Here is a 115343-nt window from a genome sequence, read left to right on the forward strand (position 1 = left end):
TTTCGCTCTCGTCATCGCGGGATACGCGGCCCCGGCCCCCCCCCCCCCCCCCTCCTCCCCCCCCCCCCCCCCCCCTTCCCCCCCCCCCCCCCCCCCCTCCCCCCCCCCCCCCCCCCCGCCGCGGGTCGCGCCGGGGCTACGGGCGCGGGGCGCGGGCCAGCTGGCGGGACTGGGCCACCAGGCGGTCGGCGGAGTCCCAGACCTCGGCGTCCTCCTCCAGGAAGCCGCCGGCCAGGTTGCGGGTGACGATGCCCACCCGCAGCGGACCGGGGGCCGGGCGGCAGCGGATGTGGGTGGTCAGCTCGACGGTCGGGGCCCAGCCCAGCAGGCCGAGGTCGAAGGCGGTCGGCGGGAGCGCGTCCACCGCGAGCAGCAGCGACAGCGGGTCGGCGTCGCGGCCGTCGGCCAGCTCGAACCAGGCCCGCATCTCGCCCTTCCCGGACGGTGCGCCGACCGCCCAGCCGGCGGTCGCCGGGTCCAGGCGCAGCCGGAGCCGGTCCACGATGGCGGAGCTGCCGGGGATCGGCGCCGGGCCCGCCTCGGCGCCGAGGCAGTCCTCGTAGGGCGGGATGACGGGCGGCCGCGCCACCGTGTGCACGGCGTCGGGGAGGGCGTCGAGGTCACCGTAGGAGGCGAGCACGCGGATGCGCTCGACCTCGGCGCCGTTCTCGTCGAACTGGAAGAGGGAGGCCTGGCCCGTGGAGAGGTTCCGGCCGGCCCGGACGACCTGGGTGCGGATCACGGCGGGGCCGGGCACCGAGGAGGTCAGGTAGTGGGCCGAGACGGTGAAGGGGTCCGGGTGCGGCAGCGCCGCGGACAGGGCCCGGCCCACCAGGGCCAGCAGGTAGCCGCCGTTGACGGCGGTGATGATCGTCCAACCGGCGGAGAGTTCCGCGTCGTACACCCCGGGCTCGCCCGCGCGCGGGGCGATGGTGGTGTCGCGGTCGAACTCGCTGTCGCCGATGGTGGCCTGGGCGGCTGTGTGTGACATGGCTCGAAGGTACACCTGCAAGCTACTAAGCGGTAGCTTTCTTTGTCGGGTGGGACCTAGGGCTCTTCGGCCACACCGGAGCGGCGGTTCCACGCCAGCGGGGCCCGCCAGTGGTAGCGCATCGCGAGCAGCCGCAGGACGAAGGTGGTGATGATGGCGACGCCGGTCGTCAGGGCGTTGAGCACCTCCAGACCGATGAAGACGGCCACCATCGAGGCCCCGACCATGGCCGGAACGGCGTACATCTCGCGGTCGCGCAGCAGCGAGGGCACCTCGTTGACGAGGACGTCGCGCAGCACGCCGCCGCCGACGGCCGTGGCCAGGCCGAGCGCGGCGGACGCGGTCAGGCCCAGGCCGTACTCGTAGGCCTTGGTCGTGCCGGTGACGCAGAAGAGGGCGAGGCCGGCGGCGTCGCAGACGTTGATGGCCCGGTTGATCCGCTGCACCTCGGGGTGCAGGAAGAAGACGATCGCGGAGGCGATCAGGGGCGTGACGAAGAAGCTGAGCTCGCCGAAGGCGGCGGGCGGCACGGCGCCGATGACGAGGTCGCGGAAGAGGCCTCCGCCGAGGGCGGTGACGAGGGCGAGGACGGCGATGCCGAAAACGTCGAAGTTCTTGCGGACGGCGAGCAGGGCGCCCGCCAGGGCGAAGACGAAGATGCCCGCGAGGTCCAGGGCGTGCTGGACGTCGGGCGGGAAGAGATCGTGGAGCACCCCGCCATTGTCGCCCGCCGCGAGCGGTGGCTCCGCCGGTCGGCACGGGCGGCTCCGCCGGTCGGCACGGGCGGGCCGCGGGGGGGTCCCTCCCCCCACATGCCCCCGGCTGGCCGGGCCGGGTGCGCGCGGGCGGCTCCGCCGGTCGCACGGTGCGGCGGGGACGGTGGCGCGGGCCGTGGGGATGCGTCCGTGCGGGCCGGTGCGCCCGGGGCTCCGGCCCCGGAACGCCGGTGGGGCCGGTTTCCGCCGGGTGCCCACCGGAAGGGATCGGCGGGGCCCCGGGTGTGACCCGGGGTCCCGCCCGGGGGTGGTGGGTCCGTCCGCTACTCCGGACCCGCCGCCCCCACGACCGTCCTGCCCGGGTCACCGCCCGGCCAGGGCAGGGGCTACTCGGAGGCCGCCGCCACCGCCTCGGTCGCGCCCGGCAGGGCCGGGTCGCCCGGCGCCTGGTCGGGGGCGTTCTCCGGGTGGTGGCACGCCACCTGGTGCCCGGTCTTCAGGGCGACCAGCGGCGGGTCCACCTTGGTGCACATCTCCGTCGCCTTCCAGCACCGCGTGTGGAAGCGGCAGCCGGCCGGCGGGGAGATCGGCGAGGGCACGTCGCCCTTGAGCAGGATGCGCCCGCTCTTCGCCCCGCGCCGCCGCGGGTCCGGAACCGGCACCGCGGACATCAGCGCCGTCGTGTACGGGTGCATCGGGGCCTCGTACAGCGACTTCCGGTCGGCCAGCTCCACGATCTTGCCGAGGTACATCACCGCGATGCGGTCCGAGACGTGCCGGATGACCGACAGGTCGTGCGCGATGATCACGTAGGTCAGGCCGAGCTCCTCCTGGAGGTCGTCCAGCAGGTTCACCACCTGGGCCTGGATCGACACGTCCAGCGCGGAGACCGGCTCGTCCGCGACGACGAGCTTCGGCTTGAGGGCCAGGGCGCGGGCGATGCCGATCCGCTGGCGCTGGCCGCCCGAGAACTCGTGCGGGTAGCGGTTGAAGTGCTCGGGGTTCAGGCCGACCAGCGACAGCAGCCGCTGGACCTCCGCCTTCAGGCCGCCCTCGGGGGTGACCTTCTGGAGCCGGAAGGGAGCGCTGACGATCGTGCCGACCGTGTGCCGCGGGTTCAGCGAGCCGTACGGGTCCTGAAAGATCATCTGCACGTCGCGGCGCAGCGGGCGCATGCCCGCCACGCCCAGGTGCGTGATGTCCTTGCCCTCGAACTCGATCCGGCCGTCGGTCGGTTCGAGCAGCCGGGTGATCAGACGCCCCATGGTGGACTTGCCGCAGCCGGACTCGCCGACGATGCCGAGGGTCTCACCCCGCCGGACCTCGAAGTCGATGCCGTCCACGGCCTTGACGGCCCCGGCCTGCCGGCGCAGCAGCCCCTTGTTGATGGGGAAGTGCTTGACCAGCCCGGTCACCTTCAGGAGCGCGTCCGCGGTGTTCGTTTCGGGCGCCTCGGGCGCCTCGGGGCTTTCAGGCTTCTCGGTCACAGCTTCGGCGCAATCTCTTCGGTCCAGATCCGGGTCCGCTCCTCCTGCGACATGTGGCAGGCGGACCAGTGCCGGCTGTCGTCCTCGGTCAGCTCGGGGCGCTGGGTACGGGTGATGCCGCCCTTGGGCACGTCGGCGTAGGGGCACCGGGGGTTGAAGGCGCAGCCGCTCGGGATGTTGATGAGGCTGGGCGGCGAGCCCTTGACCGGGATCAGGCGCTCGGTCTGGTCGCGGTCGATGCGCGGCATGGAGCCGAGCAGGCCCCAGGTGTAGGGGTGCCGGGGGCCGTAGAAGACCTTCTCGGCGGTGCCGCGCTCGACGCACCGGCCGCCGTACATCACGAGGATCTCGTCGGCCATCTCGGCGACCACGCCGAGATCGTGCGTGATCATGATGACCGCGGAGCCGAACTCCTTCTGGAGGTCGCGGATCAGGTCGAGGATCTGCGCCTGGACGGTGACGTCCAGGGCGGTGGTCGGCTCGTCCGCGATGAGCAGCTCGGGGTTGTTGACCAGCGCCATCGCGATCATCGCGCGCTGGCGCATACCGCCGGAGAACTCGTGCGGGTACGCGTCCACGCGCCGGTGGGGCTCCGGGATGCCGACGCGGTCGAGCATCTCGACGGCGCGGGTGCGGGCCTTCTTCTTGTCGACGTCGTGGTGGGTCCGGTAGGCCTCGACGATCTGCTTGCCGACCGTGTAGTACGGGTGCATCGCGGACAGCGGGTCCTGGAAGACCATCGCCATCTTGCGGCCGCGCAGGCGGCGCACCCGGTCGGCGTCGGCGGCGACCAGGTCCTCGCCGTCGAGCACGACCTCGCCCGAGATGTGGGGGCGGCTGCGGGCGTTGCCGGTGCGGTGCAGGCCCATGATGGCCAGCGAGGTCACCGACTTCCCGGAGCCGGACTCGCCCACGATGCCGAGGGTCTTGCCGCGCTCCAGGTCGAAGGAGAGTCCGTCGACGGACTTCACCAGGCCGTCGTCGGTCGGGAAGTGCACGCGCAGGTCGCGTACGGAGAGGAAGGGGGCCGCGTCGCGCGGTCCGCCCTGCTCCGGGACGAAGGCGGGCTCGTCGGAAACGGTCTTGGTCACGTCAGCCTCACGCGCGGGTCGATGACGGCGTACAGCAGGTCCACGATCAGGTTGGCCATCACCACGAACAACGCGGCGAGCAGGGTGACTCCCATGATCACGGGGAGGTCGCCCTGGCCGATGGCGGCGACGGCCGCCGTCCCCAGACCCTGGAAGTTGAAGGTCGTCTCGGTGAGCACCGCGCCGCCGAGGAGTCCGCCGAGGTCGAGGCCGAACATCGTGACGATCGGGGTGAGGGTGGAGCGCAGGGCGTGCTTGCGGATGACCACGCCCTCCTTGAGTCCCTTGGCGCGCGCCGTGCGGATGTAGTCCTCGCCGAGGACTTCCAGCATCGTCGCCCGGGTGATGCGGGCGTAGGTGGCGGCGAAGAGGAAGGCCAGGGTGACCCAGGGCAGGATCATGCTGTTGAGCCAGGCCAGCGGATCCTCGGTCAGGGGTTTGTAGTTGGAGACGTCGAGCCAGCCGAGGCTGTAGACGAAGACCGCCGGGGCCACCATGCCGGTGAAGAAGATCGGCAGGGAGACGCCGGCGAGGGCGCCGACCATGACGGTGCGGTCGATGGCGGTCCGGCGTTTGAGCGCCGAGACCACTCCGGTCGCCACACCGGCCAGCACCCAGATGACCGCCGCGCCGAGGGCGAGCGAGAGGGTGACCGGCATGCGGTCGAGCATGGTCTGCCAGACGGGGGCCTCGCTCTTGAAGGAGTAGCCGAAGCACGGCGCGGCGCAGTGCGTGACCTCGGTCCCCGCGTCGTAGTCGCGGCCGACGAAGATCCCCTTGAGGAACACCCAGTACTGCTCGGAGATCGGCTTGTCGAAGCCCATCTTGACCCGGATGCCCTGCAGGGCGGTCTCGCTGGTCTCGCGGCCGGCGTACATGAGCGCGGGGTCGCTGCCGGTCAGCTTGGGGACCGCGAAGAAGATGCCGAAGGTGACCGCGGAGACCACCAGCAGCGTGGCGGCGACGTTGAAAAGCCGCCGTATGAGGTAGACGAGCACTGCAGTCGGCCGCCCGGGGCGGGCGGCCGCCGTCCCTCGTGGGGACGGCAGCCGCCGCCTGCGGCCTTCACCTGCCCTTCGGACTAGCGCACGTGCGGTGAAGGCACTTACTTGCGTACTTGCGTAGTTGCTGCTGTCTTACGGGCCCTCGCGGGCCGGTACTGCTTGCCGGACTGCCCGTCCGACTACTTGCCGACGCCCAGGACCGCGAGGTCGATGCGGCCCATCGAGTCGTTGAAGTAGACGTTGGTCAGACGCGGGTTGTGGTAGATCAGCGCCTTGTCGAAGTTGATCGGCAGGTAGAGCGCCTTCTCCATGACCTTCTGGTTGATCTGGCCGTAGAACGGGGCGGCGGCCTCGGGGGTGGCGGCGGCAGCGGCGGTCTTGAACAGGCCGTTGATCTCCGGGTCGTTGACCTCGGTGTAGTTGTTGTTGCCGTTCGGCAGGATGAACGATCCGTCGACCAGCGGCTGCAGGAAGCCCGAGCCGGAGTTGTAGTCGGCGCCCCAGCCCATGACGATGATGCCGTAGTTCTTCTTCTTCACGTTCTCGGGCGAACCGATCGTGGAGGAGGAGAGCTTGCCGTCGTACTGGTCGATCGTCGCCTTGACGCCGATCTTGGCGAGCGCGGCCTGGAGGGACTCGGCGCTCTTGACCTCGGGGGCGCGGTTGTTGCGGACCGCGATGGTGGTCTCGAAGCCGTCGGGCTTGCCACAGGCCTTGAGCGCGGCCTTGGCCTTGTCCGTCTGCGGCTTGCCGCCCGTCAGGTTGAACGGGTCGTACTTCTTGTCCGAGCCGGGGATGCCGGGCGGCAGCATGTTCGCGCCGAGGTCACCGCTGGTCGGGCCACCGCGGGCGTTCTGCAGCGACTTCGGGTCGGCCGCGTAGATGACGGCCTTGCGGCACTCGATGTTGTCGAACGGCGCGACCGTCTGCGGGAAGGCGAAGTAACGGATGTAGCCCGTGTAGGGGTTGTCCGCGTTCTTCTTGAGGTTCGAGTCCTTGAGGATCTTGTTCTTCGCGGCCTGCTGGACACCGGTGCCGTCGACGGCGAGGTCGATGTCGCCGGAGAGCAGGCGCTGGTCCATGTCGTCCGGGTTGGTGGTGACCGTGAAGGTGACCTTGTCCGGCAGACCCTTGCGGATCGTGTCGGTGGCCGGGTCCCAGTTCTCGTTGCGGACGAAGGTCGCGCCCTTGCCGGAGGCGAAGGACTCCACCTTGTAAGGACCGGTGGAGACCGGCTTGTTGGTGTAAGAGGCGCCCTCGTCCTTGCCCGCCGGGACCGGCGAGGAGGACGGCATGGCCAGCAGGTACTTGAAGTCGGAGTTGGCGCTCGCCAGGTTGAAGACGATCGTGTGGTCGTCCGGCGTCTCGACGGACTTCAGGCCCATCTTGTTCGGGTCGGTGTCCTTGTAGGGACCCGGGTACTTCTGGCCCTGGTCGAGCAGGTCGATCAGGTACGTCGGACCGCCGGACAGCACGTCCTGCGCGAAGACGCGCTCGATGCCGTACTTGAAGTCCTTCGCGGTGATCGGGGAACCGTCGTCGAACTTCACGCCGTCCTTGATCTTGACGGTGTACGTCTTGCCGTCGTTGCTCAGGACGGGCTCGCCCGCGGCGAGGTCCGGGACCAGCTTGGTGCCGGCCGCGCCGGGCTTGCTGTCGTACGCGTACAGCTGGCGGATGTAGAGGCGCTGCAGGTTCCACACGAAGCCGTAGTAGGCGCGCGCCGGGTCGAGGAAGTCGACGTCCTGCGGGGACCAGAGCTTCAGCTCGCCGCCCTTGGCGTCGGAGGCGTTGACCACGGCGGCGGTGGCACCGCTGTAGCCCTTGTCGCCCTTGTCATCGCTGTCGGCCTTCTTGTCGTTGCCACCGCACGCGGCGGTCAGCGACAGGGCGGCGATCACGGCGGTGATCGCGAGTGCCTGCTTTCTGCGGATCACGGTTGTCCAACCTCCATAGGTGGGTGAATCGAAGAAGCGGTTCAGCTGCCCTTGGGGTCGAGTGCGTCACGCAGCCCGTCCCCGAAGAGGTTGAACGCCAGGACGGTGATGAAGATCGTGATACCCGGGACCACCATGTACATGGGGTCGTCCTGGTAGATGGGGACGGCGTCGGAGAGCATCTTTCCCCACGAGGCCGTGGGCGGCTTGACGCCGGCGCCCAGGAAGCTGAGTGCCGCTTCCGTCAGGATGTTGGTCGGAATGATCAGCGTCGAGTAGACGAGGATCGGCGCGATCAGGTTGGGCAGCAGCTCCTTGATCAGGATGTAGCCGCGGCCCGCGCCGAGGCTGCGTGCGGCCTCGACGTACTCGCGTTCACGCAGGGAGATCGTCTGGCCCCGGACGATGCGGCCGATGTACGGCCAGCCGAAGAAGCCGATGACGACGATCAGCACGCCCATCCGGACGCCCGAACCCTCGAACCCCCAGAGGGAGTTGGGGACCACGGAGACCAGGGCGATGGTGAACAGCAGCTGCGGGAAGGCCAGCAGCAGGTCCATCACGCGGCTGATGACGGCGTCGACCCAGCCGCCCAGGAAGCCGGCCAGGGCACCGAGCAGGCTGCCCAGGACGACCGAGACGAAGGCCGCCAGGAAGGCGACGACCAGGGAGATGCGGGCGCCGTAGACGATCCGGCTGAACACGTCGCGACCGTTGGTCGGTTCGACGCCCAGCAGGAAGTCGGAGCTGATGCCGCCGAAGGAGCCGAGCGGCGTGCCCAGGTCCGGGTCGATCATGTCCTCGTGGAACTCGTTGGGATCGTGGCCCAGCAGGCCCACGATCAGCGGCGCGAAGACCGCCACCAGGATCAGGAGGATCACGACCACGCCGCCGGTCAGCGCGACCTTGTCGCGCTTGAGCCGCATCCAGGCGATGCGGCCGGGCGAGCGGCCTTCGATGGCCTTGGCAGGGACGTCGGCTACGGACACGGGTGCGGGCGTTTCCGCGCTCGTGTCGTGCAGTGGTGCCGTCATCGTGGTGGGGACCCCTCTCGGCCGACGGGTGGCCGGCCCATGCCCGCCGCTGTGGCGGCGTTGGTGCGGAGTGGCGCTCGGAGTGCTCGGGACACGTGGAACGCGTGCGAAGTGCGGTGGGAGGTGCGAACTGCGGACTGCGGACTGCGGGTGATGTGAACTGCTGTGCGAATTGCTGTGCGGAGCGAGGTGCGGTGCAGCCGAGGTGCGAGAAGTGCGGGAGGTGCGGGAAGTGCCGTGTGAAACAACAAGCCGAGTCCACGTGCCGAGCCGCGCCCTGGAGGACTGACCGGCTCTTGGGTGGGGAGTCTTCATCGGGCGCTCGACCAGCCGCCAGACCCGCAGATGAATGGATGCGCAACCGTGATCTGACGCCCCGGTTCCCGTTATCCGGACTCCGCTCACGGCTCAGCGGAGCAAGACCGTCCGTTCGGTACGCAAACGGACATCACGCCCAACACGCAGGAGGAGTGCGCCAATTGGGCGCCCAACAGGGGTGATATCCGGACAAGGAAAAAGCCGCCGGGAACCGTGGTTCCCGGCGGCCGAAGGTCCGTCGAAGGTGCCCGTCTCAGGGCCCGGGCACACCCGCGCGACTCCCTGTAGACGGGTCGGCACGGGGCCCCGATCCGGGTCGGGGGACCCGGTCAAGTGGTTTTCCGCGTGGCTCAGTACGCCGCGGCCTGGCCCTCGCGGTCGTAGAACGGCCTGGTCTGCGCCCGCAGCCACATCGCCACCGGGTCGTGCTCGTCCGCCAGCGCGACCGTGCACACCGGCACGCCCTCGGGGACCGCCCCGACCGACTGGCGCATCATCTCGCGCACGGACTCCAGCGCGGGCGCGGAGGCGTCGTACAGGTCGAGCCCCACCGCGAGGTAGGCCGTCCCGAGCGCGGGCTGGACCCACGCGCGGCGCAGCGACCTGACGGCCGGCGTGCGGTGCGCGTGCTGGGTCAGCAGCCCGTAGAACTGCGGGAGCTCCAGGGCGGGCTCGGAGAGCCGCAGCGGGCCCGCGGGCATGCGGTCCAGGCCGGTGGCGACGCGGCGCAGGTCGGCCCACGGCACGCCGAGGCCGCCGCCCGGGGCGTGCGGGTTGACCCACAGCCCCCAGCGGTCGGGGTAGAGGGCGCGGGCGATGTCCCGGCCGGTGACGACCTCGTAGCCGCGGTTCCAGCCGCTGGCGGCCAGTTCCTGCGGCGAGGTCACGCAGGGCGCGTACCCGAGGCCCTCGACCTCCATTCCGCCGTACTGGGCGTCCGGTGAGCCCGGTTGCCCCTGCCACAGCAGCATCCACAGCCTGCCCTCGGCGAGGGCGTGCAGGAATGACTCATAACTCTCATAGCGCCCGGGAGTCACCTGGCGCAGCATGTGCTCGACCTGCCCGGCCGCGGCCGTGCCTGACGCACTCACCCGGTACCCCTCTTCGTCCGCCCGTCGTCCACCCGTACCAACCAGCTTAAGCGGCGCTAGGGAAGGTAGAAGGGGCGTACGCGCTCACGAATCCAGTCCGTGACCGGGTCCTCGGCCGCCTCCAGGAGGATCAACTGCACGGGCCAGGGCGCGGGTACGCGGGCCAGGGCGCGGCCGAGGGCCTCCAGCGGGGCGTTCCGCGTCCCGGGATCCCATCCCACCAGCTGGACGCCGATGTAGAGCTGCGGGGGGCCGGCCTCGACGCTGGCGAGGCAGCGGTGCGCGGCGGTGACCACGCCCGTGGCGCGGAACTCCTCGGCCGCGGCGGCCAGGAAGTCGACGGGGTCCTCCTGCCAGTCGGGCTCGAAGAGCCGGACGCGGCCGCCGGTGGCGGGTCCGTCGAGCGGGGTCCGGCCGGCGCGGCACAGCTGGGCGACGGCGGCGGGGGGCAGCGGCACCCCGACGGCGCCCTCGGGGTTCACGGCGATGCCGAGCTGCGGGGGCAGGCCGCGGGCGAACTCGACGGCGGGGGCGATCGCGAAGTCCATGGCGGGGCCGGCGCCGTGACGGAACTGGGCCTCCGAGCTGTAGACGGGGACGTACGCCTCCCCGCCGATCAGCATCGTCGGGAGGTCGAGGGCTGCGTGGTCGGGACTGCCGCCGTGGGGCAGGGGCACCCAGAGCCGGCTGCGGCCGAGGGCATCCAGGATCTGCGGTCCGGCGTCCGGCCGGCCGAGCGCCGCCCCGAGGACCTGTTCCAACTCGTTCGCCGGCCAGCCGCTGCCCTGCATGTACCCCTGCCTCCGTACGGTTCCGCCCCGATGTCGCCCCGAGGCTACCGCCCCACCCCGACCGCCCTTCGCGCGTCCCCACCCCCCGCTCACCGCCCTCAGAAGAACGAGATCCGCGTCACCGCCGCCGCCGCGCGGCGGTCCAGGATGACCGCGGAGTCGCATCCCGCCGGCAGGCGCCCGGCCTCGGCGTCCCGCAGCAGCCGCCCCACCGCACCCCGGTGCCGCGCGAAGGCGTACGCCGAGACCCGGCGCCCCCGCGCCGCCTGCCCGGAGCGGGCCTCCTCGGCCGTGGTGTCCAGCAGGAGCAGGTGCAGCGCCCGGCCCCGCCGCCGGGCGGCGGCGGCGAGCATCCCCCGTACCCACATCTGGGTGCCGCAGTCGTGGACCACGACGGAGTCCCCAGTGCGCAGCCGCCGCCACAGCCCCCAGTAGTGCGCGGCCCGTACCAGCGGCCGGTACGCGGCGTACGGCAGCGCCCCCGGCATCCGGCGCTCCCAGCGTTCGCGGACGTCCTGGGAGTCGATGCCGCCGTCCTCGGCGGCCCGCTTGATCAGGGTGCTCTTGCCGCCGCCGGGCAGGCCGGACACCACCACGATGTCCCCGGCGGGGAATCCGAGCCGCCGCGGCCCGGCCACCACCGCGCCGCGCAGGTCGCGGACCCGGCCGGCCGGCCGCGGCCGGGTACTGCGCCGGGCCGGGACCCCGTCCACCGCTCCCGTCGCCGCCAGCACTCCGAATCTCCGCACAGTGATCGTCTCCCCCCGAATCGGGTCGCCTGGACCCCGTGCCCACTGAGTGTAAAGAGACGGTAATCCGGTGGCCTCGGTTCCGGTCCGTCCCTTCTTCCAGGGCCCCACTGCCCGCTCCCGAGCGTCCCGTGCAATGATGTGCGCCATCTGGACACCAACTGCATACCGGCCGCTTGAATCCGCGCGGGAGAGTCCCGGCACGCCGTGAGGCCGTGCCCGGGCGCCGAAGGAGCAAGTACCTCCCTTGAATCTCTCAGGCCCCGTACCGCGTGGATGAGGCAGATCTGAAAAGCGAGCGACGACGTGTCCGTCCCCCGACGGCCGCCGCGCGCTCCACCCAAGGTGCAAGCCAGGGCGTCCCGCCGTGTCGCGGGAACTCTCGGCGAACCTCTCAGGTTCCGATGACAGATGGGGAGGATCGTCCTCGTCATGTCATGCCCTGGGACCCGGGAGCCACACCCATGAGCACTGCCCCCCGCCTGACCGCGCTCGACGCGCTGCACCGCTCGCTCGGTGCGACCATGACCGACTTCGCGGGCTGGGACATGCCGCTGCGCTACGCGAGTGAGCGCGACGAGCACAACGCCGTGCGCACCAAGGCCGGCCTGTTCGACCTGTCCCACATGGGCGAGATCACGCTGACCGGCCCCGAGGCCGTCAAGGTCCTGGACTACGCGCTGGTGGGCAACATCTCCACCGTCGGCGTCGGCCGCGCCCGCTACACGCACATCTGCCAGGAGGACGGCGGCATCCTGGACGACCTGATCGTCTACCGCCTGGGCGAGACCGAGTTCATGGTCGTCGCCAACGCCTCCAACGCCCAGGTCGTCCTGGACGCCCTCACCGAGCGCGCCGCCGGCTTCGACGCCGAGGTCCGCGACGACCGCGACGCCTACGCGCTGATCGCCGTCCAGGGTCCGGAGTCCCCCGGCATCCTCAAGTCGCTGACCGACGCCGACCTGGACGGCCTGAAGTACTACGCGGGCCTGCCGGGCACCGTCGCGGGCGTGCCCGCGCTGATCGCGCGTACGGGCTACACGGGCGAGGACGGCTTCGAGCTGTTCGTCTCCCCGGAGCACGCCGTGGAGCTGTGGCAGGCGCTGACCGAGGCGGGCGAGGGCGTCGGCCTGGTGCCGGCCGGGCTGTCCTGCCGCGACACGCTGCGCCTGGAGGCGGGCATGCCGCTGTACGGGCACGAGCTGACCACCTCCCTCACCCCCTTCGACGCGGGGCTGGGCCGGGTCGTGAAGTTCGAGAAGGAGGGTGACTTCGTCGGCCGCGCCGCGCTGGAGGCCGCCGCCGAGCGCGCCGCCACCAACCCGCCGCGCAAGCTGGTCGGCCTGATCGCCGAGGGCCGCCGCGTCCCGCGCGCCGGATTCCCGGTCGTCGCCGACGGACAGGTCGTCGGCGAGGTCACCTCCGGCGCCCCGTCCCCGACGCTGGGCAAGCCGATCGCGATGGCCTACGTCGACGCGGCGCACGCCGCGCCCGGCACCTCCGGCGTAGGCGTGGACATTCGCGGTACGCATGAGGCGTACGAGGTCGTGGCTCTGCCGTTCTACAAGCGGCAGAAGTAGTCAGCACCGCCGTACGGCCGGCCGTACGGCGGTGTTCCGGCGCCCCGGCGCCCGTCTCGGTCCGCGAGACCACTGTTCACATCCACTCCCCCGCATCCAGGAGAATCAGGTCATGAGCAACCCCCAGCAGCTGCGTTACACCAAGGAGCACGAGTGGCTGTCGGACGCCGTGGACGGCGTCGCGACGGTCGGCATCACGGAGTTCGCGGCCAACGCGCTCGGTGACGTCGTCTACGCCCAGCTCCCCGCGGTCGGCGACACCGTGACCGAGGGCGAGACCTGTGGCGAGCTGGAGTCGACCAAGTCGGTCAGCGACCTGTACTCCCCCGTCTCCGGTGAGATCGTCGAGTTCAACCAGGACGTCGTGGACGACCCGGCCCTGGTGAACACCGCTCCGTTCGAGGGTGGCTGGCTGTTCAAGGTGCGCCTCTCGGAGGAGCCGAAGGACGTGCTCTCCGCCGACGAGTACGCCGCGCTCACCCACTCCGACAACTGACACCCCAGGGGATCCTGATGTCCGTTCTGAACACCCCTCTCCACGAGCTCGACCCGGACGTCGCCGCCGCCGTCGACGCGGAGCTCGTGCGCCAGCAGTCGACCCTGGAAATGATCGCGTCGGAGAACTTCGCTCCGGTCGCCGTCATGGAGGCGCAGGGCTCGGTCCTGACCAACAAGTACGCCGAGGGCTACCCCGGCCGCCGCTACTACGGCGGCTGCGAGCACGTCGACGTGGTCGAGCAGATCGCGATCGACCGCATCAAGGCGCTGTTCGGCGCCGAGGCCGCGAACGTCCAGCCGCACTCCGGTGCGCAGGCCAACGCCGCCGCGATGTTCGCGCTGCTGAAGCCGGGCGACACGATCATGGGCCTGAACCTGGCCCACGGCGGTCACCTGACCCACGGCATGAAGATCAACTTCTCCGGCAAGCTCTACAACGTGGTCCCGTACCACGTCGACGAGACCGGCCAGGTCGACATGGCCGAGGTCGAGCGCCTCGCCAAGGAGTCCAAGCCGCAGCTGATCGTCGCCGGCTGGTCCGCGTACCCGCGCCAGCTGGACTTCGCCGCCTTCCGCCGCATCGCGGACGAGGTCGGCGCGTACCTGATGGTCGACATGGCGCACTTCGCCGGCCTGGTCGCCGCGGGTCTGCACCCGAACCCGGTGCCGCACGCCCACGTCGTCACCACCACCACGCACAAGACCCTCGGCGGTCCGCGCGGCGGTGTCATCCTGTCGACGCAGGAGCTGGCCAAGAAGATCAACTCCGCGGTCTTCCCGGGCCAGCAGGGCGGCCCGCTGGAGCACGTGATCGCGGCCAAGGCGGTCTCCTTCAAGGTCGCGGCCTCGCCCGAGTTCAAGGAGCGCCAGGAGCGCACCCTGGAGGGCGCGAAGATCCTCGCCGCCCGCCTGGTCCAGGACGACGTCAAGGCCGTGGGCGTGGACGTCCTCACCGGCGGCACCGACGTGCACCTGGTCCTGGTCGACCTGCGCAACTCCGAGCTGGACGGACAGCAGGCCGAGGACCGCCTCCACGAGGTCGGCATCACGGTCAACCGGAACGCGATCCCGAACGACCCGCGGCCCCCGATGGTCACCTCGGGTCTGCGGATCGGCACGCCGGCGCTGGCCACCCGCGGTTTCGACGCCGAGGCCTTCACCGAGGTCGCCGAGATCATCGCGCAGGCGCTGAAGCCCTCATACGACGCCGAGGACCTCAAGGCGCGCGTCTCCGCGCTCGCCGCGAAGTTCCCGCTGTACCCGTCGCTCTAACCAGCCGCGGTGGGGCCCGGCCGCGTTTCCACGGGGTCGGGCCCCTTTCGTGACCTAAGTCCCTGGTGGATGCCACCTATCGGCTCTGAAACATTCAAAAATCGGCAAATAGGGTCGCAATAAAGGCATCTCCCTCAGGACGGACACCCTCCATGGACATGAGCGCGGCGAACCGGAAGGGGCTCAGCCTCTTCGCGCTGATCATGATCGGCGTCGGCTCGATCTTCGGCTCCGGCTGGCTCTTCGGCGCCGGCACGGCCGCCCAGGTCGCGGGCCCGGCGGCACTCGTCGCCTGGGTCATCGGCGCGGTCTTCATCGGCATGATCGCCATGACCTACGCCGAGGTGGGCGCGGCCTACCCGATCCCGGGCGGCATGGCCCGCTACGGCGCCCTGTCGCACGGCCCGGTGCTCGGCTTCATCACGGGCTGGGCGGTGTGGATCGCGGTCGCCTCGCTGATCCCCATCGAGTCGATCGCCGCGACGCAGTACATGTCCTCGTGGAGCTTCGGCTGGGCCGGGGACCTGGTGGACGCCGGGTCCCACGAGCTGACCGCCTTCGGCATGGCGGTGGCGCTCGCGCTGACCGTGCTGCTGTGGCTGTCCTGCTACTGGTCGGTCCAGCTCCTCGCGAAGATCAACTCCGGGCTGACCCTGGTCAAGTTCGCCATCCCGGTCCTCGCCGTGATCGCCCTGGTCGCCTCGGGCTTCCACACCGAGAACTTCAGCGCCCACGGCGGCTTCGCCCCGAACGGCTGGACGGCCGTCCTGACCGCCGTCACCACCTCGGGCGTCGTCTTCGCCTTCAACGGCTTCCAGGCCGTGGTCAACCTCGGCGGGGCCGCCCGGAACCCCGGGCGGGCCATCCCGATCGCCCTGGTCGGAGCGCTCTCCCTGGGCCTGGTGATCTACCTCGCGCTGCAGACGGCCTTCCTGGGATCCGTACCGCCGGAGCACCTGGCACAGGCCGGCGGCTGGTCGGGCGTGAACTTCAACAGCCCCTTCGCCGAGCTCGCCAAGCTGCTGATGATCCACTGGGTGGTGGTGATGCTCCAGTTCGGCGCCTTCATCTCCCCCGCCGGCTCCAACATCGCCAACGTGGCCTCCGCCGCGTACATGGTGCAGAACCTCTCCGAGACGGGCTTCTTCCCCAAGCGGCTCAAGGAGACCCACCCGGTCTACGGCACCGCCCGCCCGGCGATGTGGACGAACCTGGGCTTCTCCGTCCTCCTGCTGGTGACCGTCGGCCACAGCTGGAAGACCCTGGCCCCGGTCATCTCGGCCGCGATGGTGATCTCGTACCTGATCGGGCCGGTGGCGGTCGGCGTCCTGCGCCGCACCCGGCCCGGCCTGCCCCGCCCCTTCCGGCTCCCCGCCGCGAAGGTCCTGTGCCCGCTGACCTTCGTCTTCGCCGCCTGCGCCCTCTACTGGTCGCAGTGGCCCAACACCGGCATCGTCACCGCCCTGACCCTGCTGGCCGCCCCGATCGCCGCCCTGGTCCTGTACCGCAAGGGCGAACGGGACCTCCTGCGCCAGTTCGCCCCGGCCTGGTGGATCGTCTTCTTCCTGGGCGCACTGTCCCTCCTGTCCCACCTCGGCTCCACCGACTTCGGCGGCCGCGGCGTCCTGCGCGGCGGCGTCGACGTCGCCCTGGTGGCCGCCATGGCGCTCGTCACGTACTTCTGGGCGGTCCGGGCGGGTGTCCGGGCCCACCAGGCGGGCCTGATCGGCCCGGACCCGCTGCCGGACCGCACCGGAGGCCCCGCCGGGGGCTCCACGACACCGGAGCGCGAGCTGTCTCACGTCTGACGGACCCGTCCGGGAGCCGAACCGTTCATCTCCACGCGATACGCTCGACTGCCGGACAAAATCCGCGGATCCACCCCTCTGATCCACCCCCCAGATCCACCTCTCCTGCCCCCCTCCCCACCCACGAGCAGACAAGGGAGTCCGCCAGTGGCCATCTCCGTCTTCGACCTCTTCTCCATCGGTATCGGCCCGTCCTCCTCCCACACGGTCGGCCCGATGCGCGCGGCGCGCATGTTCGCGACGCGGCTGAAGAAGGACGGCGTCCTCGCCCAGACCGCGTCCGTGCGCGCGGAGCTCTTCGGCTCCCTCGGCGCGACCGGCCACGGCCACGGCACCCCCAAGGCGGTCCTGCTCGGCCTGGAAGGGCACTCCCCCCGCACCGTGGACGTCGAGAGCGCCGACGCCGAGGTGGAGCGCATCCGCCAGAGCGGCCGGCTGCGGCTGCTGGGCGCCGAGATAGGCGACGGGCACGAGATCGCCTTCGACGAGCCGAACCAGCTGATCCTGCACCGCCGCCGCTCGCTGCCGTACCACGCGAACGGCATGACCCTCTTCGCCTACGACGAGTCCGGCGCGCCCCTGCTGGAGAAGACGTACTACTCGGTCGGCGGCGGCTTCGTCGTGGACGAGGACGCGGTCGGCGAGGACCGGATCAAGCTCGACGACACAGTGCTGAAGTACCCCTTCCGCTCGGGTGACGAGATGCTGCGGCTCGCCAACGAGACGGGCCTGTCGATCTCCTCCCTGATGCTGGAGAACGAGAAGGCCTGGCGCACCGAGGAGGAGATCCGCGAGGGGCTCCTGGAGATCTGGCGCGTCATGCAGGCCTGCGTCTCGCGCGGCATGTCCCGCGAGGGCATCCTGCCCGGCGGACTGCGCGTCAAGCGCCGCGCCGCCTCCACGGCGCGCCAGCTGCGCACCGAGGGCGACCCGATGATGCACCGCAGCGAGTGGACGACGATCTACGCGATGGCGGTCAACGAGGAGAACGCGGCGGGCGGCCGGGTCGTCACCGCGCCCACGAACGGCGCCGCGGGCGTCCTGCCGGCGGTCCTGCACTACTACATGAACTTCGTGCCCGGCGCCGACGAGGACGGCGTGGTCCGCTTCCTCCTCGCCGCGGGCGCGATCGGCATGCTCTTCAAGGAGAACGCCTCCATCTCCGGCGCCGAGGTCGGCTGCCAGGGCGAGGTCGGCTCGGCCTGCTCGATGGCGGCCGGCGCCCTCGCCGAGGTCCTGGGCGGCACCCCGGAGCAGGTCGAGAACGCGGCCGAGATCGGCATGGAGCACAACCTGGGCCTGACCTGCGACCCGGTCGGCGGCCTCGTCCAGATCCCCTGCATCGAGCGCAACGGCATGGCCGCGGTGAAGGCCGTCACCGCCGCCAAGATGGCGATGCGCGGCGACGGCAGCCACAAGGTCTCCCTCGACAAGGTCATCAAGACCATGAAGGAGACCGGCGCCGACATGAAGGTCAAGTACAAGGAGACCGCGCGCGGCGGCCTCGCGGTCAACGTCATCGAGTGCTGACCGGAGCGGCTTCCTGAACCCGTCGAGCCCGCCCTCCCCCGGAGGGCGGGCTCGTGCGCGTCCCGCTACGATCGGCCCCACCGGCGAGGAGGTAGTCATGAACACGGCAGGAATGGCGTCAACCGCACTGGGTTCAGGGGCCTTTGAGCGGTGCGACCCCTTCGCTCCGGCCTCGGCGGCGGCCCCGGGGGGTCCCGGAATCAGGCCCTGCGGCCCGTCCGGCTCGGGACCTTCGGCCCCGGGGAGCACCGCCGGCGTCGACTAGCGTTCCCGGAGGGGGTCCGTGAACGGAACGCCACCCGCGCGAAGAGAGGCAGAGCCAGCATGGCCACCACCGAACACCGCGTCCTGCCGCTCCGGCTGGAAGCCGCGCCGCTGTCCGTCCCCCTGGTCGGCGCCTTCGTCTACCGCACGGACCGGCCGTACGAGCTGGCCGTCGACTTCCGCGGCGCCGGGACCCACCTCGCCCGCTGGGTGTTCTCGCGCGAGCTGCTGCTCGACGGGCAGACCTGCGCCACCGGCGAGGGCGACATACAGGTGTGGCCGATGCGGCGGGGCACCGAGCCGCGCGTGTTCCTCGCCTTCAGCAACGGCGCGCAGAGCTGTGTGGTCTCCGCCCGCGCCAAGGACGTGCGCGAGCTGTGCCGACGGCTCACCGAGCTGGTCCCGCGGGGGGAGGAACGGCGCCACTACGACCTGGACGCGGAGCTGAGCGCCCTCCTCGCGTACTGAGGGAACCGCGGGCACCGCACGGGTGTCTTACCCGGTGACAGCCAGTCCCCGTCTCACGAGAATCGGGGGGACGTCATGCGTCACCTGAACCGCCCGCGCCGCCGCCGGGCCGTGGCCCTGGCCACGGGTGCCCTGCTCACCGCCGGGCTCGCGCTCGCCGCACCGGCCTCGGCCGCCGCGTCCGCCGCTCCGTCCGTACGCACCCCGACCCCGCTCGTCGTCAACGCCCGCTGGGGCGGTCACTGCACGTACGACCGGATCGTCATCGACCTCCAGGGCTCCGTGCCCCCGGTCACCGTCACGCCCGTCTCCCAGCTGGTCTACGACGGGTCCGGCAAGCCCGTCCCGCTGGCCGGGAAGTACTTCCTGGAGATCCGCCTGCACCCCGCCGCCGGTCACGACGACGCGGGGCAGAACGTCTACCAGGGGCCCAAGCTCCAGAAGATCTACCTCAGCAAGCTCAAGGGCCTCGCCCTGACCGGCGACTACGAGGGGTACGTGACCTTCGGCGCCGCCTTCGACACCAAGCCCGCCTTCACCACCACGGTCCTCCACTCGCCCGAGCGGTACGTGGTGGACGTCGCGCACCCGAACACCTGCTGAAACCGGCGGCCCGGCCCGGGACGCCGCACCGCTAGCGGTGTTCCGGGTTCGGGAAGTCGAAGCGGCAGCCCGCGTCCCACAGGGAGCGCTGGTTGCCGTGCGCGGGGATGCCGCCCGCGCGCTTGAGGAGGGCCGCCAGGTGCATGAGGTTCCAGGACATGAAGGCCGTGTTGCGGTTGGTGAAGTCGTTGTCGGGTCCGCCGGATCCGGGGTCCAGGTAGGAGGGTCCGGGGCCGGCCTCGCCGATCCAGCCGGCGTCGGCCTGGGGCGGGATGGCGTAGCCCAGGTGCTGGAGGCTGTAGAGGATGTTCATGGCGCAGTGTTTGACCCCGTCCTCGTTGCCGGTGATCAGCGCTCCGCCGACCCGCCCGTAGTAGGCGTACTGGCCGCGGTCGTTGAGCAGGGAGGAGCAGGCGTAGAGCCGCTCGATGACCTGCTTCATGACGGAGCTGTTGTCGCCGAGCCAGATCGGGCCGCAGAGCACGAGGATGTCGGCGTCCATGACCTGGCTGTAGAGGACCGGCCACTGGTCGCTCTCCCAGCCGTGTTCGGTCATGTCGGGCCAGACCCCGGTCGCGATGTCGTGGTCGACGGCCCGCACCAGTGAGGTCCGTGCGCCGGCCGCCTCCATGACGGCACGGCTCTTCGCGATCAGCCCCTCGGTGTTGCTGGTCTCGGGCGAGCGCTTGAGGGTGCAGTTGACGAAGACGGCGGAGAGGTCCGAGTAGTCGAAGCCCTGGGTGTCGGAAGCCATGCGCCCCACCCTTCCCCGGGTCGGCGGGGGCCGCCAGCGGACCGCGTCCGTCCGGGCCGCGTCGCGCCGGGTGGCGCTCACGCCGGATCCGGCCACCCGAACGGCCGAATTGGGGCGGGTTGTTACCGGTCCGTCCTGGCGACTAGGGTCAGCTGGCCTTGGTGTTCGGGAAACCGGTGGAAAACCGGTGCGGCCCTCGCCACTGTGATCGGGAAGTCCGGCTCTACTCCTGCGGGAAGCCACTGGGCCCGCGCGGGAGACCGCACGGCCCCGGGAAGGCGGAGTCAGGGCATCAGTACCCGTGAGCCAGGAGACCGGCCGGGGCGCGTCGTCCATCCACGAGGTGCTGGAGAGGTCTCTCTACTCATGCATATAGCCGAGGGGTTCCTGCCCCCCTTGCACGCGGTCGCCTGGGGCGCCGCGTCCGCCCCGTTCGTCGTCCACGGAGTCCGCGCCCTCACCCGCGAGGTGAAGGCCCATCCGGAGAGCACCCTGCTGCTCGGGGCCTCGGGGGCGTTCACCTTCGTCCTGTCCGCGCTCAAGATCCCCTCGGTGACGGGCAGCTGCTCCCACCCGACCGGTACCGGGCTCGGCGCCATCCTCTTCCGGCCGCCCGTCATGGCGGTGCTCGGTACGATCACCCTGCTGTTCCAGGCCCTGCTGCTGGCGCACGGCGGGCTCACCACCCTCGGCGCCAACGTCTTCTCGATGGCCATCGCCGGGCCCTGGGCCGGCTACGCCGTCTACCGGCTGCTGCGGAAGTCCGGTGCGCCGCTGATGGTGACCGTCTTCCTGGGCGCCTTCTTCGCCGACCTCGTCACCTACTGCGTGACCTCCGTCCAGCTGGCGCTGGCCTTCCCGGACCCGGGCAGCGGCTTCTGGGGCGCGCTGGAGAAGTTCGCGGGGATCTTCGCCCTGACGCAGATCCCGCTCGCGGTGAGCGAGGGGCTGCTGACGGTGCTCGTGATGCGCCTGCTGATGCAGTCCAGCAAGTCGGACCTGGTCCGGCTCGGGGTCGCGAAGCTGACCGGCGCGGCCGGCGCGGCCGGCGCGCAGAAGGAGGCGACGGTCCGATGACCCGCAACGCGAAGATCAACACCCTGCTGCTGCTCCTGGTGGCCGCGCTGGCCGTGCTCCCGCTCGCACTGGGGCTCGGCGACGGCGAGGAGGAGCCGTTCACGGGCGCCGACGCACAGGCGGAGTCGGCCATCACCGAGCTGAAGCCCGACTACCAACCCTGGTTCTCGCCGCTGTACGAACCCCCGTCCGGGGAGATCGAGTCGGCGCTGTTCGCCCTCCAGGCGGCGCTCGGCGCGGGCGTGCTGGCGTACTACTTCGGCGTGCGCAAGGGTCGCCGGCAGGGCCTCGCCCAGGCGGCCGCGGCCTCCGCGGACCCGGCCGGGTCCGCCGCCGGGTCCGCCGCCGGGCCCGGCGCCACGACCGTCGCGGAGTCGTAGGCGGTGCTGCCGATCGACGTGGCGGCGCACTCCAGCCGCTGGCGCCGCCGCCACCCCCTGGAGAAGGCCCTGCTGGGACTCGGCCTGACCGTCACCGCCGTGTCCCTGCCGCCCTGGCCCGGCGGGCCGCTGGTCGCCGCGGCGACCCTGGCCGTGCTGCTCGGCCCGGCGGGGGTGGCGGGGCGGCAGCTGTGGCGGGCCTTCCGGGTGCCGCTCGGCTTCTGCGTGACCGGGGCGCTGCCGCTGCTGGTGTCGCTGGGCGGACCCGCCGGTTTCGTCTCCCTGGCGCCGGACGGGCCCCGGCACGCCGGGGAGCTGCTGCTGCGCACCTCGGCGGCCTCGCTCGGCGTGCTCCTGTTCGCCTTCACCACCCCGGTCTCGGACGTGCTGCCGCGCCTGGTGCGGGCGGGGGTGCCCGCACCGGTGGTGGACGTGGCCCTCGTGATGTACCGGATCGGCTTCCTGCTGCTGGATTCGATGGCCCAGGTCCGCCGGGCGCAGGCGGCCCGGCTCGGACAGACGGGCCGGGCCGCGGTGTGGCGTTCCCTGGCCGGGCTCGCGGCGACCTCCTTCGTCCGGGCCTTCGACCGCGCGGGCCGGCTCCAGGAGGGGCTGGCCGGGCGCGGCTACGACGGCGCGCTGCGGGTGCTCGTCCCGCGGGCGGCACTGTCCTGGCGGTTCCTCGCGGCCACCGCCGCCCTGCTGACCGGCCTGGTCGCGGGGACCCTCGTACTGAAGGAGTTCCTGTGACCGTGGTGGTGGAGCTGGCCGGGGCGGGCCATGCGTACGAGGACGGCCCGGCCGTGCTGTCCGGCGTGGACTTCGGGATCGAGCAGGGCCGCGCGCTGGTCCTGCTCGGCCGCAACGGCAGCGGGAAGACCACGCTGATGCGGCTGCTGAGCGGGGGCCTGCGGCCCGGTACCGGCGAGCTGCGCCTGGACGGCGCGCGGGTGGCGTACGACCGGGCGGGGCTGACCCGCCTGCGGACCTCGGTGCAGCTGGTGGTCCAGGACCCGGACGACCAGCTGTTCGCGGCCTCCGTGGAACAGGACGTGTCCTTCGGCCCGATGAACCTGGGGCTGGCGGAGCCGGAGGTCCGCGCGCGGGTCGACGCCGCCCTGGCCGCCCTGGACATCACCGCGCTGCGGGACCGCCCCACCCACCTGCTCTCGTACGGGCAGCGCAAGCGCGCGGCGATCGCGGGGGCGGTGGCCATGGCGCCGCGGGTGCTGATCCTGGACGAGCCGACGGCCGGGCTGGACCCGGACGGTCAGGAGCGGCTCCTGGACGTGCTGGCGGGGCTGCGGTCGGACGGCACCACGGTGGTCATGGCCACGCACGACGTGGACCTGGCGGTCCGCTGGGCGGACGACGCGGCGGTGCTGACCCCGTCGGGCATCCGGACCGGACCGGCTCCCGAGCTGCTGTCGGATCCGGGGCTGCTGGCCTCGGCGGGACTGCGCCAGGCCTGGTCCCCCGCGGTGACGGCCTTCCTGCGCGCCCGGGGCCTCCTGTCCGGGGACGCTCCGGGCCCCCGCACCCCGGAGGCGCTGACCGGCTTCCGGCCCTGACGGGCGCGCCCCCGACCGTAAACTCCCCCCATGTCGCTGCCGCACGCCATCCTCACCGCCCTGCTGGAGAAGCCCTCGTCGGGGCTGGAGCTGACCCGGCGGTTCGACAAGTCGATCGGGTACTTCTGGTCGGCGACCCACCAGCAGATCTACCGGGAGCTCGGGCGGCTGGAGGAGGCCGGCCTGATCCGGGAGCTGCCCAGCGAGGTCCCGGTGCGGGGGCAGAAGAAGGAGTACGAGGTGCTGCCCGACGGCAGCGCGGAGCTGGCCCGCTGGGTGGACGAGAGCCAGGACCCCAAGCCGATGCGTGACGCACTGCTGTTGCGGCTGCGCGCGGCGGGGGTGGTGGGGCTGCAGGGGCTCGGTCCGGAGCTGCGGCGCCATCTGGAGCTGCACCGGGAGCAGCTGGCCAAGTACGAGGCGATCGAGGCCAAGGACTTCCCGCCGGACCGGGACGCCGTGGAGGACCGCCTGCGCCGGCTCGTGCTGCACGGCGGCATCGCCCTGGAGGAGTTCTGGCTGAGCTGGCTGCGGGAGGCCCTCGCGGAGGTCGAGGCCGTCGAGGGCGCGTCCGGGGCCTGACGGGCGCGGACGGCGCGGGGCCGGACCGCGCCCCCGCCCCGGCAGGGGGACGGGGGCGGCGCGGGGGCCTACTTGTTCAGGGCGGCCCAGAACTCGTCGAAGCTCATCAGGCCGTCGCCGTTGGTGTCCTTGGAGGCGACCACGGCGTCCGCGACCGAGGCGGTGACGAACGCGTCGCCCATCGCCTTCATGGCCGCGCTGTACTCGTCGGCCGTGACGAAGCCGTCACCGTTCACGTCGAACTTGTTGAACGTCGCCCGTGCGCTCTCGATGTCCGCCACTGGGTCCACCCCTTCTTGGTGCTTGTTGACCGGCTCAGGGTAGCGGCACCCGGGACGGAGCGCCGCCGCGGGTCCCGTTCAACCGGCAGAAAGAAATTCAATTACTCTTCCGTAACGCGGAAGCGATAATTCCAGCCAACAATTCCGCCGCGCACTTGTCACGCTCCGGGATCACGGCATAACGTACCGGCATTGCCGCCACACCAGGAGCGCAGGGCTCCCAGGGACAAGTGGCAACAAGGGCGACCACACAGGTGACGATCACAGTTGACGCATCATTCGAAGTTCTGCCCTTCACCCGCACCTGCCGCCACATCTGGGAAGACGGCGACCATGTGCTGATCGGAGTGAGTCCCGGCAACAGCTACTTCAGCTCCGAACGCATATCGAGCCTCGCCAGGTGGGCCACGACCCGCTTCGCGCAGGTCGACTTCGTCTACGCAGACCTCCACGTAGACCGGATGTTCGCCGCTTTCGGCTACACCCGCGAGCATGCGGAGAAGCGTTCGGCGAAGGAGATCAAGGCGGTCCGGAGAAGGATTCTCAAAGGCGTCGAGGAATCAGTACCCCAGCATGCCGAGATCCGGGTGAGGGCACTTTCGGAGTTCCAGTCGAACCCCGTTTACCAACTACTGCACCGACGCGTTCTGCATTTCTTGGAGACCGACGACGTATTCCGCAAGGGCTGCGAGGAGATGGCCCTTCACTTTGTCGGATCGAAGTTGCCGGAAGGTGAATCCATCACCGACGCGCAGTTGCAGGTCTGTTTCGATTACATGGCAGCGGAGCTGCCCTTCTTCGTGGACACCCCGAGCATTCTCGACGTGCCGTCCTCGGTGGCGGCCTACCACGTCAAGATGCCGATGACCGACGTCCTCTTCGCGCGGGGCGGGGGCCTGCGCGCGACGCGCAACCAGGCGTACGCCGTCGTGCGCCCCGAGGCCGCCGGGACCACGCCCCCCGTACCGCCCCACGACACCACCGCGCGGGACACCCCCGCGCACAGCACCGCACCGACCGAGAGGACCGTCGATGAGCGTCGAGCAGCTTGAGGGCACGGAGGAGCGGGAGCCCCTCCTGGACTTCCCCCTCTCCCGGCGCGGTGACGTGCTCCCCGAGGAGTGCTCCTGGCTGCGCGAGAAGGCCCCGGTCGCCCGGGTCCGGACCCTCACCGGGGACCCGGCCTGGCTCGTGAGCAGCTACGCGCTGGCCAAGCAGGTGCTGGAGGACGAGCGCTTCAGCCTCAAGGACACCGCCAACGCCGGGGCGCCCCGCCAGTACGCGCTGACGATCCCGCCCGAGGTCGTCAACAACATGGGCAACATCAACAGCGCCGGGCTGCGCAACGCGGTCATGAAGGCGCTCAACCCGCGACAGAAGGGCCTCCAGGACTTCCTGCGCGCCACGGCCGGGGAGCTGATCGACGCCCTGGTCTCCGAGGGCGGGCCGGCCGACCTCCGGGCGGGGTTCGCCGACCCCTTCTCGGCGGCCCTGCACTGCCGGGTGCTGGGTGTGCCCTTCGAGGACCGGCGGCGGCTGATGTCGGGGCTGGACGTCGCGTTCATGACCGCCCGCGAGCCCTTCGCCGATTCCGCGCTCAACTGGTACAAGGACGTCGGCTACTTCGCCGACGCGTTCAAGACGCAGCTGGCGCGGCCCGCCGAGGAGCGTACGGGGCTCCTCGGAAGGTTCGCCGGACTGCGGGAGGCCGACCCGGAGTCGGCCCATCTGACGGACGAGATGTTCGCGACCGTCGCCGTCTCGCTCTTCGGCGCGGGCGCGGTCTCCACGTCCGCGTTCCTGGTCCTGGCGGTCCTCGCCCTGCTCCAGCGGCCGGAGCTGATCGGGTACCTGCGCGAGCACCCGGAGCGCATGGGCGGGGCGGTGGACGAACTGCTGCGCTGGAACCTGTCCGTGGGCGACGGCCTGCCGCGCCTCGCGATGGCGGACGTCCAGGTCGGGGACGTGCTGGTGAAGGAGGGCGAGCTGGTGCTCGTCCTGCTGGAGGGGGCCAACTTCGACCCGGAGGCCTTCGAGCGCCCGGACGAGCTGGACCTGGAGCGGGAGGGCGCCAACGCCCACCTCGCCTTCGGCGCCGGCCGGCACTTCTGCCCGGCGTCCGCGCTGGGCCGGGCGCACGCGGAGATCGCCCTGGAGGTGCTGGTCGAGCGGCTGCCCGAACTGCGCCTGGCCGTACCCGCGGAGAACCTCGTCTGGCGGACCGGGTTCATCAAGCGGCTGCCCGAGCGGCTGCCCGTCGCCTGGCAGTAACCTCATGGAGCCGGTGTCCCGGGAGCTGTGCGAGCTCCCGGGACACCTCCGTGCGTACGGGTCTAGCGGAAGATGCCGGTGTGGCCGAGGGAGTAGCGGCCGGGCTGCGGGTAGACGGCGAGGCCGTGCGGGCCGCCGCCGACCGGGATCCTGGCCAGCTCCTTGCCGGTGACGGTGTCGATCGCGTAGACCTCGGAGTTGTAGCGGCCCGACAGCCAGAGCACCTTGCCGTCCGCGGAGACCCCGCCCATGTCGGGGCTGCCGCCGTCGGGCAGCTCCCACTTCTTGGTGAGCTTGTTCTGCTTGAAGTCGAAGACGGAGATGGAGCCCTCGCCCCGGTTGGAGACGTACATCTCCTTGGAGTCGCGGCTGACGTACAGCCCGTGGCAGCCCTTGCCGGTGGGCAGCAGCTTGGGCACGTCGAACTTGTCGCCGCTGAGCACCCACATGCCGTGCGCCATCATGTCCGCGACGTAGAAGGTCTTTCCGTCCGGGGAGATCTTCACGTCCTGCGGCATCGCTCCCTCGAAGGGGAGTTTCTGCTGGCCGACGACCTCCATCTTCTCGGTGTCGACCTTGAGGAGTTCTCCGGAGAACTCGCAGCTCACGATGAAGTAGCGGCCGTCCGAGGAGAAGTCGGCGTGATTGACGCCGTAACAGGTCACCGGGACGGTTTTCACGCGGTTCATGGTGTGCGGATCGCGGAAGACCAGTTCGCGGTCCATGGACGCCATCACGACGGCGTACTTCCCGTTCGGGGTGAAGTACAGGTTGTACGGGTCGTGCACCTCCACGGGTTCGCCGGCCTCGCCGGTGGCCGGGTTGATCGGGGTGAGCGTGTGGCCTCGGTTGTTGTTGACCCACAGGGTCTTCATGTCCCAGGACGGCACCACGTGCTGCGGCTGGACGCCGACCGGGATGGTGTCGATGACCTTGTAGGTGGCCGGGTCGATGACGGACACCGTGTTGGAGTTGGTGTTGGGGACGTAGACGCGGGACGGGAAGTCCTTGACCACCGGGGACAGCTGGTTCGGCCGGTCCGCCGCGTACACGTCGTTGGGGTCGAGCACCGGAGGCATCCCGGGCAGTCCGGGCGGGGCGGCCGGGACGGCCTTGACCGGTCGGGCCGGCCCCTTGGAACCGAGCGCCTCGGGCTCGCCCTTTCCGCCGGATCCGCAGCCCGCCAGGGCGGCGAGGACCAGTCCGGCGAGGAGCGCGGTGGCCTTCCGTGGAAGGCGGTTCGTCGTCATGAGGTCAGCAGCTCCGTGGTGGTCACCGCGCGCAGCTTGCGGCGCGCGAGTTCTTCGAGGAGGGGCGGCATCGCGTCGACCGTGTCCGCGTAGCCGAAGTGCAGGCTCACCACCGATCCGCCGTGGATCGTCCCGGTGACGTTGCGGATGACGGCCGCGGCGCCGGGTGAGGTGAAGTCGAGTGAGTCCACGTCGTACGAGAGGACGTGCGGGTACCCCGCCCGCTGGGCCAGCTTCTGGACGAGCGGGGAGGCGTACTGGGTCTGGGAGGGGCGGAACCAGGTGCCGATCGAACCGGTGAGCCGCTTGAGGCGCTCGGCGCAGCCGGTGATCTCGGCGTAGGCCTCCGCCTCGGGCAGGTCGTTGACGGCGAGGTGGCGCTGGGTGTGATTGCCCAGTTCGTGGCCGCCGTCCAGGACGCGGCGGGCCATCTCGGGGTGGGCGTCGAGCCAGGTGCCGATGGCCAGGACGGTGACCCGCGCGCCGCCCTTCTCCGCCTCGGCGAGGACGGCGCGGGCGATGGCGGGGTCCCCGTTGCCGTGGAAGGTCAGGGCGACCGCCGGACGGTCGCGCGGGCCGTGCCCGATCTCCACGGGCTGGCCGGCGAAGCGGCGGGGCGCGGGGGCGGGGCCGGCCGGGGCGGGCTTGGCCCGGACCGGGCCGGCGGATGGGGCGGGACCCGTGGCTGGCCGGTCCGCGGCACAGCCGGCGGTGAGGCCGGCCAGGACGGCGGTGCCCGCGCGCAGGGCCGCGCGGCGGCCTGGAGGTGAGAACACCTGCCCATTTAAGAGGTGAATGGGCGAGAAGATAACGATTGACCCAATTCGGGACCCAAACGGCCCGCGTGTCGAGGGTGCGACCGTCCGCTACGTGATCAACGATTTACACAGAGCAGTCGATAGTTATTCATCGAATGAGAGGTGAGTGGTCCACCTCACCTAGGATTTAGATGGAAACTCTTAGGATATGCACACTTATGTCCGAGTAGGGACTTTTGGCGTTCGGGCCCTCGTCTGCCATAGTCGGAACCACGACTTCCCTTTGACCCGAGCGAAGTCTTCCGCCGAGGATCACACACCCCACCGATCCTCGGCGCACCCATGGAACCCCCGCAGCGCCCCATCACGGCGACAGGGGGTTTCTGGCGTTCCGGGGGTCCCTAGCGGTCGGCGACGCGCATCTCGAACCAGGTGATCTTGCCCCGCGGCAGCAGGTCGGCGCCCCAGCGGTCGGACAGCTTGTCGACGAGGAAGAGCCCGCGGCCCGTCACGTCCAGCTCGTGGACCGGCATCAGGCAGGGCAGCCCGCGCGAGGGGTCGCGCACCTCCACGCGGATCCAGCCGCGCCGGCGCAGCATCCGTAAGCCGAAGGTGCGCGCCCCCGTGTGGCGCACGGCGTTGCCGACGAGCTCCGAGACCAGCAGGACGGTGTGCTCGGCGATCTGCGGCGAGAGGCCCCAGAAGCGGATCACCACGCTCTGCGTGAGCCGGCGGGCCGTGCTCGCCGACTCCGGCATGGACGGCAGCGTCACCTCGCCCTCGGCCGGATTCCCGTACCGGTCCAGCGCTTTGAGGCCCAGTTCCTCCTCGACCGCCGCCGTGAGCCGCACGGCCGACGCGCCGACGCGCTGCCGCGGTTGTTCCACACCCTCCAGGCCCGCCATGCACCCATCATGGACGGCCGGCGCGCCCTCCCGGGCCGTTCCACGGGAAAACACCCCCCGGGACCAACGCTCCCGGAGGGTCGCCACGGCATATGCACCGGGCAATCGGAGGCCCGCGGGGGCGACTTGACCTGCGATGACGGAGCGCTGCACTGCGATCACCGTCGGTGGATCACATGCTCTGCTTAAGGCTGCCTTAAGGCCTGGCTAATCCACCCGCAGGGGTTCTCCCCCACCGCGCCCCGAGGCGCCCTCTAGACGAACTTGGCCTTGCCCGGGCCCTCTTCGACGAAGCTGCGCATGCCGCGCTCACGGTCCTCGGTGGCGAACAGGCCCGCGAACCAGTTGCGTTCGATGGTCAGACCGGTGTCGATGTCGGCCTCCAGGCCCGCGTCCACGCACTCCTTCGCTGCGCGCAGGGCGATCGCCGGGCCCTGGGCGAGCTTCGCGGCCCACGCCTGCGCCTGCTCGTACACCTCGGCGGCGGGCACGATCCGGTCCACCAGACCGAGCGCGAGGGCCTCGTCGGCCTTGACCATGCGGCCGGTGAAGATGAGGTCCTTGGCCTTGGACGGGCCGACCAGCCGGGACAGCCGCTGGGTACCGCCCGCGCCCGGGATCAGGCCCAGCAGGATCTCGGGCTGGCCGAGCTTGGCGTTGTCGGCGGCGATCCGGTAGTCGGCGCAGAGCGCGAGCTCGCAGCCGCCGCCCAGCGCGTAGCCGGTGATCGCGGCGACGACGGGCTTGGGGATCCGGGCGACGGCCGTGAAGGCGTCCTGGAGGGCGCGGGACCGGGCGACCATCGCCGCGTGGTCCATCGTCTGCATCTCCTTGATGTCCGCGCCGGCCGCGAACACCTTCTCGCCGCCGTAGAGGATCACCACGCGCACGTCGGCGCGGTCGGTGGCCTCCACCGCGAGCTCGCGCAGCCGGTCCTGGGTGGCGATGTCCAGGGCGTTCATGGGCGGGCGGTCCAGCAGGATGGTGCCGACGCCTTCGGAGACTTCGAGAGAGATGGTCATACGGGGAAGGTTAGCGCCGGTTAACGGCAGGTGGCCCGATGCTGTGGGTCACAGCACCGGGCCACCTCGACTACCGGGGGAGGGGGACTACTTGATCCACTCCGCCCAGTCCATGTTCCAGCCGTTGAGGCCGTTGTCCGGGGCGATCTGCTTGTCCTTGGAGTTCTTCACGACGACCACGTCGCCGATCAGGGACTCGTTGTAGAACCAGGCCGCGGGCGTGCTGTCGTCGCCGGCTCCGCGCTCGTCCTCCAGGCCGACGCAGCCGTGGCTGACGTTCTCCGAGCCGAAGGTGCTGGAGGGGGCCCAGTAGTTGCCGTGGACGAAGGTGCCGGAGTTCGACAGCCGCATCGCGTGCGGGACGTCGGAGATGTCGTACTCGCCGCCGAAGCCGACGGTGGCGCCGTTCATCCGGGTCACCTTGTACTTCTCGCTGATGACCATCTGCCCGTTGTAGGTGGTCGTCGCCGGGGCGCCCGCGGTGATCGGGATGTCCTTGAGGACCTGGCCGTCACGGACGACCTGCATCGTGTGCGCGCTCGCGTCGACGGTGGTGACCTGCGAGCGGCCGACGGTGAAGGTGACCGTACGGGTCTGCTTGCCGTAGACCCCGGGGCGGCCCTCGACGCCGTCGAGGGCGAGCTTCACGGTGACCTTGGTGCCCGCGGCCCAGTACTTCTCGGGACGGAAGTCGAGCCGGTCGTTGCCGAACCAGTGGCCCTCGACCTTCACGGACGGCTCCGCCGTCACGGTGATGGCCTTCTCGACGGCCTCCGTGTTGGTGATGCCGCGCGTGAAGTTGATGGAGACCGGCATGCCCACGCCGACGGTCGTACCGTCCTCCGGCGTGTAGTGGCCGACGAAGGTGTTCTGCGGAGTGAGGGTGGTGAAGGTGGTGTCCTTGGCGGACTCCCGGCCGGACTCGTCCTTCGCGACCGCGTGCACCTTGTACTCGGTGGCGGCGGCCAGGTTGCGGGCGGGCTCCCAGCTCGCGCCGTCACCGGCCAGCTTGCCCTCCACCGCGTTGCCCTTGGTGTCGGCGACCGTCACCGTGGTCAGCTTGCCGCCGGTGCTGGAGATCTTCAGGATGCCGCTCGTCGCGACCTCCTTGGCCCCGTCGTCCGGCTTGACGCTCACCACGGCCTTGGACGCCTCGGTGCCGGTCTTGGCACCGGCGGCCGTCCCCTTGGCGTCGCTCCCGCCGCTGCCCCCGCTGTTGCTTCCTCCGCCGCCGCTGCAGGCGCTGGTGAGCAGCAGGGCCGCTCCCAGCAGAAGGGCCGGCAGGCCGGTGCGGGCGCGGCCGCGTATCGGCTGCAGGTTCACTCGTGTTCTCCCCATGTCCCCCGCGCGCGGGCAGTCGCGCGCATGTCGACAGGAAATCACACGGGTGGACCACGAAAAGGCACGGTCGTGTCACCGTTCCGTCCCAAGTGGGACGTACGGCGGCGTGTCAGCCTTCGGTCCCGGGCTTGGTACCCCAGACGTAGACCACGTCCCCTTCCGTCAGCAGGTTCCACAGACGTTCGGCGTTGGCCACCGAGAGGTTGACGCAGCCGGCCGATCCGCCGTGCGCGTACAGGTCGCCGCCGCGCCCGTGCAGGGCCTGGCCCCCGTCGAAGAACTGGGCGTACGGCATCGGGGAGTCGGGGTAGAGCGTGGAGACGTGGTCCTTGTGCCGCCAGTAGATCTCGTGGCGGCCGGGACGGGTCTCCTGGTCGTCGCGGCCGGTGCGGACGGGCACCGGCGCGAAGACCACGCGGCGGCCCTCCTGGACCCACAGGAGCTGGCGGTCCAGGTCCACGCACGTCACGCGGTCCTCGTCGGCGGGGCAGCGGCCCGCGGCGTTGGGGTTCGCGCGGGCGGCGACGGCCGTCATCGTGCGGAACGTGGCGAGGCCGGCGTAGCCGTCGGCGGGGGTGAGGCGGTTCGCGCGCTGGAAGGCTCGGACGGCGGTGCAGTCGCCCGGTGACTGCACCCCGTCGGCCTTCCGGTGCAGGTGGGCCTCCAGCTCCCGCTGGTAGGGGCCGGTCCCGGCGGTGCAGGCCGTCTCGGGGTCGGGATCGAGGGCGGCCGCGAGCGCCGGGCCCGGCAGGACGAGGACGGCGAGGAAGGCGGCCAGGACGGCCGTGGGTCCCATCGCCTGACGTACGGTCATCGGTCCTCCTCCGGTCCGCCCGCCGGACCCCGCGACCCAGCCAACCCGCGCGGGCGGGGGAGCGCCCGCGCGGGTGCGCCGGTGGAGTGAGGGGTCCACTCCACCGGCGCAGCGGAAGGCCGGACGGCCGTGCGCGGAGCGCTCAGGCGTCGGGACGCTTGTCGTGCTGCTTGCCGTGCTGCTTGCCGTCGTGCTTCGCGGGGTCCTTGCCGTGTTCCTTGCCCGGGTCCTTGCCGTACTCGTCCCGCTTGTTCTGGAGCGTGACCACGACGTGGCTGCCGGGGGCCGCCGCCGTGACGCGCACCGGGCCGGTCACCCGGTCTCGCGGCAGCACGTAACCCTCGGGGACGTCCGTCTCGACCAGGTAGTACAGGCCTTCGGAGAGCCCGTCGAAGTCGCAGACGCCGTTGCGGTCGGTCGCGCAGCCGTCCTTGACCTTCTGGTCGGCGTTGACGCCGCGGGTCTGGAGGCCGCCGGTGCGGTTGGTCTCCTTCCAGAGCTCGAACACCGCGCCGCGCAGCGGCCGCTTCGTCTTGGCGTCCTTCTTCACGAGGTGCAGGGAGCCGGGGTGCTCCGCGTTCTCCTTGCGGTTCGCGACGGTGACGACGATGCCCTGGACGAGGTCGCCCCGCGTCAGGTCGAACGGGGTGACGGGGTCGGCGGGCCTCTCGTAACCGGCCGGGAAGCCGGTCTCCCGCCAGTAGTACGTCTCGTCGACCGGCAGCTCGACCGTGCAGGTGCCCTGGGCGTCGGTCACGCAGACCCCTTCCAGCCGCTCGTCGGCATCGTCGCCGGTGGTCTGGAGGCCGGTCCGGTCGTTGGTCTCGCGCCACAGCTCGAAGCGGGCGCCGGGCAGTCCGGCCCCGGTGTCCCGGTCGGTCTTGCGCAGCACGACCCTGGCGCCCGGCGTCTCGGTGCGGGTGTTCACGGCCCGCGCCAGGGCCCCGGCCGCGGCGTTCTCGCGGGTCAGCGTCAGCTCGAAGACCGGGTTCGCGGGCAGGTCGTGGCCCGCCGGCGGCACGGTCTCGCGCCAGTGGTACGTACCGGGCGCGGCGCCGGTGTGCGCGCAGCGGCCGGTGGCCGGGGTGGTGCAGTCGGCCACCTTCGTGTCGGGGGACGCGGTGTCCGTCTGGAGGCCCGGCACCCCGTTCGTCTCGTGCCACAGCTCGAAGCGGGCGCCGCCCAGGGGACGGCCCTCACCGTCCACCTTGGCCACGGCCACCGTGCCGGTCGGGGCGGGGGTGGGACCGCAGTCGGGGAGGTCGCCGGTGAAGGGGTAGGCGTGGAACTCCTGGCCGCCGCCCCCGATGGTCGCGCTGCCGTGGGTGACGGAGCCCGTGGTGAAGAAGCGGCCGTTGATCCCGGGCAGGGTGACCAGGGTCTCGGAGGCCCGGTTGCCGATCAGGAAGCTGCCCTGGAACTGGCCGCTGCCGGTCAGGTTGACCGCCGAGGCGTCCGGGAAGTTCCACAGCAGCCGCTCGCGGTACGCGTTGAGCGGGTCGCCGCCCCGGTCGGCGAGCGTGCCGCTGTAGGTGTTGAGGGTGCGGGTGCCGGTGCCCAGGACGTTGACGAGGATGGTCGCCGTGGGCGGGATCTGTGTGAAGCGGATGCCCTGTGCGCCGCCGCCGGCGGGGTTGACCAGGTCCGCGTCCACGTTGAAGACCTGGAGCGGGTCGCGGTTGTTGCCGGTGAAGACGGTCTCGAAGCCGCTGTTGACGACGGTGCCGGTCGGCGGGCGCGGGCTGCCGTCGACCTTGGCGTAGCACTGGCTGGCGGCGCCGAGCCGGCCGCGCAGGCCGGCGTACGGGGCGACGGCGTTCGGGTCGGGGGTGCGGGTGCCGGTCACGGTGCCGCTGAGCGCGCCCCCGTAGCGGACCACACCCCGGTCGGCGATCAGGGTCTCGCCGGTGGCGACGGTGACGTCGGCGCCGGTGGTGAGGAAGTCCGCGCCGTCGGGGGGCCGGACCAGCGAGCCGGCGCCGACGATGCCGACGTTGTAGCGGGAGTCCCCGCCGGCCGCCTTGTCCTGGTCGAAGCTGCCGAGGACGACCAGCCGGCCCTCGGCCTCGGAGGCACGCCCCCGGACCCGGAACCGACCGCCGGCGAAGATGTTGACGGCGTTGTCGCGCCCCTTGACGCTGCCGTCGCTGCCGATCGGCGGGAAGGGACGGGGGCAGTCGCCCGGGACGCAGGGGCCGAGTCCGCCGGGCAGCGGTGCCCGCAGGGCGCGGGCGGGCGGGGGGCCGGGGGCGGGAGCCGCCGCCAGGGCCGTGGGGGACCCGGCGGCCAGTACGGCCCCGATCGCGAGTCCCAGGGTCCAGTTCCTTGCCGACATGACGCTCCGTCCGTATCCGCGCTGATCGCCCTGCCAGGCTCTGGGCCGCCCCGGTGCGGGGCGCCCCCAGTTCTAGGGCAGAGCGTCGGCGCGGCGGACGGAGGACACTCTCGCGCCACGGCATTGCGGTCCGACAATCACTCGATTGCGGGGTCAGCTGACGGCGGATCCGGCGACCCAGTCGGCCCAGGACATGTTCCAGCCGCCCAGTCCGTTGTTGGGGGCCACGACGCGGTCCTGCGAGTTCACGACCTCCACCACGTCCCCGACCAGCGTCCGGTCGAAGAACCAGCCCGCCGGGGTGTCCGAGCCGCCGCCCTTGTCGTCGCGCAGGCCCACGCAGCCGTGGCTGGTGTTGCTGGAGCCGAAGGTGTCCGGGCTGGCCCAGTAGTTGCCGTGCAGGAAGGTCCCGGAGTTGGTGAGCCGCATGGCGTGGGGCACGTCGGGGATGTCGTACTCGCCGCCGAAGCCGACGGTCTGGCCGTTCATCCGGGTGACGTCGAACATCTCCATCACCACCATCTTCCCGTTGTAGGTGGTGTTCTTGGGCGCCCCGGCGCTGATCGGGATCGTCGACAGCAGCTGCCCGTCCCGGCGGACCTCCATGGTGTGCGCGGCGGCGTCGACGAGGGAGACCTGGGAGCGGCCGACGGTGAAGCGGACGGTCTTGTCCTGGATCCCGTACGAACCGGACGCGCCCTCGACGTCGCGCAGGGCCATCTTGACGGTGACCTGGGTACCGGGCTTCCAGTACTCCTTGGGCCGGAAGTCGAGGCGCTCGTCGCCGAACCAGTGGCCGACGACCGGCACGGCCGGGTCCGAGGTGACGGTGATGGCCCGTTCCACCTCGGCCCGCTGCTTGATGGCGCGGCTGAACTTGAAGGAGACGATCATGCCGGTGCCGACGGTGGAGCGGTTCTCGGGCTTGAAGTAGCCGATGAACCTCTCCTCGGGGACGTAGGTGGTGAAGGTGGTGTGCCGGGCCTGACGGCGGTCGTGCCCGTCGCGGGCGACGGCGTCGACGGTGTACTTGGCGGCGAGCGAGAGCCGCCCGGCCGACGGTGCCGGGCTCCAGCTGAGCCCGTCGGGGGCGATGGACCCGGGGACCTGCTCCTCCTGGGCGTCCTCCACCTTGGTGACGACGACCCGTTCCAGCCGGCCCTCGGGCACGTTCACCCGCAGCGGCCCCTCGGCGGGGACCCCTTTGGCGTTGTCCGCGGGGGTGATCCGGATGGCCTCGTCGGGCAGGCGGGGTTTGCCGGGCAGGGCGATCTCCACCGGGGATCCGCCGTCCTTGGTGCAGCCGGTGAGCCCGCCCAGCAGGCCCGCCCATGCCGCCACGGCGGCCAAGCCCGCCCCTGCCCGCCTCGTCAGAAGAGTCACGCACCGTCCAACGACCGGCCCCCTCCGGGGGAAACGTGAGGGCCGGGCACGTTCCGGGCAGAACTGTTCGGGCAGAACAGTGGGAAGGACCAAACGGGGACGGGCCTGGCCGGGACGCCGGGCCGCACTCCCCCGCCGGTACCAGGAGCCGTGGAGGCGGGCAGTGTCGAGCGCAGCCGAGCAAGAGGCGGTGGATGCCGCCACCAGCAGTGCCGTGGGCGGCCCCGCGGCAAGGGACGCCATGGACTCCGTGCGCGAGCGGGTCCAGGCACAGGTGTTACGGGCCGCCGCGCATCCGGCGCCACCCGTGTGGCCCGGGTCCGCGCATCCGCTGGGGGCCCGCTTCCACCCGGGCCCCGGCGGGGTCGCGGGCACCAATTTCGCGCTCTGGGCGCAGGGCGCGGAGGCCGTGGAGCTGTGCCTCTTCGACGGGGACGGGGTCGAGACCCGCTGCACCCTGACCGAGCTCACGCACGAGATCTGGCACGGCTTCGTACCGGGGGTCCGCCCCGGACAGCGGTACGGCTTCCGGGTGCACGGCCGCTGGGACCCCTGGACGGGCGCCCGGTACAACCCGGCGAAGCTGCTCCTGGACCCGTACGCGCGCGCCGTGGACGGGGACTTCGCCCTGCCGCCGGAGGTCTACGGGCACGTCCGGGACTGGCCCCAGCAGTACATCGCCGACACGGTGCGCGACGACCGGGACTCGGCCCCGTTCGTCCCGAAGGGGGTGGTCGTCCACGATGACGACGACTGGGCGGACGACGTCCGGCCGAAGACCCCCTGGGCCGATTCGGTGATCTACGAACTGCACGTGCGCGGCTTCACGATGGGCCATCCGGGTGTTCCCGAGGAACTGCGCGGCACCTACGCGGGGCTGGCCCACCCGGCGGCGGTCGAGCACCTGACGAGCCTCGGCGTGACGGCGGTGGAGCTGCTGCCGGTGCACCAGTTCGCGCACGAGGACCACCTGCTGCGCCGGGGCCTGCGCAACTACTGGGGCTACAACTCGGTCGGCTACTTCGCCCCGCACGCCGGGTACTCCGCCAGCGGGACCGCCGGGCAGCAGGTCGGCGAGTTCAAACGGATGGTGAAGGCCCTGCACGCGGCCGGGATCGAGGTCATCCTCGACGTGGTCTACAACCACACGGCGGAGGCCGGGGAGCTGGGACCGACGCTGTCGCTGCGCGGGGTCGACAACCGGGGCTACTACCGGCTCCAGTCCGACCAGCGCCGCTACGCCGACTACACGGGCTGCGGGAACACCCTGCACGCCGGGCGGCCGCACGTGCTGCGCCTGATCACCGACTCCCTGCGCTACTGGGTGACGGAGATGGGGGTGGACGGCTTCCGGTTCGACCTGGCGGCGGCGCTGGCCCGCTCGATGCACGACGTGGACATGCTGTCGCCGTTCCTCGCGGTGATCGCCCAGGACCCGGTGCTGCGGCGGGTCAAGCTGATCGCGGAGCCCTGGGACGTGGGGTCGGGCGGCTACCAGGTGGGGGCGTTCCCTCCGCTGTGGACGGAGTGGAACGACCGCTACCGCGATGCCGTGCGCGACTTCTGGCGGGGCGCGCTGCCCGACGTACGGGACCTCGGCTACCGGCTGTCGGGCTCCAGCGACCTGTACGCGTGGGGCGGGCGGCGGCCGTACGCCTCGGTGAACTTCGTGACGGCGCACGACGGGTTCACCCTGCGGGACCTGGTGACCTACGAGCGCAAGCACAACGACGCGAACGGCGAGGAGGGCCGCGACGGGACGAACGACAACCGGTCGTGGAACTGCGGGGCGGAGGGCGAGAGCGCGGACCCGGGGATCGGGGCGCTGCGCCGGCGCCAGCTGCGCAACCTGCTGACCACGCTGCTGCTGTCGACCGGGGTGCCGATGCTGGTGGCGGGCGACGAGTTCGGGCGCACCCAGGGCGGCAACAACAACGCGTACTGCCAGGACAACGAGACGGGATGGGTGGACTGGTCGCTGCTGGAGGACCCCGCCTGGAAGGAGCTGTTCGCGCTGGCCCGGCGGCTGATCGCACTGCGCCAGGCGCATCCGGTACTGCGGCGGCGGGCGTTCTTCTCGGGGCGGGCGCAGGGCGCGGACGGACTGCGGGACCTGGCCTGGTTCACCCCCGCGGGCACGGAGATGACGGAGCGGGACTGGTACGCGCCGGCCGCCGCGCTGGGGCTCTACCTGTCGGGGCGGGACATCCCGGGCCGGGACGAGCGGGGTCTGCAGGTGACGGACGACAGCTTCCTGGCGCTGCTGCACGCCGGGGACCGGCCAGTGGAGTGGATCCTGCCGGGCCCTCCGTGGGCGGGGACGTACGAACTCGTCCTGGACACCTCCCGGGAGGAGCAGGCCGAGGCGCCGGCGGGGCGGCACCGGGGCGGGGAGCGGCTGACGGTCCCGGCCCGGTCGGTGCTGCTGCTGCGGGTGGTGTCGTAGGGCGCTGTCGCTGCGGGTGGTGTCGTGGGGCCGGGTCTCCCGGCCGCGGCGCCGGTTCCGGACGCATCGGGCCGCCCGGAACCGGAGTCCGTGGCCGCCCTGCGATGATGTGCCCCTCATACGAACACCCGTGCACTCGTGCGCGGGTGCCATCGCCGGGGACCAGGGGGGAACGCATGGCGAGAGTCGGGACCGCGCTGCTGGAACTGCGCGGGGCGCAGAAGTCGGCCAAGGGGGTGTCGCTCTATTCACGGTTCGTCAATCGGCCCGCCGGGCGGTACCTGGCCGCCGGATCGTACGCGCTCGGGCTCACGCCGAACCAGGTGACGCTGGTCAGCGCCGCCTTCAGCTTCGCCGCCGTGGCGGCCGTCGCGCTGGCCGCCCCCTCCTGGGGGCTGGGCGTCGCCGTGTGGGCCGCGCTCGCGGTCGGCTTCGCCTTCGACTCCGCCGACGGGCAGTTGGCCCGGCTGCGCGGGGGCGGCAGCGCGGCGGGCGAGTGGCTCGACCACGTCGTGGACGCCGCCAAGCTGACCGCCCTGCACGCCTGCGTGCTGATCGCCTTCCACCGCTTCCCCGAGGAGTACGGGACCGGCTCCGACGGCTGGCTGCTGGTGCCGCTGGGCTTCCAGTTCGTCGCGGTCGTCACCTTCTTCGGCGGTCTGCTGACCGAGAAGCTCAAGCCGAAGCCGGCTCCGGGCAGCCCCGCCGCCGTGCCGTCGACCCTGCGCGCGGTGGCCCTGCTGCCCGTGGACTACGGGGTGTTCTGCCTGGTGTTCCTGCTGCTCGGCGGCGGGGCGCTGTTCCGCTGGGCGTACGCGGGCCTGGGTGCCGTCGCCGCGGTGTTCCTGCTGGCGTTCCTGGCGAAGTGGTTCAGGGAGCTCAGCGCCGTTCGGCGGTGAGGGGTTCCGCCTGGGGCTGCGCGAGCGCGTCCAGGGCCCGGCGCAGCTGGGTGCTGGACGTGTGCACGGTGTAGGGGAAGTAGACGACGTCGACCCCGTGGGCGGCGAAGTCCCGCTCCAGCCGGGCCCCCTTGGGGGTGCCCCGCCAGTCGTCGCCCTTGAAGATCACGTCGAAGCGGACCTGCTTCCAGGTCTCGACCTTGTCCGGGACCGTCTCGACGAAGGCGGCGTCGACGTACTTGACGCTGCGGACGATCTCCAGCCGCTCGACGAGCGGGATCATCGGGCGGCGGCCCTTGGCCAGTTCGGCCATCTCGTCCGAGACCACGCCGGCGACGAGGTAGTCGCATCTGCTGCGGGCGTGGCGAAGGATGTTGAGGTGTCCGATGTGGAAGAGGTCGTAGGCTCCGGGCGCGTAGCCCACCCGGTACGGCCTGCGCGCCGCCGAACCGCGCTCGGACATGTCGTACTCCGTCATCAGTTACCCCCCAGCGGCCGCACCCCCCGGTGCGGCGGATTAGCAGACAATAGCGCGCACGTTCCCCACCCTGCGGGTGAACGAATAGGGTGACGTGCGCATCATCCAGGGGAGAAGGGGACGTTCAGTGTCCACATCCGGTCACCGGCGCCTGCTGCTGGTTTCCACCAACTACGCCCCCGAGCATGCGGGCATAGGCCCGTACGCCACCCAGATCGCGGAGCACTGGGCCGAAATCGGCCACGAGACGCACGTATTGGCGGGGATGCCGCACTATCCGGCCTGGTCCGTCGAGCCGGAGTACAAGGGGGCGCTCCGGCGCACGGAGCAGCGCGCGGGGGTCACCGTGCACCGGCGTGCGCACACGGTGCCGCCGCGTCAGACCGCCGTCAGGCGCGCCCTGTTTGAAGGATCGATTCTGCTGCACGGTGCGGTGGCCCCGCCGCGGATGCCGAAGCCCGACGCGATCCTGGCCCAGATGCCCAGTCTGGCCGGCGGGGTGCTCGCCGCCCGGCTCGCGGCGAAGTGGAAGGTCCCCTACGTCCCGGTCGTCCAGGACCTGATGGGGGCCGCGGCCGCGCAGAGCGGGATCAGCGGCGGCGACAAGGCCGCCGCGTTCGCCGGGCGCGCGGAGGCGTACGCCCTGGGGCGCGCCACCCTGGTCGGCGTCATCCACGAGACCTTCGTGGACCGGGTCGTGGGCATGGGCGTGGACCCGAAGCGGATCCGGCTGGTCCCCAACTGGTCCCACGTGCCCCAGCCCACCAAGCCCCGCGGGGAGACCCGCCGTCACCTCGGCTGGGCACCCGGCCAGACCGTGGTGCTGCACTCCGGGAACATGGGCCTCAAGCAGGGCCTCGACGTCCTCGTCGGCGCGGCCCGGCTCGACCCGCGGGTCCGTTTCGTGCTCATGGGCGACGGCAGCCAGCGCGCGGCCCTCGCCGACCTCTCCGCCGACGTGCCGAACCTGGACATCATCCCCCCTGCCGCCGACGGCGAGTTCCCCGATATCCTCGCGGCGGCGGACGTCCTCGCGGTCACCCAGCACGCGGCCGTGCTCGACATGAGCGTCCCGTCCAAGCTGACCTCCTACTTCCAGGCCGGCCGGCCCGTCGTCGCGTCCGTCGCGGCCGAGGGCGGGACCGCCCAGGAGGTGGAACGTTCCGGCGCGGGGGTGCTCGTACCCCCGGAGGACCCCGCGGCCCTGCTGAAGGCCGTACGGGCCCTGGCCGAGGACCCCGAGGGCGCGGACGCGCTGGGCGCCGCCGGGCCCGTCCACGTGGCGGCCCACCTGAGCCGTGAGGCGGGCCTGGCCCGCATCGACGCACTGATCGACGAAGCACTTGGGGGTCTCCAGCCGTGACCGAGACGAACCGCCCGGCAGCGGCCCCGGCCGACGACGAGCCGGACCTCCTGCGGGACCAGTTCAAGCAGCTCCTGCGCTACCGGCGGCTCATCGGCGCGGGCGTGGGCATCGGCCTGCTGGGCGGCGTCTACCTCGGCATCTCCACCGCGGACACCTATGTCGCGACCGCCGACGTCGTGCTGCGCGCCCCCACCGACGACCCGTTCAACCCGAGCCTGGCCCCCGACAAGGCCATCAACATCGGCTCGGAACGCCAGGTCGCGCTCTCCAGCTCCACGGCCGGGCAGGCGGCGAAGCAACTGGGCATCGCCGACAAGGACTTCGCCGCGCTGCGCGGCGGCCTCCAGGTGACCAACCCGCCGCAGACGATGGTCCTCCGCTTCACCTACACCTCGGCCTCCCCCAAGGAGGCCGCCAAGCGCGCGAACGCGATGACCGCCGCCTACCTGCTGAAGCGGCAGGAGGCCCTCGACGCCACGCGCGACAAGATGGTCAAGGGCTACGAGGACCAGCGCGACCCGGTCGCCAAGCAGCTCGACGAGACGGCCCGGCAGGCCAACAACCTGCCCGCCGGGACGGCCCGTGACGCGGCGCTGTCCTCCAAGACCGACCTGCAGAGCAAGGTCAACGCCCTCAACGGCAACATCGCCAAGCTCGCGGCCCTGGACATGACCCCGGGCCGGGTCACCAGCCCCGCGACCCCGCCCGCCGCGCCCGACGGGCCGGGCATCCCCATGTCGCTCGCGCTCGGCGCGGCCGTGGGCCTGGCGCTCGGTCTGCTCGCCGCCTGGGTGCGGCTCGTCTTCGACCCGGCCCCGCGTTCCGAGGGCGACGTGGCCAGGGCGCTGCGCGCCCCCGTCCTGGGCTCGCTGCCCCGGGACAAGACCGGCGGCGGGCCGCTGCTCGCGGCCGGCGAGGCCGATCCCCGGCTCGCCGAGGAGTACCGTTCGGTGGCCTTCCGCCTCGCCTACGACTCCCGCTTCGCCGACCGGCGCCGCCTGCTGGTGGTCGCCCCGCGCGGCAGCAGCGAGACCGCCGCCGCCGTGGCCGTGAACCTCGCCGCCTCCTTCGCCGAGACCGGCAAGGACGTCCTGCTCATCGAGGCCGACCTGCGCACCCCCGTGCTGGCCAGCCAGCTGCCCACCGACGCGGGCGGGCGGCCCCGCTGGAGCCAGCCGGGCGGCGCCGGAACGGGCGGGGAGGCGGACTGGCCCGACGGCCGGCAGCTCGTCGTGGACGCCGCCGAGTCGGGCTCCTTCGACCTGATCCCCGGCGAACGGGTGCGCAACGTCCCCCGCGCGCTGACCTCGCCGCGCACCACCCGGCTGATCGCCGAGGCCGACTCCCCCAACTCCACCGTCGTGGTGCTCGCCCCGCCGGTGCTCTCCTACGCCGACGCCCTCGCCCTCGTCGACCGCGTCGACGGCGTCCTGGTCGTCTGCGACCCGCGCGCGGTGCACCGCAGCGACCTGTCCCGGATCCGCGAGCTCATCGGCGGCGCCGGCGGCACCGTGCTCGGCGCCGTCCTGCACACGCCCGTGGTCACCGAGAAGCGCGGCGGGCGCGGCACGTCCGGGAAGGCCGGCGAGGCCGCCGGTCCGGCCACCGGGCCGGGCCGGGCACCGGACCCGCAGCCGCTGACGCGTCAGCCCGCGGACCCCGGGCCGCAGACCACGGGCGACGGCGGCGACACCGTCGCCCTGCGCACGGTCCGTACGGGCCGGCGGTGAGCCGGCGGGGCCTCGGCGCCGTCGCCTCCGTCCTCGACCAGGCCGCCTCCAGCGCCACGAACATCCTGGTGCTGGTGCTGGCGGCCCGGCTGTCCTCGGCCTCCGGCTTCGCGGACTTCTCGATGGTGTACGTGACCTTCAGCGTGCTCCTCGGCCTGAACATGGCCTACGTCGGCCAGACCGTGGTCCTGGAGAAGGGCGAGGGGCTCCCCCCGGACGAGGTCCGGGGCAGGCTCGCGACGGTCTGCCGCTCCTCCGTGCTGTTCACCGCCGCCGCGTCGGCGGTGGCCGCCGCGGTGCTGGCCGTGGTGGGCCCGGTCCTGGCCGGGGACGCCGGGCGGGCCTTCCTCGCCCTGGGCCTGGTCCTGCCGCTGGTCCTCGTCCAGGACGGACTGCGCTACTGCTTCTCCGCGCTGCGGGTGCCCGAGCGGGCGCTGGCCGCGGACTCGCTGCGGCTGCTGTGCGTGGTCGCGGCGCTGGCGGCGCAGCCGGCCGGTGCGTCGGCCGGCCGGCTGGTGCTGGTGTGGGGCCTGTCGGCGCTGCCCGCGCTGGGGCTGGGCCTGTGGCTGCTGCGGCCCCACGTGCGGGGGGCGCGGGCCGAGCTGCGCCCGTACCTGCGGCGCGGGCACCTGGGGCAGCGGTTCGTGGTCGAGTTCGCCGTCGGCAACGGCTCCAGCCAGCTGGCGGTGCTCGGGCTCGGGGCGTTCGCGACCCCGCTGGCCGTCGGCGCGCTGCGCGGTGCGACCACCCTCTTCGGTCCGCTGAACGTGCTGTTCAACTCGGCGAACGCCTTCGGGCCGCCGGTGGTCGGCCGGGCCTCCGGCAAGCGGGGCGTGGTCCGGCTGACCGCCCTGATGGGCGCCGCCCTCGCCGTGCTCGGCGCCGGCTGGGCGGCCGTCCTGTACGCACTGCCCGACCGGCTGGGCCGGCACCTGCTCGGCGACACCTGGGCGGCGGCCGCCGCGCTGCTCCCGGCGACGGGCGCCCAGTACGCGGTGATGGGGCTGGGGACCTGCGCCCTGCTGACGCTGCGGGTGCTGAACCCCAGGGCCACCCTCTCCCTCCAGATCGTCTTCTCCCTGCTGTCGGTGGCCCTGCTGCTGGGCGGGTACGCCGCCTGGGGCGTGGCGGGAGCCGCCTGGGGCCTGGCCGTGGGTTCGGCGGCCAAGGCGGGCGCGGGCTGGCTGCGGGTGGCCCGGCTGGAAGCCCCCGCCCCCGAGGTCGCCACCGCCGCCTGAACCACCCGGGTCCCCGCCGTGCCGGAAGGGGACACCCGCGGCCGTCGACCGCGGGGCGCCCGCTCAGCGCAGGGTCGTGCCCTTGTCGTGGCGGTACGTCGCCACGAGCGCGAGGCACATCCCCGCGATGGCCACGCGTCCGGACGCCTGGAGGAGCGGGCCGCGCAGCAGGATGAAGGAGTACCCGGCGACCAGCGGGACCACCGTGGAGATCAGGCTGCCCGGCGGTGAGCGGCGCGTGGCGCGCTTGGCGTACCGGCGGTCGACGCGGGCGGCGGCGTACCCGAGGGCGAGGAGGCCGGCACCCATGCCCAGCGGCCCGAAGTCGAGCCACAGCTCGGCCCAGATCGGGGAGGAGAGGTTGGTGTTGACCGTGCCCATCCACTGGCCGACCATCACGCCCGTGTCGCGCGGCTTGCCCGGCCACACCGAGCGGGGCACCGCGAAGAAGACGGATCCGGCCAGCTGGCGCCCGTAGAAGTGGCCGGGGCCGGAGTTGGAGAAGGTGATGGTGTTGGCGAACATGCCGATCTGGTCGTAGTCCTTGAGCGCCATCGGCTCCAGGAACGAGGTCGTCTCGACGGGCTTGTAGTTCTTCTCGTCGTAGCGGAAGCGGTCCGCGAAGGGGAAGACGAGCAGGGCGATCACCACGGCCATCGACAGGGCCACCCGGTACATCGCGGCGCTCACCGGGAAGACCGTGAAGAGCAGCGCGAACAGGACGGTGAGGAACCAGTAGCGCGGGTTCGAGACGGGGTTGTTGACGACCAGGTTCAAGACGGCGAGGGCGGCCGTCGTGGCGATGACCGAGACCTTGCGGCGGGCGTACTTCGAGGTGATCAGCCAGCGCGTGTACAGGAGCAGGGCGAGCAGGGCCGGCACGGTGCCGAAGCCGCGCAGGAGCGCCTGGCCGGCCTGGCCGTCGCCGTTGGAGACGCCCGCCTCCTGGATGCCCGCGATGATCTCCTGGCGGCTGGAGAAGAAGACCGCCGGTCCCCCCAGCTTCGCGATGAAGGCCGCGCTGCACAGGAAGGCGACCAGGGTGAGGAGTTGGAGGCGCCGCCGGTGGACCATCACCGGTCGCGGCTCCTTGCGGGAGCCTCCCGTGCGGCGTGCCGCGGGCCGGTGACGGGCCAGCAGTACGCCGACGTCGAAGGCCGTGCAGCCCAGCAGCACCAGGCCGATGGCGACGGTGAGGTCGGAGCGGGGGCCGACGACGGGCGTGGGGACCCGGCCGAGGACGGCCTGGGCGAGGGGGGCCACGCCCATGGCCATGTAGACGAAGAGCCAGAAGGAGCCCTGCAGCAGCTTGCGGCGGCTGGTCAGCACCATGGCCGAGAGCCGCGCGCCCGCGTACATGGCCAGCAGCAGTTGCAGCCAGAAGGCGGCGTCGCGCTGGCCGTCGCCGGACTGGGCGGCGACGAAGAACGGCAGGAAGACGGTGAACCCGAGGGCGAGGGGGACCGAGAGCGCGCGGGAGAGCAGGGTGCGCGGGGTGGTCACCCGGCCCCACTGCGACTCGCCGGGCACGGGCGGCCGTTCGGGGGCGGCCGAGGGCTTCCGAACGTCCGTCACCACTGCTGCCCCCACCCCTGTGCGTGATCCGCGCGCAGTCTAGTCTGAGCGTTCCGCGCCCGGGGAGGCGCGTCGGGGTGGACGACGAGGGGCGACTGTTGCGTGATCTTCCTGCCTTCACGCTGGCCGGCTACGACAAGGGGCGCGGCCTGCTGACCCAGGCCCTCTGGTTCGCGGTGATGAACACGCTGTTCATGGCGTGGTTCTGTCCCGCCCGGCTGCGGGTCGCGCTGCTGCGGGCGTTCGGGGCGCGGATCGGCGAGGGGGTGCTGATCCGCCACCGGGTGCGCGTGCTGTGGCCGTGGAAGCTGACCGTCGGGGACCACACCTGGATCGGCGAGGGCACCTGGCTGCTGAACCTGGAGCCGGTGACCATAGGCGCGAACGTCTGCCTCTCGCAGGAGTCGATGCTGTGCACCGGCTCGCACGACCACCGCGCCGCCGACTTCCGTTACCGCAACGCCCCGATCGTGGTCGAGGACGGCGCGTGGGTGGCCGTACGGGCGACGGTGCTGGCGGGCGTGACCGTCGGGCGGTGCGCGGTGGCGGGCGCCGGATCGGTGGTCCACAAGGACCTGCCGGAGCTGACCCTGCAGACCCAGGACGGGCGTCGCCGCCCGGTGGAGGAGCCCAAGTGAGTGCCGCCCCGAAGGTCCTGCACGCCGTCACCCTGCACTCCCCCTCCCACGCCTTCGGCGGGCCGGTGCGGGTGGCGCTGAACCTGGCCAAGGGGCTGCGTGCGCGCGGCCACGAGGCCCGGCTCCTCGCGCTGGGCGAGGGCTTCGACCCGTGGCCGGACTCCGTGGAGGGGGTGCCCGCCAAGCTGTTCCCCGCCCGGCGGATCCTGCCGCTCGGCTTCAGCGGGATGACCTCGCCGGCCCTGCTGGCGTCGGCGGGCCGGCTGGTGCGCGAGGCCGACCTGGTCCACGTCCACCTCGCACGGGACCTGGTGACCCTGCCCGTGGCGCTCGCCGCGCTGCGGGCCGGCAAGCCGTTGGTGCTGCAGACCCACGGGATGGTGGACCCAAGCGAGAAGGCCCTGGCCAAGGTGCTCGACGCGGTGGCGGTACGCCGCCTGCTGCGCGGCGCCGACGCCGTGCTGTACCTGACCCCGCACGAGCGGGCGGGGCTGGAGGCGGTGGTGCGCGGGCCGCTGCCCCGGGCCGTCCGCCTGGTCAACGGCACTCCGGCGCAGGAGGAGCGCCCGGCCCCGTCCGGGCCGCCGCGGATCCTGTATTCGGCCCGGCTCCAGGCCCGCAAACGGCCGGTGGACTTCGTGGACGCGGCCCCGGCCGTGCTGGCCGCGCACCCGGACGCCCACTTCGTGGTGGCGGGCCCGGACGAGGGGGAACTGGCGGCGGTCCGCGCCCGGATCACCGGCCTGGGTCTGTCGGACCGCTTCACGGTGCCCGGGGCCCTCTCCGGCGCCGAGGTCCTCGCGGAGCTGCGCCGGGCGCACGTCTACGTCCTGCCCTCGGTGGACGAGCCGTTCCCGATGTCGGTCCTGGAGGCCCTCGCGGTGGGCGTCCCCCCGGTGGTGACCCACTCCAACGGCCTGGCCCGGGACATCGCGGCCGCCGGCGCCGGGCACGCCGTGGACCCCGGAGCGGCAGCCGTCGCGGAGGCCGTCATCGCCCTCCTGGGCCCGGCCGCCAACGCGGCGGCCTCGGCCGCGGCCCGCGAACTGGCCGCGAAGTCCTTCTCGATGGACGCCGTCCTGGACACCCTGCTCCCGGTCTACCGGGACATCGCCCGCTGAGCCCGCCGGGTGGGGGCGGGGGTCAGAGGACGTCGCGCCTTTCCTCCACCACCGGGACGGCGCCCATCGCGCGGCGGCGCTTGAGCACGCTCGCGTAGACGCCGAGGCCCACCGCCCCCGCCACCATCATGATCACGCCCACCACGTCGAGGTTGACGCTCTCCATCTGCCAGTCGCTCGCGAAGGTGAGGATGGCCCCCACCACGATCAGGGCGATGCAACCGCCTATGCCGCGCATACCGTTCGCCTCCAGACTGTTCGGCGTGTGGCCACGCGGTTACCCGGGCGCGGGACGTGAAAACGCCGCCGCCCCGGAACCGGGCGGCGGCGTCCTCGTGGCGGACCGGTGTGCCTACGCGGGCACCCAGGCGTAGCAGCCCGTCGAGTGGAACTCGGAGGTACCGGACGGGACGGTGGCCGTGATCCTGTCACCGGCCTTGGGCGGGTTCTCGGGGCCCGAGGCCAGGATCGCGCCGTCCTTGCCCTTCGCCTCCCAGGTGCAGGTGGAGCTCTGGGTCAGCGCCCGGTAGGTACCGGGGGCCGGGGTGGTCCGGGGGGAGTCCCCGAAGCCCTTCTCCGCCACCGCCAGCACCGGCTTCTGCTCCGGGCACAGGAGGTTGATGGCGTCCTTCGCCCCGGTGACGTCCCCGGAGATGATGGCGGCTGCCGCCGCGTCCTTGTCCCGCTTCGCGGTGCGCTCCACCCGCTGGCAGGTCTCCTGACCGGTCTGCAGGACGGCCGCCGGATCCATCTTCTCCGGGACGCGTCCGCTGAGGTACTGCTTCTCGTTCTCCTTGAAGCTGCCCGTCTTCGGGGTCAGCTTCGCGTCCGGCAGGACCGGCCCCGTCGGCTTCGCGTCGGGCGACGCGGCCGTGGTGGGCGCCGTGGAGGCGTCCGCGGGGTCCGGGACCGGGCTGGAGGCCGGCGGCTTCGGCTTGCCCGCCGCGTCGGCGGAGGCCTTGCCGTCGCCGTCGGAACTGCAGGCGGTCAGCGTCAGGGCGGCCGCCAGGAGGACGGCGGCCGCGGCGGAGCGTCGGTACATCAGGTGGCTCCCCTACGGGGTCGGAAAGGCGTACGGGGCCCGCCGTGTGCCGGCCGGGCCCCGTACGCCGTCAGGCGGTTACTTCGGGCCGAAGGTGAGGATCAGCTGCGGAGCGGCGTCCGCGGCCGTCGACTCCGCGGACCACAGCCACATCGCGTCGGTGCCCGTGCTCGTCAGGCCGAGGCTGTAGCTGCTGCCCAGCACGGCGGAGACGGCGGTGGTGTCCAGCTCGGCGTTCTGCACGGCCGAACCGTCCGGCACGCCCGAGATGGAACCGAGCGGGGCGGTGCCGAGCGTGGGCTTGGTGTTGAACGTCGTGCCCGTGCCGCTCCAGGTACCGGTGACCGGGACCACGGAGACGGTGTCGGCGGTGCCGGCCCCGGCCTGCGTGGAGGTCTTGAACTGGAGGGAGGCGCTCTTGAGGACCTGCCCGGACGGAGCCGCCGGGAGGGTGAAGCGCAGGTACGACTCGTACGCCGAGGTACCGCGCACCGCGAGCTGGGTGGAGGTGCCGTAGGCGGTGCTCGGGGCGCCCTGGTTGATGTAGGTGTCCTCGGTGGCGACGACCTTGGAGACCGTGTCGACGGCGGCCTTGGCCAGGTCGAAGTGGGACTTGACCTGGGCCTGGGTCAGCGCCGAGGGGTAGACGGCCGTCTCGTCGATGGTCCCGGCGAAGAAGTTGCTGGTCGGACGGGACGGCCAGCTGCTGAGGTTGTCGCCGCCCACGTGCCAGAAACCGGCGTACGGCGTGGAGTTCGTGGCACTGTTCGTGCCCTTGTTCTGGCCGTCGACGTACAGCGTCATGCCGCCGGGGCCCTGCGTACCGACGACGTGGTGCCACTTGTTGTCGTTGTACGTCTCGAACAGGCCGGTGGAGATGGTGCGGGCGGAGCCGTTGTAGACGCCGAAGACCAGACGACCGGTGTTGGTCATGTAGATCTGCTTGTCGTACGACCCGCTGCTGTTGACGGTGTTGTTGCCGAAGCCGATCAGCTTGCCGCCGCGGGTGGTGCCGGTCTTGAACCAGGTCTCGATGGAGTACGCGGCGCCGACCGTCTGGCGGTGGTCGCTGTACACCTGCTGGTTGGTGCCGTTGAAGCCCATCGCCGTGCTGGTGCCGGTGATGGCGCCGGGGCTCTGACCCAGGGCCGGGGCGCTGACCTGGACGCCGCCGGTGTTGCCGGAGACCGAGGAGTCGGCCACGTACGGGCTGACGGTGTCGTCGTAGCGCCAGTAGAGGTTGGCGCCGTCCGCGCGGACCTTGTCCGGGTAGGCCTGGACCGAGGTCGGGACGGTCACGGAGACGTTCGCCGACAGGGCGCTGGTGTTGCCCGCGCCGTCGGTGGCGGTCACCCGGTAGCTGTAGGCCTGGCCCGCCTTGACGGTGGTGTCGGTCCAGGAGGCCTGCGGGCGCTCCCACTCCAGGGAGTCGGCCGAGACCGTGGCGATCGGGGTGCCCGAGCCGTTGCGGTAGATCCGGTACGTCAGCTTGCTGTCGTCCTGGTCGTAGCTGGTGCGCCAGCGGACCTGGGCCTCACCGGGCTTGACGCTGCCGACGCCGGCGATCGGGGTGGTCGGGGCACCGACGTCACCGGTGGACGCGAAGCGGGTCAGGCCCTGCTGCGCGCGGCCGTTGATGAGGGTGAACTCACCGCCGACCCACATGTACTTGACGTCGTCCTTCTCGGCGATCGACATGACGCGCGGGCCGATGCCCTCACCGATGCCGTCGTTCGCGGTGGGGTGCCATCCGAGCTTCGGCGGGCTCTGCACGAAGCCGTCCACGGGCGCGGGGGCGGCACCCTTGTGGTCGGTCTGCTGGGCCAGCAGGAAGTTGCGCTTGCCGTCGGGGAACTGGCCCTCCAGCGAGCAGTCGTGCGCGTGCGAGGAGCTGTAGAGCACCCCGTCGTACGGCAGCACGTACTGGGTGGCGCCCAGGCAGCGGTCGCGCCACTTCTCGTTGAAGTTGGTGTCGAGGCCGATGCGGCCGTCGAAGACGCCGCCGCCCGAGCCCTCGTTGCCGGTGTAGTAGCCCGTCGCGTCGGCCGCGATGTGCTTGACCACCGAGTTGGAGGGGATGTTGGAGTAGGTCTTGGCGACCGCGCCGGTGGTGGCGTCGACGACCGCCAGCGCGTGCGTGTTGGAGCCGTTGACCGAGAAGAAGTCGCCGCCGAGCAGGACGTTCTTGCCGTCGTTGCTGACCTGGATCGCGCGGCCCGGCTCGTCCGCGTTGGCGGTGAAGGGCCTCAGCGCGCCGGAGCCGGCGTCGACCGCGGCGAACCGCTCGCGGGTCTGCCCCTCGACCGTGCCGAAGTCGCCGCCGATGTACAGGGTGTCGTCGGTGACCGCGAGCGCCCGGACGGTGGCGGGGACGCTCGGGTGGAACGATGCCTTGGGGGCGCAGGTCTCGATGTCGATCGCCGCGAGGCTGGAGACCGGGGTTCCGTTGACGGCGCCGAAGTAGCCGCCCGCGTACAGGGTCTTCTTGTCCTTCGACACGGCCAGCGCCCGCACCGTCGCGGTGCCGTCGCCGACGGTGAAGGCCAGCTTGCAGGAGGTGGGGTTGCCGGTGGCGGCGTCGAGCGCCACGAAGTTCACGGCTTCCTGCTCCGTGCCGGCCGCGGCGTCGGGCGGGCGGACCGCCGAGAAGGTGCCGCCGGCGAAGACGGTGCCGTTCGCCTGCTCCATGGCGAAGACGACGCCGTTGGGCTGCCAGGTGGGCAGTTCGTCGGCGGTGAACGCCACGGGCGGCGTGATGGCGGACGCCTGGGGCATCAACACCAGGCCTATTCCGGTACCGGCGCCGGCCAGTGACAGGGCGAGGGCAGCAGTCAGCCCTCTGGATCTACGCATGAGCCCCCCAGGGCAATCGCCCGGCTTGATGGCTGGAACTATCCGAACAGCCATATGTACTGGCGCAGACTAGGGCTCACGCGCCGCCCTGGTCACCTCAGTTGACCCCCTGCATACCAAATTGGAACCAACAGGGTGCAACGCGGAGGACACACTTCGGACATACGGCAGGTTTGTCCCGGCCAAGACCGCGGAAGGTCGCGGTGATGACCGGGACACGGCAAATCGTAGGCGAAGCGCGAGGCCTCAGCGGTCGATACGGACGCTCGCACCCGCCAGTTGGTCCTCGACCTGACGGATGTCGGCGTCCACCATGATCCGCGCCAGTTCCGGCACCAGGACCGACGGCTTCCAGCCAAGGAGCTCCTGCGCCTTGGAGGCGTCGCCGATGAGCGCGTCGACCTCGCTCGGCCGTTCGTACTTGGGGTCGTAGCGCACGTGCTCGTTCCAGTCGAGGCCCGCGTGGGTGAAGGAGGACTCGACGAACTCGCGGACGGTCGCCGCCACTCCGGTGGCCACCACGTAGTCGGTCGGCTCGTCCTGCTGGAGCATCCGCCACATCGCGTCGACGTACTCGGGGGCGTAGCCCCAGTCGCGGACGGCGTCGAGGTTGCCGAGGTAGAGGTGGTCCTGGAGGCCGGCCTTGATGCGCGCGACCGCCCGGGTGATCTTGCGGGTCACGAACGTCTCGCCGCGGCGCGGGGACTCGTGGTTGAAGAGGATCCCGTTGACCGCGAACATGTCGTACGCCTCGCGGTAGTTGACCGTGGTCCAGTACGCGAACACCTTCGCGGCGCCGTACGGGCTGCGCGGGTGGAAGGGGGTGCCCTCGTTCTGCGGGGGCGGGGTCGCCCCGTACATCTCCGAGGACGAGGCCTGGTAGATCCGGGTGTCCACCCCGCTGGCCCGGATGGCTTCCAGCAGCCGCAGCGCGCCGAGGCCGGTCACGTCGCCCGTGTAGAGGGGAGCGTCGAAGGAGACCCGGACATGGGACTGGGCGCCCAGGTTGTAGACCTCGTCGGGGCGTATGTCACGGAGCAGGTTCACCAGGGCCACGCCGTCGGAGAGGTCGGCGTGGTGCAGGACGAAGGACCGGTTCGCGGTCTGCGGGTCCTGGTAGACGTGGTCGATCCGCTCCGTGTTGAAGCTGGAGGACCGCCGCACGAGCCCGTGCACCGTGTAGCCCTTGGAGAGCAGGAGCTCGGCGAGGTACGAGCCGTCCTGTCCGGTGACGCCGGTGATCAGTGCGGTCTTGCCCATGGGGTCCCCCAGGTTGTCGTTGCTGTCGTTCGTGTTCAGGCTGTGTCTGGCCTGGCCGGCCGGGTGTGAGGTGCGGGAACGCGCCCTCGGGCCGAGGCTGGATGCGTACCGTACTGCCCTGTTGGGGCTGCTTGGCCTCCGGGGCGCTCAAGCCCCTTCGGATCGGGAGCCCCGTGCGAGCCGCGGGCGGAGGCCGGAAGGCCGGGCCGCACATCGGACTGATGGACCATCAGGATCGTGGCAGCGAGCGGAAACCGGGCGCCGCAGCGGGCCGGGGGCCCGGAGGGTGGGCTCCGGGGAACACCCCGGCACCGGACTGGCATCATCGGCGGTATGACAAGTTCGCCGCTCCTGCCCCCGCACGCCCGCGTCTTCGTCGCCGGACACCGTGGCCTCGTGGGGTCCGCGGTGGCCCGCCGGCTCACCGCCGACGGCCACGAGGTGCTCACCCGCGGCCGGGCCGACCTCGACCTGCGCGACGCCACCGCCACGGCGGCCCACCTGCGCGACGTGCGCCCGGACGCGGTCGTGCTGGCCGCCGCCAAGGTCGGCGGGATCATGGCCAACAGCACGTACCCGGTGCAGTTCCTGGAGGACAACCTCAGGATCCAGCTCAGCGTCATCGCCGGCTCGCACGCCGCCGGCGTGGGCCGCCTGCTCTTCCTCGGGTCCTCCTGCATCTACCCGAAGCTCGCCCCGCAGCCGATCCACGAGGACGCCCTGCTGACGGGCCCGCTGGAGCCCACCAACGAGGCGTACGCCCTCGCCAAGATCGCCGGCATCGTGCAGGTGCAGTCCTACCGCAAGCAGTACGGGGCCTCGTACGTCTCGGCCATGCCCACGAACCTCTACGGTCCGGGCGACAACTTCGACCTGGAGTCCTCGCACGTCCTGCCCGCCCTCATCCGCCGCTTCCACGAGGCCGCCGCCGAGGGTCGTGACGAGGTCACGCTGTGGGGCAGCGGCACCCCGCGCCGGGAGTTCCTCCACGTCGACGACCTGGCGGCCGCGTGCGCGGTGCTGCTGGAGCGCTACGACGGGGACGAGCCCGTCAACATCGGCTGCGGCGACGACCTGACCATCAGGGCGCTCGCCGAGACGGTCGCCGAGGTGACCGGCTTCGAGGGCCGGCTCGCCTGGGACACGTCCAAGCCGGACGGGACCCCGCGCAAGCTGCTCGACGTCTCGCGCCTGACCTCGCTGGGCTGGAAGCCGGGCATCCCGCTGCGGGACGGCATCGCCGCCACCTACCGCTGGTGGCTCGACCAGGGCCGGCAGGGCTGACCCCATCACGGCCCTCAGTACGCCCCGCGGCCGTCGACGACGGCGCGGAGCGTACGGCCCATCACGTCGACGTCGCTGGTGAACGACCAGTTGTCGACGTACTGGAGATCAAGCTGAATCGTTTCGTCCCAGGAGAGGTCGGAGCGCCCGCTGATCTGCCACAGGCCGGTCATCCCGGGCCGTACGGTGAGCCGGCGCAGCTCGACCTCGTCGTACTCCGCCACCTCCTCCGGCAGCGGGGGGCGCGGCCCGACCATGGACATACTGCCCGTCAGTACGTTGACCAGCTGGGGTAGTTCGTCCAGCGAGGTGCGGCGCAGCAGACGGCCCACCCGGGTCACCCGGGGGTCGCGGCGCATCTTGAACATCAGGCCGTCGTTCTCGTTGGCCCCCGTCAGCTCGGCCTTCAGCAGGTCGGCGTCCACCACCATCGTGCGGAACTTCCACATGACGAAGGGCTCACCGTCGCGGCCGATCCGGCGCTGGCTGTAGAAGGCCGGGCCGCGCGAGCCGAGCCGGATGGCCAGCACGACGGCCAGGAACAGCGGTGACAGCAGGAGCAGTCCGACGCAGGCGCCGAGGCGGTCCAGCACCGACTTGAGCAGGGTCTGCACCCCGCGGCGCACGGGCGGCGCGACCCGCAGCACGGCGAGTCCGCCGGCGGACTCGGTTTCCAGCCGCTTCACGGATATTTCCACCAGCCCGGGGAACACGGCGAGTTCGAGGCCCTCGTCGTGCAGGACCCAGGCCACCCGGCGCAGCCGCTCCCCCGAGATCCGGGCACCCGGCGCCACCAGCACCAGGTCGGCGTGGTGACTGCGGACGGCGCCCAGCACCGGGGCCCAGTCGCCGTTCGGGGCCTCGGGCATCCCGCGGTCCAACCGGGCCGCGACCGGGACGCCGCTGGTCAGGGAGCCGTCGCCGACGGCGACCACGCCGACGACGACGTACGGGTGGTCGGTGCGCGCGGCGAGGTGCGCGATGACGTGCTCGGCGGCCTCGGGCTCGCCGATGACCAGGACCCGGCTGACGGCCTGGGCCTCGCGGCGGGCGGCCGACAGGTGCCGGTAGGTGAGCTTGTGGCAGGCGACCGTGACGAGCAGGGCGGGCAACAGCGCTCCGAGGGCGGCCAGTCGGGGGGTGCTCTCCCCCGTCATCACCCGGGCGACGGCCAGGATTCCGATCAGAATCAGCCAGTCGTGCACGACGGGCAGTACTCCGCGGGATTCTCCCAGTGCCCGGGAGGAGTAACGTCGTCTCAGGCCCTGCACGCCGGTCCACGCGAGGGCGGCGGCGAGCGCGCAGGAGACCGGCCTGGCCTGCTGGGCGGCGTCGAAGACCAGGCCGACGGGCATCGCGGCCCCGACGAAGTCGGCCGTCACCGCGGCCGGCAGGTACCAGCGGGCCTTGTCACCGCGGCGTCGCGCAGGGGCGGTTGTCGTCCCCTCCGCATCCGCGGCCGTTCCGGCCACACTTTGCGCAGGAAAACGGACATGCCTCATGGGCCCCCCTGGCACGTGGTCTATGTCGGTGGTGCCTGCCCGCGGCTTCCCCTGGCAACGGGCGTCTGTCGCACCGGGAAACAGTACGACAAACACCCGTACGTTTAATGCCGTTCGGGTGAACGAGGCCTCTCGTTGCCCAAGCGTTAAATACCGGTATCAACTATTCCGGATCCTGGAGCCCCCCTTCCCACACGAAGGTGAATGGTTCGGATACCGGATACGTCTCTTCGGACAACGGACTGTTTCCGGCCAAACTTTTGACGCGGCCCTGACATCACAGCCAACTGATGGCACTCTTCGATCCGTTCATCGCACCAGCCCTGATCTGCCCGGAGGCCCACCCAGCCATCCGGAACCCCCCTTGCAGAAGGAGTCTGCGTTGAGTTCCACCCCCCAGAGGCGTGCCACTGCGGCCGGAGCGTTCGTAGCCGCGGCAGCCCTGCTCGCCGTAGGTATACAGGCCGGTACCGCCACCGCCGACGCCACCGCGTCGCAGGCCGCCAAGGTCGCCCAGCCCAATCCGGGCGCGGCCAATCTCGTACTCAGCGCTTCGGAGCGTGCGACGCTCCTGGCAGACGCCAACTCGACCACCGCGCAGGCCGCCAAGGCCCTCGGTCTCGGCAGCGGCGAGAAGCTCGTCGTCCGCGATGTGGTCAAGGACGCGGACGGCACCACGCACACCACCTACGAGCGGACCTACAACGGTCTGCCCGTCCTCGGCGGCGACCTGACGGTCCACGCCAAGGGTGGTGTCACCAAGAGCGTCACCAAGGCCACCAACCACGAGATCAAGGTCGCGGACACCTCCGCCACCGTGACCCCGTCGGCCGCCGAGGGCACCGCCTTCGCCGCGCTGTCGGCCAGCGGCGGCAAGGACGCCAAGGCCGAGCAGGGTGCCCGCAAGGTGATCTGGGCCGCCGAAGGCGCCCCGGTCCTCGCCTACGAGACCGTCGTCGGCGGCTTGCAGAGCGACGGCGTCACCCCGAGCAAGCTGCACGTGGTCACCAACGCCAAGACCGGCGCGAAGATCACCGAGTGGCAGGCCATCGAAAAGGGCATCGGCAACACCGAGTACAGCGGCCAGGTCACCCTGGGCACCTCGCAGTCGGGAAGCAACTACACGCTGACCGACGCGACCCGCGGCGGACACAAGACGTACGACCTCAACGGGGGCAGCTCCGGCACCGGCACGCTCTTCACGAGCACGTCCGACACCTGGGGCAACGGTCTTCCCTCCAACCGTCAGACCGCCGGCGCCGACGCCGCCTACGGTGCGCAGCTGACGTGGGACTACTACAAGAACGTGCACGGCCGCAACGGCCTGCGCAACGACGGTGTCGCCCCGTACAGCCGGGTCCACTACGGCAACGCGTACGTCAACGCCTTCTGGGACGACGGCTGCTTCTGCATGACCTACGGTGACGGCACGGGCAACAACCACCCGCTGACCTCCATCGACGTGGCCGCGCACGAGATGACCCACGGCCTCACCTCGGTCACCGGCAACATGACCTACAGCGGTGAGCCCGGCGGCCTGAACGAGGCGACCTCCGACATCATGGCGGCGGCCGTCGAGTTCAACGCCAACAACGCCAACGACGTCGGTGACTACCTCGTCGGCGAGAAGATCGACATCAACGGCGACGGCACGCCGCTGCGCTACATGGACAAGCCGAGCAAGGACGGCGGGTCCAAGGACGCGTGGTACTCCGGCCTCGGCGGCCTCGACGTGCACTACTCGTCGGGCCCGGCCAACCACGTCTTCTACCTGATGTCCGAGGGCTCCGGCGCCAAGGTCATCAACGGCGTCAGCTACGACTCCCCGACCTCGGACGGCCTCCCGGTCACCGCGATCGGCCGTGACGCCGCCGCGAAGATCTGGTTCCGCGCGCTGACGGTGGGCTACTTCAAGTCCAACACCAACTACGCGGCCGCCCGTACGGCGACCCTCCAGGCCGCAGCCGACCTGTACGGCGCCAACTCGGTCACGTACAACAACGTGGCCAACGCCTGGGCCGGCATCGCCGTCGGCAGCCGCCCGGCGCCCTCCGGCGTCTCGGTCACCCCGATCGCCAACCAGACCACCCAGATCAACACCGCTGTGAGCCTTCAGGTCCAGGCGACCAGCACCAACCCGGGTGCGCTGAGCTACGCGGCGACCGGCCTGCCGGCCGGCCTGTCGATCAACTCCTCCACCGGCCTGATCTCGGGCACGGCCACCACCGCGGGCACGTCCAACGTGACCGTCACGGTGACCGACTCGGCGAGCAAGACCGGTACGGCGTCCTTCACCTGGACGGTCGGCACCGCCCAGCAGAACGTCTTCGAGAACACCAACGACTACGCGATCAACGACAACGCGACGGTCGAGTCCCCGATCACCGTGACCCGCTCCGGCAACGCCCCGAGCACCCTCAAGGTGGACGTGGACATCAAGCACACCTACGTCGGTGACCTGCGGGTCGACCTGGTCGCCCCCGACGGCACCGTCTACAACCTGCGCAACCGCACCGGCGGCAGCGCGGACAACATCATCCAGAGCTTCACCGTGAACGCCTCCTCCGAGGTCGCCCAGGGTGTCTGGAAGCTCCGTGTCGCGGACCTCGCCACCATCGACACCGGCAAGATCGACAGCTGGAAGCTCACCTTCTGACCCCCACGAGGGGCGCCGGTGAACCAGAGCTGAACCGCTAGATCACGGGGCCGCCCGGGAGAGAGACCTCCCCGGGCGGCCCTGTTCCATGCGGCGCGTCGGCGGGAGCCGGCCGCCGCTGAGGGCGTACGACGCGACCGGGCCCGGCACCCTTCGCGGGGTGCCGGGCCCGGTCGTCCGGTGCGCGGGTCAGCCGACGGAGCGGAAGACCCGGTTCATGAGGCCGCCGGCCCGGTGCTGGGCGTGGCGCGGGCCGCCACTGCGGTCCTCGTCCTCGCGCTCGTCCCGGTCGTCCCGCTCGCCGCGGCCGTCGTGGCGGCCGTGGTGCTCGTCGGACGGCTTGAAGAAGACCGAGCGGACCCGCAGGTCGTGCGCCCGCTCGCCCGGCTCCAGGACCTCCTGGGGCTCACCGCCGCAGCTGCCGTCCTCGAAGAGCAGCGCCGTCGACTCCGTGTCGTTCTTCACGGCGAAGGCCGGGTGGCGCTGCGCGTGGGTCAGCCGGTAGCAGGTGTCGTTGTCCGCGGGATGGATCTGGGCGTTGCGGACCTCACCGTCCCCGTCGGTGAACCGGTAGTGGAGGGTGCCGAGGCTGTCGTGGTCGCGGTCGTGGCCGGAGGCGAGGGCCTGGCCGGCGGTGGGGACGACGAGCGCGAGGGAAGTGAGGAGGGCGGCGGCGGTGGTACGAAGGCGCATGGAGGAGTCCGTTTCTCGGGTTCCAGGGGTGCCGGTCCGGTGGGCATCCGCGGGCAGCGTAGGAGCCGACCGGGCCGCCGACACGGTTCGGCATGCGCAGCGCGTTCGAAGGTTCACCCTCCCGGAGCGCCCCGTGGGCCATCCGCCGACCCCGTACGACGCATCCTCAGACGGAGGCCCGGCCGGCGGAGCCGGCCGACGCCGGAGCGGAGGCCTGGGCCGGGACCCGGGCGTCGGCGGCCGGGCGGCGGATCAGCAGCGCCACCGCCAGCGCGCCCGCCAGACCCATCACCCCCGAGGCCAGGAACGTCTCCCGCAGCCCGCTCGCGAAGGCGGCCTCCACCCACCGCGCCGCGTCCGGGGCCTCGGCGAGCAGCCGTCCCGCGCCGCCGGAGGCCAGTACGTCGGCCGTCGCGCGCGGCCGGTCGCCGAGCCCGGAGACCAGCCCGGCGTGGAACACCGCGCCCAGCACCGCGATCCCGAGGGCGTTGCCCAGCTGCCGGGACGTGTTCAGGGCGCCGCCCGCCATGCCGGCCCGGGCCGGCGCCACCGAGGCCATCGCGACGGCCGCCAGCTGAGGGGTGGCCATCCCGACGCCGATGCCGGTCAGGACCAGCCCCGGCACCAGCGCCGTCCAGCCGTCGCCGGCGTCCGTCATCCAGGCCTGGAGCAGCGCCCCCGCGCCGATCAGCAGCAGTCCGCCGGCGATGGTCAGCCTCGGCGGCGCCGCGTGCAGCAGCCGCCCGGCGACCGCCGAGACGACGAAGGCGGCCAGGCTCATCGGCACCAGCACCAGACCCGCCTGGACCGGCCCCATGCCTTCGGCGGACTGGAGCCACAGGGAGACGTACATCAGGTACGAGAAGGCGGCCCCGGACAGCAGCATGCCGCCCGTCATGACGGCGACGAAGTTCGGGCTGCGGAAGAGCGATAGGTCCAGCATCGGCTTGGTGCTGCGCAGTTCGACGAGGACGAACGCGGTGAAGGCGACGGCGGCCAGCCCCAGCAGGCCGAGGGTGGCGGCGGAGGTCCAGCCGTTCTCGCCGACCCGGATCAGCGCGTAGGTCAGGGCCCCGGCGCCCGCCGTGAAGGCGGCCATGCCCGGCAGGTCCAGGCCCGTGGCCCGCGGGTTGCGGGACTCGGCCACCGCCTTGACGGTCACGTAGACGGCCAGGGCGCAGAAGGGCAGGTTGATGAAGAAGATCCAGCGCCAGCCGAAGTGCTCGGTCAGCAGCCCGCCGACGATCGGCCCGGCCGCGGCCGCCGCGCCGTTGACGGCTCCCCAGACACCGAAGGCGATCCCGCGGTCGCGGCCCTGGTAGGCGGAGCTCAGGAGGGCCATGGTGGTGGCGAACATCGCCGCGCCCCCGAGTCCCTGGACGGCGCGGAAGGCGATCAGGGCCCCCGGACCGGTCGCCAGACCGCAGGCGAGGGAGGCGGCGGCGAACACCGCGAGCCCGCCGAGGTAGACGCGGCGGCGTCCCATCCGGTCGGCGAGCGAGCCCGCGCCGAGCAGCAGGGCGGCCAGGGCGAGGGCGTAGACGTCCATCACCCACTGGAGTCCGGCGAAGCCCGTGTTCATGTCCTCGGCCATGTCCGGCAGGGCGACGGTCACGATCGTGACGTCGACCAGCAGCATGAAGGCCCCGAGGCACACGGCCGTCAGGGGGAGCCATTTGCGCATGGGGGTTCTCCTCGGTCGCTGATCCCGGGAAAGGCGTGGATCCCGGTGCCCCCAAGGTCTCAGTGCCCGGCGCCCACCCCCACACCGGCCGACCCTCCCTGACGGATTTCTCCCATGGGGGCGCCTGCGATGATGGAAACCATGAAGGATGCGGAGCTGGACGCCCTCGACCGGTCCCTGGTGCAGGCCCTCGTGATCGACGGCCGGGCCCCCTTCAACCGGATCGCGGAGGTGCTGGAGGTCTCCGACCAGACGGTCGTACGCCGCTACCGCCGCCTGCGGACCGACGGCCTGGTCCGGGTCGTCGGGCTGCCGCAGGGCAGCCGCGTCGGCCTGTTCGAGTCCTGGTTGCGGGTGCAGTGCGCCCCCGATGCCGCGCTCCCGGTGGCGGAGGCGCTCGCCCGCCGTCCGGACATCGCCTGGGTGACCCTGAACTCGGGCGGTACGGAGATCCACTGCATGACCCGGGCCCGGACCCGCAAGGACCGGGACGCCCTGCTGCTGGAGAAGCTGCCGCGCACCCGCCGGGTGACCGGCATCAGCGCCCACACCATCCTGCGGAAGTTCTTCGGCGGGCCCGACGCGTGGCCGGGCGTGGACGTGCTGCGGCCCGACCAGATCGCCGCGCTGGAACGTCCCCCCGTCGAGCCCGGTCCGCAGCGGTACGTCCTGGACGAGACGGAGCTGGCGCTGCTCTCGGTGCTGGGCCGGGACGGCCGCGCCGGGTATCCGGACCTGGCCCGCGCCACCGGCCTGTCGGAATCGACCGCCCGGCGGCGGGTGGAGCGGCTGCGCGATCTGGGGGCGATCTTCTTCGACGTGGAGTTCGTCCCGTCGCTCTTCGGCAACGAGGCGGAGGCCACCTTGGTGCTGACCGTCCCCCCGGCCCGGCTGGCGGAGGTGGGCGACGCGCTGGCGGGCCACCGGGAGGTGGCGTTCGCCGCGGCCGTGACGGGGGCGGCCTCCCTGATGGCCGTGGTGGTGTGCCGGGACACCGACGCGCTCTACACGTACCTGACCGAGCGGATCGGCGCCGTGGACGGCGTCGGCCAGGTGGAGGTGATCCCGATCCTGCGCAGCGTGAAGCGGGCCGGGATGCTGGTGGAGGACGGGCAGCGGCTGGTGGACCCGCCGCCCGCCCCCTGACGGCACCGCGTCAGCGCAGCACCACACCGCCCATCGGTTCGGCGTCCACCGGGGCGGCGACCAGTCCCAGTTCGGCCGCCGTCGCCAGCAGCGGGTGGCTCGGCAGGACCCTCACGGTGTAGCCGAAGGGCCCCGTGCGGTCGAGGGCGAGCGGGCCCTCGTAGACCCAACGGCCCTCCAGGTCCGGGCCGGCTGCGGGCTTGAGCGGGAAGGTCCGCGCGTCCCGGATCACGTCCTGCGCGTCGACCCGGCCCGCGACGGCCTGCACCTCCACGTCATCGGGTGCCAGCGAGTCCAGCGCCACCCGGACCCGCAGGGTGAGGGTGGCGCCCAGCTCGGCGGTGCCCCCGACGGGCGCCGCGGCGACCGCCTCCACGTGCTCGACCGCCACCCGCGGCCAGGCCGCCCGGACGCGCCCCTTCCACCAGGCGAGGTCCCGCGCGGCGGCGGGGTCCAGGGCCCGGTGGGAGAGGGCGGCGGGGGCGTAGAGACGCTCCACGTACTCCCGCACCATCCGCCCTGCGAGCACCTTCGGCCCCAGGGACACCAGGGTGCGGCGGACCATCTCGATCCACCGCACGGGCAGCCCGGTCCGCCCGTTGCGGTCGTAGAACCGGGGTGCGACGCGGCTCTCGATCAACTCGTAGAGGGCGCCCGCCTCCAGGTCGTCGCGCCGGTCCTCGTCGGTGCCGAGGCCGTCGGCCGTGGGGATCGCCCAGCCGAAGTCGGGCTCGAACCACTCGTCCCACCATCCGTCGAGGACGGAGAGGTTGAGGCACCCGTTGAGGGCCGCCTTCATCCCGCTGGTGCCACAGGCCTCCAGCGGCCGCAGCGGGTTGTTCAGCCAGACGTCGCAGCCCGGGTAGAGCTTCTGGGCCATGGCCATGCCGTAGTCGGGCAGGAACACGATCCGGTGGCGCACCCGCGGGTCGTCGGAGAAGCGCACCAGTTCCTGCACCAGCCGCTTCCCGCCGTCATCGGCCGGGTGCGCCTTGCCCGCGACGACGATCTGAACGGGCCGGTCCGGGTCCAGGAGCAGCCGGCGCAGCCGCTCGGGATCGCGGAGCATCAGCGTGAGCCGTTTGTACGAGGGCACCCGGCGGGCGAACCCGATGGTCAGCACGTCCGGGTCGAGGACGGAGTCCACCCAGCCCAGTTCGGCGTCGGCGGCCCCGCGCTGCTTCCACGAGGCCCGCAGCCGGTCGCGCACCTCCTGCACCAGTTGCTCGCGCAGCGCCCGGCGTACGTCCCACACGTCCTGGTCCGCGATCTGCGCGACCGCGTCCCAGCGCGGCGAACCGCCGACCGCGAGGGCGTCCTCGGTGCGGCCGGGCCCGATCTGGCGGGCGCCGAGCCGCATCACCTCGGGGGCGACCCAGGTCGGGGCGTGCACCCCGTTCGTGACGGACGCGATGGGCACGTCGGCCGCGTCGAAGCCAGGCCAGAGCCCGGCGAACATGCCGCGGCTGACCGCCCCGTGGAGGGTGGAGACCCCGTTGGCGCGCTGGGCCAGGCGCAGCCCCATGACGGCCATGTTGAACACCCCCGGGTCGCCGCCCGGGAAGGTCTCGGCCCCGAGCTCCAGGATCCGGTCGACCGGTACGGAGGGCAGCTCGCCGCCCTCGCCGAAGTGCCGGGCGAGCAGGGAGCGCTCGAAGCGGTCGATGCCCGCAGGCACGGGGGTGTGCGTGGTGAACACGGTCCCGGCGCGCACCGCCTCGACGGCGGCGTCGAAGCCGAGCCCCTGCTCCCCTTCCAGTTCCCTTATGCGCTCCAGGCCCAGGAAGCCGGCGTGGCCCTCGTTGGTGTGGAAGACCTCCGGGGCGGCGTGCCCGGTGATCCCGCAGTAGGTGCGCACGGCGCGGACGCCGCCGATGCCGAGCAGCATCTCCTGGAGCAGGCGGTGGTCGCTGCCGCCGCCGTAGAGCCGGTCGGTCACCTCGCGGGCGGCGGCGTCGTTGTCCTCGACGTCGGAGTCGAGCAGCAGCAGCGGCACCCGCCCGACGCGGGCCTGCCAGATGTGCGCGTGCAACGACCGCCCGCCCGGCAGGGTGAGCGACACCCGGGCGGGAGTCGTGTCCTCGTGGCGCAGCAGGGTCAGGGGCAGTTCGTGGGGGTCGAGGACGGGATAGTGCTCCTGCTGCCAGCCGTCGCGGGAGAGGGACTGGCGGAAGTAGCCGTGCCGGTACAGCAGCCCGACACCGATGACGGGGACGCCGAGGTCGCTGGCGGCCTTCAGGTGGTCGCCGGCCAGGATCCCGAGGCCGCCCGAGTACTGCGGCAGCGCTGCGGTGATCCCGAACTCGGGGGAGAAGTAGGCGATGGCGGCGGGGAGCTCGGCGGTGTTCTCCTGGCTCTGGTACCACCTCCCGCCGTGGACGTAGTCGTCGAGGTCGGCCACGGCGACGGCGAGCCGCCGCAGGAACCGCCGGTCGGCGGCGAGTTCCTCCAGCCGGGCGGCGGGCACGGACCCGAGCAGCCGGACGGGGTCGCCGCCGGCGGCCTGCCAGCCCTCGGGATCGACGGATTGAAAGAGTTCGCGGGTTTCCGTATGCCACGACCAGCGCAGGTTGCGCGCGAGTTCGGCGAGCGGCATCAGGGGTTCGGGGAGGACGGGGCGCACGGTGAATCGACGGATGGCCTTCACGTGTACCACCTTCGCAGGGGATGACGGATAGGAGCGGCCGCACCACGCTGTGCACCCGCGCAACGCCCCCGGAAGGCTAGCGTCGGCTCCGGCCCCGGGCCATCCCGCCTCAGCCCGTGCGGTGCGGACCCAGCAGGGCGTCCAGGCAAGTGCGGGGCCGGGCGGGGAGGGTGGCGGCGTCCAGGGTGTGGAGGAGCGCGAGGGCCGGGGGGCCGAGGAACGGGGACAGGCTCAGGAGGGCAGCGAGCTCGGACTCCAGGGCGGACGGGTCGGGCTCGGTGGCGGCGGCGCGGGCGAGGGCGGCGCAGAGCATCCGGCCCGTCTCCGGGTCCGCGGCGGCCGCGCCCGGCCCGCCGGTTCCGGCGGCTCCTCCCGGGCCCGCCGCTCCGGCCGCTCCTGAAGCTCCGGCAGCCCCTGCGGCCCCGGCGGCGGCCAGGGCGCGGACGCGGGGGTCGGGCGCGCGCAGCCCGCGTACGCACTCCCGCGGGCGGGGGTCGGCGTCGAGGCGCTCCCACTCCCCCAGGCCGCGCGCCCCGGGCCCGGAGAGCAGCACCCGTCCGGTGTACCCGGAGTCGAGGCGGTCGGCGGCCCGGCCGTAGAGCTCGATGCGCTCCAGTACGGTCCACGCCCCGTCCGGGGTGCGCAGCCGCAGCCCGGTGCGCGGGGCGCCGCGCAGGCAGCGCACGACGGCGAGGGTGGCGGCGCCGCTCGGTCGCACGGGCGCGGAGATCTGGAGCCGGCCGGCCCGCGCGAGGAGCCGGGCCAGCACCGGGGAGGCGGAGCGGACCAGGCCGAGCCGGTGCAGGCCCTCGTCGGTGAGTCCCGCTTCGACGGCGGGCAGCGCGTCGAGCTGCGCCGCGAGCGCGCCGGGTTCCGTCTCGGCGCCGACGGCCCGCACGAGGGCCGCGCCGATCGCCTCCTCCGCCTCCGGCTCCCACACCCGTTGCGCCACCCGGCGTGCGGCGGCCTCCCGTTGCCGGGGGTCGGGATGTCCGAGCTGCTCCGTCAGACCCATGCCGGGCATTGTCCCGCGTGCGCGGGGCGCGGCGGACCGCCGGCGTCAGATCCCCCGGCCGACGTTCCACCGGGGTGGCAGGTCGGCGTCGCACAGGGCGCACACGTACCAGTCCTCCCGGACGACGTTGCACTCCCGGCAGCTCTCGCACCGGCGGAAGACCACCGCGTGGGTGAAGCCCTCCGGGCGGCCGATCCCGGCCCGGTCCAGGGCGGCGGCGACGGCCCGCCAGGCCGTCAGGTCGGGGCAGTAGCCGGTGGAGAGGTTGCTCACCGCGTCCACCGTCCACGGCCCGGCGGCGCCCCGCAGGAAGCCCATCTCCCCGGCCGCCCGTACCGGTTCGCCGCCCGCGCAGACGACGTGCTCGCTGCGCCGGGGGGCGATCCGCAGGACCCCCTCCCGGTCGACCACGTAGGTGCAGGGCTCGCCCGGGTCTCCGGGGAGGGGGTCCAGGTCCCGCGGGCCGCGCACCGCGCGCCCGCGGACCCCGGGGCGGGCGAGGGCGGCCGGGCCCGGCGGGCCGACGTACGGGAACAGGGGCGGCGGCGGTCCGGCGGCGGGGACGGGGGCGGGGGCGGCCACCGGCTACGCCGTCTCCGGGTCCGTCGCCAGCCGGGCGTGCAGGTGCTCGTCGTGCCAGCCGTCCGCGTGGTGGAGGGCGCCGCGCATCGTGCCCTCCAGGGGGAAGCCCGCCCGGACGGCGACGGCGCAGGAGGCCGGGTTGGCCACCGAGTGGCAGATCCGCAGCCGGTGCAGGCCGAGGCCGTCGAAGGCCCACCGGGAGACGGCCCGTACGCCCTGCACCGTCGCACCGCGCCCGCGGCCGCGCGGCAGCAGCCAGTACAGGAACTCCGCGCTGCCGCCGCTCACATCGATGTCGCCGAGGCCGACGAGCCCGACGGCCGGGGCCGGTCCCGGGTCGGCCAGCGCCCACACCGCGGCCTCCCCCGCCTCCCAGCGCAGACCCCACCGCCGGACGCGGGCGACGGCCGACTCCGGGGACTCCGGTTCGGGCCGGTTCCAGTGCCGGATGCCGGGGTCCCCGTAAGCCTCCACGAGGACCGGGGCGTCCGCCTCCCGCCAGGGCCGCAGCTCCATCCCGCAGGGCAGAGCGAACACCGGCTGTGGGGCCCTGGTGGCGGGTGGGACGGGGGATATCTCGCTGTACAACGGCTGCTCCTCGCCGACTTGACGGAGCCTCGGCGGATGTCGATCCATCCCCCGGAGTTCCGCGTGCCACTACGTACGAGTAGTTAACCAACGGCACGGATTGGGCGGGGTGTGAGTGGGGCAGGGCTCTGCGGGTACGCGCGGTACACGCACGGCGCACCCGCCCACAACCTTTCCCCGCCACCCGAGTGAACGCGGACAGGAGCGGCCATGCCCGCAGCCCAGCCGTCTTCCGAGCGGCTAGAAACAGAGCGAACAGAGCGTGCACTACCAGTCGCCATCGCGGCTGGCCTGTTGTCACCGAGCCCTGCGAACTGCCCCCAGGTGATCCCATCATGATCGGTCGCATTCCCGTGCTGGACGTCCGCCCTGCCGTCGACTGCGGCGCCAGACCCGCCAAGGCGGTCGTGGACGAGGTCTTCGAAATCTCCGCCACCGTGTTCCGCGAGGGCCACGACGCCGTTGCCGCGCACGTCGTCCTGCGCGATCCCAGCGGGCGACTGCGCCCGCCCGTCCCCCTGAACGAGCTGGCCCCCGGCACCGACCGGTGGGGGGCCCGGGTGTCCGCCGAGATCGAGGGGAGGTGGACCTACACCGTCGAGGCGTGGAGCGATCCGGTCGCCACCTGGCGCGCCCACGCCGCCATCAAGATCCCGGCGGGCCTCGACACCGGACTGACCCTGCTCGAAGGCGCGGAGCTGTACACCCGCGCCGCGGCCAAGATCCCCAAGCGCGACGGCCGCGAGGCCGTACTGGCGGCGGCCGACGCGATGCGCGACGAGGACCGGCCGGTGGAGCGGCGCTACGCGGCCGCGCTCGCCCCGGCGGTCGACGCGGCGCTCGCGAAGCGCCCGTACCGCGAGCTGGTCACCGCGGCCAAGGCGCTGCCCCTGCAGGTCGAACGGAAGCGGGCCCTCTTCGGTTCCTGGTACGAGATGTTCCCGCGCTCGGAGGGCGCGGTGGTCGAGCCGGGCGAGGCTCCGGTCAGCGGCACCTTCCGGACGGCCGCCGAGCGGCTGCCGGCCATCGCCGCCATGGGCTTCGACGTGGTCTACCTGCCCCCCGTCCACCCCATCGGGTCCACCTATCGCAAGGGCCCGAACAACACGCTGTCGGCGGGGAGTTGGGACCCGGGCGTGCCGTGGGCGATCGGCTCCACGGAGGGCGGGCACGACGCCGTCCACCCCGAGCTCGGCACCATCGAGGACTTCGACGCCTTCGTCGCGCGCGCCCGCGAGCTGCGCATGGAGATCGCGCTCGACTTCGCCCTCCAGTGCTCCCCGGACCACCCGTGGGTGGAGAAGCACCCGGAGTGGTTCCGCCACCGCGCGGACGGGACGATCGCCTACGCCGAGAACCCGCCGAAGAAGTACCAGGACATCTACCCGATCCACTTCGACGCCGACATGGCCGGCATCGTCGCGGAGACGGTCCGGATCCTGCGGCACTGGATGGAGCACGGCGTCCGGATCTTCCGTGTGGACAATCCGCACACCAAGCCGGTCGTGTTCTGGCAGAAGGTGATCGCGGACATCAACAAGTCCGACCCCGACGTGATCTTCCTGGCGGAGGCCTTCACCCGGCCCGCCATGATGCGCGCGCTCGCGGCGGTGGGCTTCCAGCAGTCGTACACGTACTTCACCTGGCGCAACACCAAGGCGGAGCTGACCGAATACCTGACGGAGCTGTCCGGCACGCGTTCGGCCTCCGTGATGCGGCCGAACTTCTTCGTGAACACGCCCGACATCCTGCACGAGTACCTGCAGAAGGGCGGTCGGCCGGCCTTCGAGGTCCGGGCGGTCCTCGCCGCCACCCTCTCCCCCACCTGGGGCGTCTACGCCGGCTACGAGCTCTGCGAGAACGAGCCGGTGCGCGAGGGCAGCGAGGAGTACCGCGACTCCGAGAAGTACGAGCTGAGGCCCCGCGACTGGGCCGCCGCCGAACGCGAGGGCCGCTCCATCGCCCCGCTGATCACCACCCTGAACCGGCTGCGGCGGCGCAACCCCGCCCTCCAGCAATTGCGCGACATCCACTTCCACACGACCGACAACGAACAGGTGATCGCCTTTTCGAAGCATGCCGGAGCCAATTCCGTACTGGTGGTCGTCAACCTCGATCCGCACCACACCCAGGAGGCGACGGTCTCGTTGGACATGCCGGTACTCGGCCTCGACTGGCACGGGTCCCTCGCGGTGCGCGACGAGCTCACCGGCGAGACCTACCACTGGGGCAGGGCGAACTACGTGCGCCTGGAACCGGGCCGCACGCCCGCGCACGTACTGGCCGCCCTGCGACCGTCCCCGCCCACCGGAGGGTCACCCACCACATGATGATCAACGATCCCGTCCACGACACCTTCGAGGACACCCCCGCCAAGGACCGCGATCCCGACTGGTTCAAGCGGGCGGTCTTCTACGAGGTGCTCGTCCGCTCCTTCCACGACAGCAACGGCGACGGCGTGGGTGACCTCAAGGGGCTCACCGCGAAGCTGGACTACCTCCAGTGGCTCGGCGTCGACTGCCTGTGGCTGCCGCCGTTCTTCGCCTCGCCCCTGCGCGACGGGGGTTACGACGTCTCCGACTACACGTCCGTGCTGCCCGAGTTCGGCGACCTCGCCGACTTCGTGGAGTTCGTGGACGCGGCCCACACCCGCGGCATGCGGGTGATCATCGACTTCGTCATGAACCACACGAGCGACCAGCACGAGTGGTTCCAGCAGTCGCGCAAGGACCCGGACGGACCGTACGGCGACTACTACATGTGGGCCGACAACGACAAGCAGTACCAGGACGCCCGCATCATCTTCGTCGACACCGAAACCTCGAACTGGACGTACGACCCCGTACGCAAGCAGTACTACTGGCACCGCTTCTTCTCGCACCAGCCGGACCTCAACTACGAGAACCCGGCGGTGGTGGAGGAGATCGTCTCCGCCCTGCGCTTCTGGCTGGACCTCGGCATCGACGGCTTCCGCCTCGACGCCGTGCCCTACCTGTACGCCGAGGAGGGCACCAACTGCGAGAACCTGCCGCGCACCCACCGGCTCCTCAAGCGGGTCCGGGCGGAGATCGACGCGCACTACCCGGACACGGTGCTGCTCGCCGAGGCCAACCAGTGGCCCGAGGACGTGGTCGACTACTTCGGCGACTACGCGAAGGGCGGGGACGAATGCCACATGGCGTTCCACTTCCCCGTCATGCCGCGCATCTTCATGGCGGTCCGAAGAGAGTCCCGCTACCCCGTCTCCGAAATCCTGGCCAAGACCCCGGCGATCCCGGACCGCTGCCAGTGGGGCATCTTCCTGCGCAACCACGACGAGCTCACCCTCGAAATGGTCACGGACGAAGAGCGCGACTACATGTACGCCGAGTACGCCAAGGACCCGCGGATGCGGGCCAACATCGGCATCCGGCGCCGGCTCGCCCCGCTCCTGGACAACGACCGCAACCAGATGGAGCTGTTCACGGCCCTGCTGCTGTCGCTGCCCGGCTCGCCGGTGCTCTACTACGGCGACGAGATCGGCATGGGCGACAACATCTGGCTCGGCGACCGCGACGGGGTCCGCACCCCGATGCAGTGGACCCCGGACCGCAACGCCGGTTTCTCCTCCTGCGATCCGGGCAGGCTGAACCTGCCGGTCATCATGGACCCGGTCCACGGGTACCAGGTCACCAATGTCGAGGCGGCCATGGCGTCGCCCTCCTCACTGCTGCACTGGACCCGGCGGCTGATCGAGATCCGCAAGGCGAACCCGGCCTTCGGACTCGGCTCGTACACCGAACTGCCGTCGTCGAACCCGGCGGTGCTCGCGTTCCTGCGCGAGTACGGGGACGACCTGGTGCTGTGCGTGCACAACTTCTCGCGCTTCGCGCAGCCCACCGAGCTCGATCTGCGGTCGTTCAACGGGCGGGTCCCGGTGGAGCTCACGGGTGACGTGCGCTTCCCGCCGATCGGTGAGTGGCCGTACCTGCTGACCCTGGCGGGCCACGGCTTCTACTGGTTCCGCCTGCGGAGCGACCAGCGCGCCGACTGACGGGGCCGATGTACGGGGCGGGCACTCATTTGGGTCAATCGCCCGCCCCTGTACGGATCATCCTGACCCGACACTCGCCCATACCGGGGAAGCAACTGCCGCGCATCCGGGACACTCTGCGCATTCTGTGACGGCCCGGGGAAAGGACGCGACGCCATGTCGGAGGCTGCATCCGCCCGGAGCCGGCTGACGGCCGACCGGGCCGCCGGGATCGCCCCGCTGGAACCGATGCTGCGGGCCTGGCTGCCCGCCCAGCGCTGGTTCGCGGGCAAGGGCCGCGCCATCAGCAGGCTCAGGGCCGTCTCCGCGGCCGAACTGCTGCCGCCGGGATCCACCCCCGGCCTGCTGCACCTGCTCCTCGACGTGGACGGGGACTGCTACCAACTCCTGCTCGGGATCCGCCCGTCGCCCCTGCCGCCCGCCCTCGGCCCCGCCCTGATCGGGCACGTCGAGTCCGGGCCGTACACCGGCCGCACGGTCTACGAGGCGCTGGGCGACCCCCGGCTCGCCTCGATGCTGCTGGAGCGGCTGCGCTCCCCCGGCGCCCTGGGGCCGCTGCGCTTCGACCGGGACCCCGGGGCCCCGGTCCCGGCCGGGCTCACCCCCCGGCCGCTGTCCGGCGAGCAGACCAACTCCTCGCTGATCTACGGGGATTCGTACATCCTGAAGGTGTTCCGCCGGGTCGGCCCCGGGGTCAACCCCGACCTGGAGCTGCCCAGAGCGCTGGCCGCCGCCGGCTGCGCCCGGGTGCCCGCGCCCGTCGCCTGGTACGAGGCCGAACTGCCCGGTGGAGAACCGTTGACCCTGGGCGTCCTCCAGCCCTACCTGCGCGGCTCCGACGACGGCTGGCAGCTGGCGCTGCGCCGGCTCGGCGCCGGGGCCGACTTCACGGCCGAGGCGCACGCGCTGGGCCGGGCCACCGCCGAGGTGCACAGCGCCCTCGCCGCCGCCCTGCCCACCCTGGCGCTCGGCCCCGAGCAGACGGCCCGGCTCGCCGCCGGTATGACCGCACGGCTCGCCGCCACCGTCCGCGAGGTACCCGCCCTCCAGCCCTACGAGGCCGGGCTGCGCGGGGCCTTCGACGCGCTGGCCGCCTCCCGGGGCGCCGGGGTACCCGCCCAGCGCATCCACGGCGACCTGCACCTGGGACAGACCCTGCGCACCGCCGACGGCAGCTGGGCGCTGATCGACTTCGAGGGGGAGCCCGCGCGGCCGCTGGCCGACCGGCGCCGGCCCGAACCGGCCGTGCGCGACATCGCCGGGATACTGCGCTCCTTCGACTACGCCGCCCGCTCGCACCGGCCGTTCGCCCCCGCCTGGGCGGATGCCTGCCGGTCCGCGTTCTGCGAGGGCTACGCCCGCACCACCGGCCGCGACCCCCGCGAGGACCCGGTGCTGCTGCGCGCGTACGAGACCGACAAGGCGGTGTACGAGGCCCGCTACGAGTCCCGGCACCGCCCCGACTGGCTGCACGTCCCGATGGCGGCGATCCGCCGGCTGTCGGAACCCCAGCGACCCGCCCACCGCATGCCCCCGCCGGTCACCCCCGGCACCACTCCCCACCCCCACCCGAAGCCCCCGAGGAGGCCGCTCGCGTGAGCGCCGCACGACAGCCGTCACCGACCGTCCGCGACAAGGCCGCACCCGAGCCCGCCGCTCCGGCCGCACCGAAGGGGTCCCGCACCCCCCGGGCCCGCCGCGCCGCCCCGCCCCACGGGGTGCGGCCGGCCCCCGCGCTGGCGGCGGAGGAACGGGCCCGGCTGCTGGAGGGCCGCCACCACGACCCGCACGCGGTGCTGGGGGCCCGCACGCAGCGCGGCGGGGTGGCCTTCCGGGTGCTGCGCCCGTACGCGAAGGCCGTCACGGTGGTAGCCAAGGGGCTGCGGGCGGAGCTCCTCGACGAGGGGGACGGGCTGTTCTCCGGGCTGCTGCCGCTGACCGGGGTGCCGGACTACCGGCTCCTGGTGACGTACGACAGCGACGAGATCGAGGTCCACGACCCCTACCGGTTCCTGCCCGCCCTCGGCGAGCTGGACCTGCACCTGATCGGCGAGGGCCGGCACGAGGAGCTGTGGACGGCGCTCGGCTCGCAGCCGATGGAGCACCAGGGGGTGGCGGGCACCCGGTTCACGGTGTGGGCGCCCAACGCCCTGGGCGTGCGGGTGACCGGGGACTTCTCGTACTGGGACGCGGTCGCGTACCCGATGCGCTCGCTGGGCGCGAGCGGCGTGTGGGAGCTGTTCCTGCCGGGGGTGGCCGAGGGCGCCCTGTACAAGTACGAGATCACGCGCCCGGACGGCGGCCACACGCTGCGCGCCGACCCGATGGCCCGGTACGCGGAGGTCCCGCCGGCCAACGCCTCGATCGTGACCGCCTCCCGGTACGTGTGGCAGGACGCGGAGTGGATGGCGCGGCGCGGGGCGCGGGCGCCGCACCAGGCGCCGCTGTCGGTGTACGAGCTGCACCTGGCGTCCTGGCGGCCGGGGCTCTCGTACCGGCAGCTGGCGGAGCAGCTGCCGGCGTACGTGAAGGAGCTGGGGTTCACGCACGTGGAGCTGATGCCGGTCGCCGAGCACCCCTTCGGCGGGTCCTGGGGCTACCAGGTCACCGGGTTCTACGCGCCGACCTCGCGGATGGGCACGCCGGACGACTTCCGCTTCCTCGTCGACGCGCTGCACCGGGCCGGGATCGGGGTGATCGTCGACTGGGTCCCCGCGCACTTCCCGCGCGACGACTGGGCGCTGGCCGAGTTCGACGGGCGGCCGCTGTACGAGCACCAGGACCCGCGCCGGGCGGCGCACCCGGACTGGGGGACGCTGGAGTTCGACTACGGCCGCAAGGAGGTCCGCAACTTCCTGGTCGCCAACGCCGTGTACTGGTGCCAGGAGTTCCACGTGGACGGGCTGCGCGTGGACGCGGTGGCCTCGATGCTGTACCTGGACTACTCGCGCGAGGAGGGCGACTGGTCGCCGAACGCGCACGGCGGCCGGGAGGACCTGGACGCGGTGGCGCTGCTCCAGGAGATGAACGCGACGGTGTACCGGCGCTGCCCGGGGGTGATGACGATCGCGGAGGAGTCGACCGCCTGGGACGGGGTCACGCGGCCGACGGACGCGGGCGGGCTGGGCTTCGGGCTGAAGTGGAACATGGGCTGGATGCACGACACGCTGCGGTACGTGTCGAAGGAGCCGGTGCACCGCAAGTACCACCACCACGACATGACCTTCGGGATGGTGTACGCCTTCAGCGAGAACTACGTGCTGCCGATCTCGCACGACGAGGTGGTGCACGGCAAGCGTTCGCTGGTGTCGAAGATGCCCGGTGACTGGTGGCAGCAGCGGGCCACGCACCGCGCCTACCTGGGCTTCATGTGGGCCCATCCGGGCAAGCAGCTGTTGTTCATGGGGCAGGAGTTCGCGCAGGGTTCGGAGTGGTCCGAGACGTACGGCCCGGACTGGTGGGTGCTGGATTCCTCGTACCCGGCGGCCGGTGACCACCTGGGCGTACGGAACCTGGTGCGCGACCTGAACCGCACGTACACGGCCTCGCCGGCGCTGTGGGAGCGGGACAGCGTGCCGGAGGGCTTCGCGTGGGTGGAGTCGGACGCCGCCGACGACAACGTGTTCGCGTTCCTCCGGTTCGCGCGGGACGGCTCGCCGCTGCTGTGCGTGTCGAACTTCTCCCCGGTGGTGCGGCACGGCTACCGGATCGGGGTGCCGCAGGAGGTGGGTCAGTGGCGCGAGGTCCTCAACACCGACCTCGAACCGTACGGCGGGAGCGGCGTCCACCACGCCCGTGCGCTGCGCCCCGAGCCGGTGCCGGCCCAGGGGCGTGCGGTGAGCCTGCGGATGACGCTCCCGCCGATGGCGACGGTCTGGCTCAGGCCGTAGCGACCGGGCGCTGCTCCAGGTGCTCTTCGAGTTCCTGGAGCAGCTTCCGCTTGGCGCGGGCGCCGACCATCTGGCGGACGGGCTCGCCGCCCCGGAAGACGAACAGCGTCGGGGCGGCCAGGACCCCGTAGCGGGCGGCGGTGGCCGGGTTGCGGTCGACGTCGATCTGGACGACCTTCAGTCGGTCCGCCTCCTCGGCCGCGACGGCGGACAGGACGGGGGCGAGCTGGCGGCAGGGTCCGCACCAGTCCGCGGTGAACTCCACCAGGACGGGCCGGCCCCGTTCCTCCAGTACCTCCGCGGTGAAGTCGGTGTCGGTCACTTCGGGTACGCCGTGGGCGTGGGTCATGTGGTTCCCCTCTCGTGCGGGTGGTGCGGTCGTGGGTCAGCCGGTCATCTCGCAGCGCGGCGCGGGCGGTTCCCCGGCGCCCTGGCCGGCGGCGCTGCCGGCTGCCTCCTCGGCGGCGGCCAGCTGCCGGGCGACCTGCTCGCGGACGCCGGCGAGCTGGCCGATGAGGCCGTCGAGCTCGTCGAGCTTGCGCCGGTAGACGGCGAGGGAGGCCGGGCAGGAATCCCCGGCCGGATGGCCGGCGCGCAGGCAGTCGACGAAGGGGCGGGTCTCCTCCAGTTCGAAGCCGAAGTCCTGGAGGATGCGGATCTGCCGCAGCAGCCTCAGGTCGCCCTCGTCGTAGTCGCGGTAGCCGTTGCCGGTCCGCCGGGCGGCCAGCAGCCCGCGTGATTCGTAGTACCTGAGGGTCCGTGTGCTGGTCCCGGCCTGCTTCGCCAGTTCGCCGATGCGCATGGAACGACCGTAGGGCTTGACGCCGACGTCAAGGCAAGGGCGGGCACGGGCGGGGAATTCCGGGGACCCTCGCCACCCCCGTGTGCGAGGGTCCCCGTTATGGATCACGTACGGGGTGGATGTCCGGTTCGGGACCTGTGACGGGGATCACTCCACGAGTGTGCGGAAGACACCTGAAATGGAGTGGCTGAATCCGTACGCTGATATTGGATCTTCTCTTAATCCGATTACCGGACAGTCGCAGGGAAACCGGCCTAAAGCGTCAAACTCCATAGGACTTTCCTACGAGTTATGAGCTTGTTTGATTGGTTGGTAGTCGCCACGCCTCGGCCACTCCTACGGTGTGCCATGTGCACTCCAGCCCACCTTTCAATGCCCCCGCCGCGCGTCGTCTGCGCGCGGCCCTGGGCATGGCTCCCGGTCATGTCGCCTATGGCCTGCGCGCCCAGTACGGACTGCTCGTCCCGCCCGAAACCGTGATGGCGTGGGAGCGGGGGGAACAGTCCCCCAGCGCCACCGAGCTCACGGCGCTCGCCGGCGTGCTCTGGTGCGCCCCGGGCGAACTGCTCGCCGAGCCCGTCTCCCTGCGCGAACACCGCATGGCGCGCGGCCTGGACCCCGACGACCTGGCCCGGCGGATCGGGCTGGACGCGAACGCGTACCAGAAGATGGAGGACACCGGGCGCTGGAAGGGCAACGAACGGCAGTCCGCGGCCCTCGCCTCGGTGCTCGGCCTGACCCTGGCCCAGTTCGTGGCGGCGACCGGCAAGGAGGAGGAGCTCGCCGGACTGCTGCGCAGCGCGGTCACCACCCGCTGGCAGGCGTACACGAAACCGCTGGCCAAGCTGCTGCCGGTGCCCAAGGCCCATCTGGAGCGGGTCCTGGAGACGATGCACAACGACTACCAGTCGCGGATGGTGGCCACCCTGAGCTGGGGCGGCGGCGGGGGCGCGGCCGGGACCGGGGACGCGGGCCGGGAGTTCCTCGCGGAGATCGTGGACCGGTTCTGGGCGCTGGCCGGCGGTGCGGGATAGGCCACACTCCCTCCTGCGACGAAACGGCCCCGGGCGCTCCACGAGGGAGACGCCCGGGGCCGTTCGGCGCGCGAGTGGGGTCGAAGGTCCCGATGGGCCGGGCCTGTCGGACCGGGTCAGAAGACCGACTCGGCCTCGTACATCCGGTTCTCCGGGACGGTCTTCAGCTCGGTGACCGCGTGGGCGAGCGGGGCCATCACGATGTCGGTGCCGCGCAGGGCGGTCATGTTGCCGTAGTCGCCGCGGTGGACGGCCTCCACCGCGTGCCAGCCGAAGCGGGTCGCGAGGACGCGGTCGTAGGCGGTGGGGGTGCCGCCGCGCTGGACGTGGCCGAGGATGACCGGGCGGGCCTCCTTGCCCAGGCGGTGCTCCAGCTCGACGGCGAGGCGGTTGCCGATGCCGGCGAAGCGCTCGTGGCCGTAGGCGTCGATCGCACCCTTCTCGTACGGCATGGACCCCTCGGCCGGATGCGCGCCCTCCGCCACGCAGATGACGGCGAACTTCTTGCCCCGGGCGAATCGTTCCTCCACCATCTTGGCCAGGGCTTCCACCTCGAACGGGCGCTCCGGCAGGCAGATGCCGTGGGCGCCGCCGGCCATGCCCGACTCCAGGGCGATCCAGCCCGCGTGGCGGCCCATGACCTCGACCACCATCACGCGCTGGTGCGATTCGGCGGTGGTCTTGAGGCGGTCGATGGCCTCGGTGGCGACCATGACGGCGGTGTCGAAGCCGAAGGTGCGGTCGGTGGCGGAGATGTCGTTGTCGATGGTCTTCGGCACGCCGACCACCGGCATCCCGGCTTCGGACAGCATCCGGGCGGCCGTCAGGGTGCCCTCGCCGCCGATCGGGATCAGCGCGTCGATCTCGTAGCGCCGGGCCAACTCGGCCGCGTTCTCGGCCGCTTCGTGGAGCCGGGCGCGCTCCATGCGCGCCGAGCCGAGGATGGTGCCGCCGCGGGCCAGGATGCCGCTGACGGCGTTGATGTCGAGGGGGCGGTAGTGACCGTCGAGGAGGCCCTTGAAACCATCTTCGAAACCGATGACCTCGTCCCCGTGACCGACCACGGCACGGTGTACGACCGACCGGATGACAGCGTTCAGGCCCGGACAGTCGCCGCCTGCGGTGAGAACTCCGATACGCATCGTGCTGTGTCTCCTGCTCCTGGTCGTACCCGGCCGGGCGCGTGCGGGCGTACGGCCGTACAAGATGAAGGGCGTAATGGTGTACCCCGTCCGATTGTTCCACGGTCCGAGGAGGGTGTGCTCGCCGCGCCGATCCGCCCACCGGGCCTTTCGACCCTCCCCGCCAGGCCTTTTGCCCGGCGGGCGCCCTATCCATCCACAGAGGTATTGTCAAGAGGTCAAGCCCGCATCAATCGGGACAACCGGGTCGAAGATCTCCCCGCTCCGCGGCGGGGCCGGCCCGGCACACACATCATGGGACGGAGAGCACGCGTGACGCGCAGCGTGTACGTGACCGGTATCGAGCGGGGGGACGGCCGCCAGGTCGTCGAGCTGGGGATCATGGAGCTCCTGACGCGTCAGACGGGCCGGGTCGGCGTGTACCGGCCGCTGCTGCACGACGGCCCCGACCGGCTCTTCGACCTCCTCAAGGCCCGCTACCGGATCGACCAGGACGCCGCGACGGCGTACGGCATGGAGTACGAGGAGGCCTCCGCGATCCTCGCCGAGAGGGGCACCGACGAGCTGGTGTCCCGGCTGGTCGACCGCTACCACCGGGTGGCCCGCGACTACGAGGTCATGCTGGTCCTCGGCACCGACTACGCCGACACGAACCTCCCGGACGAGCTCGCGCTGAACGCCCGGCTCGCCAACGAGCTCGGCGCCGTCGTCGTCCCCGTGGTGGGCGGCACCAAGCACCCCGCCGAGGCCGTGCGCGCCGAGGCGCGCAACGCCCACCGGGCCTACGAGAGCCTGGGCTGCCACGTCGTGGCGATGGTCGTCAACCGGGTGGCCCCCGAGGACCGCGACGTCATAGCCGAGCGGCTCGCGGCCCGGCTGCCGGTGCCCTGCTACGTGCTGCCCGACGACAAGTCCCTGTCGGCCCCCACCGTCGCCCAGATCACCCGGGCGCTCGGCGGCGAGGTGCTCCTCGGTGACGAGGCCGGGCTGGCGCGCGACGCCCTGGACTTCGTCTTCGGCGGCGCGATGCTGCCGAACTTCCTGAACGCCCTGACCCCCGGCTGCCTGGTCGTCACCCCCGGGGACCGCTCGGACCTGGTCGTGGGGGCGCTGGCCGCGCACACCTCCGGGACCCCGCCGATCGCGGGCGTGCTGCTGACCCTGAACGAGCGCCCGACCGACGAGGTCCTGACCCTGGCCTCGAAGCTGGCACCGGGCACCCCGGTGGTGTCGGTGGCCGGCAACAGCTTCCCGACGGCCGCCGAACTCTTCTCGCTGCAGAGCCGGTTGAACTCCGCGACCCCGCGCAAGCTGGAGACGGCCCTCGGTCTCTTCGAACGGCACGTGGACACCGCCGAACTGCGCGGGCTGCTGTCCGTGGCGCGGTCCGAGCGGGTCACCCCGATGATGTTCGAGCACGAGCTGCTGGAGCGGGCCCGCTCCGAGCGGCGTCGCGTCGTACTGCCCGAGGGCACCGAGGAGCGCGTGCTGCGCGCGGCCGACGTGGTGCTGCGCCGCGGGGTCTGCGACCTGACCCTGCTGGGCGAGGAGCAGGCGATCCTGAAGAAGGCCGGCGACCTGGGCCTCGACATCTCGGGCGCGCAGCTGATCGACCCGGCGACCTCGCCCCTGCGGGAACGGTTCTCCGAGTACTACGCGCAGGCCCGCGCCCACAAGGGCATGACCGTCGAACTGGCCGCCGACGTGGTCACCGACGTCAACTACTTCGGCACCCTGATGGTCCAGCAGGGGCTCGCCGACGGCATGGTCTCCGGCTCGGTGCACTCCACCGCCGCGACCATCCGTCCGGCCTTCGAGATCATCAAGACCAAGCCGGAGGCCTCGATCGTCTCCTCGGTCTTCTTCATGTGCCTGGCAGACAAGGTCCTCGTCTACGGCGACTGCGCCGTCAACCCGGACCCGAACGCCGAGCAGCTCGCCGACATCGCCGTCCAGTCCGCCGCGACCGCCGCCGCCTTCGGCGTGGAGCCGCGGATCGCGATGCTCTCGTACTCGACCGGCACCTCCGGTTCGGGCGCGGACGTGGACAAGGTCCGCAAGGCCACCGAGATCGTCCGCGCGCGGCGTCCCGACCTGGCCGTGGAGGGTCCGATCCAGTACGACGCCGCGGTGGAACCGTCGGTCGCGGCGACCAAGCTGCCGGACTCCGAGGTGGCCGGCCGGGCGAGCGTGCTGATCTTCCCCGACCTCAACACGGGCAACAACACGTACAAGGCCGTGCAGCGTTCGGCGGGCGCCGTCGCGGTCGGCCCGGTGCTCCAGGGTCTGCGCAAGCCGGTCAACGACCTCTCGCGGGGCGCGCTGGTGCAGGACATCGTCACCACCGTGGCCATCACCGCGATCCAGGCGCAGTCCCAGGGCGCGCCGTCCGCCTCCGCCTGACCTCCCTCCGTCCGTCCGTCCGCACGAAGGAAAGACCGCCACCGTGACCGCATCGCGCGTACTCGTCCTCAACTCCGGCTCCTCGTCGGTCAAGTACCAGCTCCTCGACATGGCGGACCGGTCCCGCCTCGCGGCGGGGCTGGTGGAGCGGATCGGTGAGGAGACCTCCCGGCTCGTGCACGAACCCCTCAGCGGCCCCGGCGCCGCGGCCGGCAGGCGCGAGCGGCTCGGCCCGATCGCCGACCACGAGGCCGCCCTGAAGGCGGTCGCCGCGGAGCTGGCCGCCGACGGCACGGGCCTGGACTCCCCGGAGCTGGCCGCGGTCGGGCACCGGGTGGTGCACGGCGGGACCCGCTTCACGCAGCCGACGGTGATCGACGACGAGGTGCTCGCGGAGATCCGCAGCCTGATCCCGCTGGCCCCGCTGCACAACCCGGCGAACGTGACCGGCATCGAGGTGGCCCGCTCGCTGCGCGCGGACGTCCCGCAGGTCGCCGTCTTCGACACGGCCTTCCACTCGACGATGCCGGAGCACGTGGCCCGGTACGCGATCGACGCGGCGACGGCCGACAAGTACGCCATCCGGCGCTACGGCTTCCACGGCACCTCGCACGCCTACGTCTCCCGGGCGACGGCGGCGCTGCTGGGCAAGCCGGTCGAGGACGTCAACGTGATCGTGCTCCACCTGGGCAACGGGGCCTCCGCCTCGGCCGTCCGGGGCGGGGTGTGCGAGGAGACCTCGATGGGCCTGACCCCGCTGGAGGGCCTGGTCATGGGGACCCGTTCGGGCGACGTGGACCCCGCGGTCGTCTTCCACCTGGCCCGGGTCGGCGGCCTGTCCGTCGACGAGATCGACTCGCTGCTGAACAAGAAGAGCGGTCTGCTGGGTCTGTGCGGCGACAACGACATGCGCGAGGTGCAGCGGCGGGCGGACGGAGGCGACCCGGCGGCCCGGCTCGCGCTGGCCGCGTACGTGCACCGTCTGAAGAAGTACATCGGCGCCTATACGGCGGTACTCGGCCGGGTGGACGCGGTGGCGTTCACGGCGGGCGTCGGGGAGAACGCGGCCGGCGTCCGGGAGGCTGCGGTGGCGGGACTGGAAGAGCTGGGTCTCGTGCTGGACCCCGAAGCCAATGCCGTCCGGTCCGCCGAGCCCCGGCTGGTGTCGGCGGAGTACGCCCGGGTGGCCGTGGCCGTGGTCCCGACCGATGAGGAACTGGAGATCGCCACTCAGGCGTACGCGCTGGTTACCCAGTAGTCACTTGGACTTTCCACCAGACGGAATATTCCGCTACGAAACAAACGGATAGGATCCGCTTCATGCGCCGTTCCAAAATCGTCTGCACGCTGGGCCCCGCCGTCGACTCGTATGAGCAGCTGAAAGCGCTCATCGAGGCAGGTATGAACGTGGCCCGATTCAACTTCAGCCACGGATCCCAGGCAGAACACCAGGAGCGGTACGACCGCGTCCGGAAGGTCTCCGAGGACACCGGGCGCGCGGTCGGCGTGCTCGCCGACCTCCAGGGCCCGAAGATCCGTCTGGAGACCTTCGCCGAGGGTCCCGTCGAGCTGGTGCGCGGTGACGAGTTCACCATCACCACCGAGGACGTCCCGGGCGACAAGTCCATCTGCGGCACCACCTACAAGGGCCTCCCGGGCGACGTCGCCATGGGTGACCAGATCCTGATCAACGACGGCAACGTCGAACTGCGGGTGACGGAGGTCGAGGGCCCGCGGGTCAAGACCATCGTCATCGAGGGCGGTGTGATCTCGGACCACAAGGGCATCAACCTTCCGGGTGCCGCCGTGAACGTCCCCGCCCTGTCGGAGAAGGACGTCGACGACCTGCGCTTCGCCCTGCGGATGGGCTGCGACATGGTCGCCCTCTCCTTCGTCCGCGACGCCAACGACGTCAAGGACGTCCACAAGGTGATGGACGAGGAGGGCCGCCGGGTCCCCGTCATCGCCAAGGTCGAGAAGCCCCAGGCCGTCGAGAACATGGCGGCGGTCGTCGACGCCTTCGACGCGGTCATGGTGGCCCGCGGCGACCTCGCCGTCGAGTACCCGCTCGAAAAGGTCCCGATGGTCCAGAAGCGGCTCATCGAGATGTGCCGCCGCAACGCCAAGCCGGTGATCGTCGCGACCCAGATGATGGAGTCGATGATCACCAACTCCCGCCCGACCCGCGCCGAGGCCTCCGACGTGGCCAACGCGATCCTGGACGGGGCCGACGCGGTCATGCTCTCCGCGGAGTCCTCGGTGGGCGCGTACCCCATCGAGACCGTCAAGACGATGTCGAAGATCGTCGCGGCGGCCGAGGAGGAGCTGCTCTCCAAGGGCCTCCAGCCGCTGGTCCAGGGCAAGAAGCCGCGCACCCAGGGCGGCTCCGTCGCCCGCGCGGCCTGCGAGATCGCGGACTTCCTCGACGGCAAGGCGCTCATCGCCTTCACCCAGTCCGGTGACACGGCCCGCCGTCTGTCGCGCTACCGCGCCACGCAGCCGATCATGGCCTTCACCACGGACGTGAACACCCGCAACCAGCTCACCCTGAGCTGGGGCGTCGACTCCTACGTCGTCCCGCACGTGGACAACACGGACGCGATGGTCGACCTGGTGGACGGCGAGCTGCTCAAGCTGGGCCGCTACGCCTCCGGCGACACCATGATCATCACCGCCGGCTCGCCCCCCGGCGTCCCGGGCACGACCAACATGGTCCGCGTCCACCACCTGGGCAACGCCTCCCAGGCCTGACCCACCGACCGGACTCTGCCGCACGGAGACCGAGGGCGGCACCCCGATTCGCTCGGGGTGCCGCCCTCGGTGCGTCTCCGGGCCTGCCGATCCTGTGCATTCCCTGCACGTTTCCTGTGCAATTCCTACCGTCGGGTAGGAATGGCCGAAAACACGCTACCGGCGGTAAGTCTGATCATGACACTGTCCGTTCACGCCTCGGGGGAAGGCAGAGAACTCATCACACGCGCCTGACCAGCGCATACAAACACTTGAGCCTTCCTTCGGGCTGTTCACTTCGCTCCGAAGAACAGGCAGGCACGTGCAAAGATCGACCCTTTTGAGGGGCCGGAGCCCGAGAGTTCGGGCCACCGTGAGGCGCGGCCTCGCCAGCACCGCCGTGGCCACCAGCGCCGCCCTGCTGGCCGGCCTCATCAGTGCCGCCCCGGCCTCGGCCGTGGAAATCCCGCCGGACGACGAGCCGGCCTACCGGCCCATCAGCCTGGGCGTCCAGGACCGCCTCCACCGCTGCGCGGGCGGCTTCGCCCTGCACATCGGCGGTCCCGAGATGAAGGGCGTCGCCGCCAAGGCCCTCACCGGCACCCCGGCGGAGCTCGCCGCGGCAACCGCCATGGGCACGGGCATGGACCCCCTGCGCCAGGCGATGTTCAAGGACCGGGACTCCCGCGAAGGCTCCCCCGTCGCGTCCGCCGAGCGTCGCGAACGCTGGGAGGCCTCGAACTACCCGTACTGGAAGTCCGGCACCGCCGCGGGCATCCCGCAGTACGCCCCGCAGTTCGACAAGGACATCGTCGCCTTCACCCTGGGCCCCCAGCGTGACCTCTACTACCAGCTGGGCGGCGACGGCCACGCGCTGGCGTCCAAGGCCACGGCGGACAAGGCCAGGGCTCTCGCCGCCACGCTCAAGGGCCAGGACCCGAACCTGGACTTCGTCGCCGACTCCATGCTGAGCGACGCCGACAAGACCGAGTACAACTACGGCGCCACCACCGCCAGCGATGTCGCCCGCTACCTGCGCCTCGGCGGCTTCATGAAGCAGGCCCCGGCCGAGGACTCGGTCGAGTTCCGCCTGGAGGTAGAGGCCCTGAAGGCCGCCTGGGGCTCCTGTGACAGCCTCAACCCGGTCGACTACTACCGGGTCATGTCCCCGATCGTCGTGACCGCGCACCTGGAGTGGGAGCAGGAGTACGCCACCCAGAAGACGCCGCGCAACGAGATCGTCAACGCCGAGGTCGCGGCGGCCACGGAGGCCCGCAAGGCCACCGAGGCCATGATCGAGTCGCTCGGCCAGGCATGGCTCGCCGACCAGATCCTGACCTGGCAGAAGTACTGGGGGGACCAGCCGGCGAACGCGTCGGGCCGACCCGCCGCGTCCGTCTTCACCCAGGCCACCAAGGACCTGGGGACGGCCCGCACCAAGGCCGCCGACCAGGCGAAGACGGCGGCGACCGCGTCGGCCGCCGCCAGGACGGCGTCCGACAAGGCGGGCGTCGCCCAGAGCTCCGCCTGGGCCATCGCCGACGTCGCCAAGACCCCGCGCGGGCGCGGCCTGCTGTTCGCGCAGCAGTCCGTCCAGGTCGCCAAGGCCTCGGCCGCCGCCGCCGAGGCCGCCGCCAAGGCCTCGCTGACCGCGTCGAACGCCGCGAAGGCGACCGTCGCGGACAGCAAGACCCTGTACGCGCTGGCGCAGACCCAGTCGCACGCCCTGAACACCGAGTTCCGCCGCATCGCCGCCCAGGAAGCGCCGCCCAGGCCAAGGCGGCGGCCGACTCCGCCGCGGCCCAGGCGAAGGAAGCCGCCGACAACGCCACCAAGGCGAAGGCCGCCCAGACGAAGGCCGAGACCGCTCAGGCCACGGCCAAGACCGCTGCGGAGAACGCCAAGGCACAGCGCGTCAAGGCGGAGCAGGAACGCGACGTCGCCAAGGCGGAGCACGCGAAGGCGACGGCGGCACGGAACAAGGCCCTGGCGGCCGAGGGCCGGGCCACCACCGAACGCGAGGCGGCCGCCAAGGCCCGCACCGCGGCCGAGAGCGCGGGCGACACCGCGGCGGACAAGCGGGACGCCGCCGAGGCCGCCGAAACCAAGGCCGCCCTCGCCCGCGACGGCGCTGCCGAGGCCGAACGCACGATGCGGGCGAAAGACGCCCGCGCCGCCGCCCTGGAGTCCGCGGCGGCCGCCTCCGAGGGCACGGCCGCAGCCGGCGACAGCCGCAAGGCCGCGACGGAGGCCCGTACCGCCGCCAACGACGCGAAGGGGGCGGCGGGCCGGGCACGTACCGCCGCCGACGAGGCGGGCACCGCGGCGGTCGACGCCCGCGCCGCCGCCACCCGCGCCGAAGGCGCCGCCGCCCGCGCACAGGCCGCGTACGACAACGCGAACTCGCAGTGGTGGAACAGCTACGCGGCCGCCCAGACCGCGCACGCCGCGGCCGCCGAGGCCATCGACGCCTCGGACGCCGCGTCCGCGAACGCCGTCAAGGCGGAACAGGAGGCCAAGAAGGCCCAGGCCGCCACGGCCCAGGCCAGGAAGGACGCCACCGCCGCGAAGGCCGAGGCCGAGAAGACCGCGGCCTGGTCCGTGGTCACCGCCGGGTACGCCTTCGCCACCTCGCAGGCGGCCGTGGCGGCCCGCGACTCCGCCGCGGAGGCGGTCAAGCCGGCCAACACCGCCATCGCGACGGGCACCCCGTACCGCGAGTCGGACTCGGCGGCGGCCTTCGCGGTCCTGATCGGGCAGACGGCCAAGCCCCTCGCCGACCAGCAGGCGGCCGCGGCAACCGCGAAGTCCAACGAGGCCACCAAGGCAGCGGCCGACGCCAAGGCGCTCGCCGACAAGGCGAGCGGCGACGCCAAGCTCGCCGCGCAGGCGGCCGCGGCCGCCGCCGCGGACACGGCCGCGGCCCTGAAGTCGGTGGCCGCGGCGCGCGCCTCCGCCGCCACGGCGGCGGCTGCCGCCTCCGCCGCGAAGACGGCGGACACCAAGACGACGGAGTACAACTCCCAGGCCGGAGCCGAGGTCGTCCTCGCCGGCAACGCGTCGAGGGATGCCGCGAGCGAGGCGGCGGGCGCGAACAGCGAGGCCACCGAGGCCGAGAAGAGCGCCGCCAACGCCCGTACCGCGGCGAACGCCGCGACCAAGGACGCCGACGCAGCGAGCAGCACGGCCACCAAGGCCGAGTCCGACGCGAAGGCAGCCGAAGGCGCCGCCGCCAACGCCCAGCAGTCCGCGAAAGACGCGGACGCGTCGGCGGGCCGGGCCGAAGAGGCCTACCGCAAGTGGGAAGAGGAGCTACGGGCTCACCAGCTCGACGCTGCCAAGTCCAACGGCGGTCCCGGCTACGGCGGGGCCGATCTGAACCTGAGCCAGGAGGACGCACTGCGCAAGGCCTGTGGACAGGCCTGCGTGGACGAGTACCGCGCCGCCCTGGCCGCGGCCAACATGGACGTGATCGACTGGGTGATCGAGAACGGCGGCCAGATCCTCCTCGACGTCCTGGGCATCACCGACGCGAGGAAGTGCTTCTCCACACTGGACGTGGAGAGCTGCCTGTGGACGGCACTGAACGTGGTCCTCATCGGTGCCTCGGTACTGAAGATCCCGCAGCTCGCGGTGGCCGTGGCCAAGATCGCGACCGGCCTGGGCAAGTTCTTCGCTACGACGGAGGCCGCCGCCCAGACACTGGCGCGGTTGAAGCCGATCGCGATGATCGGCGCGCGCATGGAATTCGGCGCCTTCCGCATCACCAGCGCCGCGGGCCTGAGTCCCACACTCCTCAAGCGGGCCGTCGAAGCCGGCGGCTGGAAGTGGACGATCAGCACTGGCCACGCCTTCCACCGGGCCCACGACGCCAGGAAGGGCGAGGTGGCCTTCCCGGCTCTGGACACGACGCACCTGAACCCCGATGACATCGAAAAGGCTCTTATCCTCAAGACTCTGGAGCACATGGGTAAGGGCGGAAGCATGGAGGGGCTGCAGAAACTGGACGTCACGATCGACGGCATCAGGATCATGGGGCACATCTTCAAGGTCGGACCGGACAAGATCTCCTTGTCGACGTACTACCAAATCGCACTGTGACCGGACAGGGAAACACCGTGACAGATCTGATGAAACTGGGGCGCGGAGTCGTCCCCGAGGACAATCCGGACGTGACGCCCGAGCAGTTCGGCCTCGCCGAGTTCGAGTACGTCGAGAAGATCATCTACGCCGGCCCGGACGAGATCCTCTCCATGCTGCGCACGCTGAAGGCCGAGAACTTCATCGGGCTGCCGCCGTGGGCCCGGAACCTGGCCTACCGGATCGCCTGCCTGCAGCGACCGGACGACGCCCCACTGCTGCGCGAGGCCGCGGACGACCTCCTCGCCTTCGGCCCCGACTGGGACGACATCGCCGAGGACCTCCAGGCGAAGGCCGACCTCCTGGATCCGCCGAACGGCACCGGGGCCGTTTCCTGACCCTGCACCGCAACAGGTTGTGGCCCGCACCCCCTCGGGGGTGCGGGCCACATCCGTGTACGGCGTACGCGGCTACTTCTCCGCCGGGCCGATGTAGTTCCTCAGGCCCGGGACGGTGAGGTTGCCGCCGAACTGGCCGGCCTGGACGACCTTGACGTTCGTGAAGAACGCGAAGGGGACGTTCAGGGGCGGCGGGCTGTTCGGGGTGAACTCGATCGGGATGAGGCCAAAGAGGTTGCCCTTGAGGCTCTCGGTGTACATGGTCACCTTGGCCCCGCGGATCTTGGACGTGGAGCCCGGGCGGGACTTCAGGTGCGCGATGTTGTTGCCCGTTCCGACCGTCTGGTAGAGGTCCTTGATGTCCAGGGAGTCCGCGGTGAACTTCAGGACCTTCTTGACCTTGCCGCCCGCCGTCTTCACCTCGACGATGCCCGCGTAGTCCAGGCCGTAGAGGGTCAGCAGCGAGCTGTCGAGGTACCAGGGCTCGTCCGGCAGCAGCGGGATGCCCTGCTCCAGCTTCGCGTCGGCCAAGGCCTTGGCGTCGAGGGTGGGGCACGGGAAGGGCTGCTTGCCGTCAGGGTCCGTGGACGCCGAGGCCGAGGGAGAGGGAGACGGCGAGGCCTCGGGGTCGGTCTCGTCGGCCGTCTTCTTCGGGTCGGCGGCCTTGCCCGTCTCGTCCTTCGGGGTCTTGACGGTGTCCTTGACGTCCTGGGGCAGTTCCTTGACCTCGACGCCGGCCTTCTTCGCCGCGTCGCGGATCGCGTCCGCGGCCGGGTCCGCGGTCTTCGTCGCGCCGCTCGGGGTGGGCGCGGGCGCCGGGGTGGCCGGCTTCTGCGCGTCCTTGATCGGCCTGCCGAGCGAGTCGACGAGGCCCTTGAGGGCGTCGCCCACTCCCAGCGGGTCGAGCGGGTTCGTGCTCTTGGTCGCCGAAGGGGACGGGGAGGGCGAGGTGCTCGCGCTCGCGGACGGCTTGGGCGCCGGGGGCACCTGCTTGTCCGCTTCCTTCTTGGTGGAGCCGGACGCGGCGGGCGCGGGGGTGGTGACCGGCTTCGGGGCCCCGCTCGCACCGGGCGAGGGCGTCGTGGTGGGCGACGTGCTCGGCGAGGGCGTCTTGGACGGCGACGGCGAGGCCGACTCCGACGGCTCGTCGGACCGGGTCACGCACGGGCCGGGCGCGAAGGGGATGTCCTTGTCGTCGGCCAGGGCCATCTTCGGGGCCATGCCCATCCCGACGAACACCGCCGTCGGCATCGCCGCCAGCGCCATCGTCTTGCCGACGGGTATCTGGAGCTTGTTCAGCAGCGACTTCCTGGGCGCCGCGTGGCGCGGGCCCTTCCTGTCGCGGGACTCTGCGCCAGGGGCCGCGCCCCTCTGCGTCTCGTCACCCCGCACTGTTCCTCCCGCCATCGGCGTGGGCATTGGTCTCGGTCGCGTAAGCCGTTTCCACGTCGCGGGGACCCGGGACCCCCAGGAGGCCGTGCACCGGCTCCTGAGCCTTGGCCTCCGCATCGGCCTCGGGCTCCTCCTCGACCGGCTTCCCCGGGGCCCAGGACAGCGCGAGCGCGCCGCCGAGCAGGGAGAAGAGGAATCCGAGGAAGAAACCGCCCAGGTTGGACACCGGCAGGGAGACCAGCGCGAGGAGGATCGCGGCGACACCGGCGAACACCCGCATGCCCTGCTGGAACCAGAGGGCGATGCCGAGGGTGATCAGCAGGATGCCGATGATCAGCGAGCCCGCGCCGGCGGTGGTCGCCATCGCGATGGTGATGTTGCCCAGCCGGAGGTCCGCGTACGGGAAGTAGGCGATCGGTACGCCACCAAGGGAGGTGAAGAGACCCGCCCAGAAGGGCCGTTCCCCCCTCCAGGCACGGAAGCGGTAGTACACCACGGTGAACCAAGCGTCGTCTGCGGCGCGAACCGGGGCCTGGGGGTTCATGGACAACAGCTCCCTGGAAACGGTGGTACGGAAACTCTGTGGAGCCCGCGGGGGCGGACGGCGGCGTCCGCCCCCGCCCCCGCGGTCGCTCGACCGGGATCGACTACTTCTCGTCCTGGTAGCACGGCTGGTCGCCGCTGAGCAGACGCAGCTTGAGGTCGGGCAGCGTGAAGGTGCCCGCCGTCGTCGCCCACGCCTTCTGACGCACCTTCGTCAGCACGGCCTTCTTGGCACGCTGCGAGAACAGGGCGCCGTTGGCCACCGTGTTGGCCTGCGGTGCGGTCGGGTGGTCCTTGTCGGCCGCGTCCCCGACCGCGACACCGATGTCCAGGTCCTTGAACTCGGCGTCGGTGTCGAGCTCGGCGACGTCCAGGTAGATGTTCGTCGCGACCGCCGGCGTGCCCTTGTTGCCGGTCTGGAGCCTCATCGTGATGGGGCCCAGGCCGGGGATCGGGGTGACCAGGGACTGGCACATGTTGGTGATCTCGGCGCGGCGGAACCCGGAGATGGTGACCGGGTGGGCCGCCTCCTTGCCGTCCAGACCCTTGCCCTTGGCGACGCTGCCGTACTGGAGCAGGTCGTCACCGTCGAGCTTGTCGGCCGAGACCTTGAAGTCCTGGCCGGAGACGCTGAAGGACGCCGCGAGGGCTCCCTGCGCCAGACCCACACCGACCGCGGCCGTGGCCGCGATGCTCGGCACCATGACGAGCGCGAAGCGCTTCCATCTGGTCCCGCCACGAACCTGAGAACTCATATCGTTCCTCCTTCTCGGACGTACATCTCCGGTCCGGGCCGTGCCCGTCCTGGGATGGGAGAAGTGCTACGTCCTCGGGAAGGAGCGCAGGAGGCCGGGGTATGGCTGGGCCACGTCCCGTACACCGGCGATCACCCCCGAGCGACAACCACTGGGCCACGCGTTCGCGCAACCTGGAGGACAGGCTCCGCCGGGTGTGGTGGAGACCCCCCTGTCCCACGGCCGGTGCCACTGCCACCGGCCGGCCCGGTGGGGACCCTCCACCGCGGCTCCGGATGAGCGGCTCTGCGGGAAGGACCGAGCGTCGCCGATCGTGGTCCATTCGCGGCCGGGGCACAAGGGGGGTCGTTACTGGCGGGTAACGGCTGGATAACCGGGGTGCGACCGGCCGCCGTCGAGTGGCCACACAGGGTGTCACCCAGGGCCACGACAGAAGGGGAGAAGAACGAACCAACCGGACAGTTCACGGGGTTCGCTTTACTGCGAGTAACAGCGGCCGCGATTACCAAGTTTTGGTAAAGCGCGGCCGCTGTTTATCTACGTGTCAACAAATCGCCGGTACCCGGAGGGGCGCCCGGCCCCTGCCTAGAACAGCACGCGCGCCAGCGCGGTACGGGCGGCGGCGACCCGGGGGTCGTCCGCGCCGATGACCTCGAAGAGTTCCAGGAGCCTGACCCGTACGGAGTCCCGCTCGTCACCGAAGGTGACCCGGACGGTGTCCACCAGGCGCCCGAAGGCGTCGGCGACGTGCCCGCCGGCCAGGTCCAGATCGGCCGCCGCCATCTGCGCGGCCGGGTCCTTCGGATGGGCGGCCGCCTCGGCGCGCACGGTCTGCGGGTTCAGGTGCTGCACCCGGGTCAGCAGCTCGGCCTGGGCCAGGCCCAGCTTGGCCTCGGTGTTGGCCGGGTCGTCGGCGAGCACGTTCTTGTACGCCTGCACGGCCCCGCCCAGGTCGCCCGCGTCCAGGGCGACGACGGCCGCTTCCAGCAGGGCGTCGTACGGACCGGCCGGCTCGGGGGCCCGCTCGGCCGCCACGCCCTGCGCACCGGGGTCCACCTGGAGGCCGATGAGGCCGAAGCGCTCCTCGGCGACCTGGACCAGCTGGGCGAGGGTCTCGCGGATCTGCTGCTCCGGAGCCACGCCCTGGAACAGCGGCAACACCTGGCCGGCCACGACGGCGAAGACGGCCGGGATGCCCTGGATGCCGAACTGCTGCATCAGCATCTGATTGGCGTCGACGTCGATCTTCGCCAGGACGAAGCGGCCGTTCGCCTCGGCGGTCAGGCGCTCCAGGAGCGGGCTGAGCTGCTTGCACGGCTCGCACCACTCGGCCCAGAAGTCGAGGACGACCGGAACCTCGTTGGAGAGCTGGAGGACGTCGCTTTCGAAGCCGGCCTCGTCGACGTCGATCACGAGCGCGGACGGCGGTACGGCGCCACCGGGCACGGCGCCCGCTCCGGCGCCGCCCTGCCGGGCGGCCTCCGCGCGCGCCTGCTCGGCCTTGGCCTTGGCTTCGCCGGCCGCCTTCACCGCGGCGAGGTCGACGACGCCGCTCATGGACATGTTTCTGGGCTGCATGCGTACATCCTCCCCCGTGTGCGCGCGCCGACGAAAAGGATCCCGAAAGATCGTCCCACTGATCGGTCGAACCGTTGTGCGGCGCCGGGTCCCCACCTGGCGCCAGTAGCCTTCGCGTGGTTGTCGCTCTTTCGCTACGAGCCGTAGCGTAACTCCCCCGGGCCCCGGGCGCCCCGTGATCTGAACCACAGCGAACGACCCCCCGCCGGTTCCGCTACTGACGGGTATGGTCTCGGCCATGCGCAACCCCAGCCCTTGTACGAGCCCCCCGCCCGGTCGCACCGGCCGCCCCCGCAGCGCGGCGGCGGACGCCGCGATCCTCGCGGCGACGCGGGACGCGCTGGTGGAGCTGGGCTGGTCGAAGCTGACGATGGGGGACGTCTCGGCCCGCGCGGGCGTCGCGAAGACCACCCTCTACCGGCGCTGGGCGGGCAAGAGCGAGCTGGTCGTGGACGCGGTCGCGGAGTTGTTCGACGCGCTGGAACTCCCGGACCGGGGCTCGCTCGAAGCCGACATCGAGTACGTGGTCCTGCAGTTCGCACAGCTGCTGCGGCGCCCCGAGGCGCGCACCGCCCTGATGGCGGTGGTCGCCGAGTCCACCCGGGACGAGGCGCTGCGGGGGCGGATCCGGTCGGCGATCGTGGACCGGCAGAAACGTCTCGTCGTACTGGGTCGCGAACGGGCCCAGGCGCGCGGGGAACTTCCGTACGAGGAGGACGAGGCCCTCTCCGGCCTTGCCACGGACCTGATCTTCGACGTGATCGCGGGCACGGTGGTGCACCGCGCGCTGGTCAGCTGCGAGCCGGTGGACGAGCTGTGGGTGTCCGCCTTCACCTCGCTGCTGATGCACGGCCTGCGGGGCGCCGCTTCCGCCTGAGGCCCCGTCGGCCCGGCACGTCGGCCCGCGCCGGGCACCGGCCGCGTCCCCGGGAACGCGGAAGACCGGCCACCTCCCCCGCCGTGCGGCGGGGGCGTGACCGGCCTCGCGGACCGTCCGTCAGAAGCCGGGCGGCTCGGTGTAGGTGCCCCACTCGTCGCGCAGGACGTTGCAGATCTCGCCGAGCGTGGCCTCGGCCCGTACGGCGTCCAGCATGGCCGGGATCATGTTCGAGCCGTCGCGGGCGGCGGCGAGCATCGATTCGAGCGCCGCGCTCACCTTGGCGTCGTCGCGGCGGCCCTTGCGCTCGGCCAGCTCCTGGACCTGGACCCGCTCCACCTCGTGGCTGACGCGGAGGATCTCCAGGTCGCCGGTGACCGAGCCGTGGTGGACGTTGACGCCGACGACCCGCTTGTCGCCCTTCTCCAGGGCGCGCTGGTACTGGAACGCCGACTCGGCGATCTCCCCGGTGAACCAGCCGTCCTCGATGCCGCGCAGGATGCCCGAGGTGATCGGCCCGATCGGGTGCTGCCCGTCCGGGTGGGCGCGCAGGCCGCGCTCCTTGATCTGCTCGAAGATCTTCTCGGCGTCGGCCTCGATGCGGTCGGTGAGCTGCTCGACGTACCAGGAGCCGCCCAGCGGGTCGGCCACGTTGGCGACGCCGGTCTCCTCCATCAGCACCTGCTGCGTGCGCAGCGCGATCTCGGCGGCCTGCTCGCTGGGGAGGGCGAGGGTCTCGTCGAGGGCGTTGGTGTGCAGGGAGTTGGTGCCGCCGAGGACGGCCGCGAGGGCTTCGACGGCGGTGCGCACGACGTTGTTGTACGGCTGCTGGGCGGTGAGGGAGACACCGGCCGTCTGGGTGTGGAAGCGCAGCCACATGGCCTTGTCGGACTTCGCCCCGTAGACCTCCTTCATCCAGCGGGCCCAGATGCGGCGGGCGGCGCGGAACTTGGCGATCTCCTCGAAGAAGTCGAGGTGCGCGTCGAAGAAGAACGAGAGGCCCGAGGCGAAGTGGTCGACGTCCAGTCCGCGGGAGAGGCCGAGCTCCACGTAGCCGAAGCCGTCGGCGAGGGTGTAGGCGAGCTCCTGCGCCGCCGTGGCCCCGGCCTCGCGGATGTGGTAGCCGGAGACGGACAGCGGCTTGTAGGCCGGGATGCCGTTCGCGCAGTACTCCATGAGGTCGCCGATGAGGCGCAGGTGCGGCTCGGGTTCGAAGAGCCACTCCTTCTGGGCGATGTACTCCTTGAAGATGTCGGTCTGGAGCGTGCCGTTGAGCACGGCCGGGTCGACTCCCTGGCGCTCGGCGGCGACCAGGTACATGCAGAAGGCGGGTACGGCGGGCCCGGAGATCGTCATCGAGGTGGTGACGTCGCCGAGCGGGATGTCCTTGAAGAGGACCTCCATGTCGGCGGCGGAGTCGATGGCCACGCCGCAGTGGCCGACCTCGCCGAGGGCGCGGGGGTCGTCGGAGTCACGGCCCATGAGGGTGGGCATGTCGAAGGCGACGGAGAGGCCGCCGCCGCCGGCGGCCAGGATCATCTTGTAGCGCTCGTTGGTCTGCTCGGCGTTGCCGAACCCGGCGAACTGCCGGATGGTCCAGGTCCGGCCGCGGTAGCCGGTGGCGTGCAGACCACGGGTGTAGGGGTACTCCCCGGGCCAGCCGATGCGCTCGAACCCCTCGTACGAGTCCCCGGGGCGGGGCCCGTAGACGGGGTCGACGTCATCTCCGGAGAGCGTCGTGAAATCGGCCTCGCGCTTGCGGGCCTTGTCATACCGGGCCTGCCAGCGTCGGCGGCCCTCCTCGATGGCGTCAGCGTCCATACCCACGAATTTACTAGGACGTCCTAGTAAATGTCGATGGGAAACCCCGGGGAGTCCTTCCCCGGGGCGTCCGGCCGAGTGGGGCTCTAGGCCTTCGCGGGCTCCAGGGCGTCCTCGACCAGCGGCTCGACGTCCGCGCGGACGGTGCGCTCGACGAAGAAGGCGGCCAGCGGGATGGTCCCCGACGCCAGCACCCACAGCAGCTTGCCGAAGGGCCACTTCGCCTTGGAGCCCAGGTCGAAGGCGAAGACCAGGTAGATCATGAAGAGCACACCGTGGACCTGCGAGACCGCCAGGGTCAGGTCGGCGCCGGTGTCGAAGCCGTACTTGGCCACCATGCAGGCACAGAGGATCAGGAGCATGACCGCGGTCACGTAGGCCATGACGCGGTAGCGGGTCAGCACGCTTCGTTTCATGGCCACGAGCCTAACCGTCCGTTTTGCGCGATCTTGACGCGGCCCCGGCCCGGGGCTGGTTCTCCTCGAAGTCCGCGGCCGCCACCCGCAGCGGGCGCAGCAGCGCGAAGATCTCCGCGCACTCCTCGGCGTCGTACGCGCCCAGGCCGAAGTCGATGCCCATCAGGTCCTTCGTCGCCGCCTCGACGACCTCCCGGCCCTTCTCCGTGATGGACGCGAGCGTGCCGCGGCCGTCGTGCGGGTTGGGGCGCTTGGCCACCAGGCCGGACCGCATCAGCCGGTCCACGGTGTTCGTCACCGAGGTCGGGTGGACCATCAGGCGCTCGCCGATCTTCGACATCGGGAGCTCCCCCGCCTGGGAGAAGGTCAGCAGCACCAGCGCCTCGTAGCGGGCGAAGGTCAGTCCGTACGGCTTCACCACCGCGTCGACCTCGGCCAGCAGGATCTGGTGGGCCCGCATGATCGAGGTGATCGCGGCCATGGAGGGCACGGGACCCCAGCGCCGGCGCCAGAGTTCGTCGGCGCGGGCGATGGGGTCGAAGGGGAGGCTGAGCGGCTTGGGCATCCACCAGACCCTACCGGGCGGTCATTTGGCGGTCAGCCCCGTCTCACTCCTCGGCCCGGGGCGCGTGGAGCGCGCGGGGCGCACGGGGCGCGGCGGCGCGCAGCCGGGAAAGCAGGAGCAGGACGACGGCCGTGCCGAGGACGGCGGCCCCGGTGACCACCACGTGCGCCGGGAGGAACTCGGCAGCGGCCCCGGCGAGCGCCATGCCGACGCCCTGGAGGGTCATCAGGCCGGTGCTGAGCAGGGTCATCGCCCGGCCGCGCAGCGCTTCGGGGACGGCGTCCACGAACATCCGGTCGAGGCCGATGGTGTAGGCGTGGGTGAGCCCGGCCAGCAGGAGCACCCCGAGGAGGACGGGGGCGCCGGGCCGGACGGCGTAGACGAGGAGCGGGAGCGACGCGACGGCCGCCAGCGGGGCGGTGATCCGCGAGCGCGTTCGGGCGGTGAGGGCCGAGCCGGCCCAGAGTTCACCGGCGACGGAGCCGACGGGCAGTGCGCACATGAGCACGCCGAGGGTGGCGGTGCCCGCGCCGATGCCGTCCGCGTAGGGCGTCAGGAGGGCCTCGGGCACGACGGCGAAGGCGGGCGGCAGCCAGCACAGCAGGGTCAGGACGCGCAGCCGCCGGTCACCGAAGACGGCGCGGATCCCGTCGAGGGGGGACCCGCCGACGACGGTGCCGGCGCGGGCGGGCCGGTCGCGGGTGCCCAGGCGCAGCAGCAGCGCGGAGGCGAGGAACCCCGCCGCGGTGAGGGCGATCGCCCCGCGCGGGGCGAGGACGGTGAGCAGGAGCCCGCCGAGGCCGAAGCCGGTGAGCTGGGCGCCCTGGGAGACCATGCGCAGCAGAGAGCGGCCGAGGACGAAGGCCTCGCCGGTGCCGAGGACGTCGGCGAGGGAGGCGCTGCGGGCGCCCTGGAACAGCGGGGCGACGAAGGCCATGGCGCAGCGCAGGACCAGGATCGCGGCGACCGGGGTCCCCGGCCAGACCATGGCGGCCGCGCAGGCGGCGCAGAGCAGGTCGCAGGCGACGAGGACCCTGCGGGCGGGGCGGCGGTCGGCGAGGGGGGCGAGGAGGGTGCCGCCGAGGGCGTGGGGCAGGAACCCGAGGGCGAAGGTGAGCGCGCTCATCAGGGCGGAGCCGGTGGCGCGGTAGACCAGGACGGTGAGGGAGATCTCGGCGACGACGACCCCGAGCAGCGACAGCAGGTGCGCGAGGAACACGACCCGGAACTCCCGGACCCGGAACACCGCACGGTACCCGTCGCCCTGCCGGCGCGGTACGGCCCCGGGACCGGAGACCGGACCCGAACGGGGCGCAGGGGACGGAGGGGAGCCGGGCGCAGGCGTCGGCGCGGGCGCGGAGCCCGGCGGGGCGGGCGGCCGGGCGGGGCCGGGGGGAGGGGTGGGAGTGGGCATGGGGGTCAGCCTCGGCCCGCCTAGGGTGGGCCGGTAGACATTCGGCACCGGGCGAATCGAAGGGGCCGCCATGGGGAACCACTTCCGCTTCGGCCCGGCCGATCTGCTGCGCTGCCGCTTCGGGGTCTCCCCGCGCTGGGAGACGCAGGAGGCGGTACGGGTCCTGATGCGCCCGGAGCGGCAGGCGTACCACCTGCCCTGGCTGAGCCGGATCCGCGCCGCCGCGGCCGGCCTGGACCTGCGTCCGCTGTGGCTGCTGATGCCGCGCCGGGGGCACCACCCCGACCTGCTGAGCCCTCCCCCGACGGGACCGTCCCCGACCTTCGAGGAGGAGATGGCGCGGGTGCGCGCGGCGGCCGGCCGGCCGGAGGCGGCCCACGAGGACCTGCGCCGCTCCCTGGCCTGCACCCCGGGCGCCCTGGAGAGCGCCGCCGGGCGGCGGATGCTGGCGGATCCGGGCCGGGCGGTGGCGGAGCTGGCCGATCTGACCGAGGCGGCCTGGCGGGCCCTGGTCGCCCCGCACTGGCCCCGGCTGCGGGCCCTGCTGGAGGCGGACGTCCTGTTCCACTCCCGGCGGCTGGCGGCGGGCGGGCTGGAGGCGCTGTTCGACGGCCTCCACCCCGATCTGCGCTGGGACGGCGGGACGAACACGCTGACCGTCGAGCGCCGGGCCCACCACGACCGCGCACTCGGCGGCCAGGGGCTGCTCCTGATGCCGAGCGCCTTCGTCTGGCCGGAGGTGGTCGGCGGATACGACCCCCCGTGGCAGCCCACGCTGGTGTATCCGGCCCGGGGCATCGGCGCCCTGTGGACGGCCTCGGACGGACCGGCCCCGAGCGCGCTGGCCGGGCTGTTGGGCCGGGCCCGCGCCGAGGTGCTGTGCGCACTGCACGAGCCCGCCTCCACGACGGCCCTCGCGCACCGCCTGGGCCTGGCGCCCTCGACGGTCTCGGCCCACCTGAAGGCACTGCGCGCGGCGGGTCTGCTGATCCCGTCCCGCCACGGCCACCAGGTCCTCTACGAACGCACGCCCCTGGCCATCGCGCTGGCGGCCGGCTGCGCCCCGTAGCCGGCGCCGCGGCGCTCAGCCCTGGGCGAGGTGGCGTTCCACCGTCTCGATCTTCGAGGTCATCCCGTCGGTGATGCCGGGCCGGATGTCGGCCTTGAGGATGAAGGACACCCTCGGGGCCCGTTCCTCCACGGCGGCCACCGCGCGCCGGACCACGTCCATGACCTCGTCCCAAGGTCCTTCCACGGTGGTGAACATGGCGTCGGTGCGGTTCGGCAGCCCGGACTCGCGCACCACGCGGACCGCGTCGGCGACGTACTCGCCGACCTCTTCGCCGACCCCCAGCGGAGTGACCGAGAACGCGACGATCACGCCTGGGCCGCCTCACGGGCGCGGGCCGCGATGACGCTGTCGGCCTCGTCGCGCTTGAGCAGCCTGTCCCCGTAGAGGCCGCCGAAGGGCAGCAGCGCGAACAGGAAGAACAGGGCCACCTTCTTGGCCGGCCACTTCGCCTTGTTCCACACGTCGAGCAGGAAGATCGCGTAGATCACGAACAGGATCCCGTGCAGGATCCCGAGCGGCATCATCAGGTAGTCGATGTCCGACACCCGGCTGAGCAGCGAGCCGAAGATCAGCAGCGCCGGGAACGACAGGGCTTCCGGAACGGAGATGAGGCGCAGCCGGTGCAGGGCGGAAGCGGTCTTGATGTCCACGTGGAACCTTCGCGGGTGGAGGCCGGGGGTCCGTCCCAGTGTCTCAGCCGTCACGGAAGATCTTGTGGCGGGTCCCCCGGATCCCCCGGAGTCGGGAGAGTGTGGCGCATATCGGCCACGGGACACTGTTCGGGCCCGTCCGCTGCCGATACCTTCGTCCCCGTGGCTCAGTTCCGACTCCAAGGCAGCAAGGTGCTCGCCGTCGACCTGACCGGTGACGCCGTGAAAGCCAAAAACGGCGCCATGGTCGCGTACGACGGCCAGATGGCCTTCAAGAAGATGACCGGCGGTGGCGAAGGCCTCCGCGGAATGGTGACCCGTCGCCTGACGGGTGAACAGATGACCGTGATGGAGGTGCAGGGACACGGCACCTGCTACTTCGCGGACCGGGCGAGTGAGATCAATCTGGTCAATCTGCGCGGCGAGAAGCTGCACGTCGAGTCCAGCAACCTGCTGTGCACCGACGCCGGCCTGCGCACCGGCACCACGTTCACCGGCCTGCGCGGCGCGACCACGGGCAACGGCCTGTTCACGACGACGGTCGAGGGCTCGGGCCAGGCGGCGATCATGTCCGACGGCCCGGCGGTGGTGCTGCGCGTCAGCGCCCAGTACCCGCTGTCGGTGGACCCGGGCGCGTACATCGCGCACACCGGGAACCTCCAGCAGTCCTTCCAGTCCGGCGTGACCTTCCGCACCCTGATCGGCGAGGGGTCCGGAGAGGCCTTCCAGATCCGCTTCGAGGGCGAGGGCCTGGTCTACGTGCAGCCCAGCGAGCGCAACACCATCGGGGGCGACGTCTGATGCCGTTCCGCGAGATCAACTCGAAGATGATCGAGGCCCAGGTCATCCCCGGGCAGAAGCTGTACAGCCAGCGCGGGGCGATGCTGGCCTACCGCGGCGACGTCTCCTTCACCCCGAGCCTGACGGGCGGTCAGGGCGGCGTGATGGGCATGATCGGACGCCGGGTGGCGAACGAGCAGACGCCCCTGATGGCCGTGGAGGGCAGCGGCACCGTGATGTTCGGCCACGGCGGCCACCACGTCCAGGTCGTCAACCTCTCGGGCGAGACCCTCTACGTGGAGGCCGACCGGCTGCTCGCCTTCGACGGCACCCTCCAGCAGGGGACGATGTTCATGGGCTCGCAGGGCGGCGTCATGGGCATGGTGCGCGGCCAGGTGACCGGCCAGGGCCTGTTCACGACCACCCTCAAGGGCCACGGCGCGGTCGCCGTGATGGCCCACGGCGGAGTCCTGGAACTCCCCATCACCCCGAACCGGCCGGTCCACGTCGACCCGCAGGCGTACGTGGCCCACCACGGGGACGTCAGGAACAAGCTCTCCGCCGCCCTGGGCTGGCGGGACATGGTCGGCCGCGGTTCGGGCGAGGCGTTCCAGCTGGAGCTGTCCGGACAGGGCGCCGTCTTCGTACAGGCCTCGGAGGAGAAGCTGTGAACTTTGGTCCCGTGACCGGCGGACCGGGCGGCCCGACGGTCTTCGACCCGCACACCCTGCCCTCCGACGACAACGTGAACTCCTACACCTTCTGCGTGGAGCTCAAGGGGAGCCAGTGGTTCCTGCAGAAGGGCAAGATGATCGCCTACTACGGGCGCATCGACTTCAACGGCATCGGCAACGGCCGCTTCGACCGGCTGCTGCGCACCAGTTTCCACTCGCCCCTGCACGCGAGCGACTGGGTGGTGGCCGAGGGGCAGGGCAAGATGCTCCTGGCCGACCGCGCCTTCGACGTGAACTCGTACGACCTGGACGACGGCAACCTGACCATCCGGTCGGGGAACCTCCTCGCCTACCAGCCCACGCTCGCCCTCAAGCAGTCCATCGTCCCGGGCTTCCTGACGCTGATCGGAACCGGGAAGTTCGTGGCTGCGTCCAACGGACCGGTGGTGTTCATGGAACCGCCGCTGCGCGTGGACCCGCAGGCCCTGGTGGGCTGGGCGGACTGCCCGTCCCCGTGCCACCACTACGACCACGGATACATGACGGGCGTGATGGGCGGACTGCGTTCGCTCACGGGACTCGGCGGCACCTCGGGCGAGGAGCACCAGTTCGAGTTCGTCGGGGCGGGGACGGTTCTGCTCCAGTCGTCGGAGATGCTGATGGCGGAGCAGTCGGTGGGTGCGGTGGGCGCCGGTGCGGCCACGGGCAACGCCCAGGGCGTTCCGGGGGCCGGCCAGGGCCCGCTGGGTCAGCTGGGCGTGCCGCGGATGCCGGGGCAGCTGGGAGACCTCCAGCGGCGACTCGGACTGTGAGACTCCGCACATCTTCCTATTTTTGTACGTAATTCAACTTCTTAGGTAGAGTTCATTCATGGAGACCATCGAGACCGAGACGGCCACCCGCTGGCTGACCGACGCCGAGCAGTGCGCCTGGCGCACCCATCTGGACGTCAGCAGACTGCTGATGCACCAGCTGGAAAAGGATCTCCAGCCCTTCGGGCTCACCAACAACGACTACGAGATCCTCGTGAACCTCTCGGAGTCGGACGGCCACCGGATGCGCATGAGCGATCTGGCCACCGCCACGCTGCAGTCCAAGAGCCGGCTGTCCCACCAGATCACCCGCATGGAGACGGCGGGCCTGGTGCGCCGGGTGAACTGCGAGTCCGACCGCCGCGGCCTGTACGCGGTGCTCACGGACGAGGGCATGGACACCATGCGCAAGGTGGCCCCGCACCACGTGGCATCGGTGCGGGAGCACTTCATCGACCTGCTGCCGCCTCAGGCCCTGGCGGCCCTGCGCGAATCGCTGCGCCCCGTCGCGGAGCACCTGCGCGAGAACCGCGGGAAGGTGTAGCCGGACCCCGCCGGCCCGGCCGCGGCCCTGCCGCCGCCGGGCTTCCGCCGGCGACGGCGACGGCGACGGCGACAACGGCCGACCCGCCCGGAACGCCGGTGCGGGGGCGGCGCCACCCGGCCGCCGCCCCCGCCACCTCCCCCTCGGGCCCCCGGCCCCGCTCAGGCCTCCGTGAGGCCGTCCAGCAGGGCGTCCGCCGCCGCGTACGGGTCCAGCTCGCCCGCGGCGACCCGTACGGCCAGCGCGTCGAGCCGCGCGTCCCCGTGCAGGTCGGCCAGCCGGCCGCGCAGGGTGGTGATCGCGATCGTCTCCACCTCGCGGGCCGCACGCGCCGCACGGCGCCCGTCCAGCACCCCGTGCTCGTCCATCCAGGCCCGGTGCTTCTCCAGGGCCTCGACCAGCTCGTCGATGCCCTGCCCGCGCGCCGCGACCGTCTTGACGATCGGGGGCCGCCAGTCGTCCGGTCCCCGGGACTCGCCGAGCCCCAGCATGTGGTTGAGCTCCCGGGCCGTCGCGTCCGCGCCGTCCCGGTCCGCCTTGTTCACCACGTACACGTCGCCGATCTCCAGGATTCCGGCCTTCGCGGCCTGGATCCCGTCGCCCATCCCGGGCGCCAGCAGCACCACCGAGGTGTCGGCCTGCGAGGCGATCTCCACCTCGGACTGACCGACGCCCACCGTCTCGACCAGGATCACGTCGCAGCCCGCCGCGTCCAGCACCCGGATCGCCTGCGGGGCGGCCCAGGCCAGGCCGCCGAGGTGCCCGCGGGTCGCCATCGAGCGGATGTAGACCCCCGGGTCGGAGGCGTGGTCCGACATCCGGACCCGGTCGCCGAGGAGCGCCCCGCCCGAGAAGGGCGAGGACGGGTCCACGGCCAGCACGCCGACCCGCTTGCCGGCCTTGCGGTAGGCCGTGACGAGCGCCGAGGTCGAGGTCGACTTGCCGACACCGGGCGAGCCGGTCAGGCCGACCACGTACGCGCCACCGGTCAGCGGGGCCAGGGCGGCCATCACCTCGCGCAGGTGCGGGGACGCCCCCTCGACCAGTGAGATCAGCCGGGCCACGGCCCGCGGCCGGCCCTCGCGGGCCTGCGCCACCAGCGTGGGGACGTCCACCGTCGTCATCCGCGCACCTACGCCTTCGGGACGCGGATCACGAGGGCGTCGCCCTGGCCGCCGCCACCGCACAGCGCGGCCGCGCCCACGCCGCCGCCCCGGCGCTTGAGCTCCAGCGCCAGGTGCAGCACCACGCGGGCACCGGACATGCCGATGGGGTGCCCCAGCGCAATGGCGCCACCGTTGACGTTCACCTTTTCCGGGGTCACGCCGAGGTCCTTCATTGACTGCACGGCGACCGCCGCGAAGGCCTCGTTGATCTCGATGAGGTCCAGGTCGGAGACCTCCAGGCCCTCCTTCTTCAGGGCGTGCAGGATCGCGTTCGAGGGCTGCGACTGGAGGGAGTTGTCCGGACCGGCCACGTTGCCGTGGGCGCCGATCTCGGCGATCCACTCCAGGCCCAGCTCCTCGGCCTTGGCCTTGCTCATCACGACCACGGCGGCCGCGCCGTCGGAGATCTGCGAGGAGGTGCCGGCGGTGATCGTCCCGTCCTTGGCGAAGGCCGGCCGCAGCTTGCCGAGCGACTCCACGGTGGTCTCCGCGCGGATGCCCTCGTCCGCCACGAACAGCACCGGGTCGCCCTTGCGCTGCGGAATCTCGACCGGGGTGATCTCGGCCTCGAAGACGCCGTTCTTCTGCGCGGCGGCGGCCCGCTGGTGGGAGGCGGCCGCGAACGCGTCCTGCGGGGCGCGCTCGATGCCCAGCCGGGTGTTGTGCTTCTCGGTGGACTCGCCCATCGCGATGTTCTCGAAGGCGTCGGTGAGGCCGTCGTGGGCCATCGCGTCCAGCATCCCGATGGCGCCGTACTTGAAGCCCTCGCGGGACTTCGGCAGCAGGTGCGGGGCGTTGGTCATCGACTCCTGGCCGCCCGCGACCACGATGTCGAATTCGCCGGCGCGGATGAGCTGGTCCGCCAGCGCGATCGCGTCGAGGCCCGAGAGGCACACCTTGTTGATGGTGAGCGCGGGCACGTTCATCGGGATGCCCGCCTTGACGGCGGCCTGGCGGGCGGGGATCTGGCCCGCGCCGGCCTGGAGCACCTGGCCCATGATCACGTACTGGACCTGGTCGCCGGAGATGCCGGCCCGTTCCAGCGCCGACTTGATGGCGAATCCGCCGAGGTCGGCGCCCGAGAAGGACTTCAGCGAGCCGAGCAGACGCCCCATGGGCGTGCGGGCCCCGGCGACGATCACTGAAGTGGTGTTGTTCGTTCCGGACATGAGGCACAGCCCCTTGGATGAGGAGTGAACGAGGGTTTACCTGAATGTACTGAGCGGTACCCGCGCCGTCACCGGGCAGTCGGTGTGATCGCTGGCACGTTGCGTAACCACCCTCCGCGGCGGTGGACTGGTCCCATGCTGACAAGAATCGACCACATCGGGATCGCCTGCTTCGACCTCGACAAGACCGTCGAGTTCTACCGTGCCACGTACGGCTTCGAGGTGTTCCACACCGAGATCAACGAGGAGCAGGGCGTACGCGAGGCCATGCTCAAGATCAACGAGACCTCCGACGGCGGGGCCTCCTACCTCCAGCTCCTGGAGCCCACCCGCGAGGACTCCGCGGTGGGCAAGTGGCTGGCCAAGAACGGCGAGGGCGTCCACCACATCGCCTTCGGCACCGCGGACGTCGACGGCGACTCCGAAGCCATCCGCGGCAAGGGCGTCCGGGTCCTCTACGACGAGCCGCGAACCGGCTCCATGGGCTCCCGGATCACCTTCCTCCACCCCAAGGACTGCCACGGAGTCCTGACCGAACTGGTCACCAGCAACCCTGATCACTGATGCCCCCATTCCCCGGCCGGTAGAGTGGCACTGGCTCGGCCGGGGTTCGGTGCGGAGACGGGGTCGGGGCCCGAACCCCTGCCCCGGTATCTGACACCATTCCCCGGGGGCGTCGTTCAGCGGGCGAGCGATGCTCAATTGGGAGTGAGCTTGCGACCAGGGGACGGATGGGACCGCGCTGTGCGGGGCTACGAAAGCCAGGAGAGCCATCAGGCCGAGGCCGACCATCTCTCGCGCTTCGAGGCCGAGATGGAGCGGCTGAAGAAGGAGCGCGGGAAGGCCGTCCAGCACGCGGAAGACCTGGGGTACCAGGTCGAGGTGCTGCGCGCCAAGCTGCATGAGGTGCGCCGCAATCTCGCGTCCCGCCCCGCGTACGACGGCGCGGACATGGGGTACCAGGCGGAGCAGCTGCTCCGCAATGCCCAGGTGCAGGCCGACCAGATGCGCTCCGACGCCGAGCGCGAGCTGCGCGAGGCCCGGGCCCAGACCCAGCGCATCCTCCAGGAGCACGCCGAGCACCAGGCGCGCCTCCAGGCCGAGCTGCACTCGGAGGCCGTCAACCGGCGCCAGCGCCTGGACCAGGAGCTCAACGAGCGCCGCCAGACCGTCGAGGCGCACGTCAACGAGAACGTCGCCTGGGCCGAGCAGCTGCGCGCCCGGACCGAGTCCCAGGCCCGCCGGCTCATGGACGAGTCCCGCGCCGAGGCCGAGCAGGCGCTGAACGCCGCCCGCGCCGAGGCCGCCCGGACCGTGGAGGAGGCCCGCCGCCGGCTCGCCGCCGACACGGAGGCCACCCGCACCGAGGCCGAATCCACGCTGCTGCGCGCCCGCAAGGAGGCCGAGCGGCTGCTCGCCGCCGCCTCGGCGCAGGCCCAGGAGGCCACCGAGCACGCGGAGCGGCTGCGCAGCAGCACCACCACCGAGGCCGAGCAGACCCGGCAGCAGACCCTGGACCTCGGCCGGGTGGCCGAGGCACGGGTGCAGGAGGCCGACGGGGCGCTGCGCGCGGCCCGCGCGGAGGCCGAGACCCTGCTCGCGGACGCCAAGGAGAGCGCCGCCCGGCAGCTCGCCTCGGCGGAGTCCGTCAACGAGCAGCGCACCCGCACGGCGAAGGAGCAGGTCGCCCGGCTGGTCGGCGAGGCCACGAAGGAGACCGAGGCCCTCAAGGCCGAGGCCGAGCAGGCGCTGGCCGACGCCCGCGCCGAGGCGGAGCGGCTGCGCACCGAAGCCGGCGAGCAGGCCCGTACGGCCGCCGCCGAGGACACCGCGGCGCAGCTGGCGAAGGCGGCCCGCACCGCCGAGGACGTACTCAACAAGGCCTCGGAGGACGCCCGCGCCACCACCCGTGCCGCGTCCGAGGAGGCCGAGCGGATCCGCCGCGAGGCGGAGTCCGAGGCCGACCGGCTGCGCCTGCAGGCGGCGGCCACGGCCGACGAGCTCAAGGGCGCGGCGAAGGACGACACCGAGGAGTACCGGGCCCGTACCGTCGAGCTCCAGGAGGAGGCCCGGCGGCTGCGCGGCGAGGCGGAGCAGCTGCGCGCGGAGGCCGTGGCCGAGGGCGAGCGGATCCGCGGGGAGGCACGCCGCGAGGCGGTCCAGCAGATCGAGGAGGCGGCCCGGACCGCCGAGGAACTGCTGGGCAAGGCCAAGTCGGACGCGGACGAGCTGCGCGGCGGCGCGACCGCCGAGAGCGAGCGGGTCCGCGCGGAGGCCGTGGAGCGGGCGACGACCCTGCGCCGGCAGGCCGAGGAGACGCTGGAGCGCACCCGCGCGGAGGCCGAGCGGCTGCGCGCGGACGCCGAGGAGCACGCCGAGGCCCTGGCCGCCGAGGCGGACGCGGCCGTGCGGGCGCGGCGCGAGGAGACCGAGCAGGCCCTGGCCGCGAAGCGGGCGGAGGCCGATCAGGAGCTCGTACGCCTGCACACGGACGCCGAGGGACGGCTGGCCACGGCGGAGCAGACGCTGCGTGACGCCCGCACCGCGGCGGAGGGCATCCGCAGGGAGACCACCGAGGAGAACGACCGGCTGCGCGCCGAGGCCGCGGAGCGGATCCGCACCCTCCAGGCCCAGTCGGAGGCGGAGGCCGAGCAGCTGCGCACGGAGGCCGCCCAGGACGCGGGCCGGGTCCGCGCGGAGGCCGAGCAGGTGTCCGTGCGGCTGCGCGCCGAGGCGGAGACCGAGTCGGAGCGGCTGCGCGCCGAGGCCAAGGCGGCCGCGGACCGGCTGCGCGCCGAGGCCAAGGCGGCCGCCGAACGGGTCGCGGCGGAGGCCGCGGAGGCCCTCGCGGCTGCCCAGGAGGAGGCCGCGCGGCGTCGCCGGGAGGCCGAGGAGACCCTGTCGGCGGCCCGCACGGACGCGGGCAACGAGCGGGCCCAGGCCCGTGAGCAGAGCGAGGAACTGCTGGCGCAGGCGCGCAAGCGCTCGGAGGAGGCGCAGGCCGAGGCGGTCTGGCTGACCGAGGAGGCGGAGAGCCGCGCCGCGGAGCTGGTCGCGGCGGCGGAGGCCACCGCCCAGCAGGTGCGGGACTCCGTGGCCGGCCTGCACGAGCAGGCCGAGGAGGAGGTCGCGGGGCTGCGCAGTGCGGCCGAGCACGCGGCGGACCGTACGCGTACCGAGGCCGAGGAGGAGGCGGACCGGGTCCGCGCCGAGGCCCGCGCGGACCGCGAGGGGGCGGCCGAGGACGCGGCGCGCCTGCGCAGCGAGGTCCGTGTCGAGACGGACGCGGCCAAGGCCCTGGCGGAGCGCACGGTCGGCGACGCGATCGCCGAGGCGGAGCAGCTGCGCGCCGATACGGCGGAGTACGCGCAGCGGGTGCGCACGGAGGCGACGGACGCCCTGGCGGCGTCCGAGCGCGACGCGGCGCGGACCCGGGCGGACGCCCGCGAGGACGCGAACCGGATCCGCGGCGAGGCGGCGGAGTCCCTGGAGTCCTCGCGCGCCGAGGGCGGCCGGATCGTCACCGAGGCGACCGCGGAGGCGGAGCGCCTCACCGAGGAGACCCTGGCCGCGAACGCGCTGACGGTCGACGAGGCACGGGCGGAGGCCGAGCGGCTGACCGCGGAGGCGGAGCAGGCGGCCGAGGCCACCCGCGCCGAGGCCGCGGCCACCCTGGACGAGGCCCGCGCCGAGGGCAACCGGCTCCGTACGGAGGCCGCCGAGCAGGCGGACCGGCTCATCACCGAGGCCACCGCCGAGGCGGAGCGGCTCACGGAGGAGACCCGTACGGCCAACGAGCTGACGGTCGGCGAGGCGCAGGAGGCGGCCGACGCGCTGCGCGCCGAGGCGGCGGACACGCTCGACGAAGCCCGTGCCGAGGCCAACCGGCTGCGCACCGAGGCCGCCGAGCAGGCGGACCGGCTCATCACCGAGGCCGCCTCCGAGGCGGAGAAGCTCACGGCGCAGGCGGCGCAGACGCTGGCCGCGGCCGAGCGGGATTCGGCGAGGATCCTGGTCGACTCCCGTGCCGAGGGCGACCGGCTGGTCGAGGAGACCCGCGCGGCCAACGAGCTGACGGTGGGCGAGGCCGCGGCGGAGGCCGAGCGGCTGCGCACCGAGGCGGCGCAGACCCTGGACGAGGCCCGTGCGGAGGGCGGCCGGATCATCGGCGAGGCCACCGCGGAGGCGGAGCGCGTCACGGTCGCGGCGAACGAGACCCTGGCGGGCGCGGAGCGGGAGGCCGAGCAGACGCTCGACGAGGCCCGCACCGAGGCGGGCCGGGTCCGCACGGAGGCTGCCGAGCAGGCGGACCGGCTCATCACCGAGGCCGTCACCGAGGCGGAGAAGCTCACCGAGCAGACCCGCAAGGACAACGACCGGACGGTCGGCGAGGCCCGGAACGAGGCCGAGCGGCTGCGCGCCGACGCGGCGGAGGCGCTGGCCTCCGCTCAGGAGCACGCGACGCGGACCCGGTCCGAGGCGGAGCGGGTCAAGGCGGAGGCGGCGAGCGACGCGGAGCGCACGCGCGCCGAGACCCGTGCGGAGTCGGAGCGGCTGCTGGACGAGGCGCGCGAGGGGGCCAACAAGCGCCGCACCGAGGCCGCGGAGCAGGTGGACCGGCTCATCACGGAGGCGGCGGCGGAAGCCGAGAAGCTCACCTCCGAGGCGGGTCTGCAGGCCCTCGCCGCCACCACGGCGGCCGAGGAGCAGGCCGACGCGATGGTCGACGCGGCGCGCAAGGAGGCCGCGCGGATCACTTCGGAGGCGACCGTCGAGGGCAACTCCATGGTGGAGAAGGCCCGTACCGACGCCGACGAGCTGCTGGTCGGGGCGCGTACGGACGCCGCGGCCATAAGGGAGCGGGCGGAGGACCTGCGCGGCCGGGTGGAGTCCGAGGTCGAGGAGCTGCACGAGCGCGCCCGCCGGGAGTCGGCGGAGCAGATGAAGTCGGCCGGCGAGCGCGTGGACAAGCTGGTGCGCGCGGCGACGGAGCAGAGCGTCGAGGCGGAGGCCAAGGCCAAGGAGCTGGTGTCGGACGCGAGCAGCGAGGCGAGCAAGGTCCGCATCGCGGCGGTGCGCAAGGCCGAGGCGCTGCTCAAGGAGGCCGAGCAGAAGAAGGCCGAACTGTCGCGGCAGGCCGAGAAGGCGCTCGCCGAGGCACAGGCGGAGGCCGAACGGCTCGTCGACGAGGGCCGTCGTGAGCTGGAGGTTCTGGTGCGCAGGCGCGAGGACATTCAGGCGGAGATCTCCCGTGTCCAGGACGTTCTTGAGGCGTTGGAATCATTCGAGGCACCTTCGGGTGGCGGAAAGCCCGCATTGGGTGGCCAGGGCTCGGGGGGCGTGAAGGCCGGGGCAACAGCGGGTTCCACTCGTTCGGGTGGCAAGGCGTCAGAGGGGTAGTCAGAACACGGGATGTGTGCTTCTGAGGGAAGTTCAGGCGAAGGAGTGACAAGCATTCTGCCGTCTTGCCACTCAAAAGGGGTGTCATTGTCCAGGGCAAACCCGGATTGACTCGATGACACGCCGCCCGGGCGCCTAGGATTCCCCTTAACACCTCACGTAGCACCTCATCGGTCTCATTCGACAGGAACCCCATGAGCGACACTTCCTCCCCCTTCGGCTTCGAGCTCGTGCGGCGTGGTTACGACCGCGGTCAGGTGGACGACCGCATTACCAAGCTGGTCTCCGACCGCGACAGCGCACTTGGACGCATCAACTCTCTGGAAAAGCGGATCGAGGAGCTACACCTCGAAACGCAGAACGCCCAGGCCCAGGTGAGCGACGCCGAGCCGTCGTACGCCGGTCTGGGCGCCCGGGTCGAGAAGATCCTGCGACTGGCCGAGGAGGAGGCGAAGGACCTGCGCGAGGAGGCCCGTCGCGCGGCCGAGCAGCACCGTGAGCTGGCGGAGTCGGCCGCCCAGCAGGTGCGCAACGACGCCGAGTCGTTCGCGGCGGACCGCAAGTCGAAGGCGGAGGACGAGGGCGTCCGCATCGTCGAGAAGGCCAAGGGCGACGCCTCCACCCTGCGCGCCGAGGCCCAGAAGGACGCGGCCTCCAAGCGCGAGGAGGCCGACGCCCTGTTCGAGGAGACCCGCGCCAAGGCCGCCCAGGCCGCCGCGGACTTCGAGACCAACCTGGCCAAGCGGCGCGAGCAGTCCGAGCGCGACCTGGCCTCGCGTCAGCAGAAGGCCGAGAAGCGCCTCGCGGAGATCGAGCACCGGGCGGAGCAGCTGCGCCTGGAGGCCGAAAAGCTCCGTACGGACGCCGAGCGCCGGGCCCGCCAGACCGTGGAGACCGCGCAGCGCCAGGCGGAGGACATCGTCGCCGACGCGAACGCGAAGGCCGACCGGATCCGCAGCGAGTCGGAGCGCGAGCTGGCGGCGCTCACCAACCGCCGCGACTCCATCAACGCGCAGCTGACCAACGTCCGCGAGATGCTGGCGACGTTGACCGGCGCGGCCGTGGCCGCGGCCAACCCGATCGTCGACGACGAGCCCGTGACGCGGGGCGTGCCGGCCCAGCAGAGCCGCTAGTACACGACCGCACGGCGTTGGGCCGTACGTCACTCTTTTGAGGTGGCGTACGGCCCTTCGGCGTTCTAGCGTGGCCGCATGATCGAGCTTGAGGGACTGACCAAACGATTCGGCGCCAAGACCGCCGTGGACCACCTCAGCTTCCAGGTCAGACCGGGGGTGGTCACCGGCTTCCTCGGCCCCAACGGGGCGGGGAAGTCCACGACCATGCGCATGATGCTCGACCTCGACAACCCGACCAGCGGTACGGTCCGGATCGACGGCAAGCACTACCGGGAACTGCCGGAACCGCTGAAGCACATCGGGGCGCTGCTGGACGCGAAGGCCATGCACGGCGGCCGCAGCGCGTACAACAACCTCCTCTGCCTGGCCGAGTCGAACCGGATCCCGCGGAGCCGGGTGACCGAGGTACTGGACCTCGTCGGACTGACCCCGGTGGCCAAGAAGAAGTCGAAAGGATTTTCGCTCGGGATGGGCCAGAGGCTGGGAATCGCCTCCGCGCTGCTCGGCGATCCGGAGATCCTGATGTTCGACGAACCCGTCAATGGTCTGGACCCGGAGGGAATTCTCTGGATCCGCAATCTTATGAAGGGGCTGGCCGCAGAGGGGAGGACGATCTTCGTCTCCTCTCACCTGATGAGCGAAATGGCCCTGACCGCAGACCATTTGGTGGTGATCGGACAAGGAAAGCTCCTCGCCGACTTGTCGATGTCCGATTTCATCCAGCAGAACTCCCGCAGTTACGTGCGCCTGCGCTCCCCGCAGCAGGAACGGCTGAAGGACGTCCTGCACGGGGCAGGGATCGACGCCGTCAGCGTGCCCGCCACCGGAACGCTGGAGATCGACGGCGTCCCGGCCGAGCGGCTCGGCGAGCTGGCCGCCCAGCACCAGATCGTGCTGCACGAACTCAGCCCGCAACGGGCTTCACTGGAGGAAGCGTTCATGCGCATGACGGCGGACTCCGTCGAGTACCACGCCCACGCGCCGGGAACCACCGCGCCCGCGGGCGCGCCCGCCGCCGCGCCCGCCTGGGGCGCCGGCTACGAAGCGACGCGCGAAGGCGGCAAGTGACCATGGCCTTCTCCGCCGTCCTCAAGTCCGAGTGGACCAAGATCCGCACGGTCGCCTCCACGAGCTGGACCCTCGTCATCGCCTTCGTCGCCACCGTCGGCTTCAGCGCCGCCTTCTGCGCCGCGGTCAGCGCGAGCTTCGACAGCATGAAGCCGGGCGAGCGGGCCACCTTCGACCCCGTACTGCTGAGCTTCAGCGGGATGTCGTTCGGTCAGCTCTCAATGATCATCTTCGGGGTGCTGGTGGTCAGCACCGAGTACAGCACGGGCATGATCCGCACCTCGCTGGCCGCCGTTCCCGCGCGCGCGGGCTTCCTGGCGGGCAAGCTCACCGTCGCCACGGTGCTGGCGCTCGCCGTGGGCCTGCTGACCAGCTTCGTGTCGTTCTTCCTCGGGCAGGCGCTCCTGGGGGACCACGGCACCGGCATCGGCGGGGAAGGCGTCCTGCGCGCGGTGATCGGTGCCGGCGTGTACATGGCGCTCCTCGCCCTGTTCTCCATGGGCGTGGCCGCGATGCTGCGCAGCTCCGTCGCCTCGATCAGCATCCTGATCCCGTTCTTCCTGATCGTCTCGAACCTCCTCAGCGGATTCGACTCGACCCGCAAGTACGGCCAGTACCTGCCCGACAAGGCGGGTTCCAAGATCATGCAGATCGTGCCGGACGCGATGGGCAGCGCCGAGACGCCCTACGGCCCCTGGGGCGGTCTCGGGATCATGCTCCTGTGGGTACTGGCGGCCGTACTCGGCGGATACCTGGTGCTCAAGAAGCGCGACGCGTGAGGGACGGGAATGGCCCGGCGTCCTCCTTGTGACGGACGCCTCCCGTACTACGGGAGATCCCGGAGCCGGATCTCAGGGAGAGCTCAGGGATCCGCTCCGGGAGGGAACCGGGGAGGACTCGATATCCTCTTAAGGCGTACGTGGGCGAGAGCCGTCCCGGCCTGGCAAGGGGCAGCACGATGATCGAGGCAGTCGGCCTGACCAAGCGCTTCGGCGCCAAGACCGCCGTCGACGGGCTTTCCTTCCAGGTCAAGCCGGGTCACGTCACCGGATTCCTCGGGCCCAACGGCTCCGGGAAATCCACCACCATGCGCATGATCCTCGGCCTGGACCGGCCCACCGCCGGACACGTCACGATCAACGGGTTCCCCTTCCGGGAGCTGCCGAACGCCCAGCGGCACGTCGGAGCCCTGCTCGACGCCAAGGCCGCGCACGGCGGGCGCCGGGCCCGCGCGCACCTGCTGTCCGTCGCCCAGCTCTCCGGGATCCCCGAGAAGCGGGTCGACGAGGTCCTGGGCGTGGTCGGGCTCCAGGACGCGGCCCGCCAGCGCACTAAGGGCTTCTCCCTCGGCATGGGGCAGCGGCTCGGCATCGCCACCGCGCTCCTCGGCGACCCGCAGGTCCTGCTCTTCGACGAGCCGGTCAACGGCCTCGACCCCGAGGGCATCCTCTGGGTCCGCAACCTGATGCGCCGGCTCGCCTCCGAGGGCCGCACGGTGTTCGTCTCCTCACACCTGATGAGCGAGATGGCCCTGACCGCCGACCACCTGATCGTGATCGGCCGGGGCCGGCTGTTGTCCGACATGAGCACCCAGGACTTCATCACGCACAACTCGGCCGGATTCGCCCGGGTCCGCGCGGCGGGCAACGGCCCCGACGGCCGGGTCATCCTGGGGACCGCGCTGACGAAGGCGGGCGGCCGGGTGCTCCAGGAGCCCGACGGCGCCCTGCGGGTGACCGGGCTGGAGCTGCCCCGCATCAGCGACCTCGCGCACGAGACCGGCGTACGGCTCTGGGAGCTGTCCCCGCACCGGGCCTCGCTGGAGGAGGCCTACATGCGGATGACCCAGTCCTCCGTCGAGTACACCTCCACCGACGACCCGCGCGAGGAGCTGTGGGAGCCCGAGCCGCTGACCGTCCCGGACTGGGAGGAGGAGGCGCAGGCCCCCGTGGTCCCCGCCGAGACCGCGGCGAGCTTCTTCGCTCCCCCGCCCCCCGGATCCGGCACGCGGCCCTTCCTGATGCCCGGCAGTGCCGCCGATCTCGCCCCCGCCGCCCAGAACAGCCCCGAGGAACCCCGATGACCGCCACCGCCGACGCGACCCCGCCCGCGAGCGCGGGGCGGGCCGACGGCTACAGCTCGCCGCTGGCCACCCCACGGCCCCACCTCGGGCACGCCCTGGCCTCGGAGTGGACCAAGCTGAGGTCCGTGCGCTCCACCGTGTGGACCCTCGGCTCCCTCGTGGCCCTGGTGGTCGGCATCGGCATGCTCGCCGTGCTCCAGACCGACTCGGGCGACTACGCGTCGATCCCCTTCGTCGCGCCCGCCGTCTTCGGCATGATCGTCGGCCAGCTCGCCGTGATCGTGCTCGGGGTGCTGACCGTCTCCTCCGAGTACGGCACCGGCCTGATCCGGACCACCTTCACCGCCGCCCCGGACCGGCTGCGGGTGCTCACCGCGAAGTACCTCGTCTTCGGCACGGCCGCCTTCGGCGTCACCCTGGGCTCGGTGGGGTTCGTGGGCATCGCCGCCGCCCTCCTGCACAGCGGCCCCGACGCCGGCCACCACGGTGGCGGCGAGTGGCTGGGCGCTCTGGGCGGCTGCTTCTACGTGACCCTGCTGGGCGTCCTCGCGCTCGCCGTCGGCGCCCTCGTACGGCACTCGGCCGGCGCGATCGCCGTCATGCTCGGCCTGGTCACCATGCCCCCGGTCCTCGGGGCGATCCTGACGACGTGGCCCGTCACCAGGGCCATCGGTCTGGCCGTGGTCCGCTACAACGCGCCGGTGGGGCTGATCCAGCTCTTCGGGGTGCCCAACAGCGGCATGGACGGCAGCCCGACCCCCAGCGACCTGGCCCAGCTGGGGCTGCTGGTCCTGGTCACCGCGCTCGCCGTGGCGGCCTCGTACGTGGTGGTGCGCCGCCGCGACGTCTGAGCCCCGGGCCGGTCAGTACTTCGGCGCGTTGCGGGACCGCTGCACCTTCGAGGTGCGGCGGTCCTTTGCGTTCCAGCAGGCCTTGTGCCAGTGCCGCCGGTCGTCCACGCCGCCGTACTCGGGCCAGGCCACCAGGTGCGGGGTGCCCGAGGGGATCTCCTGGTCGCAGCCGGGGCAGCGGTAGCGCTTGCCCGCCGCGCTCGCCCCCGCCACGTGCCGGACCTTCCACTCCTCGCCCTGGTACTCCTCGGTCCGCTCCAAGCCGTACCGGTCGAGGCCGGTGGCGGGTCGTTCGTCCGGAGTCTCGCCGCCCCTGGGGCGGTTGTGGCGCGGTGACACGTATACCTCACGAATGGGCGGCCGACAGTGACTTTCTCCCAGACTACGCGCAGCGAGCCCGGGTACCCGCAGGGTGGCGGAGGAAGGCCGACCGCCGCGAGGGGACCGGCACGACAATCTCAATAACTTTGCTGTCAGGCCGTGCCTTTGGCACGTGTCAGACGTTGTTGCCATCAGATGTTGATGTCATCAACGAGTCGGTCCACCTGGGGAGGCCGCGTCAGCCGCGAGGAGGCTAAGGCGATGCGCGTAGGAGCGTTTGTACTGGCGGCCCAGTTCCCGGGCCAGGGACAGGGCGAGGCACTGCACCGGGCGGTGCGGACCGCCGAGGTGGGCGAGGAGGCCGGACTGGACTCGGTCTGGCTCGCCGAGCACCATTTCGTGCCGTACGGGGTCTGCCCGTCGGCGGTGACCCTGGCGGCCCTGCTGCTGGGGCGGACCCGGCGGCTGCGGGTCGGCACGGCGGTGAGCGTGCTGCCCAGCACGCACCCGGTGGCCCTCGGGGAGCAGGCGGCCCTGCTCCACGTCACCTCGGGCGGCCGGTTCACCCTGGGGGTGGGACGGGGCGGTCCGTGGGTGGACCTGGAGGTGTTCGGGGGCGGCCTGGAGGCGTACGAGACGGGTTTCCCCGAAGACCTCGACCTGCTGCGGCGCTGGCTGACCGAACCCCGGGTGGGCGCGGCCGGCGCCCGGCACGGCTTCCGCGAGGTGGCCGTCGTACCGTGCCCGGCGCAGGCCCTGGACGGGGACGGGAGTGGGCCGGAAGTGATCGTCGCCTGCACCTCCCCGACGTCCGTGCGCCTCGCCGCCGAGCGGGGGCTGCCGATGCTGCTGGGCATGCACAGCGGGGACGAGGAGAAGGCGGAGATGGTCGCGCTGTGGGGGCGGACCGCGCTGGAGGCGGGCCACTCCCCCGAGACCGTACGGGCGGCCGGGCACGTGTCGGCCGGGGTGTGCCAGCTGGCGGACCGCACGGCGGACGCCCGGGAAGCCCTGCTCAAGGCGATGCCGGGCTGGTTCCGGCAGGGTCTGGACGCGCATGTGACGGTGGACGGCCGGCAGCGAGCGATGCGCGACCCCGTCGCCTACACGGAACTGCTCTGTGACCTGCACCCGGTCGGCAGCCCCACCCTGGCGGCGGACCGGCTGGCGGCGACGGCCGAGCGCACCGGGATCACGCGCTTCGCCCTGCTGACCGAGGGCTCCGGCGACCTCGCGGCGACGGAGGAGAACGTCCGGCGGCTCGGCGCGGAGGTCCTGCCGCTGCTGGTGTGACGCGGGCGGGACGCGGCGGGCCCGTCGCCGGGGACGGGCCTGGGCTGCCGCT

At 72.0% G+C, this 115343-nt stretch carries 98 protein-coding genes and 2 riboswitches; of the genes, 48 read left to right on the forward strand and 50 right to left on the reverse strand.

Annotated features, from left to right (window positions below; all coding sequences use genetic code 11):
* Positions 1-136: 136 nt before the first annotated feature.
* The 10 genes from ACZ5D2_RS04970 to ACZ5D2_RS05015 all read right to left on the reverse strand — a co-directional run bounded on the left by ACZ5D2_RS04970 (position 137) and on the right by ACZ5D2_RS05015 (position 11215).
* Positions 137-991, reverse strand: coding sequence for a thioesterase family protein (locus tag ACZ5D2_RS04970; RefSeq protein ID WP_371676555.1), 855 nt, complete (start codon positions 989-991; stop codon positions 137-139).
* Between the two features lie 56 nt (positions 992-1047).
* Complete coding sequence (locus tag ACZ5D2_RS04975; RefSeq protein WP_371676556.1) at positions 1048-1704, reverse strand: trimeric intracellular cation channel family protein; 657 nt, start codon at positions 1702-1704, stop codon at positions 1048-1050.
* 389 nt (positions 1705-2093) lie between these two features.
* A complete protein-coding gene (locus ACZ5D2_RS04980) occupies positions 2094-3194 on the reverse strand; it encodes an ABC transporter ATP-binding protein (RefSeq protein ID WP_468927259.1) in 1101 nt (366 codons plus the stop codon).
* Positions 3191-4198 carry an ABC transporter ATP-binding protein gene (locus ACZ5D2_RS04985; protein ID WP_371681151.1) on the reverse strand — a complete coding sequence of 336 codons (1008 nt, stop codon included), beginning with the start codon at positions 4196-4198 and terminating at the stop codon, positions 3191-3193. Before ACZ5D2_RS04985 ends, ACZ5D2_RS04980 begins: the two co-directional genes overlap by 4 nt.
* Positions 4199-4281: 83 nt before the next feature.
* Positions 4282-5283, reverse strand: a complete 1002-nt coding sequence (locus ACZ5D2_RS04990; RefSeq protein WP_030236081.1) for an ABC transporter permease — start codon at positions 5281-5283, stop codon at positions 4282-4284.
* Positions 5284-5468: 185 nt separating this feature from the next.
* Positions 5469-7226: an ABC transporter substrate-binding protein gene (locus ACZ5D2_RS04995; RefSeq protein ID WP_371676558.1), complete on the reverse strand. Its 1758-nt coding sequence runs from the start codon at positions 7224-7226 to the stop codon at positions 5469-5471.
* A gap of 41 nt (positions 7227-7267) precedes the next feature.
* The gene (locus tag ACZ5D2_RS05000; RefSeq protein WP_266842425.1) at positions 7268-8260 is read right to left on the reverse strand and encodes an ABC transporter permease; all 993 of its coding nucleotides are present in this window, start codon (positions 8258-8260) and stop codon (positions 7268-7270) included.
* Positions 8261-8928: 668 nt separating this feature from the next.
* Positions 8929-9669, reverse strand: coding sequence for an enhanced serine sensitivity protein SseB C-terminal domain-containing protein (locus tag ACZ5D2_RS05005; RefSeq protein WP_078950522.1), 741 nt, complete (start codon positions 9667-9669; stop codon positions 8929-8931).
* Between the two features lie 56 nt (positions 9670-9725).
* Positions 9726-10460, reverse strand: coding sequence for an enhanced serine sensitivity protein SseB (locus ACZ5D2_RS05010; RefSeq protein ID WP_371676560.1), 735 nt, complete (start codon positions 10458-10460; stop codon positions 9726-9728).
* A 98-nt stretch (positions 10461-10558) separates the two neighbouring features.
* The gene (locus ACZ5D2_RS05015; protein ID WP_371681152.1) at positions 10559-11215 is read right to left on the reverse strand and encodes an AAA family ATPase; all 657 of its coding nucleotides are present in this window, start codon (positions 11213-11215) and stop codon (positions 10559-10561) included.
* A gap of 171 nt (positions 11216-11386) precedes the next feature.
* A riboswitch (glycine riboswitch) is annotated at positions 11387-11490 on the forward strand.
* Between the two features lie 183 nt (positions 11491-11673).
* On the opposite strand from ACZ5D2_RS05015, the gene gcvT reads away from it, so the two are divergent.
* From gcvT to ACZ5D2_RS05050, 7 genes are all read left to right on the forward strand, one after another.
* On the forward strand, positions 11674-12789 hold the full coding sequence (gene gcvT, locus ACZ5D2_RS05020) for a glycine cleavage system aminomethyltransferase GcvT (RefSeq protein WP_371676561.1): 1116 nt from the start codon (positions 11674-11676) through the stop codon (positions 12787-12789).
* A 112-nt stretch (positions 12790-12901) separates the two neighbouring features.
* Positions 12902-13285 (forward strand): glycine cleavage system protein GcvH, encoded by a 384-nt coding sequence (gene gcvH / locus ACZ5D2_RS05025; protein ID WP_371676562.1) that lies wholly within the window; start codon positions 12902-12904, stop codon positions 13283-13285.
* Between the two features lie 17 nt (positions 13286-13302).
* Entirely contained in the window at positions 13303-14559 is a 1257-nt protein-coding gene (gene glyA / locus ACZ5D2_RS05030; protein ID WP_371676563.1) for a serine hydroxymethyltransferase, read from the forward strand.
* 152 nt (positions 14560-14711) lie between these two features.
* Positions 14712-16367 (forward strand): APC family permease, encoded by a 1656-nt coding sequence (locus ACZ5D2_RS05035; protein WP_468927268.1) that lies wholly within the window; start codon positions 14712-14714, stop codon positions 16365-16367.
* 147 nt (positions 16368-16514) lie between these two features.
* Positions 16515-17897 carry an L-serine ammonia-lyase gene (locus ACZ5D2_RS05040; RefSeq protein ID WP_266842415.1) on the forward strand — a complete coding sequence of 461 codons (1383 nt, stop codon included), beginning with the start codon at positions 16515-16517 and terminating at the stop codon, positions 17895-17897.
* A gap of 324 nt (positions 17898-18221) precedes the next feature.
* Positions 18222-18629, forward strand: a complete 408-nt coding sequence (locus ACZ5D2_RS05045) for an SsgA family sporulation/cell division regulator (RefSeq protein ID WP_371676565.1) — start codon at positions 18222-18224, stop codon at positions 18627-18629.
* Between the two features lie 75 nt (positions 18630-18704).
* Positions 18705-19232, forward strand: coding sequence for an AMIN-like domain-containing (lipo)protein (locus tag ACZ5D2_RS05050; protein ID WP_371676566.1), 528 nt, complete (start codon positions 18705-18707; stop codon positions 19230-19232).
* Positions 19233-19263: 31 nt separating this feature from the next.
* Here ACZ5D2_RS05050 and ACZ5D2_RS05055 read toward each other — a convergent pair whose 3' ends face one another.
* A complete protein-coding gene (locus tag ACZ5D2_RS05055; RefSeq protein ID WP_371676567.1) occupies positions 19264-19986 on the reverse strand; it encodes a flavodoxin family protein in 723 nt (240 codons plus the stop codon).
* A gap of 119 nt (positions 19987-20105) precedes the next feature.
* A riboswitch (cobalamin riboswitch) is annotated at positions 20106-20323 on the forward strand.
* 29 nt (positions 20324-20352) lie between these two features.
* Between ACZ5D2_RS05055 and ACZ5D2_RS05060 the strand changes: the two genes are divergently transcribed.
* The 5 genes from ACZ5D2_RS05060 to ACZ5D2_RS05080 are packed head-to-tail and all read left to right on the forward strand — an operon-like array spanning position 20353 to position 23596.
* Positions 20353-21063, forward strand: a complete 711-nt coding sequence (locus ACZ5D2_RS05060) for an energy-coupling factor ABC transporter permease (protein ID WP_371676568.1) — start codon at positions 20353-20355, stop codon at positions 21061-21063.
* Positions 21060-21443, forward strand: a complete 384-nt coding sequence (locus tag ACZ5D2_RS05065; protein ID WP_371676569.1) for an energy-coupling factor ABC transporter substrate-binding protein — start codon at positions 21060-21062, stop codon at positions 21441-21443. The genes ACZ5D2_RS05060 and ACZ5D2_RS05065 overlap by 4 nt, the downstream gene beginning before the upstream one ends.
* 3 nt (positions 21444-21446) lie before the next feature.
* Positions 21447-22193 carry a cobalt ECF transporter T component CbiQ gene (gene cbiQ / locus ACZ5D2_RS05070; RefSeq protein ID WP_371676570.1) on the forward strand — a complete coding sequence of 249 codons (747 nt, stop codon included), beginning with the start codon at positions 21447-21449 and terminating at the stop codon, positions 22191-22193.
* The gene (locus ACZ5D2_RS05075) at positions 22190-23014 is read left to right on the forward strand and encodes an energy-coupling factor ABC transporter ATP-binding protein (RefSeq protein ID WP_371676571.1); all 825 of its coding nucleotides are present in this window, start codon (positions 22190-22192) and stop codon (positions 23012-23014) included. Before cbiQ ends, ACZ5D2_RS05075 begins: the two co-directional genes overlap by 4 nt.
* Before the next feature lie 30 nt (positions 23015-23044).
* Complete coding sequence (locus ACZ5D2_RS05080; protein ID WP_371676572.1) at positions 23045-23596, forward strand: PadR family transcriptional regulator; 552 nt, start codon at positions 23045-23047, stop codon at positions 23594-23596.
* A 68-nt stretch (positions 23597-23664) separates the two neighbouring features.
* Here ACZ5D2_RS05080 and ACZ5D2_RS05085 read toward each other — a convergent pair whose 3' ends face one another.
* The gene (locus tag ACZ5D2_RS05085; protein WP_371676573.1) at positions 23665-23877 is read right to left on the reverse strand and encodes an EF-hand domain-containing protein; all 213 of its coding nucleotides are present in this window, start codon (positions 23875-23877) and stop codon (positions 23665-23667) included.
* A 254-nt stretch (positions 23878-24131) separates the two neighbouring features.
* On the opposite strand from ACZ5D2_RS05085, the gene ACZ5D2_RS05090 reads away from it, so the two are divergent.
* A complete protein-coding gene (locus ACZ5D2_RS05090) occupies positions 24132-24929 on the forward strand; it encodes a tRNA-dependent cyclodipeptide synthase (RefSeq protein ID WP_371676574.1) in 798 nt (265 codons plus the stop codon).
* Complete coding sequence (locus ACZ5D2_RS05095) at positions 24910-26148, forward strand: cytochrome P450 (RefSeq protein ID WP_371676575.1); 1239 nt, start codon at positions 24910-24912, stop codon at positions 26146-26148. Before ACZ5D2_RS05090 ends, ACZ5D2_RS05095 begins: the two co-directional genes overlap by 20 nt.
* 62 nt (positions 26149-26210) lie before the next feature.
* Here ACZ5D2_RS05095 and ACZ5D2_RS05100 read toward each other — a convergent pair whose 3' ends face one another.
* From ACZ5D2_RS05100 to ACZ5D2_RS05135, 8 genes are all read right to left on the reverse strand, one after another.
* Positions 26211-27398 (reverse strand): YncE family protein, encoded by a 1188-nt coding sequence (locus tag ACZ5D2_RS05100; RefSeq protein ID WP_371676576.1) that lies wholly within the window; start codon positions 27396-27398, stop codon positions 26211-26213.
* Complete coding sequence (locus ACZ5D2_RS05105) at positions 27395-28174, reverse strand: polysaccharide deacetylase family protein (protein ID WP_468927282.1); 780 nt, start codon at positions 28172-28174, stop codon at positions 27395-27397. Before ACZ5D2_RS05105 ends, ACZ5D2_RS05100 begins: the two co-directional genes overlap by 4 nt.
* Before the next feature lie 383 nt (positions 28175-28557).
* The gene (locus ACZ5D2_RS05110; protein ID WP_371676578.1) at positions 28558-29166 is read right to left on the reverse strand and encodes an ATP-binding protein; all 609 of its coding nucleotides are present in this window, start codon (positions 29164-29166) and stop codon (positions 28558-28560) included.
* A 149-nt stretch (positions 29167-29315) separates the two neighbouring features.
* A complete protein-coding gene (locus ACZ5D2_RS05115; protein ID WP_468927285.1) occupies positions 29316-30083 on the reverse strand; it encodes an enoyl-CoA hydratase/isomerase family protein in 768 nt (255 codons plus the stop codon).
* A gap of 87 nt (positions 30084-30170) precedes the next feature.
* The gene (locus ACZ5D2_RS05120) at positions 30171-31421 is read right to left on the reverse strand and encodes a L,D-transpeptidase (RefSeq protein ID WP_371676580.1); all 1251 of its coding nucleotides are present in this window, start codon (positions 31419-31421) and stop codon (positions 30171-30173) included.
* A gap of 112 nt (positions 31422-31533) precedes the next feature.
* On the reverse strand, positions 31534-32238 hold the full coding sequence (locus tag ACZ5D2_RS05125) for a L,D-transpeptidase family protein (RefSeq protein WP_371676581.1): 705 nt from the start codon (positions 32236-32238) through the stop codon (positions 31534-31536).
* Positions 32239-32380: 142 nt separating this feature from the next.
* Positions 32381-34573 carry a choice-of-anchor A family protein gene (locus ACZ5D2_RS05130; RefSeq protein WP_468927289.1) on the reverse strand — a complete coding sequence of 731 codons (2193 nt, stop codon included), beginning with the start codon at positions 34571-34573 and terminating at the stop codon, positions 32381-32383.
* A gap of 153 nt (positions 34574-34726) precedes the next feature.
* Positions 34727-35923: a L,D-transpeptidase gene (locus ACZ5D2_RS05135; RefSeq protein WP_371676583.1), complete on the reverse strand. Its 1197-nt coding sequence runs from the start codon at positions 35921-35923 to the stop codon at positions 34727-34729.
* Positions 35924-36119: 196 nt separating this feature from the next.
* Between ACZ5D2_RS05135 and glgX the strand changes: the two genes are divergently transcribed.
* Complete coding sequence (glgX, locus tag ACZ5D2_RS05140) at positions 36120-38402, forward strand: glycogen debranching protein GlgX (RefSeq protein WP_468927293.1); 2283 nt, start codon at positions 36120-36122, stop codon at positions 38400-38402.
* Between the two features lie 176 nt (positions 38403-38578).
* Positions 38579-39301 carry a CDP-alcohol phosphatidyltransferase family protein gene (locus ACZ5D2_RS05145; protein ID WP_468927296.1) on the forward strand — a complete coding sequence of 241 codons (723 nt, stop codon included), beginning with the start codon at positions 38579-38581 and terminating at the stop codon, positions 39299-39301.
* Here the strand turns inward: ACZ5D2_RS05145 and ACZ5D2_RS05150 are convergent.
* Positions 39282-39779: an FAD synthase family protein gene (locus tag ACZ5D2_RS05150; RefSeq protein ID WP_468927299.1), complete on the reverse strand. Its 498-nt coding sequence runs from the start codon at positions 39777-39779 to the stop codon at positions 39282-39284. The two genes, ACZ5D2_RS05145 and ACZ5D2_RS05150, sit on opposite strands and share 20 nt — an antisense overlap.
* Positions 39780-39936: 157 nt before the next feature.
* Between ACZ5D2_RS05150 and ACZ5D2_RS05155 the strand changes: the two genes are divergently transcribed.
* From ACZ5D2_RS05155 to ACZ5D2_RS05165, 3 genes are read left to right on the forward strand one after another with little or no spacing between them, the layout of a single operon-like run.
* Positions 39937-41142: a glycosyltransferase family 4 protein gene (locus ACZ5D2_RS05155; RefSeq protein ID WP_371681153.1), complete on the forward strand. Its 1206-nt coding sequence runs from the start codon at positions 39937-39939 to the stop codon at positions 41140-41142.
* Positions 41139-42875 (forward strand): lipopolysaccharide biosynthesis protein, encoded by a 1737-nt coding sequence (locus ACZ5D2_RS05160; RefSeq protein WP_468927302.1) that lies wholly within the window; start codon positions 41139-41141, stop codon positions 42873-42875. The genes ACZ5D2_RS05155 and ACZ5D2_RS05160 overlap by 4 nt, the downstream gene beginning before the upstream one ends.
* Positions 42872-44113, forward strand: a complete 1242-nt coding sequence (locus tag ACZ5D2_RS05165) for an MATE family efflux transporter (RefSeq protein ID WP_468927305.1) — start codon at positions 42872-42874, stop codon at positions 44111-44113. The genes ACZ5D2_RS05160 and ACZ5D2_RS05165 overlap by 4 nt, the downstream gene beginning before the upstream one ends.
* Before the next feature lie 63 nt (positions 44114-44176).
* Here the strand turns inward: ACZ5D2_RS05165 and ACZ5D2_RS05170 are convergent, their stop codons facing one another.
* Positions 44177-45691 (reverse strand): hypothetical protein, encoded by a 1515-nt coding sequence (locus tag ACZ5D2_RS05170; RefSeq protein WP_468927307.1) that lies wholly within the window; start codon positions 45689-45691, stop codon positions 44177-44179.
* Positions 45692-45786: 95 nt separating this feature from the next.
* On the opposite strand from ACZ5D2_RS05170, the gene ACZ5D2_RS05175 reads away from it, so the two are divergent.
* Together ACZ5D2_RS05175 and ACZ5D2_RS05180 are read left to right on the forward strand one after the other, a co-directional pair.
* Complete coding sequence (locus tag ACZ5D2_RS05175; protein WP_266842390.1) at positions 45787-46326, forward strand: WcaF family extracellular polysaccharide biosynthesis acetyltransferase; 540 nt, start codon at positions 45787-45789, stop codon at positions 46324-46326.
* Positions 46323-47447 carry a glycosyltransferase gene (locus tag ACZ5D2_RS05180; protein WP_468927310.1) on the forward strand — a complete coding sequence of 375 codons (1125 nt, stop codon included), beginning with the start codon at positions 46323-46325 and terminating at the stop codon, positions 47445-47447. The genes ACZ5D2_RS05175 and ACZ5D2_RS05180 overlap by 4 nt, the downstream gene beginning before the upstream one ends.
* Before the next feature lie 22 nt (positions 47448-47469).
* On the opposite strand, the gene ACZ5D2_RS05185 is transcribed toward ACZ5D2_RS05180, so the two are convergent.
* The 4 genes from ACZ5D2_RS05185 to gmd form a co-directional block, all read right to left on the reverse strand.
* On the reverse strand, positions 47470-47685 hold the full coding sequence (locus ACZ5D2_RS05185) for a hypothetical protein (RefSeq protein WP_371676590.1): 216 nt from the start codon (positions 47683-47685) through the stop codon (positions 47470-47472).
* A gap of 114 nt (positions 47686-47799) precedes the next feature.
* Complete coding sequence (locus ACZ5D2_RS05190; protein ID WP_468927313.1) at positions 47800-48489, reverse strand: hypothetical protein; 690 nt, start codon at positions 48487-48489, stop codon at positions 47800-47802.
* A 78-nt stretch (positions 48490-48567) separates the two neighbouring features.
* Positions 48568-51342: a CBM96 family carbohydrate-binding protein gene (locus ACZ5D2_RS05195; RefSeq protein ID WP_468927316.1), complete on the reverse strand. Its 2775-nt coding sequence runs from the start codon at positions 51340-51342 to the stop codon at positions 48568-48570.
* Between the two features lie 246 nt (positions 51343-51588).
* Entirely contained in the window at positions 51589-52602 is a 1014-nt protein-coding gene (gene gmd / locus ACZ5D2_RS05200; RefSeq protein ID WP_030235965.1) for a GDP-mannose 4,6-dehydratase, read from the reverse strand.
* A gap of 333 nt (positions 52603-52935) precedes the next feature.
* On the opposite strand from gmd, the gene ACZ5D2_RS05205 reads away from it, so the two are divergent.
* The gene (locus tag ACZ5D2_RS05205; RefSeq protein WP_468927320.1) at positions 52936-53886 is read left to right on the forward strand and encodes a GDP-L-fucose synthase family protein; all 951 of its coding nucleotides are present in this window, start codon (positions 52936-52938) and stop codon (positions 53884-53886) included.
* A 14-nt stretch (positions 53887-53900) separates the two neighbouring features.
* Here ACZ5D2_RS05205 and ACZ5D2_RS05210 read toward each other — a convergent pair whose 3' ends face one another.
* Entirely contained in the window at positions 53901-55388 is a 1488-nt protein-coding gene (locus ACZ5D2_RS05210) for a sugar transferase (protein ID WP_371676594.1), read from the reverse strand.
* 382 nt (positions 55389-55770) lie between these two features.
* On the opposite strand from ACZ5D2_RS05210, the gene ACZ5D2_RS05215 reads away from it, so the two are divergent.
* Entirely contained in the window at positions 55771-58044 is a 2274-nt protein-coding gene (locus tag ACZ5D2_RS05215; protein WP_371676595.1) for a M4 family metallopeptidase, read from the forward strand.
* 189 nt (positions 58045-58233) lie between these two features.
* Here the strand turns inward: ACZ5D2_RS05215 and ACZ5D2_RS05220 are convergent, their stop codons facing one another.
* A complete protein-coding gene (locus ACZ5D2_RS05220) occupies positions 58234-58737 on the reverse strand; it encodes a hypothetical protein (protein WP_371676596.1) in 504 nt (167 codons plus the stop codon).
* A gap of 166 nt (positions 58738-58903) precedes the next feature.
* Complete coding sequence (locus tag ACZ5D2_RS05225) at positions 58904-60421, reverse strand: MFS transporter (RefSeq protein WP_371676597.1); 1518 nt, start codon at positions 60419-60421, stop codon at positions 58904-58906.
* Between the two features lie 141 nt (positions 60422-60562).
* On the opposite strand from ACZ5D2_RS05225, the gene ACZ5D2_RS05230 reads away from it, so the two are divergent.
* On the forward strand, positions 60563-61567 hold the full coding sequence (locus ACZ5D2_RS05230; RefSeq protein WP_468927326.1) for an Lrp/AsnC family transcriptional regulator: 1005 nt from the start codon (positions 60563-60565) through the stop codon (positions 61565-61567).
* 10 nt (positions 61568-61577) lie between these two features.
* Here the strand turns inward: ACZ5D2_RS05230 and glgP are convergent, their stop codons facing one another.
* The 4 genes from glgP to ACZ5D2_RS05250 all read right to left on the reverse strand — a co-directional run bounded on the left by glgP (position 61578) and on the right by ACZ5D2_RS05250 (position 66399).
* On the reverse strand, positions 61578-64214 hold the full coding sequence (gene glgP, locus ACZ5D2_RS05235) for an alpha-glucan family phosphorylase (protein ID WP_371676599.1): 2637 nt from the start codon (positions 64212-64214) through the stop codon (positions 61578-61580).
* Positions 64215-64323: 109 nt separating this feature from the next.
* Positions 64324-65229, reverse strand: coding sequence for a hypothetical protein (locus tag ACZ5D2_RS05240; RefSeq protein WP_468927330.1), 906 nt, complete (start codon positions 65227-65229; stop codon positions 64324-64326).
* 45 nt (positions 65230-65274) lie between these two features.
* Complete coding sequence (locus ACZ5D2_RS05245; RefSeq protein ID WP_468927333.1) at positions 65275-65811, reverse strand: hypothetical protein; 537 nt, start codon at positions 65809-65811, stop codon at positions 65275-65277.
* A 3-nt stretch (positions 65812-65814) separates the two neighbouring features.
* Positions 65815-66399 carry a GNAT family N-acetyltransferase gene (locus tag ACZ5D2_RS05250; protein WP_371676602.1) on the reverse strand — a complete coding sequence of 195 codons (585 nt, stop codon included), beginning with the start codon at positions 66397-66399 and terminating at the stop codon, positions 65815-65817.
* 335 nt (positions 66400-66734) lie between these two features.
* Here ACZ5D2_RS05250 and ACZ5D2_RS05255 point away from each other — a divergent pair, with 335 nt between their 5' ends.
* The 4 genes from ACZ5D2_RS05255 to glgB all read left to right on the forward strand — a co-directional run bounded on the left by ACZ5D2_RS05255 (position 66735) and on the right by glgB (position 74322).
* Positions 66735-68729 (forward strand): alpha-1,4-glucan--maltose-1-phosphate maltosyltransferase, encoded by a 1995-nt coding sequence (locus ACZ5D2_RS05255; RefSeq protein ID WP_468927336.1) that lies wholly within the window; start codon positions 66735-66737, stop codon positions 68727-68729.
* Positions 68726-70432 (forward strand): maltose alpha-D-glucosyltransferase, encoded by a 1707-nt coding sequence (treS, locus tag ACZ5D2_RS05260; protein ID WP_266842375.1) that lies wholly within the window; start codon positions 68726-68728, stop codon positions 70430-70432. The genes ACZ5D2_RS05255 and treS overlap by 4 nt, the downstream gene beginning before the upstream one ends.
* A 156-nt stretch (positions 70433-70588) precedes the next feature.
* Complete coding sequence (locus ACZ5D2_RS05265; protein ID WP_371676605.1) at positions 70589-72031, forward strand: maltokinase N-terminal cap-like domain-containing protein; 1443 nt, start codon at positions 70589-70591, stop codon at positions 72029-72031.
* The gene (gene glgB, locus ACZ5D2_RS05270; RefSeq protein ID WP_371676606.1) at positions 72028-74322 is read left to right on the forward strand and encodes a 1,4-alpha-glucan branching enzyme; all 2295 of its coding nucleotides are present in this window, start codon (positions 72028-72030) and stop codon (positions 74320-74322) included. Before ACZ5D2_RS05265 ends, glgB begins: the two co-directional genes overlap by 4 nt.
* Here glgB and ACZ5D2_RS05275 read toward each other — a convergent pair.
* Positions 74312-74671, reverse strand: a complete 360-nt coding sequence (locus ACZ5D2_RS05275; protein WP_371676607.1) for a thioredoxin family protein — start codon at positions 74669-74671, stop codon at positions 74312-74314. The two genes, glgB and ACZ5D2_RS05275, sit on opposite strands and share 11 nt — an antisense overlap.
* A gap of 36 nt (positions 74672-74707) precedes the next feature.
* Positions 74708-75124, reverse strand: a complete 417-nt coding sequence (locus tag ACZ5D2_RS05280; protein ID WP_371676608.1) for a MerR family transcriptional regulator — start codon at positions 75122-75124, stop codon at positions 74708-74710.
* Between the two features lie 410 nt (positions 75125-75534).
* Between ACZ5D2_RS05280 and ACZ5D2_RS05285 the strand changes: the two genes are divergently transcribed.
* Positions 75535-76158, forward strand: coding sequence for a helix-turn-helix domain-containing protein (locus tag ACZ5D2_RS05285; RefSeq protein WP_468927581.1), 624 nt, complete (start codon positions 75535-75537; stop codon positions 76156-76158).
* 116 nt (positions 76159-76274) lie between these two features.
* On the opposite strand, the gene ACZ5D2_RS05290 is transcribed toward ACZ5D2_RS05285, so the two are convergent.
* Positions 76275-77300 carry an ATP-dependent 6-phosphofructokinase gene (locus tag ACZ5D2_RS05290; RefSeq protein WP_371676609.1) on the reverse strand — a complete coding sequence of 342 codons (1026 nt, stop codon included), beginning with the start codon at positions 77298-77300 and terminating at the stop codon, positions 76275-76277.
* Between the two features lie 312 nt (positions 77301-77612).
* Between ACZ5D2_RS05290 and pta the strand changes: the two genes are divergently transcribed.
* From pta to pyk, 3 genes are all read left to right on the forward strand, one after another.
* Positions 77613-79703: a phosphate acetyltransferase gene (gene pta / locus ACZ5D2_RS05295; RefSeq protein WP_468927343.1), complete on the forward strand. Its 2091-nt coding sequence runs from the start codon at positions 77613-77615 to the stop codon at positions 79701-79703.
* Positions 79704-79746: 43 nt separating this feature from the next.
* On the forward strand, positions 79747-80961 hold the full coding sequence (locus tag ACZ5D2_RS05300; RefSeq protein ID WP_371676611.1) for an acetate kinase: 1215 nt from the start codon (positions 79747-79749) through the stop codon (positions 80959-80961).
* 62 nt (positions 80962-81023) lie between these two features.
* A complete protein-coding gene (gene pyk / locus ACZ5D2_RS05305; RefSeq protein WP_371676612.1) occupies positions 81024-82454 on the forward strand; it encodes a pyruvate kinase in 1431 nt (476 codons plus the stop codon).
* Positions 82455-83585: 1131 nt separating this feature from the next.
* On the opposite strand, the gene ACZ5D2_RS05310 is transcribed toward pyk, so the two are convergent.
* Positions 83586-84182: a hypothetical protein gene (locus ACZ5D2_RS05310; protein ID WP_468927347.1), complete on the reverse strand. Its 597-nt coding sequence runs from the start codon at positions 84180-84182 to the stop codon at positions 83586-83588.
* Between the two features lie 402 nt (positions 84183-84584).
* Between ACZ5D2_RS05310 and ACZ5D2_RS05315 the strand changes: the two genes are divergently transcribed.
* Together ACZ5D2_RS05315 and ACZ5D2_RS05320 are read left to right on the forward strand one after the other, a co-directional pair.
* On the forward strand, positions 84585-86534 hold the full coding sequence (locus tag ACZ5D2_RS05315; RefSeq protein WP_468927350.1) for a hypothetical protein: 1950 nt from the start codon (positions 84585-84587) through the stop codon (positions 86532-86534).
* A 17-nt stretch (positions 86535-86551) separates the two neighbouring features.
* A complete protein-coding gene (locus ACZ5D2_RS05320; protein ID WP_371676614.1) occupies positions 86552-86911 on the forward strand; it encodes a hypothetical protein in 360 nt (119 codons plus the stop codon).
* A 72-nt stretch (positions 86912-86983) separates the two neighbouring features.
* Here ACZ5D2_RS05320 and ACZ5D2_RS05325 read toward each other — a convergent pair whose 3' ends face one another.
* From ACZ5D2_RS05325 to ACZ5D2_RS05340, 4 genes are all read right to left on the reverse strand, one after another.
* Positions 86984-88303 carry a hypothetical protein gene (locus tag ACZ5D2_RS05325; RefSeq protein WP_371681155.1) on the reverse strand — a complete coding sequence of 440 codons (1320 nt, stop codon included), beginning with the start codon at positions 88301-88303 and terminating at the stop codon, positions 86984-86986.
* Positions 88293-88847, reverse strand: coding sequence for a DUF6114 domain-containing protein (locus tag ACZ5D2_RS05330; protein WP_371676615.1), 555 nt, complete (start codon positions 88845-88847; stop codon positions 88293-88295). The genes ACZ5D2_RS05325 and ACZ5D2_RS05330 overlap by 11 nt, the downstream gene beginning before the upstream one ends.
* Before the next feature lie 103 nt (positions 88848-88950).
* Entirely contained in the window at positions 88951-89601 is a 651-nt protein-coding gene (locus tag ACZ5D2_RS05335) for a DUF6230 family protein (RefSeq protein WP_371676616.1), read from the reverse strand.
* A 585-nt stretch (positions 89602-90186) separates the two neighbouring features.
* Positions 90187-91179: a tetratricopeptide repeat protein gene (locus ACZ5D2_RS05340; protein WP_371676617.1), complete on the reverse strand. Its 993-nt coding sequence runs from the start codon at positions 91177-91179 to the stop codon at positions 90187-90189.
* Between the two features lie 238 nt (positions 91180-91417).
* On the opposite strand from ACZ5D2_RS05340, the gene ACZ5D2_RS05345 reads away from it, so the two are divergent.
* Positions 91418-92056 (forward strand): TetR/AcrR family transcriptional regulator, encoded by a 639-nt coding sequence (locus ACZ5D2_RS05345; protein WP_371676618.1) that lies wholly within the window; start codon positions 91418-91420, stop codon positions 92054-92056.
* Between the two features lie 120 nt (positions 92057-92176).
* On the opposite strand, the gene ACZ5D2_RS05350 is transcribed toward ACZ5D2_RS05345, so the two are convergent.
* From ACZ5D2_RS05350 to ACZ5D2_RS05365, 4 genes are all read right to left on the reverse strand, one after another.
* On the reverse strand, positions 92177-93877 hold the full coding sequence (locus ACZ5D2_RS05350; protein ID WP_371676619.1) for an acyl-CoA mutase large subunit family protein: 1701 nt from the start codon (positions 93875-93877) through the stop codon (positions 92177-92179).
* 86 nt (positions 93878-93963) lie between these two features.
* Positions 93964-94293: a DUF3817 domain-containing protein gene (locus ACZ5D2_RS05355; protein ID WP_371676620.1), complete on the reverse strand. Its 330-nt coding sequence runs from the start codon at positions 94291-94293 to the stop codon at positions 93964-93966.
* 10 nt (positions 94294-94303) lie between these two features.
* Complete coding sequence (locus ACZ5D2_RS05360) at positions 94304-94858, reverse strand: MarR family winged helix-turn-helix transcriptional regulator (protein WP_371676621.1); 555 nt, start codon at positions 94856-94858, stop codon at positions 94304-94306.
* Between the two features lie 43 nt (positions 94859-94901).
* Complete coding sequence (locus ACZ5D2_RS05365) at positions 94902-96272, reverse strand: MFS transporter (protein WP_468927357.1); 1371 nt, start codon at positions 96270-96272, stop codon at positions 94902-94904.
* Positions 96273-96342: 70 nt separating this feature from the next.
* On the opposite strand from ACZ5D2_RS05365, the gene ACZ5D2_RS05370 reads away from it, so the two are divergent.
* Entirely contained in the window at positions 96343-97341 is a 999-nt protein-coding gene (locus ACZ5D2_RS05370; RefSeq protein WP_371676623.1) for an ArsR/SmtB family transcription factor, read from the forward strand.
* Positions 97342-97356: 15 nt separating this feature from the next.
* Here the strand turns inward: ACZ5D2_RS05370 and ACZ5D2_RS05375 are convergent, their stop codons facing one another.
* On the reverse strand, positions 97357-97653 hold the full coding sequence (locus ACZ5D2_RS05375) for an MTH1187 family thiamine-binding protein (RefSeq protein ID WP_371676624.1): 297 nt from the start codon (positions 97651-97653) through the stop codon (positions 97357-97359).
* On the reverse strand, positions 97650-97994 hold the full coding sequence (locus tag ACZ5D2_RS05380; protein ID WP_371676625.1) for a DUF3817 domain-containing protein: 345 nt from the start codon (positions 97992-97994) through the stop codon (positions 97650-97652). The genes ACZ5D2_RS05375 and ACZ5D2_RS05380 overlap by 4 nt, the downstream gene beginning before the upstream one ends.
* Positions 97995-98156: 162 nt before the next feature.
* On the opposite strand from ACZ5D2_RS05380, the gene ACZ5D2_RS05385 reads away from it, so the two are divergent.
* The 4 genes from ACZ5D2_RS05385 (at position 98157) to ACZ5D2_RS05400 (ending at position 100804) form a co-directional block, all read left to right on the forward strand.
* The gene (locus ACZ5D2_RS05385; RefSeq protein ID WP_266842352.1) at positions 98157-98795 is read left to right on the forward strand and encodes an AIM24 family protein; all 639 of its coding nucleotides are present in this window, start codon (positions 98157-98159) and stop codon (positions 98793-98795) included.
* Complete coding sequence (locus tag ACZ5D2_RS05390; RefSeq protein WP_266842351.1) at positions 98795-99445, forward strand: AIM24 family protein; 651 nt, start codon at positions 98795-98797, stop codon at positions 99443-99445. Before ACZ5D2_RS05385 ends, ACZ5D2_RS05390 begins: the two co-directional genes overlap by 1 nt.
* Positions 99446-99456: 11 nt before the next feature.
* Positions 99457-100260 (forward strand): AIM24 family protein, encoded by an 804-nt coding sequence (locus ACZ5D2_RS05395; protein WP_468927584.1) that lies wholly within the window; start codon positions 99457-99459, stop codon positions 100258-100260.
* A gap of 67 nt (positions 100261-100327) precedes the next feature.
* On the forward strand, positions 100328-100804 hold the full coding sequence (locus tag ACZ5D2_RS05400) for a MarR family winged helix-turn-helix transcriptional regulator (RefSeq protein ID WP_030235875.1): 477 nt from the start codon (positions 100328-100330) through the stop codon (positions 100802-100804).
* A gap of 161 nt (positions 100805-100965) precedes the next feature.
* Here the strand turns inward: ACZ5D2_RS05400 and meaB are convergent, their stop codons facing one another.
* Both meaB and ACZ5D2_RS05410 read right to left on the reverse strand, forming a co-directional pair.
* Complete coding sequence (gene meaB, locus ACZ5D2_RS05405; protein ID WP_371676627.1) at positions 100966-101928, reverse strand: methylmalonyl Co-A mutase-associated GTPase MeaB; 963 nt, start codon at positions 101926-101928, stop codon at positions 100966-100968.
* Between the two features lie 8 nt (positions 101929-101936).
* A complete protein-coding gene (locus ACZ5D2_RS05410; RefSeq protein WP_468927364.1) occupies positions 101937-103139 on the reverse strand; it encodes an acetyl-CoA C-acetyltransferase in 1203 nt (400 codons plus the stop codon).
* A 135-nt stretch (positions 103140-103274) separates the two neighbouring features.
* Between ACZ5D2_RS05410 and mce the strand changes: the two genes are divergently transcribed.
* The 7 genes from mce to ACZ5D2_RS05445 all read left to right on the forward strand — a co-directional run bounded on the left by mce (position 103275) and on the right by ACZ5D2_RS05445 (position 113677).
* On the forward strand, positions 103275-103703 hold the full coding sequence (gene mce, locus ACZ5D2_RS05415; protein ID WP_030235855.1) for a methylmalonyl-CoA epimerase: 429 nt from the start codon (positions 103275-103277) through the stop codon (positions 103701-103703).
* 180 nt (positions 103704-103883) lie between these two features.
* On the forward strand, positions 103884-108539 hold the full coding sequence (gene scy / locus ACZ5D2_RS05420) for a polarized growth protein Scy (RefSeq protein ID WP_371676629.1): 4656 nt from the start codon (positions 103884-103886) through the stop codon (positions 108537-108539).
* 194 nt (positions 108540-108733) lie between these two features.
* Complete coding sequence (locus tag ACZ5D2_RS05425) at positions 108734-109672, forward strand: coiled-coil domain-containing protein (RefSeq protein WP_266573907.1); 939 nt, start codon at positions 108734-108736, stop codon at positions 109670-109672.
* A 78-nt stretch (positions 109673-109750) separates the two neighbouring features.
* Complete coding sequence (locus ACZ5D2_RS05430; RefSeq protein WP_371676630.1) at positions 109751-110743, forward strand: ABC transporter ATP-binding protein; 993 nt, start codon at positions 109751-109753, stop codon at positions 110741-110743.
* Between the two features lie 2 nt (positions 110744-110745).
* The gene (locus tag ACZ5D2_RS05435; protein WP_371676631.1) at positions 110746-111522 is read left to right on the forward strand and encodes an ABC transporter permease; all 777 of its coding nucleotides are present in this window, start codon (positions 110746-110748) and stop codon (positions 111520-111522) included.
* Positions 111523-111701: 179 nt separating this feature from the next.
* Positions 111702-112826: an ABC transporter ATP-binding protein gene (locus tag ACZ5D2_RS05440; protein ID WP_371676632.1), complete on the forward strand. Its 1125-nt coding sequence runs from the start codon at positions 111702-111704 to the stop codon at positions 112824-112826.
* Positions 112823-113677 (forward strand): ABC transporter permease, encoded by an 855-nt coding sequence (locus tag ACZ5D2_RS05445; protein ID WP_371676633.1) that lies wholly within the window; start codon positions 112823-112825, stop codon positions 113675-113677. The genes ACZ5D2_RS05440 and ACZ5D2_RS05445 overlap by 4 nt, the downstream gene beginning before the upstream one ends.
* A gap of 12 nt (positions 113678-113689) precedes the next feature.
* Here ACZ5D2_RS05445 and ACZ5D2_RS05450 read toward each other — a convergent pair whose 3' ends face one another.
* Positions 113690-114016 carry an ATP/GTP-binding protein gene (locus tag ACZ5D2_RS05450; protein ID WP_267012173.1) on the reverse strand — a complete coding sequence of 109 codons (327 nt, stop codon included), beginning with the start codon at positions 114014-114016 and terminating at the stop codon, positions 113690-113692.
* A 243-nt stretch (positions 114017-114259) separates the two neighbouring features.
* Between ACZ5D2_RS05450 and ACZ5D2_RS05455 the strand changes: the two genes are divergently transcribed.
* Positions 114260-115291, forward strand: coding sequence for an LLM class flavin-dependent oxidoreductase (locus ACZ5D2_RS05455; RefSeq protein WP_371676634.1), 1032 nt, complete (start codon positions 114260-114262; stop codon positions 115289-115291).
* Positions 115292-115343: the final 52 nt, after the last annotated feature.

The organism is Streptomyces sp. NPDC031479, assembly GCF_055581065.1.

What these genes read in the sequence shown, in the direction of transcription:
- ACZ5D2_RS04970 (WP_371676555.1), bottom strand. Translation starts at nt 991, where the DNA reads ATGTCACACACAGCCGCCCAGGCCACCATCGGCGACAGCGAGTTCGAC.
- ACZ5D2_RS05000 (WP_266842425.1), bottom strand. Translation starts at nt 8,260, where the DNA reads ATGACGGCACCACTGCACGACACGAGCGCGGAAACGCCCGCACCCGTG.
- ACZ5D2_RS05010 (WP_371676560.1), bottom strand. Translation starts at nt 10,460, where the DNA reads ATGCAGGGCAGCGGCTGGCCGGCGAACGAGTTGGAACAGGTCCTCGGG.
- gcvT (WP_371676561.1), top strand. Translation starts at nt 11,674, where the DNA reads ATGAGCACTGCCCCCCGCCTGACCGCGCTCGACGCGCTGCACCGCTCG.
- gcvH (WP_371676562.1), top strand. Translation starts at nt 12,902, where the DNA reads ATGAGCAACCCCCAGCAGCTGCGTTACACCAAGGAGCACGAGTGGCTG.
- glyA (WP_371676563.1), top strand. Translation starts at nt 13,303, where the DNA reads ATGTCCGTTCTGAACACCCCTCTCCACGAGCTCGACCCGGACGTCGCC.
- ACZ5D2_RS05035 (WP_468927268.1), top strand. Translation starts at nt 14,712, where the DNA reads ATGGACATGAGCGCGGCGAACCGGAAGGGGCTCAGCCTCTTCGCGCTG.
- ACZ5D2_RS05045 (WP_371676565.1), top strand. Translation starts at nt 18,222, where the DNA reads ATGGCCACCACCGAACACCGCGTCCTGCCGCTCCGGCTGGAAGCCGCG.
- ACZ5D2_RS05050 (WP_371676566.1), top strand. Translation starts at nt 18,705, where the DNA reads ATGCGTCACCTGAACCGCCCGCGCCGCCGCCGGGCCGTGGCCCTGGCC.
- ACZ5D2_RS05055 (WP_371676567.1), bottom strand. Translation starts at nt 19,986, where the DNA reads ATGGCTTCCGACACCCAGGGCTTCGACTACTCGGACCTCTCCGCCGTC.
- ACZ5D2_RS05060 (WP_371676568.1), top strand. Translation starts at nt 20,353, where the DNA reads ATGCATATAGCCGAGGGGTTCCTGCCCCCCTTGCACGCGGTCGCCTGG.
- ACZ5D2_RS05065 (WP_371676569.1), top strand. Translation starts at nt 21,060, where the DNA reads ATGACCCGCAACGCGAAGATCAACACCCTGCTGCTGCTCCTGGTGGCC.
- ACZ5D2_RS05080 (WP_371676572.1), top strand. Translation starts at nt 23,045, where the DNA reads ATGTCGCTGCCGCACGCCATCCTCACCGCCCTGCTGGAGAAGCCCTCG.
- ACZ5D2_RS05095 (WP_371676575.1), top strand. Translation starts at nt 24,910, where the DNA reads ATGAGCGTCGAGCAGCTTGAGGGCACGGAGGAGCGGGAGCCCCTCCTG.
- ACZ5D2_RS05100 (WP_371676576.1), bottom strand. Translation starts at nt 27,398, where the DNA reads ATGACGACGAACCGCCTTCCACGGAAGGCCACCGCGCTCCTCGCCGGA.
- ACZ5D2_RS05115 (WP_468927285.1), bottom strand. Translation starts at nt 30,083, where the DNA reads ATGACCATCTCTCTCGAAGTCTCCGAAGGCGTCGGCACCATCCTGCTG.
- ACZ5D2_RS05120 (WP_371676580.1), bottom strand. Translation starts at nt 31,421, where the DNA reads ATGGGGAGAACACGAGTGAACCTGCAGCCGATACGCGGCCGCGCCCGC.
- ACZ5D2_RS05125 (WP_371676581.1), bottom strand. Translation starts at nt 32,238, where the DNA reads ATGACCGTACGTCAGGCGATGGGACCCACGGCCGTCCTGGCCGCCTTC.
- ACZ5D2_RS05130 (WP_468927289.1), bottom strand. Translation starts at nt 34,573, where the DNA reads ATGTCGGCAAGGAACTGGACCCTGGGACTCGCGATCGGGGCCGTACTG.
- ACZ5D2_RS05145 (WP_468927296.1), top strand. Translation starts at nt 38,579, where the DNA reads ATGGCGAGAGTCGGGACCGCGCTGCTGGAACTGCGCGGGGCGCAGAAG.
- ACZ5D2_RS05150 (WP_468927299.1), bottom strand. Translation starts at nt 39,779, where the DNA reads ATGACGGAGTACGACATGTCCGAGCGCGGTTCGGCGGCGCGCAGGCCG.
- ACZ5D2_RS05185 (WP_371676590.1), bottom strand. Translation starts at nt 47,685, where the DNA reads ATGCGCGGCATAGGCGGTTGCATCGCCCTGATCGTGGTGGGGGCCATC.
- ACZ5D2_RS05190 (WP_468927313.1), bottom strand. Translation starts at nt 48,489, where the DNA reads ATGTACCGACGCTCCGCCGCGGCCGCCGTCCTCCTGGCGGCCGCCCTG.
- ACZ5D2_RS05195 (WP_468927316.1), bottom strand. Translation starts at nt 51,342, where the DNA reads ATGCGTAGATCCAGAGGGCTGACTGCTGCCCTCGCCCTGTCACTGGCC.
- gmd (WP_030235965.1), bottom strand. Translation starts at nt 52,602, where the DNA reads ATGGGCAAGACCGCACTGATCACCGGCGTCACCGGACAGGACGGCTCG.
- ACZ5D2_RS05205 (WP_468927320.1), top strand. Translation starts at nt 52,936, where the DNA reads ATGACAAGTTCGCCGCTCCTGCCCCCGCACGCCCGCGTCTTCGTCGCC.
- ACZ5D2_RS05210 (WP_371676594.1), bottom strand. Translation starts at nt 55,388, where the DNA reads ATGAGGCATGTCCGTTTTCCTGCGCAAAGTGTGGCCGGAACGGCCGCG.
- ACZ5D2_RS05220 (WP_371676596.1), bottom strand. Translation starts at nt 58,737, where the DNA reads ATGCGCCTTCGTACCACCGCCGCCGCCCTCCTCACTTCCCTCGCGCTC.
- ACZ5D2_RS05225 (WP_371676597.1), bottom strand. Translation starts at nt 60,421, where the DNA reads ATGCGCAAATGGCTCCCCCTGACGGCCGTGTGCCTCGGGGCCTTCATG.
- ACZ5D2_RS05230 (WP_468927326.1), top strand. Translation starts at nt 60,563, where the DNA reads ATGAAGGATGCGGAGCTGGACGCCCTCGACCGGTCCCTGGTGCAGGCC.
- ACZ5D2_RS05240 (WP_468927330.1), bottom strand. Translation starts at nt 65,229, where the DNA reads ATGGGTCTGACGGAGCAGCTCGGACATCCCGACCCCCGGCAACGGGAG.
- ACZ5D2_RS05255 (WP_468927336.1), top strand. Translation starts at nt 66,735, where the DNA reads ATGATCGGTCGCATTCCCGTGCTGGACGTCCGCCCTGCCGTCGACTGC.
- treS (WP_266842375.1), top strand. Translation starts at nt 68,726, where the DNA reads ATGATGATCAACGATCCCGTCCACGACACCTTCGAGGACACCCCCGCC.
- ACZ5D2_RS05265 (WP_371676605.1), top strand. Translation starts at nt 70,589, where the DNA reads ATGTCGGAGGCTGCATCCGCCCGGAGCCGGCTGACGGCCGACCGGGCC.
- ACZ5D2_RS05275 (WP_371676607.1), bottom strand. Translation starts at nt 74,671, where the DNA reads ATGACCCACGCCCACGGCGTACCCGAAGTGACCGACACCGACTTCACC.
- ACZ5D2_RS05280 (WP_371676608.1), bottom strand. Translation starts at nt 75,124, where the DNA reads ATGCGCATCGGCGAACTGGCGAAGCAGGCCGGGACCAGCACACGGACC.
- ACZ5D2_RS05285 (WP_468927581.1), top strand. Translation starts at nt 75,535, where the DNA reads ATGGCTCCCGGTCATGTCGCCTATGGCCTGCGCGCCCAGTACGGACTG.
- ACZ5D2_RS05290 (WP_371676609.1), bottom strand. Translation starts at nt 77,300, where the DNA reads ATGCGTATCGGAGTTCTCACCGCAGGCGGCGACTGTCCGGGCCTGAAC.
- pyk (WP_371676612.1), top strand. Translation starts at nt 81,024, where the DNA reads ATGCGCCGTTCCAAAATCGTCTGCACGCTGGGCCCCGCCGTCGACTCG.
- ACZ5D2_RS05310 (WP_468927347.1), bottom strand. Translation starts at nt 84,182, where the DNA reads ATGCGGCGGAACTCGGTGTTCAGGGCGTGCGACTGGGTCTGCGCCAGC.
- ACZ5D2_RS05315 (WP_468927350.1), top strand. Translation starts at nt 84,585, where the DNA reads ATGCGGGCGAAAGACGCCCGCGCCGCCGCCCTGGAGTCCGCGGCGGCC.
- ACZ5D2_RS05330 (WP_371676615.1), bottom strand. Translation starts at nt 88,847, where the DNA reads ATGAACCCCCAGGCCCCGGTTCGCGCCGCAGACGACGCTTGGTTCACC.
- ACZ5D2_RS05335 (WP_371676616.1), bottom strand. Translation starts at nt 89,601, where the DNA reads ATGAGTTCTCAGGTTCGTGGCGGGACCAGATGGAAGCGCTTCGCGCTC.
- ACZ5D2_RS05340 (WP_371676617.1), bottom strand. Translation starts at nt 91,179, where the DNA reads ATGCAGCCCAGAAACATGTCCATGAGCGGCGTCGTCGACCTCGCCGCG.
- ACZ5D2_RS05345 (WP_371676618.1), top strand. Translation starts at nt 91,418, where the DNA reads ATGCGCAACCCCAGCCCTTGTACGAGCCCCCCGCCCGGTCGCACCGGC.
- ACZ5D2_RS05350 (WP_371676619.1), bottom strand. Translation starts at nt 93,877, where the DNA reads ATGGACGCTGACGCCATCGAGGAGGGCCGCCGACGCTGGCAGGCCCGG.
- ACZ5D2_RS05355 (WP_371676620.1), bottom strand. Translation starts at nt 94,293, where the DNA reads ATGAAACGAAGCGTGCTGACCCGCTACCGCGTCATGGCCTACGTGACC.
- ACZ5D2_RS05360 (WP_371676621.1), bottom strand. Translation starts at nt 94,858, where the DNA reads ATGCCCAAGCCGCTCAGCCTCCCCTTCGACCCCATCGCCCGCGCCGAC.
- ACZ5D2_RS05365 (WP_468927357.1), bottom strand. Translation starts at nt 96,272, where the DNA reads ATGCCCACTCCCACCCCTCCCCCCGGCCCCGCCCGGCCGCCCGCCCCG.
- ACZ5D2_RS05370 (WP_371676623.1), top strand. Translation starts at nt 96,343, where the DNA reads ATGGGGAACCACTTCCGCTTCGGCCCGGCCGATCTGCTGCGCTGCCGC.
- ACZ5D2_RS05390 (WP_266842351.1), top strand. Translation starts at nt 98,795, where the DNA reads ATGCCGTTCCGCGAGATCAACTCGAAGATGATCGAGGCCCAGGTCATC.
- meaB (WP_371676627.1), bottom strand. Translation starts at nt 101,928, where the DNA reads ATGACGACGGTGGACGTCCCCACGCTGGTGGCGCAGGCCCGCGAGGGC.
- ACZ5D2_RS05410 (WP_468927364.1), bottom strand. Translation starts at nt 103,139, where the DNA reads ATGTCCGGAACGAACAACACCACTTCAGTGATCGTCGCCGGGGCCCGC.
- mce (WP_030235855.1), top strand. Translation starts at nt 103,275, where the DNA reads ATGCTGACAAGAATCGACCACATCGGGATCGCCTGCTTCGACCTCGAC.
- ACZ5D2_RS05425 (WP_266573907.1), top strand. Translation starts at nt 108,734, where the DNA reads ATGAGCGACACTTCCTCCCCCTTCGGCTTCGAGCTCGTGCGGCGTGGT.
- ACZ5D2_RS05430 (WP_371676630.1), top strand. Translation starts at nt 109,751, where the DNA reads ATGATCGAGCTTGAGGGACTGACCAAACGATTCGGCGCCAAGACCGCC.
- ACZ5D2_RS05435 (WP_371676631.1), top strand. Translation starts at nt 110,746, where the DNA reads ATGGCCTTCTCCGCCGTCCTCAAGTCCGAGTGGACCAAGATCCGCACG.
- ACZ5D2_RS05440 (WP_371676632.1), top strand. Translation starts at nt 111,702, where the DNA reads ATGATCGAGGCAGTCGGCCTGACCAAGCGCTTCGGCGCCAAGACCGCC.
- ACZ5D2_RS05445 (WP_371676633.1), top strand. Translation starts at nt 112,823, where the DNA reads ATGACCGCCACCGCCGACGCGACCCCGCCCGCGAGCGCGGGGCGGGCC.
- ACZ5D2_RS05455 (WP_371676634.1), top strand. Translation starts at nt 114,260, where the DNA reads ATGCGCGTAGGAGCGTTTGTACTGGCGGCCCAGTTCCCGGGCCAGGGA.